We start from the raw sequence: 112,712 nt of genomic DNA, 5'->3' as shown, positions 1-112,712 counted from the left end.
TTATGGCTGACCAACAGACTCTGCGCGAGACAGACGACGCGCCCTTTCCCCGGCTGACCCGTTCCATGGAGGGTCGGCTGGTCGGCGGCGTCGCCCAGGGGCTCGCCGCCCAGCTCAAGCTGGATCCGATCGTGATCCGGCTGAGCTTCGTGCTGCTCAGCGTCGTGGACGGCGTGGGCATCGCCGCCTACGCCGTGCTGTGGATGATCACGCCGCGCAGACAGGCGGAGGGTCCGCCGCCGGCACGCGACTGGAGCCAGCTGGCCGCCTTCACGGCGATCGGCGTGGCGCTGGCCGCCTTCGGCTGGATCACCGGCGCCGCCCAGGGAGGCATCGGCATGCTGCCGTTCGCCGTCGGCGGCATCGGCGCGCTCATCCTCTGGCAGCAGGCGGATCCCGAACGGCGCAAGACATGGGTCAGCGGCGCCACCAAGGGCATGCGGAAGAACCGCGTGCGCACGCTGCTCGGCGTCGTGCTCGTGGTCATCGGCGCGATCGGCTTCCTCGTCGCGGAGGGCCAGTTGCAGGCGGCCAGGCCGGGGCTGCTCTTCACCGCGGTGGTGGTCGGCGGCATCGCGGTCATCGCGGCGCCATGGCTGGCGGGTCTGTCGAAGGAGCTGCAGCTCGAACGGCGCGAGCGCATCAGGCAGGAGGAGCGGGCCGAGGTCGCCGCGATGGTGCACGACTCCGTGCTGCACACCCTCACGCTGATCCAGCGGGTCTCGCACGACCCGCGCGAGGTCACCAGGCTGGCCCGCGCGCAGGAGCGGGAGCTGCGCAACTGGCTCTACCAGCCCGCGCAGGACGCCGACGCCACGCTCGCCGCCGCCGTACGGCGCATCGCGGCCGAGGAGGAGGACTCGCACGGCGTGCCCATCGAGGTCGTCTGCGTGGGCGACACCGAGCTCGATTCGGGCGGCAGGCTCGGCGCGATGCTCAACGCCTCTCGCCAGGCGATGGTCAACGCGGCCAAATACTCCGAGAGCCCGGTCATCTCCGTTTATGCGGAGGTGGAGGGTGAAGAAGTCACCATTTTCGTGAAGGATCGAGGCAAGGGCTTCGATCTGGACGAGGTACCCCTGGACCGCATGGGGATCAGGGAGTCCATCATCGGAAGGATGGAACGCCACGGCGGCAACGCCAGGGTGCGTACCGAGCCCGGTGAGGGCACGGAAGTGATGTTGACGATGAAGGTGGAGAAATGATTCGCGTGCTGATCGTCGATGACCATCGGCTGTTCCGATCGGGCGTGCGCGCCGAGCTGGGCGACTCGATCCAGGTCGTGGGCGAGGCCGAGGACGTCGAGTCGGCGGTGAAGGCGATCGCCACGCTCGAACCCGACGTCGTGCTGCTCGACGTCCACATGCCGGGCGGTGGCGGCCAGGAGGTGCTGCGCCGCGTGCTCGGCTCCGGCTCGCAGGTCCGCTTCCTCGCGCTGTCGGTCTCCGACGCCGCCGAGGACGTGATCGGCGTGATCAGGGGCGGCGCCAGAGGCTACGTCACCAAGAACATCAGCGGGCGCGAGCTGACCGACGCGATCCGCAGGGTGGCCGACGGCGACGCGGTGTTCTCCCCCCGGCTGGCCGGGTTCGTGCTCGACGCCTTCGCCTCCAGCGAGGCGCCCTCCATCGACCCCGAGCTCGACTCCCTGACCCAGCGCGAGCGCGAGGTGCTGCGCCTCATCGCGCGCGGCTACGCCTACAAGGAGATCGCCAAGGAGCTGTTCATCTCGGTCAAGACCGTGGAGACGCACGTGTCGTCGGTGCTGCGCAAGCTCCAGCTGTCGAACAGGCACGAGCTGTCGCGCTGGGCCACCGCCCGCCGTCTGGTGTGATCGCCCGGTCAGCGACCGGTGCGTGAGCGGTGCGCGCCCGCGGCCAGTCTGCCTGACATGAACATTCTGATTTCCGGCGCGAGCATCGGCGGACCCGCTCTGGCCTACTGGCTCACGCGTCACGGCTTCGACGTCACGATCGTGGAGCGCTCGAACGGCCTCAGGCCAGGAGGCCAGGCGATCGACGTGCGCGGGCCCGCCCTCGACGTGGCGGCGCGCATGGGCCTGCTGGAGGAGATCCGCGCGCACCGCGTCCAGATGCGCGGCATGTCCATGGTGGACGGCGAGGGCAACGAGGTCTACCGCTCGGAGGAGCACACGTTCACCGGCGGCGAGCTGGCCGGCCCCGACATCGAGATCCTGCGCGACGACCTCAGCCAGATCCTCGCCAAGGCGGCGGGCGAGGTCGGCTACCTCTTCGGCGACTCCATCAAGGAGATCGTCCAGGACGGGAGGGGAGCGCACGTCACCTTCGACAGCGGGCTGCGCCGTACCTTCGACGTGGTGGTGGGCGCGGACGGGCTGCACTCCAACACCCGCAGCCTGGTCTTCGGCCCCGAGAGCCGCTTCATCCGCCACCTGGGCACCTACCTGTCGGTGTGGACCGCGCCCAACATCCTCGGTCTCGACCGCTGGCAGATCTTCCACCAGATGCCAGGCAGCGGCTGGGGCGGCGGGGTGATGAGCGTGCGCGGCAACAGCGAGGCGCGGGTCTACATGGGCTTCGAGTCCGAGCCGATCGCCTTCGACCACCGCGACGTCGAGGCGCAGAAGCGCATCCTGCGGGACAGACTGGGCGGCGCGGGATGGGTCTTCCCCGAGCTGCTGGAGCACATGTGGGGGGCCGAGGACTTCCACCTCGACGCGATGGCCCAGATCCACATGGACAGCTGGTCCAGCGGCAGGGTCGCGCTGCTCGGCGACGCGGGCTACTGCGGTTCGCCGCTGTCGGGGCAGGGCACCAGCATGGCCATGGTGGGCGCGTACGTGCTGGCCGGCGAGCTCGCCGCGGCCCGTGGCGATCACACCGCCGCCTTCGCCGCCTACGAGCGGGAGCTGCGCGACTACGTCAGGGGCAACCAGGAGCTCGCCCTCACCAACAAGGCGCGCGTGGAGGCCCAGCAGGCCGGTGAGGAGTATCGGGGGGAGGATTTTGGTGAGGTCGTGGGCAGGCTGTCCTTGAAGGACTACTAGTCCCGTGCGACATTCCCAGGTATGGGCAGAGACGTGCCGGTCGTCGTGTTCAGCAGGGAAGACCGCCGTAACTATCGGGAGAAGGTGCGGCGCAATCTGGACGTCTTCGCTCAGATGCTGCGCGAGTCGCGCTTCGAGTTCGACCGGCCGCTGGCCGGGCTGGAGATCGAGCTCAACCTGGTCGACTGGCGGGGTGACCCCGCCATGCGCAACGCCGAGGTGCTGGCGGCCATCGCCCAGCCCGACTGGGCGACCGAGCTCGGCCAGTTCAACGTCGAGATCAACATCGCCCCCCAGGGCCTGGACGGCGACGGCGCGCTCCGCCTGGAGGAGTCGGTACGCGCCAGGCTCAACCATGCCGAGGAGCGCGCCCGCTCCGAGGGCGGCCACCTGGTCCTGATCGGCATCCTGCCGACGCTCAGGCAGGAGGACACCCACGAGGGCACGCTGTCGGCCAACCCCCGCTACAAGCTGCTCAACGAGCAGATCTTCGCCGCCAGGGGTGAGGACCTGCACCTGTGCATCGAGGGCGTCGAACGGCTCGACACCTACGCCGACAGCATCACCCCCGAGGCCGCCTGCACCAGTGTGCAGCTGCACCTCCAGGTCAGCCCCGAGGCGTTCGCCGCCCACTGGAACGCCGCGCAGGCCATCGCGGGCCCCCAGGTCGCCATCGCGGCCAACTCGCCCTACTTGTTCGGCAAGGAGTTGCACAGGGAGACCAGGATCGCCCTGTTCGAGCAGGCCACCGACACCCGCCCGAAGGAGCTCAAGTCGCAGGGCGTACGGCCGCGCGTGTGGTTCGGCGAGCGCTGGATCACCAGCGTCTTCGACCTGTTCGAGGAGAACGTCCGCTACTTCCCCGCGCTGCTGCCGCTGTGCTCGGAGGAGGACCCCACGGCCGAGCTCGCGGCGGGACGGATCCCCTCGCTGGACGAGCTCACCCTGCACAACGGCACCGTCTACCGGTGGAACAGGCCGGTCTACGCGGTCGTGGAAGGCACGCCGCACCTGCGCGTGGAGAACAGGGTCCTGCCCGCGGGGCCCTCCGTGCTGGACGTCGCGGCCAACGCGGCCTTCTACTACGGCCTCATGAAGGTGCTGCCCTTCGCCGAGCGCCCCGTGTGGAGCCAGATGTCCTTCAGCACCGCCGAGGAGAACCTGGCGAGCGCGGCCAGGCACGGGCTGGATGCCAGGCTCTACTGGCCTGGGCTCGGCGAGGTGCCCGCGGCCGAGCTGGTGCTGCGCAGGCTGCTGCCGATGGCGGCCGAGGGGCTGTCGCGGTGGGGCGTCGACAGAAGCGTCGCCGACCGGCTGCTCGGGGTGATCGAGGGCCGCTGCCTGACCGGCAGGACGGGCTCCACCTGGCAGGTGGAGGCCGTCGCGGCCCTCCGGGGCGACGGGCCTGAGGGCAGGCAGGAGGCGCTGCGCAGGATGACGGTGGCCTACATCGAGCGCATGCACGCCAACGAGCCCGTCCACACCTGGGACGTCTGACGAAGGTCAGCCGAGTCCGGCCTCGCGGGCCCTGATGATGGCCTGGGCGCGGTCGGCCACGTGCAGCTTCATGAAGATGTTCGACACGTGGTTCCTGATGGTCTTGGAGCTGAGGAACAGGAGCGAGGCGATCTCGGTGTTGTTGCGGCCCTGCGCGATCAGCTCGAGGACCTCCCGCTCCCGCTCGGTGAGCTCGGGGAAGGCGGCGCGCGACGGCTCGGCCATGCCCGCGAAGAAGCCGAGCACCCGCTTGGCGATCCCGGGGCCGTAGATCGCCTCTCCCGCCGCGACCGCCTGCACGGCGCGGGAGATCTCCTCCACGCCCGCCTCCTTCAGCAGGTAGCCCCTGGCCCCTGCCCTGATCGCGGCGAACACCGAGTCGTCGTCGTGGAACATGGTCAGCACCAGCACCCCGATCCCTGGGCTCACCCTGGTGATCGTGCGCGTGGCGTCGACGCCGTTGCCGCCCGGCATGTGCAGGTCCATGACCACGACGTCCGGCTGGAGCTCGGCCGCCAGCCGTACGGCCTCGGCGCCGTCCCTCGCCTCGCCGACGACCTCGATGTCGAGCGCGGACAGCAGGCCGCGCAGTCCTGAGCGGAAGACCGGATGGTCGTCCGCGATGAGAACCCTGATCATGCGCCGATCGTCCCACCGGCTCCCGGTCCCCGTCTCGGGGCGTGTGGCACCGGCCTCCCGGGCAAAATGGAGGAATGACCCTCCGCAGATCGCTCGCCGCGCTGCTGGTCCTCCTGCTGACCGCGTGCGGTGGGCCCGCCGCCACCCGCGGCCGCGAGGGCGACACCTTCGAGGAGGACGTACGGCTGGCACGCGTGCACACCGAGGCGTTCTGGAAGGCGCAGTTCGAGGCGCTCGGCCGCACCTACGAGCCGGTCACGGACTTCGTCGCCTACAGGGGTGAGGGCGGTCCTTCGTGCGGGGGACAGCCCGCCGTGCCCAACAACGCCTTCTACTGCCCGGACGGGCACTTCATCGCCTACGACGTCGACTGGATGGCGGCCTTCTGGAACGAGATGGGCGACGGCTCGACCTATCTGATCATCCCGCACGAGATCGGGCATGCCGTACAGGCGCAGCTGGGCACCGAGTTCGCGCTCAACGTGCAGAGAGAGCTCCAGGCGGACTGCTACGCGGGAGGGGCGCTGGCGGGGCTGGTGCGCGCGGGCGTGCTGGAGGCCGAGGAGGGCGACGACACCGAGCTCCTGCTCAACCTCGAGGCCGCGGGCGACCCGACCGACGACTGGTTCAGGCCCGACGCGCACGGCACGGCCGCCCAGCGTCAGCGCTCGTTCGCGACGGGATACAACAACGGTGTAGGCGCATGTACGTCGCAAGGGTGATGCGGGTCCCCGGCTTCGCGGTCTAGCTTGGGCGCATGCCATTGGGGAACGTCAGAGAGATCAGCTGGCTGCGGCGGGGAGCCTGCAGGACCAGCGACCCCGACCTCTTCTTTCCTCCCGCGCCGTCTCCCGTCCAGGAGGCGCGGGCCAAGGCGGTCTGCTCGGGCTGCCAGGTGCTCGACGACTGCAGGGCCTACGCGGTGAGGTCAGGGGAGACCGAGGGAATCTGGGGAGGGCTCACCCCCCAGGAACGCAGACGGCTGCGCTTTCCCGCCGGATGGCGGCAGCGCAGCGCATAGCCTCAAGGGGTGCTGCTTCGCTCCCTCGCCGTGCTCGTCGCGGCCAACGTCGTCAACAACCGTGTCGCCCCCCGACTCGCGCCGCTGACCTCGGCCGTAGCCACCGCCGCGCTCGTCGCGATGGCCCGGCGGTCGGGCCTGTCGTGGGAGGAGATCGGCTTCACCCGTGGGCTGAAGGGCGCCAAGGCGGGCGCCGCGCTGGCCGCGATCGTGGCCGCGGGCTACACCGCGGGCATCGCCATCCCGCGCACCCGCCCGCTCTTCCACGACGAGCGGGCGCTGTCGCTGTCCAGGGCCGAGCTGCTGGAGGCGGCGCTGCTCCAGGTGCCCGTGGGCACGGTCCTGCTGGAGGAGGTCGGCTTCAGGGGCGCCCTGTACGGCATGCTGCGCCGCGGCCACGGCACCGCCGCGGCCACGGCGCTCTCGTCGGCGCTGTTCGGGCTCTGGCACATCCTGCCCGCGATGGAGCTGGCCCGTGCCAATCCCGCTCTCGGAGAGCTGGCCTCGGGGAGCACGGACGTCACCAAGGTCGTGGTCGGCGGGGTGCTCTCCACGACCGCGGCCGGCGTGCTGTTCTGCGAGCTGCGCCGCAGGGGCGGCCTGCTGGCCCCCTCGATGCTGCACCTGGCGACTAACTCGCTGGGATACCTGTTCGCCCGAATCGCCCCCGCGCCACCAGCTCGACCGTGACGAGCACCGCGATCGCCTCGGCGGCCAGCAGCCCCACGAGCACCACCAGCTGAACGACGCCCGCCTCGAGTGGCTGCGCGCCGCCCAGCAGCATGCCGACGAACGCGCCGGGCAGCGTGACCAGGCCGACGGTCCTGGTCTGGTCGAGCGCGGGCACCAGCGCCTGGGCTGCGGCGGGGCGGCAGATCTCCAGGTTGGCGTCCCTGTCGAGCAGGCCGAGGGCGAGCGCGGCCTCGACCTCGCCCCTACGCTGGCGCAGCTCGTCGACGGCGCGCCTGCCTGCCAGGGCGGTGGCGGTCAGGCAGCCGCCGAGCAGGATCCCCGCGATCGGGATGAGCGTGATGCCCCGCATGGGGGCCACGCCGGTGCCGAAGAGCGCGATCAGCACGGGCAGCGTGCCCGCCGCGATGGGCAGGGCGGCGGGCCAGGGGCGCTCCTTGGCGATCCTGCGGCCCGCGGTGACGGTGGCGACGCCGTACATGACCAGCAGGAAGGCGGCGACGCCCGGTGGCGCGCCGACGACCCACGCGATCACCAGCGAGACGGCGCCCAGCTGGACCGCCGCCCGCAGGCAGGCGGTCAGGACGGCACGGGCGTGCCCCAGCCCGCCCAGCCCCGCCACGACCGCGCCCGCGACGGCGAGCAGGACGACGACGGCGGCGAGCGCGGGGGTGAGCGTGAGTCCCATGCGGAAGGTTCTACAGGGGAGACGATCCGAGGGGCAGGAGCGGCGGGCCGGGAGCGGCGGGTCAGGCGGTCGGCCAGGCGGGTCAGGCGCTGGGTCAGGCGGTGGGAACGACCTGGAAGGCCTCGGCGTAGCGGCCCTCGCCGAGGCCCGCCTTCAGCGCGATGCCCGACCAGCGCTCGCGGACGAACTCCTCGAAGCCCTCGCGGTGCCCGACCTGGCTCGCGTGCGCGGTGAGCGCGGTGATCTTGCGGTCGATCGTGTCGGTGATGTCCACGAAGTGGTTGGGGCTCGTGCCGCCGAGCAGCCAGACCTCGCCGACCGTCCACGCCTCCAGGTCGGCCAGCTCGGCGTAGGCGTAGGGGTTGCGCGCGTCGGGGTAGACGGCGTCGAGCGTGGCGCCGCCGACGGCGCGGTGGTCGGGGTGGCTGGGGCCGATGAACTGGTAGTTGCGCTCGGGGGTGCTGGTGATCACCAGCTCGGGGCGCACCTGGCGGATCACCCTGGCGATGTCGCGCCGCAGCTCGATCGTGGGCTCCACCCTGCCGTCGCGGTAGCCGGACAGGAACCGCACGTCGGTGACGCCGACCGCCTTGGCGGCCTCGGCCTGCTCGGTCCTGCGCAGCTCGGCCATGCCCTCGCCGTCGACCTCGCGCTCGTTGCCTCCCGCGTCACCTGAGGTGACGAGCAGGTAGGTCACCTCGACGCCCTTGTCGACGAACTGCGCGATCGTGCCCGCGGCGCCGAAGTCGACGTCGTCGGGGTGCGCGGTCACCACCAGGACTCGGGTGATCTCCATGTTCTCTCCTTACGAAGGGGGTCCGTTCTCGGAACCTGGAAGGGCAGCGAGGCATTCCTGGACGCGTTTGTCGGTGGCGCGCTTTACCCTAGGTCCGTGCCCACCCAAGTCTCTGTTGACCACCCCTTGCTCGACGGCCTCAACCCGCAGCAGCGCGAGGCCGTGATCCATCACGGCAGCCCCCTGCTCATCGTCGCGGGGGCGGGTTCAGGCAAGACTCGGGTGCTCACCCACCGCATCGCCTACCTCCTGGCCGAGCGCGAGGTCCACCCGGGTGAGATCCTCGCGATCACCTTCACCAACAAGGCCGCCAAGGAGATGAAGGAGCGCATCGACAGGCTGATCGGCCCTCGCTCCAAGGCCATGTGGGTGATGACCTTCCACAGCGCCTGCATGCGCATCCTGCGCAAGGAGGCCAAGAGGCTCGGCTACCCCTCCAGCTTCTCCATCTACGACCAGGCCGACTCCCAGCGGCTCATGGCGATGGTCTGCCGCGAGATGGACCTCGACCCCAAGCGCTACCCGCCGCGCTCGTTCTCCGCCCAGGTCAGCAACTTCAAGAACGAGCTGATCGACTACGAGAGCGCGATCGACAGGGCGGGCTCGCACCTGGAGAAGACGCTCGCGCAGGCCTACAAGGCCTACCAGCTCAAGCTGACCGAGTCCGGCGCGATGGACTTCGACGACATCATCATGAACACCGTGGTGCTGTTCCAGCTCTTCCCCGAGGTGGCCGAGCACTACCGCATGCGCTTCAGGCACGTGATGGTCGACGAGTACCAGGACACCAACCACGCCCAGTACATCCTGATCAGGGAGCTGGTCGGGCGGCCCCAGCTGACCACCGTCGACGGCGAGCCGGTGCGGTCGGGGGCCGACCAGTCGGAGCTGTGCGTCGTCGGCGACGCCGACCAGTCGATCTACGCCTTCCGCGGCGCGACGATCCGCAACATCCTGGAGTTCGAGCGCGACTACCCCGACGCGCGCACGATCCTGCTCGAGCAGAACTACCGCTCCAGCCAGAACATCCTGGCCGCCGCCAACTCGGTCATCTCGCGCAACGAGTCGCGCAAGCCGAAGAACCTGTGGTCCGACCAGGGCGACGGGCCGAAGATCGTCGGTTACGTCGCCGACAACGAGCACGACGAGGCGATGTTCGTCGCCCAGGAGGTCGACAAGCTCACCGACGAGGAGGGCGTGCGCCCTGGCGACGTCGCGGTCTTCTACCGCACCAACGCGGCCTCCCGCGTGTTCGAGGAGATCTTCATCCGCACCGGCCTGCCGTACAAGGTGGTCGGGGGTGTGCGCTTCTACGAGCGCAAGGAGGTCAAGGACCTGCTGGCCTACCTGCGGGTGCTGGCCAACCCCAACGACGTGGTCTCCCTGCGGCGCATTCTCAACGTGCCCAAGCGCGGCATCGGCGACCGCGCCGAGGCGCTGGTCGAGGCGCTGTCCTCGCGTGAGCGCATCTCCTTCTGGGAGGCGCTGCGCAGGGCGGAGGAGGCGTACGGCATGGCGACCAGGTCGCTGAACGCCATCCGCGAGTTCGTCGCGATGGTCGACGACCTGATCGGCAAGGCCGAGGGCATGCCGCCCTCGGCGCTGGCCGAGGAGATCCTCGTGTCGACCGGCTACCGGGCCGAGCTGGAGGCCTCCGAGGACCCGCAGGACGAGTCGCGCCTCGAGAACCTCAACGAGCTGATCTCCGTCGCCTCCGAGTTCGAGGAGGCCAACCCCGAGGGCACGCTCGTGGAGTTCCTCGAGCAGGTGTCCCTGGTGGCCGACGCCGACCAGATCCCCGAGGGCGACGGCGGCCAGGGCGTGGTCACGCTGATGACCCTCCACACCGCCAAGGGCCTGGAGTTCCCCGTGGTCTTCCTCACCGCGATGGAGGACGGCGTCTTCCCGCACATCCGCTCCCTGGGTGAGCCGAAGGAGCTGGAGGAGGAGCGCCGCCTGGCCTACGTCGGCATCACCCGCGCGGAGAAGCGCCTCTACATCACCAGGGCGGCGGTGCGCAGCTCGTGGGGCTCCCCGTCGTTCAACCCCGCCTCGCGCTTCGTCAACGAGGTGCCTGCCAAGCTCATCGAGTGGCGCACCGACCCCGAGAAGTCGGCGTGGAGCGCGGCCACGTCCCGCAAGGAGAGCCCGGCACCGGCCGCTCGCAAGCCCGGCGGCAAGCAGCTGCCGTCGCTGAATCCCGGCGACAGGGTCACCCACGACGCGTTCGGCCTCGGCACCGTCGTGTCGGTCGACGGCGTGGCGGAGAAGACCAAGGTGAAGATCGACTTCGGGAGCGGCGGCGAGAAGACCCTGCTCCTCGCCTACGCACCACTGGAGAAGCTCTGACAGGCCCGTCCTGAGCACGGGCGGCGGCGTCACGCTCCCACACGCCTGCACGGCCAGGGCGCTCAGACCCTTTCCAGGACGACGATCGGGATCTCCTGCCCGGCGGTTGCCGCGTACCGGTGATACAGCGGCGCCAGGGCGGTCATGAGCCGCCACAGCCTGTCGCGTTCGGCGCCCGTCGCGGTGTAGGCGCGCACGGCGAACCGCTCGGCGCGCACCTGCACCTCGGCCTCGGGGTTGGCGAGCAGGTTGAGATACCAGTTGGGCAGCGAGGGGGCGCCGAGCGCGCTGCCGGACGCGACCAGCACGTGGCGCTCGCCGTCCTGGCCGAAGAACACCCCGGTACGGCGGCGCGTGCCGCTCTTCCTGCCCACGCTGGTGAGGATGAGGTTGGTCACGCCGCCTTCGAGGAATCCGTCCTCGCCGTCGGTGTCGAGATAGCGGCGCACATGCTCGGCGACCGAACGGTCGGGGCTGTCGGTGACGTCTGCGTTCATGGCGTCATCGTGCAGTCCCGGACTTCAGTTTTCCTCAGGAAGAGCTTCGGCGAGCTTCATGGCCGCCTCACCTGGGAGTTCGAGCTCGGGAAGGTCGTCCGCCTCCATGACCAGGTCGGCGGGCGGCGGCTCGACGGTGACCTTGGCACCCCACCCGGTGAAGCGCAGGTCGGAGGTGATGCCCAACTCGTGGTCGTCGTTCGTCTGCTCCGAGATCCTGGTGGTCATGCGGGTGACCCTGCCCTCGGCGTCGAACCAGAGGGCCCACGCCACCTTCTCGCGGCTCAGCCGGGATCCGCCCAGGGGCCGTCCGGGGATCTTGGCAGCGTGGATGAAGCCCTTGGCGGTGCTGGAGGTGCGGGAGGTGGCGGTGGCGAGCAGCGTCCGCAGCGTGCCGGGCCGGAAGAGGTCGACCGTGACATCCGCGAGATTCCTCTCGGGGTAGTGGTTGCGCACCCACTTCCTGTCCAGCGGAAGATGGCCGATCAGGCGGCCGCCCGAGGTGTAGCTCTTGCCCTTGGCCCTGATGAGCAGCGTGGGGAAGCGGAACTCGTCGTCCATGTGCTCGTTCCCGAGCGGCGAGTACATCGTGGTCGAGTCGTCGACGTCGACGAACCCTCCCTTGCGGAACCCGGCGACCCTGGTGGTCCTGGCGGTGAGGTAGTGCCTGCCGTCGGTCCTGACGCGGGTGACGACGGAGATGGTGACGCCCCTGCCCGGCTCGATCTGATCGTCGAGCACCTTGACAGGGTCGGGCTTCGGGGCGGGCTGGGTGGGGATGGCGGTGGCGAGCGCGAGGGCGATGAGAAGTGGCTTCATGGGGGGTCCTGAAGGTACGGAGTGAGCGAGGGGAGCCGATGACCTTGCGGCTGTGGTGAAGCGCCGAACGGGCGGCCATGACCGGCCGCCCGTTCGACGCGCACAGGTCCTACTTGTTCGCTTCGGCGATCGGGTCCGGGATGGGGACCGCCTCACCGAGGGCGTCGGCGTCGAACACCTGGTCGCCGGGCGGAGGGGAGACGGTGACCGAACCCCATCGGCTGACCCGCGTCTCGGTCTTGATCGAGACGCCGTCGACGGAGGGCAGGGTGGCGCTGAAGCGCTTGACCAGGCCCTTGGCGTCGAACTGGAGAGTCCAGGACACGTTGCCCTTCGTGGCGAAGGTCCGCAGCCTGGGCGCCACCGAGCGCAGCTTGGCGACCGAGATGGTGCCCTTGGCGACGCCGCCCTTGGGAGCGGCGCCGGCGAGCAGCGTCTTGAGCGTGCCGGTGGCCAGGATGTCGATCGGCGGTGCGCCCGGGGAGTCGACGGGCTTGTCGAAGCGCAGCCAGGTCATCCCGGTGGGCAGCGCGTTGCGGACGAGGCCGCCCGAGACGTAGCTCTCCTTGCCGACGGTGATCACCCGTGAGGTGTCGGTCAGCGCCGAGACGAGGTAGACGTCCTCGGGGGCCATGGCGCCGTAGATGGCGGGGCCGAGATCACCCTTGAAGGTCAGGTCGCTGCCCTTGCCGAGCTGGACCTTGCCCTTCTCCTTGAAGCTGATCATCAGCTTGCCGTCGACGCTCATGGAGGTGGTGGAGGCCACCTCCGCGCCCTTCTTGGCGGAGAGCTGGGCCTTCATCGCCTTCACCGGGTCCGGACCTGCCGCGGCCTGGGCAGGAAGCGCGGTGACGAGGGCCACGCCGGTGGTGAGAGCGAGGCCGATGAAGGTGCGCCTCACCCGGCGGCCTCGGTCAGCGCGTCGGGCATGCCGGGTACGTCGGGCAGCTCCTGGTCGAGGTCCTTGGAGTCGATCCAGTCAGCGGCGGGCGGCGCGGTGACGGTGACCTTGGAGCCCCAGCCGGTGAACCTCTCGTCGGCGGTGAAGTCCATCGTCTCGCCCCTGCCCACGGGCACGGAGAGCTTGGTGGCGAACCGGCTCACGAGGCCCTTGGCGTCGATCCACAGCGTCCAGCTGACCTTCTGGCCCGCCTTGGCGCCGAAGGGCCTGCCCGGCAGCTGGGAGACCTTGATGGTGCCCTTGGCCACGCCGTTCCTGTAGGAGGAGGCGCTGGCGAGCAGGGTCTTGAGGGTGCCGGAGGCGAAGAGGTCGACCTTGGGGCCGCCGAGGCTGTCGCCCGCGTTGGGGGTGCGCACCCAGGTCTTGCCCTCGGGCAGCGTGCTCGCCACCAGACCGCCGGACAGGTAGCTCCACTGCTTGACGCTGATCACCCTGGTGGGGGTGCGTACCAGGTCCTTGAGCGACTGGCCGTCCTCCTCGTCCTCGAGTGCCGCGACGATGACCGGGTCGAGGTGGAACTTGGTCGTGCGGTCGGTGGCGGTCACGCCCGACTTGCCGAACGCCGTGACGCCGCTCTCGCGGGCGGTGATGACCGGGTCGCCGGAGATCGACATCCGGATGGTGGAAGAGGTCTTGACGCCCTTGCCAGGCACGTACTGCGCCTTGAGCGACTTGACCGGGTCGGCCTTCGGCGCTGCCTGCGCCGCGGGGGCGGCGATGAGCGCCACACCCGTCGTGAGGGCGAGGCCGACGAGAATTTTTCTCATGCAGGTTTCCTTCAACGTCTGGAGGGGGAGGATGATCTTTTCAATCGAAGATCACGATGGCGTCTCGGAGGCGCGCATGGACGCGAGCCTGCCGACCACAGATCACGAAAGCCGGGAGATCGCGCGCACGCTTCGTGAACTTTCGGTGCAGAGCCCGTCCCCGCCACCCTCAGTCGTTGTTCCTGCGGGGCTGTGGGCGCAGCCTGACGGCCCGGCGGTCCCGTCGGGGGCGCCGGACCGTCAGGGAGGTGTTACTGGGTGGCCTCGGTGAGGACGCTGGGGAGGTCGGGAACCTCGCTGTCGAGGTCGGCGGCGTCGATCACCTCGGCCTCGGGCGGGGCGACGATGGAGACCTTGCCGCCCCATGCCGTGAAGCGGGTGTCCGCCGTCATGCTCATGACGCCCAGCAGGCCGAAGTCCATCTTGGCCTCGCTGGTCACCCTGGTGACGAGCTGCTTGGCGTTCAGGGTCACCGCGTAGGCGATCTTGATCTTGCCGAACTTGCCCTTCACCGCGGAGCCGCCGGAGGCCCTGCTCAGGTCGCTGAGCGTGATCGCGCCCTTGTAGACGCCGCCGCGCACGCTCTTGGCGCCCTTGAGGACGGTCTTGAGCACCGTGGTGTCGAAGATGTTGATCATCTGGCTGCCGGACAGGCTGGCCTCGGGCGCGCCGGGGACGCGCACCCACTTCTTGCCCTCGGGCAGGTCGCTGGCGTAGATGCCGCCCTTGGCGTACGTCTGGCCCTTGACGCTGACGTACCGGGTGGGGCTGAACAGGGCGGCGAACTCGTCGTCGGGCTTGACGGTGACGCCCTTGCTGCGCCGGGTGAGGTCGGAGGAGACGACGCCTGACTTGCCGAACTCCAGCACGCCGGTCATCCGGCCGACGGGTCCCGAGGACTTGCCGTCGGTGGTCATGGTGGAGGTCTCGGAGATCCTGACGCCGTGACCGGCGACGAACTGCTTCTTGAGCGCCTCGACCGGGTTCTTCGGCGCCGCGGAGGCGGGGGCCGTGTGTGCGAAAGCGGGGGTGGCGACCGCGACTACGGATACCGTGAGCGCGGCGGCGGCGATCAAACGCCTCATGTCGGTGTGTGCCCCTTCGGTCAGATGTGCGGGACATCCTAGATCCAGAAGGGGACAATCGGGCGATTTACCGCACACTGGTGTAGCAGGCAAGAGATATCTGCGACCCGATGACCTGGGCAGCTCAAGCTTGGGACTAGGCTTCCTTGGCGGAAACGCCCGGCACACGGGGTGGGCCCGGGCCGTCGTACATCAGTCGAACAAGCAAGGACGGACCCTCGTGGACCTGTTCGAACATCAGGCGAAGGAGCTCTTCGCGGACTACGGCATCCCGGTGCCGCGCGGCATCGTCGCGCACACCGTGGAGGAGGTGCGTGCGGCTGCCGAGCAGCTGACGGGCCGCGTTGTCGTCAAGGCCCAGGTCAAGACCGGGGGCCGCGGCAAGGCCGGTGGCGTCAAGGTCGCCGACGACGCCGCCGACGCCGTAGCGAAGGCCACAGACATCCTCGGCATGGACATCAAGGGCCACACGGTCCACAAGGTGCTCGTGGAAGAGGCGAGCGCGATCGCGGAGGAGTACTACTTCTCCTTCCTGCTCGACCGCGCGAACCGTACCTTCCTCGCCATCTGCTCCGCCGCCGGCGGCATGGACATCGAAGAGGTCGCGCACAACACACCGGAGAAGGTCGCCAAGGTGCCGGTCTCGGCGCTGACGGGCATCGACCGCGCCAAGGCGCGCGAGATCGCCGTCGCAGGCGGTCTTCCCGAGAAGTCCCTGGACGGCGCGGCCGAGCTCATCGAGAAGCTGTGGTGCTGCTTCGTCGACGAGGACGCCTCGCTCGTCGAGGTCAACCCGATGATCCTGTCGGCCGACGGCCAGGTCAAGGCGCTCGACGGCAAGGTCACACTGGACGAGAACGCCACGTTCCGTCAGTCCGACCACGCCGCGTTCGAGGACAAGGCGGCGGAGGACCCTCTCGAGGCCAAGGCCAAGGAGAAGGACCTCAACTACGTCAAGCTCGAGGGCAACGTCGGCATCATCGGCAACGGCGCGGGCCTGGTCATGTCCACGCTCGACGTCGTCGCCTACGCGGGCGAGGCCTTCCCCGGCAAGCCCAAGCCCGCCAACTTCCTCGACATCGGCGGCGGCGCCAGCGCCGAGGTCATGGCCGCGGGCCTGGAGATCATCATCTCCGACCCCGCGGTGAAGTCGATCTTCGTGAACGTCTTCGGCGGCATCACCGCCTGCGACGCCGTCGCCAACGGCATCGTCTCGGCGTTCAAGCTGCTGGAGGAGCGCGGCGAGGCCGTGACCCGCCCGCTGGTCGTCCGCCTCGACGGCAACAACGCCCTGCTGGGGCGCCAGATCCTGCACGACGCAGCGCTGAAGGGCGTCGAGCTGGTTGACACGATGGACGACGCGGCCAAGCGCGCCGCCGAGCTCGCTGCGGTAGGTGCGTAATGGCTATCTGGCTGACCGAGAACAGCAAGATCATTGTTCAGGGCATGACCGGCGGTGAGGGCACCAAGCACACCCGCCGCATGCTCGCCTCCGGCGCCCGCGTCGTGGGCGGCGTCAACGCCCGCAAGGCAGGCACGGTACACGAGGGCCTGCCGGTCTTCGGCACCGTCAAGGAGGCCATGGAGCAGACCGGAGCCGACGTCTCCGTCGTCTTCGTGCCCCCCGCCTTCACCAAGGACGCGGTCATCGAGGCGATCGACGCGGGCATCCCGCTCTGCGTGGTCATCACCGAGGGCGTTCCCGTCCACGACACGACCGCCTTCTGGGCCTACGCCGTCTCCAAGGGCAACAAGACCCGCATCATCGGTCCGAACTGCCCCGGCATCGCCTCGCCCGGCGCCTCCAACGCCGGCATCATCCCCGCCGACATCACCACCGCGGGCCGCATCGGCCTGGTGTCGAAGTCGGGCACGCTGACCTACCAGCTCATGTACGAGCTGCGTGACTTCGGCTTCTCGACGGCCGTGGGCATCGGCGGCGACCCCGTCATCGGCACCACGCACATCGACGCCCTCCAGGCCTTCCAGGAGGACCCCGGCACCGACGCGATCGTGATGATCGGCGAGATCGGCGGCGACGCGGAGGAGCGGGCCGCGGCCTACATCGAGCAGCACGTGACCAAGCCGGTCGTCGCCTACGTGGCGGGCTTCACCGCTCCCGAGGGCAAGACGATGGGTCACGCGGGCGCGATCGTGTCCGGCTCCGCGGGCACGGCGCAGGCGAAGAAGGAGGCACTGGAGAAGGTCGGCGTCCGCGTCGGCAAGACCCCCTCCGAGACCGCCCGCCTGATGCGCGAGATCATGCAGTCCCGCTAGATCTCTGTCTGCCTGTACGGCACAGCACGGAACGGCCACCGGGGTCACCCGGTGGCCGTTCCGTCTTCCACGCCACTGCGGCCGACTCCGCCGCTCACCGTCACGTCATGGTCGTCGGCCGAGCTCTTCGAGTCCTGGGGGCCGCTGTTCTCCCGGCCCTGACCGGGGGCAGGGCGCGGGCAGCCGTACAGGATCATGGTGAAGATCCGGCGCGGCTGCGGGGTTCTTGACTGAAAACTTGAGAACATCGAGCACTGTGACGGCCCTTCTCGACCAACTCCGGACAGCCCCCCGCACTGTGCTCAGCAAGATCTCCGGGGACGACGACGAGACGAGGCGGCCCCTGCCCGTCTCCGGGATGCTCGCCGCGGCCGCCACTCTGGGCGTCGGGCTGGCCGTCCTCATCACGCTCACGCTGGTCGGATGGATCGCGGCGCCCAGGGGAGCGCTCGGAACGGGCCTGCCTGGGGTGTTCCGCACGGCGGCGCAGATCTGGCTGGCGGCCCACCACGCCGGCTTCTCCTGGCCTGGGGGCCAGCTCGGGCTGCTGCCGCTGGGCCTCATGGTGTTGCCCGCCGTGCTGCTCTACAGGGCGGCGCGGTGGATGGCGCGCGATGCCGACCTCAGGCTGCGGCTGCCGGCCAGGCTGCCGAAGAACAGCCCCAAGGAGCAGGCCAACGCGCGCCGCAGGGCGCAGCTGGTGCTGGTGGCGCAGGCGGGGATCTCGCTGGCCGCGCCGTACGCGCTGCTGGCCGGGCTGATCGCGCTGGTGGCCAGGAACGAGATCACCCAGCCGTTCATCGGCGAGGCGCTGCTCAGCCACTTCGTGCTGGCGTTCCTGGCGGGCGTGCTGGCCACCGCGCGGACCATCGGGTCGTGGCGCTCGATGCTGCGGCTGCTGCCCGAGCGGGTGCGGGCCGTCACGGTGGGCACGGCGGTCGCCGTCGCGCTGCTGCTGGTGGCGGGCCTGCTGCTGGTGCTGGTCGCCGTCGTGGTCAACTTCGGGCAGGTGCGCGAGCTGACCGACGGCCTGGCCCCCGGGTTCGTCGGCGGGCTGCTGCTCCTGCTGGTCCAGGGGCTGTACCTGCTCAACGCCGTCATCTGGGGCATGTCCTACATCGCGGGGCCGGGCTTCGCGGTGGGCACGGGCACGCTCGTCGCGCCCACCGGCGTGCAGCTCGGCTACGTGCCGACGCTGCCGCTGCTCGGCGCGCTGCCCGACAGCGGTCCGGTGCCCGCGCTGATGATGGCGGTCATCGCGCTGCCGTTCGCGGCGGGCGCCGCGGCGGGTGTGGTGGTCGTCAGGATCGCGCCCTCGCCGTCGTACGAGGCCGCGCCGCTGTGGGGGTTCGTCACGGGCGTCACCACCGGGCTCGCGGCGGGGCTGCTCGCGGCGCTGTCGGGCGGGCCGATCGGCGGGGCCAGGCTGGCGGCCGTCGGCCCTTCGCCCTGGGAGGTGGCGCTGTCGGTCTGCCTGGAGGTGGGAGTCGCCGCCGGCATCTCGGCGGGCCTGGCGAACTGGTGGCTGCTCTACCAGGGCGCGCGAGGGCGCGGCCCGATCGCGCGCAAGCTGAACACCGCCCGCAAGGCGGGCGCGGTGATCGCCAAGGCGGCGAGCAAGGTCGGCCTCGCCGAGCCCGAGGGCAAGGCGCTGCCGGGCCACTGGATGGACGCCACGGAGGCCGACACCCAGCCGATCCCGGTGATCCGCGACGACTGGCAGGACGAGCACGCCTCAGCGGCGGCCGAGGCGCTCTCGCCCGCGTCGGACCCGCAGCGCTCCGACGCGCCCAGGCAGCCGCGCCGCGACATCGTCGACGAGTCGGACGACCGCGGAGGCCACGTCATCTACCTCGACCCGTACGCGTGGGACCGGGACGACTAGGGCTGTACCGAACCGAGGACGTCGATCACGCCGGGCGGCAGCTTGGCCGCGGCGGCGTCCCTGAACTGCGAGAAGCAGGTCTCCTTGGCGGCCACCGTGCCCGCGCCCCTCATGCACTCCTGGTAGACGGAGTATTCGTCCATGAGGTAGAGCTGCATGGCCGTCGCGCCCGCCGAGAGCATCAACGAGAGCGAGGAGACGACGATGCCGCCCACCGCCACACCCGTCGACCTGCCGGCTCCGCGCAGGATCGGCAGCGCCCTGATCCCCGCGATGAGCGCGAAGACCGCCATGACCAGCCCCGCGAGCGGGAGCATGAACGTCATGGCCAGCGCCGCGACCGACAGCCATATCGCCCTGCGGCCCGCTGACTCCGCGAGCTGCTGACCGCCCGGTGCCTGCACCGGTGTCGTCACCTGACCTCCTCTGCGTTGCCGGACGAGGAACAGATACCCTGGCAGCCCCACCCAAGCATGTGAATGGAGTGCGCCTGTGTCCCAGGCAGGTCGGCTTGTGGTTCTCGTCTCCGGCTCTGGAACCAACCTACAGGCCCTTCTGGATGCCGTTGCAGATCGGTCGTACGGAGCCGCGATCGTGGCGGTCGGCGCCGACCGCGACGGCATCGAGGGGCTGGCCAGAGCCGAGCGGGCGGGCGTGCCGACCTTCGTGGAGAAACTCTCCTCGTACGGCTCCCGCGCCGACTGGGACACCGCCCTCGCCGCGCGGATCGCCGCGTACAAGCCCGACCTGGTGGTGGCGGCCGGATTCATGAAGATCCTCGGGGCGCCCACCCTCGAATCCTTCCCCGTGCTCAACACCCATCCCGCGTTGCTGCCCTCCTTCCCAGGCGCGCACGGCGTGCGTGATGCCATGGCCCACGGCGTCAAGGTCACCGGCTGCACGGTCATGCTGGCCGACGCGGGCGTCGACACCGGGCCCATCGTCGCTCAGGAGGCGGTGCGCGTCTTCGACGGAGACGACGAGCACCTGCTGCACGAGCGCATCAAGACCGTCGAACGAGGGCTGCTCGTCGACACTGTCGGCCGGATGGTCCGTGAGGGCTGGACCGTGACCGGCCGTACCGTCCGCCTCGGATCTGGAGGAATGAAGAAGTGAGCCGCATTGCCATCCGGCGCGCGTTGATCGCGGTGTACGACAAGTCCGGGCTGGAGGAGCTGGCCCGTGCGCTCGACACCGCGGGGGTGGAGATCGTCTCGACCGGCGGCACCGCGGCGGCCATCGCCTCGTACGGCGTGCCCGTCACCAAGGTCGAGCAGCTGACCGGCTTCCCCGAGTGCCTCGACGGCAGGGTCAAGACGCTTCACCCTCGCGTCCACGCGGGACTGCTGGCCGACCTCACCAAGCCGCACCACGTCGCCCAGCTCGAGGAGCTGGAGATCGACCCGTTCCAGCTCGTGGTCGTCAACCTCTACCCGTTCCAGGAGACCGTGGCCTCGGGCGCCTCCGACGCCGAGTGCGTCGAGCAGATCGACATCGGTGGGCCCGCGATGATCCGCGGCGCCGCCAAGAACCACGCCACCTGCGCCGTCGTCGTCGACACCGGTTCCTACGGCGAGATCTACCAGGCGCTGGAGCAGGGCGGCTTCACCCTCGAGGAGCGCAGGCGCATGGCGGGGCGGGCCTACGCGCACACCGCCGCCTACGACGTGGCCGTGGCCAACTGGTTCTCCTCGACCTACACCGGCGAGAACGTCTTCAGCGGGGCGGCCGGACAGCTCAAGAGCGTCCTGCGCTACGGCGAGAACCCGCACCAGCAGGCCGCGCTCCTCGTGTCGGAGAGCGGCGGCCTCGCCAACGCCGAGCAGCTGCACGGCAAGGAGATGTCCTACAACAACTACCTCGACGCCGACGCCGCGTGGCGGGCCGCGTGGGACTTCGAAGACCCGTGCGTCGCGATCATCAAGCACCAGAACCCGTGCGGCATCGCGGTCGGCTCCGACGTCGCCGGGGCGCATCGCAAGGCCCACGCCTGCGACCCCGTGTCGGCCTACGGCGGCGTCATCGCGGTCAACGGTGAGGTGAGCGTCGAGCTGGCCAAGCAGATCGCCGAGGTCTTCACCGAGGTCGTGGTGGCTCCCGCGTTCGCCGACGAGGCGCTGGCCGTCCTCACCCAGAAGAAGAACCTGCGCCTGCTCCGCTGCCCGGACCGGCCGTCCAACAGCACCGAGTTCCGCAGGATCGACGGCGGCCTGCTGGTCCAGACCGCCGACAGGATCGACGCGCCGGGCGACGCCCCTGCCGCGTGGGAGCTCAAGACGGGCGAGCCCGCCTCGCCCGAGCTGCTGGAGGAGCTCGACTTCGCCTGGAGGGCCTGCCGTTCGGTGAAGTCCAACGCGATCGTGCTGGCCTCGGCCGGGGCGACGGTCGGCGTGGGCATGGGTCAGGTCAACCGCGTCGACTCCTGCCGCCTCGCGGTCACCCGCGCGGGCGAGCGGGCGGCGGGCTCCGTGGCCGCCTCCGACGCCTTCTTCCCCTTCGCCGACGGGCCCGAGGTGCTCATCGAGGCGGGCGTGAAGGCCATCGTCGAGCCGGGCGGCTCGATCAGGGACGACGAGGTCGTCGCGGCCTGCGAGAAGGCAGGCGTGACCCTCTACTTCACCGGCACCCGCCACTTCTTCCACTGATCCAGAGTGAAGGCACGGCCACCGTTCGGACGCCGGAGCGGTGGCCGTGACATGGGGGGCGAGATCCGAGGCGGAAGGGCGGCCCGCCTCCACGGCCACCGCTTCTGCACGGAGCGGTGGCCGTGACAAGGGGACAGGACAGTGGCGGAAGGGAGAGGTGTAAAGCGCTCCGAGCATCCTGAGACGCCGGTTAAGGTGAGTGCTTTCCCGCCTGATTCTTCCCCCGGAGTCCGCATATGCCGCTGTTCGATGCGATGCTGCAGGTTTTCGTGACCCTGAACGGGATCTCCACGAGCCCCTTCGTTCTCATCCTGCTCGCGTTCGCGGGCGCCTTCCTCGGGGCGAAGGTCGTGGAAGTCATCCCCTACACCCGGCGGATCATCGAGCGTCGTGAGGCTCAGGCGGCGGAGCGGCAGTAGCCACTGCGCTCGACCACGCCAGCTTGGCGGCCCCCGCCAGAGCGGCCTGCACTCCCAGCTTCGAGCGGCGGATCTCGACGGCCCTGACGAAGGCGAAGCCCGCCAGCTCGTCCATCGCCCGCTCCAGCGGGTCGAACAGCACGGGGCCCGCGTTGGCGACGCCGCCGCCGATCACCACATGAGTGACCTCGATGGCGGCGGCCGTAGAGACGATCATCGCGGCCAGCGCGCGGGCGCCTCTCTCGAAGGCGGCCCGAGCCACGGGGTTCCCCGAGGCCGCGTCCCTGGCCAGCATCGCGCCGTCCGGCGAGGGGCCCGCCGCCCAGCCGTTGGCCAGGGCCCATCGGACCAGGTTGGGCCCGCTGGCGTAGCTCTCCACGCACCCCCTGCTGCCGCAGGGGCACGGGTCGCCGTCGGGATTGACGGTCATGTGACCGACATGTCCGGCGTTGCCCGTGGGGCCGAGGAGCGGCGCGCCGCCGATCACCAGGCCGCCGCCGATGCCGGTGGACACCACGATGCCCAGCATGGACGCGCTCTCGCCGCCCATGCCCAGCCAGTGCTCGCCCAGCGCGAAGCACTGGGCGTCGCCCGCGAGCACGGTGGGCAGGCCGGTCAGCTCCCGCACCCGCTCACGCAGCGGGAAGTCCCGCCAGCTGGTGATGTTGACGGGGCTCACCGTGCCTGAGGCGAGGTTGAGCGGGCCCGCGCAGCCGATGCCGACCGCGAAGGGAGCCGGGCCGTCGGCGACGACCTCGGTGATGAGCAGGGCGAGGGCGCCGAAGACGTCCTCGCGCGGGGTGGGCACGGTGGAGGAGCGCAGGACGGCGCCCGACCGGTCGACGAGGGCCGCGGCGAGCTTGGTGCCGCCGATGTCAATGGCGAGTACGTGAGTCATCAGTGCTTGTGGTGGTTGTCGGGCTGGCGGGGGTCGCCAGGATGTTCGAGGCCGTGGACGAGCCGCACGCGGGTGGCGCGCTGCACGTCGAGCCATTGGACGAACGCCCGCCTCCTGGCGGCGGTCACGAGAGCGGTGGGTTCCGGAGCCGTGGACTGCGGCCCTCCGGATTCCAGAGCGGTGGACTTCGAAGCGGCGGGCCCGAGGGCCGTGGGCTCCGGGGCGGTGGGCGCGGGTTCGGCGAGGGCGACGTGCCAGCCGAGGGCGTCGCGGACGGGTCCTGCGAGCGTGCCGTACGGCGTGCCGCGCACCGCCTGCGCGATCGCCGACGGCAGCGAGCCGAGCGGGATCGCGCCGAGGGGCTCCAGGTCGGCCGGTGTCGCGGCCGCCGCCTCCGCCAGGTCGGCGAAGAGGGCGTGCCGTACCCGGTGGAGCGCAGGGGCGGGCGGAGGAGGGGCGGACGACCAGGCGGAGGGCACCTCGGCGGAGGCGGTCACGGCCTGGTGGACGGCCCGCACCCACGGGCTGCCGTTGTAGGCGGCGGCGTTGATGGAGCCGAGCTCGACGGCGGCGAGCCGGTCGAGCGGCGGACCCTCCAGCGGCGCGAGCCCTCTGGACAGCGCCTCCCGCTCGCACAGCACCTCGGTCAGGATCACCTGGGTGACCCAGCGGGCCATCTGGCGCTCCTCCGAACTGCCGGGGACGGGCAGGGCGGCGTGGAGCGGGCCCTGCCTCAGGTCGCGGAGCCGGGTGTCCAGGACGTCGTGGGGGACGGCCTGGCCGTCGACGAGCCCGATCATCGGGTGACCTCCAGGGTGACGGCGGGAGCGTACTGGCAGCGGCCGAACCACATGACCTTGGCAAGCGCCCACGAGCGGAGTTCGGCGGCGTCGGCGGGGACCGTGACGGGGAAGCGAATCTCCGCCTCGGAGCCTGGCGCGACGGTGAACGCCTGGATGACCGAGGGGAGCAGCTCCCACGTCCCGTAGGGAGATGCCAGCTGGGCCTCGCCCCTGATGGTTCCTGCCGTGGTGTTCGCCAGCCGTACGACCAGGGCGGTCGTGTCGCCGGGACGCAGGGAGAGCGACTCGGTGACGGGGGTGACGGTCAGCCCCGTGGGCAGGGCCTGCGCGCTCTCGGCGCCCTGGGCGGCCACGCCGTCCTCGGGGACGGTCGCGATCGGCGCGGGCAGCTCGGGGGCGTCGCCGAGGGCGACCGTGACGACGTCCTCGACGAGCTGCCCTTCCGTCTCGGTGCGGACGGCGACGAAGTGGAGGCCGTCTCCCGCTCCAGGCTCGGAGGTGACGGTGACAGGGAAGCGGACGTGGCCCCCTGGTTCGAGGCGGAACACGCGCCGCGCGGGGGCGGCGCTCCAGCCGTCGGGCAGGTCCACGGTGACCACGCCCTCGTGGGCGGTGTCGACCAGGTGGGAGGAGAGCACGACGTCCAGCTCGAACGGCTCGCGCGAGGTGACCAGGCCGGGAGAGGCGGCGATGCTCACGGGCAGGTAGCCGAGCGGCGCGGGGCCCTTGTTGTGCAGCCAGTAGCGGCTGTGAACGGGCTGGGCGAGCTCGGCGGTCATGCCCAGCTCCTCGCCCTCCGCGTGGAGCGGCGCGGGCGTCAGGAAGGTGGCGACCTCGGAGCCCGCGAGCCGCAGCTCTTCAGGGTCGGCGGGCTCGCCGGGCGTCTCGAGCAGGTCGGACGTGGTCAGGCCGCCGAGGTCGAGCACGGGCGAGTGCAGCGCCGCGCTCGTGCCCAGCCCCGTGGACTCGGCGAGCCTGATCGTCACACCGTCGCCACCGCCCTTCGTGCCGTGCGCCAGCGGGTTGCCCGTGGCCTTGACCGTGCTGAACAGCACCTCGCGCGGCGGGTCCGCGCGCAGCAACGAGTGCGAAGGCGGCAGGTCGCCGTCCTGCGCGGAGACCACGCGCGGCAGCAGCGGGGTGATGAACTCCTGCCCTGCCGAGGGGAGCGCGAGCGCGCGCCAGTCGCCGTCGCCTGCCGCCAGCGCGTAGGAGAACTCGTGCGTCCAGTGCTGGAGCTGGAATCCGGACCCGTCAGGCGTCGTACGGCGCGGCGGGTCCACCCACACCCCCGAGGGCCACCCCGTGCACGACCGCATCAGCGACAGGTGCAGCGCCCCCGAGGGATCGACGGCGAAGCCAGGCAGGCCGTAGGTGAGCAGTGCGACCGTCCTGTCCTCCAGCACCTCCTCGCCCAGCGGGCAGGTGGCGTGGATGACCGCGCCGTCCAGCAGCGGGTCGCCTGGGTCGGCCACGATCAGCGCGGGCAGCGCACGCACGTCGCGCAGGTCGGCGCTGGGCCGCCACACCTCGGCCAGCGGACGCTCCGCGGGCACCCACACCCTGCTCGCGCCCGATTTCAGCGCGTCGAGGTAGGCGGGGTCACTGCGCGCGAGCAGCTCGGCGGCCAGCGGGTTCACGTCGGGCCCGCCCAGGACGATCCGGACGTCGGGCAGGTTGGAGTCGACGGCGAGCCAGCCGTACCTGCTGCCCGACGCCGTCGAGGTGGTCGCGGTGACGCCGACCCTGGCCAGCGCCACGACCAGGTCGCGGGCCTCGGGAGCCGCGGCTTCGGAGGCGGCGACGATCTCGGCCACGCCGATCGCCCGCGCCCCCTCGCCGCCGAGATCCACCCTGGCGGTGGAGGACAGGCCGAACCACGTGTTGGCCGGGTTGTCCAGTGTCCAGGGATGCTCGGCCGCGTCGGCGTCGGGCAGCGCGAAGCCCCTGCCCACGACCGCGCCGGCCACGTCGGAGACGGGAAGCGCGCCGGGGACGTGGGCGGGGAAGCGCACGCGCAGCAGCCGGTCGGCGCCCGAGTAGTCGAGGACGCGGGTGGCGAACTCGACCCTGTCGGCGACGAGCGTGACGGTCTGCTCGTAGGTGAGCTCGCCGAGCGTTCCGGTGACGACCAGGCGAGCGCCGAGCGGGCTGGTCTGCGCCCTGACCACGGCGGTGGTGTCGCCCGAGGCGGTGACGCGGCCGGTGGGCATCAGGTGCCATGGGCCCTCGCCCATGTCGGGGTGCTGGGGGTACTCGTCGTACAGGCGCAGCTCGTTGCCGAGCCCGGTGAGGAGCTCGCGCCCTTCCCGCAGGACGGAGGTGAGGGCGCCGCCCCGCGCGGGGTCGGCGGTGAGTCGCCACAGGTCGTTCTCGATGGTGTGGCCCTCGACGGAGGCCCAGCCCTCGGCCTCTCCCTCGACGACAGGGAAGCTCCTCCAGCCCATGGACGGCACGTCCTTCGCCAGGAAAACCTGCGTGCCCTCCTCGGTGACCGAAGGGGCGTCGACGCGCAGCCCAGGCTCCAGCCGCACGCGGACCACGCCGTCGCGGGCGAAGGAGAGCGTGTTGGCGACCACCACGGCACGGCCGTCGGCCTCCACCCGCGCCACGAGCGCGTCGAGGGCCCTGTCGCGGGCGTCCGCGGCCAGGTCGTAGGCCTCGCGCCAGCCGGTGAGCAGGTCGAGGTAGACCTGGTCGGACTCCGAGCCGGTGATCGCGTCGTGGTGCGCGCCGTAGGCCAGCTGGCGCCACACCTTGTCCATCGCCACGTGCGGGTAGCGGCCAAGGCCGAGCAGCGACGCGAAGGCGGCCAGCCGCTCGGCGTCGAGCGCCGCCACCTCGGCGGCGCGCTGGGCCTGCTTGGTGTCGATGTAGGAGACGTCCTTGCCGGTGTAGACCGGGTTCATGTCGCGCGTCTGGGGGCTGAAGGCGCTGGTCTCGGCGTGGACCGCGGCGAAGAAGTCGTGCGGCACCGCGCACACGAACCGCGGCCAGACGTAGCGCTCGGCCCATGACCGGTGGATCTCGGTGACCCACTTGTTCGGCGGGGTGTAGTCGGTGCCGACGGGCAGCAGGACGTTCCTGGTCGCCGCGACCGGCTTCAGCGCCCTGAACAGCTCGTGGACCGCCCGGCTCGCCTCCTCCAGCGTCGCGGAGGAGTCCATCCACCAGCCCGCCGAGTAGTGGGCGGGCATGTAGTGCGTCACGACGCCGAGACCCGAGGGGGAGATCCACTCGAACTCGCTGGGGAACTGCATGAGCGTGGCGTCGTCGTGCGCCTGCCCGAAGTTCTTGTTGATCGGGCCCCACTGGTGGAAGGGGCCGCGGGCCCACGCGCTGCCGGTCAGTCCGGCCGCCGCGAGGTAGCCGGGGAACTGCGGGTCGTGGCCGAACGAGTCGAGCTGCCAGGCGGTGCGGGGGAGGCCGCCGAGGATGTCGCGCTGGTAGCCGATGCCGTAGACGATGTTGCGGATCGTGGTCTCGGCGCCGGTCAGGTTGGTGTTGGGCTCGTTGTAGGTGCCGCCCATCAGCTCGACCCTGCCCTCGGCCATGAGGCGGCGCAGGTCTGCCCTGCGCTCGGGATGGAGGTCGAAGAACGGCTTGAGGTAGTCGATCTCGGCGAGCACGAACTTGTAGTCGGGGTCGCGCTCGGCCAGCGCCAGGTGCGCCTCGACCAGCGCGAAAGCGTTGCCCTCCCACAGCGGCCTGGTGGTGGCGTCGCCGGAGAGGAACTCCCACGGGCTGGTGTAGGCCGCCTGCGTGTTCCACCACACGGGGTCGTAGTGGAAGTGCGACACCATGTGCATCGTCCAGCCCGGCTCCTCGACCGTGACGTCCACGGTGAGAGTGTTGTCACCCGCGGAGACGGCGCACGGCACCGTCGAGCCCACGGGGGCGCTCACCGTCAGCGGTACCTCGACGACGACGGTCGCGTTCCCTCCCGGCACCACCGCGCGCCCCGCCACGGCCACCCCGTCGCCGCGCACCACCACCTCGGCCTCGCGCTCGCCCTGCTCGGCGGTGACGCGCAACACCTGATGGGGCCGCGCCTCCGTCCCCACGAACAGGTCGGTCGACTCGGCTGACAACAGACGTGCGGGCACTGACTCTCCCTTGGGGGCGGGGCTCTGTCGCCGTCACACTAGGTCTTCGAAAGATCAATGGCAACGTTGTCATAGGGGCCGCCGATGTTGACGAGATCCGGAGGAAGAGATACGTTCCGGGAGATTTCGCGGCGAATCAGGGGAAATCCGGTGAGATGCCGGTGCGGACGCGCCACTGTATCCGGGGCCACAACCTCGGGAGCCAGGTCACCTGACCGCTGCGACCTCACCTAGCGGGACGCGTCATCCCTGAGGAGGCTTTACATGAGTGGTCTGTCCACGTCTGCGAACCCGATTCCGCTCCACCGTCTTGCGCGCTGGCTGCTGGCCGTGCCCGTTCTGATGCTGCTCGCCTACCTCGTCCTGATGGACAACGGCGCGATCTCGCAGACCGGTACGTTCCTGCACGAGCTGATGCACGACGGGCGCCACCTGCTCGGCGTGCCGTGCCACTGAGGCCCGGCCGTGATCAGAACCCTGCTGGTCAGGGGGCTGCTCGTCGGGCTGCTCGCGGGACTCGTCGCCGGAGGCTTCGCCTTCTTCGCCGGTGAGCCGCACATCGACAGCGCCATCGCGCTGGAGGAGGCCGCGGCGGCGGCCGCCCCCGGCGACGGCGCGTCGGCCCCGCACTCTCACGACGCAGGGGCGCCGGCGGAGCACGACCACGGCGAGGGAGCCGTGGTCGGCAGGCCGGTGCAGCGCGCCGGGCTCTTCCTCGCGACCGGCCTGTACGGCGTGGCGGTGGGCGGCGTGTTCGCCCTCGCCTTCGCCGGGCTGCGCGGTCGCGTGGGACCCCGCTCCGAGCCCCTGCTGGCGATCGCCGCCGCCGCGACCGCCTTCGGCGCCATCGTCCTCATCCCCTTCCTGAAGTATCCGGCCAACCCGCCCGCGGTGGGCGACCCGGAGACCATCAACGCCAGGACCCTGCTCTACGTCGTGATGGTCGCCGTCGGGCTCGCCTCCGTCGCGATCGGCGTCGCGGCCGCCCGCAGGGTCACCGTCCAGGAGGTGTGGGCGCGCGGCCTGGTCGGCGGCGTGTGCTTCCTGGTCCCCGTGGTGGCCGCGTGGGTGCTGCTGCCCGCCGTGGACGAGGTGCCCTCGGGCTTTCCCGCCTCGCTGCTCTGGGACTTCAGGGTCGCCTCCCTCGGCACCCAGCTGGTCTTCTGGGCGGCCTTCGGCGCGCTGTTCGCGCTGGCGGGCGAGCGCGCGAAGGCGCGGGTCGGCTGACCGGCGTGCTGTTCGTCCGGCACGCCTCGACGCCAGGGATGCGCGGCGCGCGCTTCCCGTCGGGGAGTGAGGGCGCCGACCCGTCGAGCCTGGAGGCGGCGGCGCGCCTCACGGCCTCGCTCAGCTCCTTCGAGACGGGGCTCGCGTTCGTGTCGCCCGCCCGGGCGGCGTGGGAGACGGCGGTGGCGATGGGCTTCGAGCCCGTGGTCGTGGCGGCGCTGGCCGAGCAGGACCACGGCAGGTGGTCCGGCCTGCCGTACGAGGAGGTCGCGGTGCGGGAGCCCGAGTCCTTCGCCCGCTGGCTGGCCGACCGCGACGCCGCGCCGCACGGCGGCGAGTCGCGTGCGGCGGCGGCGGAGAGGGTCGCGCACTGGCTGGACGAGCGGCACGAACAGGAAGGCGACAGCGACGCCGGCCGAAGCGCGAGCGGCGGCGGCAGGGGGAGGGCGGTCGTCGTCTGTGACGTGGGCGCCATCAGGGCCGCGCTCGGTCACGCGCTCAGGGCCGATCCTGCCCTCTTCGACCTCGCACCGCTCTCCCTCACACAGTTGTCCGCCGCCCGCGAGGGGTGGCGGATCGGATACGTCAACCGAAAGGCCGCCTCGTGACCTATCCCTTCAGCGCCGTCGTCGGGCTCGACGATCTCAAGCTGGCGCTGGTGCTCAACGCCGTCTCGCCCCGCGTGGGCGGCGTGCTCGTGAGGGGCGAGAAGGGCACGGCCAAGTCGACCATCGTCAGGGCGCTGGCCGCCCAGCTGCCCGCCGTGGACGTGCTGGCGGGCTGCCGCTTCGCCTGCGACCCGCGGCTGCCCGACCCGCAGTGCCCCGACGGGCCGCACGAGCCCGGCGAGCAGGTCGTCACGAGAGCGGCCGCGCTGGTGGAGCTGCCGGTGGGCGCGTCGGAGGATCGCCTGGTCGGCTCGCTCGACCTGGAGCGGGCGCTGACCGAGGGCGTCAAGGCGTTCGAGCCAGGACTGCTGGCGGCCGCCCACAGGGGCGTCCTCTACGTGGACGAGGTCAACCTCCTGCACGACCACCTCGTGGACCTGCTGCTCGACGCGGCGGCCCTGGGCACCTGCTACGTGGAACGCGAGGCCGTCTCGGTCCGGCACGCGGCCAGGTTCCTGCTGGTCGGCACCATGAACCCGGAGGAGGGCGAGCTGCGTCCCCAGCTCCTCGACCGCTTCGGGCTCACCGTCGAGGTGCGGGCCTCGCGCGACCCCGCCGAGCGGGCCGAGGTGGTACGGCGGCGCATGGCCCACGACGCCGACCCCGACGGGTTCGCGGCGGGATGGACCGCGCAGGAGGCGGCGCTGGCCGAGGGGATCGCGGCGGCGAGGGAGCGGCTGGCCTCGGTGGAGCTGCCGGACGCGAGGCTGCGCCAGATCGCCGAGGTGTGCGCGGCCTTCGAGGTGGACGGGCTGAGGGCCGACCTGGTCACCGCGCACGCGGCGGTGGCGCACGCGGCGTGGCGGGGGGCACCGGTGGTGACCACGGAGGACGTGCGGGTGGCGGCCAGGCTGTCGCTCCCGCACCGGCGCAGGCGCGACCCCTTCGACGCGCCGGGTCTGGACGAGCAGCTGCTGGAGGACCTGCTGGCCAGGACCTCAGATGACGAGAACCCCGGCGACGAGAACCCTGACGACGACGGCCCCGGAGGCTCCCGCCCTTCAGGAGACCCCGACGACGCCCAGGGCACCGACGACTCCCGGGGTACTGAGGGCTCCGAGGGGCCCGAGGGCTCGGACGGTTCGGTCGGGTCGGGCGGGCGCGACGGCTCGGGTGACCGGCGTGGCGCCGACGCCGTCGGATCCGGCGGCGAGGAGGCGCCTTCCCACGACCGAACCTCCCGGGAGGAAGCCTCACGAGGGGAAGCCTCCGGCGAGAGGGACGGGGAAGTGGCGGGCGTGGCGGCGCCGTACAGGGTGCCGTGGCTGAAGGTGCCCGGCCTCGGCGACGGCGCCTCGGGGCGGCGGTCGAGGGCGCGCACCCCGCACGGCCGCACCACCGGCGCGCGCGCTCCCGAGGGCCCGCTCCGCTCGCTCCACCTCACCGCCACGATCGCCGCCGCCGCGCCGTACCAGCGGGAGCGCGGACGCACCGGACCCGGCCTGCTCGTCCGAGGAGAGGACCTGCGCGAGGCGGTGAAGGAGGGCAAGGAGGGCAACCTTGTGCTCTTCGTCGTCGACGCCAGCGGCTCCATGGCCGCCCGCAGGCGGATGACCACCGTCAAGACCGCCGTCATGAGCCTGCTGCTCGACGCCTACCAGCGGCGCGACAAGGTCGGCCTGGTCACCTTCAGGGGCGCCGCCGCCGAGGTGGCGCTCCCTCCGACCTCGTCGGTCGAGGCGGGCGCGGCGCGGCTGCGCGCGCTGCCCACGGGCGGGCGCACCCCGCTGGCGGCGGGCCTGGCCCGCGCGGCCGAGGTGCTGAGGGTGGAGCGGCTGCGCGACCCCGACCGCAGGCCGCTGCTCGTGGTGGTGACCGACGGGCGCGCCACCTCGGGAGGCGACGTGGGCCGCGCCGCGGCCCTGCTCACCGGTACGGCCGCCGTCGTCGTCGACTGCGAGAGCGGCCCCGTACGGCTGGGCCTGGCAGGACGCCTGGCGGCGAGGCTGCGCGCCCACCTCGTCCCGCTCGACGGGATGGACGACCTCATCCGCGACTACAGGAAGGCCGGTTGACATGCCGCAGGGCAAGCCGGAGATCGTCCCCGACGACGGGCTCACCACCCGCCAGCGCAGGAACAGGCCGCTGCTGATCGTCCACACGGGCCCTGGCAAGGGCAAGTCGACGGCCGCGTTCGGGATGGCGCTGCGCGCGTGGAACCAGGGCTGGCCGATCGGGGTGTTCCAGTTCGTGAAGTCGGCCAAGTGGCGCATCGGCGAGGAGCGGGCGCTGCGCGTGCTCGGCGACTCGGCCGAGGGCGGCGCCGTCACCTGGCACAAGATGGGCGAGGGCTGGTCGTGGATCCAGCGTCCTGGTACCGAGGACGACCACGCCGCCGACGCCCGCGAGGGCTGGGAGCAGATCAAGCGCGACCTGGCCGGGGAGACCTACAGGTTCTACGTGCTCGACGAGTTCACCTACCCGCTCAAGTGGGGCTGGCTGGACCTGGACGAGGTGGTGGAGACGCTCGCGGGCCGTCCCGGCGGCCAGCATGTCGTGATCACCGGCAGGGACGCGCCGGAGAAGCTGCTCGCGGTGGCCGACCTGGTGACGGAGATGGGCAAGGTCAAGCACCCCATGGACGCGGGCCAGAAGGGACAGAAGGGCATCGAGTGGTAGTGCCGCGCCTGGTGGTCGCCGCGCCCGCCTCGGGCAGCGGCAAGACGACCGTGGCGACGGGGCTCATGGCGGCGCTGCGGGCGCGCGGGCTGCGGGTCTCGCCGCACAAGGTGGGCCCCGACTACATCGACCCCGGCTACCACGCGCTGGCCACCGGACGGCCTGGCCGCAACCTCGACCCGTGGCTGACCGGCGAGTCGACCGTGCGGCCGCTGTTCCTGCACGGCGCCCGCGGCGCGGACCTCGCCGTGGTCGAGGGCGTGATGGGGCTGTTCGACGGCAGGGGCGACACCGATTTCGCCTCGACCGCGCACGTCGCCAGGCTGCTGGACGCCCCTGTCGTCCTCGTGGTGGACGCCGCCCGTCAGAGCAGGTCGGTGGCGGCCGTCGTGCACGGGTTCGCCACCTTCGACCCTCGCGTGCGGGTGGGCGGCGTCATCCTCAACAGGGTGGGCTCCGACCGGCACGAGGAGCTGTGCCGTTCGGCGCTGGCCGCGGCGGGGGTGCGGGTGCTGGGCGCGCTGCGACGCGACGACGCGGTCTCCACGCCCTCGCGCCACCTGGGCCTGATCCCCGCCGCCGAGCGTGAGGCGGAGGCGGTTGCGGCGGTGGAGAGGCTGGGCGAGCTGGTGGCCCGCTCGTGCGACCTGGAGGCGCTGGTACGACTCGCGCGGACGGCTCCCGCGCTGCCCGAACGGCCGTGGAGCCCCGGCGAGGCGCTGGCCACCCCTGCGGGGCGCATGCCCGAGGCTGCGCGGCGCGTGCCAGAGGGCAGCCTGGCGGAGACCTCGGCCGGTGCGCCGCGAGGCGGTCGTGGCAGCGGGCCGGTGGTCGCGGTGGCAGGGGGCGCGGCGTTCACCTTCGGGTACGCCGAGCACGCCGAGTTGCTCCAGGCGGCAGGGGCTCAGGTGGCGACCTTCGATCCGTTGCGCGACGAGGCGTTGCCGGAGGGGACGGCTGGCGTCGTGATCGGCGGCGGCTTCCCCGAGATGTACGCCGCCGACCTGGCCGCCAACGAGCCGCTCAAGCGCCGGATCGCCGCCTTCCCCGGCCCTGTCGCGGCCGAGTGCGCGGGACTGCTGTACCTGTGCGAGAGCCTCGACGACCACACCATGTGCGGAAAAATCCCGGCGAAGGCGGAAATGACGCCCAGGCTGACCCTCGGCTACCGCGACGCCGTCGCCACCCGCGACTCGCTGCTCACCCGCGCAGGCGAGCCGTACAGGGGGCACGAGTTCCACAGAACGGCGGTGACCACGGACGGCGAGCCGCTCTTCCGGTGGGAGGGCGGCGGAGACGGCCACGGCGACCCGCTCCTGACCGCCTCCTACCTGCACCTGCACTGGGCCGGCACGCCGAGCGCCGCTCAGCGGCTGGTGTCGTCCTCCAAATCGCCCTCCGCCTTGAGGTAGGCCTCCTGCAGGTCGCGCAGCACGTCGGGGTCGGGGTGCTCCCACATCCCCCGCTCGGCGGCCTCCAGCAGGCGCTCGGCGATCCCGTGCAGCGCCCACGGGTTCGACCGCTCCATGAACTCCCTGTTCTCGGGGTCGAGCACGTACGCCTCGGTGAGCTTGTCGTACATCCAGTCGGCGATGACGCCGGTGGTGGCGTCGTAGCCGAACAGGTAGTCGACGGTCGCGGCCAGTTCGAAGGCGCCCTTGTAGCCGTGGCGGCGCATCGCGGCCAGCCAGTTCGGGTTCACCACGCGCGCCCTGAAGATCCGCGAGGTCTCCTCCGACAGCGTGCGCGTCCGCACGGCGTCGGGGCGGGTGCTGTCGCCCACGTAGGCCGCGGGCGCGCGTCCCGTCAGCGCCCGTACGGTCGCCACCATCCCGCCGTGGTACTGGAAGTAGTCGTCGGAGTCGGCGATGTCGTGCTCGCGGGTGTCGATGTTCTTCGCCGCGACCGCGATGCGGCGGTAGGCGCTCTCCATGTCCTGGCGGGCGGGCACGCCGTCCAGGTCGCGGCCGTAGGCGAAGCCGCCCCACACCGCGTACACCTCGGCCAGGTCGGCGTCGTCGCGCCAGTTGCGGCTGTCGATGAGGGGGAGCAGGCCCGCGCCGTACGCGCCGGGGCGCGAGCCGAAGACGCGCATCGTGGCCCTGCGCTCGTCGCCGTGTCCCGCCAGGTCGGCGGCGACGTGGGCGCGCACGTGGTTGTCCTCGGCGGGCTCCTCCAGGGCGGCCACCATGCGCACCGCGTCGTCCAGCATGGCCACCACGTGCGGGAAGGCGTCGCGGAAGAAGCCGCTGATGCGGACCGTCACGTCGATGCGCGGACGGCCGAGCTCCTCCAGCGGCACGGGTTCGAGCCTGGTGACCCGCCTCGACGCCTCGTCCCACACCGGGCGCACGCCGAGCAGCGAGAGCACCTCCGCCACGTCGTCGCCCGCCGTGCGCATCGCGCTGGTGCCCCAGACCGACAGCCCCACCGAGCTCGGCCACTCGCCGGTCTCGGCGCGGTAGCGGGCCAGCAGGGACTCGGCCATCGCCTGGCCCGTCTCCCACGCCAGCCTGCTCGGCACCGCCCTCGGATCGACCGAGTAGAAGTTCCTGCCGGTCGGGAGGACGTTGATCAGGCCGCGCAGCGGGGAGCCGCTGGGCCCTGCCGGGACGTAGCCGCCGTCGAGCGCGTGCAGGAGGTGGTCGATCTCGTCGGTCGTCCTGGCGAGCCTGGGGACGACCTCGGTGGCGGCGAACTCCAGGATCCGCGCCACCGTCTCCCGCCCGGCCTCCGGCTTTCCGCCGAGCGCGAGCTCCCGCGCGGAGAGCCCTGTCGTGCCGAGGATCGACTCGGTCACCTCGGAGGCGGCGGCGGGGTCCCAGCCCCTTGCCTCCATGCCCTCGACCAGCGCCCTGGCGCTCTCCTCGGCGGCGTCCACGTCGCCCAGGCCCGCGCTGCCGTCCTCGGCGAGACCCAGCGCCTCCCTGAGCCCCGGCAGTGTCTGCGCGCCCGCCCACATCTGGCGGGCGCGCAGCATGGCCAGCACCAGGCTCACCCGCACCGCGCCCTCGGGGGCGGCGCCGAGCACGTGCAGGCCGTCGCGGATCTGCGCGTCCTTCACCTCGCACAGCCAGCCGTCCACGTGCAGCAGGAAGTCGTCGAACTCCGCGTCGTGCGGCCGATCGGCCAGTCCAAGATCGTGGTCGAGCCTGGCGGCCTGGATCAGCGTCCAGATCTGCGCCCTGATCGCGGGCAGCTTGGCCGGGTCCATCGCCGCGATCGAGGCGTGCTCGTCGAGGAGCTGCTCCAGCCTGGCGATGTCCCCGTACGTCTCCGCGCGGGCCATCGGCGGCACCATGTGGTCCACCAGGACGGCATGCGCCCTCCGCTTGGCCTGCGTCCCCTCGCCGGGGTCGTTCACCAGGAACGGGTAGACCAGCGGCAGGTCGCCCAGCGCCGCGTCAGGACCGCACGCCGCCGACAGCCCCGCCGACTTGCCCGGCAGCCACTCCAGGTTGCCGTGCTTGCCGACGTGTACCATCGCGTGCGCCCCGAACTCCGCCGACAGCCACCGGTAGGCGGCCAGGTAGTGGTGGCTGGGCGGCAGGTCGGGGTCGTGGTAGATCGCGATCGGGTTCTCGCCGAAACCCCGAGGCGGCTGCACCATCACCACGACGTTGCCCGCCCTGAGCGCGGCCAGGACGATGTCGCCCTCGTGCGTGAACAGCTCGCCAGGCGGCGGGCCCCAGTGCCGCTCCATCGCCTCGCGCAGCTCCTCGGGGAGCGTGGCGTACCACTCGATGTAGGTGGCGGAGGGGATGCGCACGGGGTTGGCGGCCAGTTGCTCCTCCGTCAGCCACTCCTGGTCCTGCCCGCCCGCCGCGATGAGGGCGTGGATCAGCGCGTCGCCGTCCTGGTCTGCCACGCCGGGCAGGCCCTCGCCCAGGTCGTAGCCGGCCTCCGCCAGCCTGGCCAGCAGCTTCACGGTGCTCGCGGGGGTGTCGAGGCCGACCGCGTTGCCGATCCTCGCGTGCTTGGTCGGGTAGGCCGACAGCATCACCACGAGCTTCTTGTCGGCGTTCGGGACGTGCCTGAGCCTCGCATGCCGTACGGCGGTGCCCGCCACGCGGGCCGCGCGCTCGGGATCGGCCACGTAGACGGTCAGGCCGTCCTCGTCCACCTCCTTGAACGAGAACGGCACCGTGATGATCCGGCCGTCGAACTCGGGGATGGCCACCTGCGAGGCGGCGTCCAGCGGGGACAGGCCGTCGTCGTTCTCCTCCCACGCCTGCCTGCTCGTGGTCAGGCAGAGGCCCTGCAGGATGGGGATGTCCAGCTCGGCCAGCGCGCCGACGTCCCACGCCGCGTCGTCGCCTCCGGCTCCCGCGGTCGCCGGCCTGCTGCCCCCTGCCGCCAGTACGGTCACCACCAGCGCGTCGGCCTGTCTCAGCACGGAGAGCAGCTCGGGCTCCGCCGTACGCAGCGAGGAACAGAAGACGGGCAGCGCGCGCCCGCCCGCCTCCTCGATCGCCTCGCAGAGAGCGCGGACGAACGCGGTGTTCCCTGCCAGGTGATGCGCCCGGTAGTAGAGCACCCCCACCACGGGCCGCTCCGCACCGCGCCCCTCGTGGAGGCCGGCGGTGGACCCGCGCTCGTCGCCGGGGTCGGCGGCGGATCGGGGCTCTTCGTCGAGCAGGCCCCACGTCGGCGTCGGTTCGGGTGCGGCGAACCCGTGCCCGGTCAGCAGCACCGTGTCCGACAGGAAGGCGTGCAGCTCGGCCAGGTTGCCTGGGCCGCCGTGGGCGAGGTAGGCGTGCGCCTCGGCACACGTGCCGCCGGTGACCGTGGACAGCTCCATCAGCTCGGCGTCAGGCGCCTGCTCCCCGCCCAGCACCACTACCGGCCTGGGGCCGGCGAGCAGCCGGTCGAGGCCCTCCTCCCACGCCCTGCGCCCGCCGAGCAGCCGCACCACCACCAGGTCGACGCCTTCGACCAGCGCGGGCAGCTCCTCGGGTGTCAGCCGTGCGGGGTTTCCCAGCCGGTACGCGGCGCCACTCGCCCTGGCGCTCAGCAGGTCGGTGTCGGAGGTGGAGAGCAACAGCACCACGCTCTGGGCGTCGGGGGTCGCCTGTGACGGGGTTTCGGGGGTCGCCTCGGGCACGGCGGAACTCCTCCCTCGGGGTCCTCGCCCCGGTCGCGGGTGTCACGAGAGCGGGAGTCTCCTGGCTTCCGGATCGACGCTCACCCCGGCCTTCCCGTCCGTCGCCGGACAGTGGCCTTCGGTGGGGTTCGCTCCCCGGTTACAGTGGCGGGACCGCGCCGGCATCGCACCGGCTTCCTCCGTTCGCCCTCGTCTGCGATCAGCCTAGAGGGTTTTGGACGGGTTACCATCCTCCCCGTGGACATAGCCGACTTTTACGGACATGTGCGCCCTGACGCCTGTCCGGGGGCGCTACAGGTCCACATCGCCGCGGACGGCGCTCTCGCCCGCATCCGCATCCCGGGCGGCGCGCTGTCCGCTACCCAGCTGCGAGAGGTGGCCGACTGCTCCGCCGAGCTGGGCTCGGGCGTCATCGAACTGACCTCCCGCGCCAACCTCCAGCTCAGAGGCCTCCCCTCCACCGCCGCTCCATCGGCGGCGGAAGCGGGGGCGTTCGCCGCTCGGATCGCCGCAGTGGGGCTGCTGCCGTCGGAGACGCACGAGCGGGTGCGCAACATCCTCGCCTCGCCGCTCGCCGGGCGGGTGGACGCGTCTCTGGTGGACGTGCGTCCGCTGGTCACGGCCCTGGACCGGGGGCTGTGCGCGAGTCCTGAGCTGGCCGAGCTGTCGGGCCGGTTCCTCTTCGCCCTCGACGACGGCACGGGCGACCTGCTCCCCATCGGCGCCGACGTGACCTTCCTGGCCACCTCGCCCTCCGGCGGCCTCCTCCACCTCGGAGGGGCGACGGCCGGGATCCCTGTGCTCGTGGACGAGGTGGTCCCTTCGATGCTCGCGGCCGCCTCGGCCTTCCTCGAGCTGTCCGGTGGCACGGCCTGGCGCGTCAGTGACCTACCCGACGGCCCCGCCCTGCTCGCTTCCCGCCTGCAGCCGGCCGCATCGAGGGACGGGGGCGTGTCACCGGGCCGTCTCTCCCGAGAGATCGGGAGCTTACGGGCGCCGGACGCGCGGGTGGTCCCGCAGCGGGACGGCCGGGTCGCCCTGGAGGTGGTGGTCCCGCTGGGACGGCTCTCCGCGGACCAGGCCAGGGCCCTCGCCGACGTGGCCGGCGAGGTGCGGGTCACGCCCTGGCGGACGGCCGTCCTTCCCGACCTCCGTCCCGAGGACGTCGAGCGGGTCGCCGACGAGCTCACCAGGGCGGGGCTGGTCACCGGGCCCGGCACCGCCTGGGCGGGGCTCAGCGCCTGTACCGGGAGTCCCGGGTGCGCCAAGTCGCTCGCCGACGTCCAAGGCGATGCCAGGCGGTGGGCCACCGGCACACGAGAGCCGTCCACGCCGGCCGTCCCCGAGGGTGTCCTCGTTCACTGGGCCGGGTGTGAGCGGCGGTGCGGGCGTCCGAAGGGAGAGGTCGTCGACGTGGTCGCCACCCCGACCGGCTACCGGGTCGGGCATGGCAGGAAGACAGAGAAGACCGAGAAGACAGAGACCAGAGGGGACATGTGAGCGACTACATCCGTGACGGCGCCGAGATCTACCGGCGTTCGTTCGCCACCATCCGTGCGGAGTCCGATCTGAGCGGTCTGCCGCAGGACGTCGCCCAGGTGGCCGTTCGCATGATCCACGCCTGCGGCATGACCGACCTGGTGGCCGACCTCGGCTACTCGGAGAAGGTCGTCGCCGACGCCAGGCGGGCGCTGCGGGACGGCGCGCCCATCCTCTGCGACGCGATGATGGTCGCCTCGGGCGTGACCAGGAGCCGCCTGCCGCGCGACAACGAGGTGGTCTGCACGCTCGGCGATCCGAGCGTCCCCGCGCTGGCGGAGAGCACAGGGACCACGCGCAGCGCGGCGGCGCTGGAGCTGTGGCGCGACAGGCTGGACGGCGCGGTGGTCGCGGTGGGCAACGCGCCGACGGCCCTGTTCAGGTTGCTCGAACTGGTAGAGGAGGGCGCGGGCCGGCCCGCGGCGGTGCTGGGCATCCCGGTGGGCTTCATCGGCGCGGCCGAGTCCAAGCAGGCCCTGGCGAGCAGCGGCCTGGAGTATCTGGTGGTGCACGGCCGCAGGGGCGGCAGTGCGATGGCGGCGGCCGCGGTCAACGCGATCGCCAGTGAGCGAGAGTGAACACGGTGGCGGGACGGCTGTACGGCGTGGGCCTGGGTCCTGGCGATCCCGAGCTGGTGACGGTGAAGGCGGCCAGGCTGATCGGCCAGGCCGACGTGATCGCCTATCACAGCGCCAGGCACGGCAGGAGCATCGCGCGCTCGATCGCGCTGCCGTACATGCGGGAGGGCCAGGCCGAGGAACTGCTGAAGTATCCGCTGACCACGGAGAGCACCGACCATCCCGGCGGCTACCAGGGCGCGCTCGACGACTTCTACGCCGAGTGCGCCGACCGGCTGGCGGCTCATCTCGACGCGGGCAGGGACGTGGTGGTGCTGTGCGAGGGTGATCCGCTCTTCTACGGCTCCTACATGCACATGCACAAGCGGCTGGCCCATCGCTACGAGACCGAGGTGGTGCCGGGGGTCACGTCGGTGGCGGGGGCCGCCGCGGTGCTGGGGCGTCCGCTGGTGGAGCACGAGGAGACGCTGACCGTCCTGCCCGGCACGCTTCCCGCCGAGGTGATCGCCGAGAAGCTGAGGAGCGCGGACTCGGTGGCGGTGCTCAAGCTGGGGCGGACGTTCGAGAAGGTCAGGGACGCCCTGGCGGAGGCCGGACGGCTCGACGAGGCCTGGTACGTCGAGCGGGCGACCACGGCGAACCAGCGGATCGAGCGCCTCAAGGATGTGGATCCGGCCAGCGTTCCCTACTTCTCCCTGGCGATGCTGCCCAGCGGCAGCAGGCGCGCCGACCTGCCGGCGCTCTCCGCGGACGGCACGCGCGACGAGCCGCGCCTTTCCGCAGGTCGCGACGGAACGTCGGGGCTTTTCACGGGTCGCGACGAGGGGCGTGGCGAGGGGGACTGGGTGGGGGTGGCCGTGGTCGGGCTCGGGCCCGCCGGCGAGGAGTGGCTCACCCCCGAGGCCCGGCAGGTGCTGGCCGAGGCGACCGACCTGGTCGGTTACGGCCCCTACGTGGACAGGGTGCCGCAGCGGCCTGGCCAGATCCGGCACCGCACCGACAACAGGGTCGAGGCGGAGCGCGCGGCGCACGCTCTGTCGCTGGCCGGCGAAGGCCGCAGGGTGGCCGTCGTCTCCTCGGGCGACCCCGGCGTCTTCGCGATGGCGAGCGCCGTGCTGGAGGCGGCGGAGGACTTTCCCGGCGTCCCTGTGCGGATCGTCCCCGGGCTGACGGCCGCGCACGCCGTGGCGAGCAGGGCGGGCGCGCCGCTCGGGCACGACTACTGCGTCATCTCCCTGTCCGACCTGCTCAAGCCGTGGGAGGTGGTGGCCGACCGGCTGCGCGCCGCCGCGATGGCGGACCTGGTGCTGGCGATCTACAACCCCGCCTCGCGCAGCCGTACCTGGCAGGTGGGAGCCGCCCGCGACCTGCTCATGGAGCACCGCGACCCGGCCACCCCCGTGGTGATCGGCCGCGACGTCGGAGGCCCGCAGGAGACGATCACCGTCACCACGCTCGGCGAGCTGGACCCCGCGCAGGTGGACATGCGCTGCCTGCTCATCATCGGCTCCTCCACCACCCGTGCGACGGACGGCGGCACCGTCTACACCCCGCGTCGCTACCCGGCGTGAACCCCCGGAATCCCGAGGCGCTCCACGGGGTGGAACCTCGGAATCCCGAGGCGCTCCCCGGCGTGCGCTCCCGGAACCTGCTACACCGCGTGGACCCACGCCGCGGCGGCCGCCAGGGATTCCACGGCCACCGGGCCCTCGGGGAGCGGCGGTCTGCGGACCACGACCACCGGCAGTCCCGCCTCCTCGAAGGCGTCGAGCTTGGCGACCGTCAGCGAGCCGCCGCTGTCCTTGGTGACCAGCACGTCGAGCCCGTGAGCGCGGATCAGCTCCCGCTCACCCTCGACCGTGTACGGCCCGCGCGCCAGCAGTATCAGGAAATTTCCGGGAATGGGCGGCTCGGGGGGATCGACCGACCTGGCCAGGAACCACAGGTCGGTCAGCCCGGCGAACACCGGCATGCTCCGCCGTCCCGTCGTCAGGAACACCCTGCTGCCCATCGAGGGCAGCAGGCGCGCGGCCTCCTCCAGGGAGTCGGCCTGCCGCCATCCCGGTCTGTGCGCCCATCCCGGCCGCCGCAGCACCAGCAAGGGCGTCCCGGTGGTACCGCAGGCTTCCACGGCCGAGGCGGTCATCCTGGCCGCGAAGGGATGCGTGGCGTCCACGACCGCGTCGATCCGCTCGGCGGACAGCCACGCCGCCAGCCCCTCGGCCCCGCCGAACCCGCCGACATGGACCTCGCCCACCGGCAGCCGGGGATCGCGCACCCGTCCCGCCAGCGACGACACCACGTGGACCCGTCCGGAGAGCTCCGCCGCGAGGGCGCGCGCCTCCGCCGTTCCACCCAGGATCAGAACCCTCCGCATTCGTCCCCCATCCTCGAAGCATGACCACGCCACTGCGTCACGGCTGGACCACCGGCGCCTGCGCGACCGCCGCGACGGCGGCCGCGTACACGGCGCTGCTCACCGGCGACTTCCCCGACCCTGTGACGATCACCCTGCCCAAGGGGCAGCGTCCGGCGTTCGCGCTGGCCAGGGAGTCGCTCGGCGACGGCTTCGCCTCGGCCTCGGTGGTCAAGGACGCGGGCGACGACCCCGACGTGACGCACGGCGCGCTGATCACCTCGACCGTACGGCAGGCCGCCCCCGGCACCGGCATCACGTTCACGGCAGGCCGGGGCGTGGGCACGGTCACCAAGCCTGGCCTGCCCCTGGAGGTGGGGGAGCCCGCCATCAACCCGGTGCCCCGCCGCATGATGGCCGAGCACATCGCGGCCATCGGCGGCCACGGCGACGTCGTCGTGGAGATCTCCGTCGAACACGGTGAGGAGCTGGCCAAGCGCACCTGGAATCCCAGGCTCGGCATCCTGGGCGGGCTGTCGATCCTCGGGACGACGGGCATCGTCGTGCCGTATTCGTGCTCGGCCTGGATCGACAGCATCCGCAGGGGCGTGGACGTGGCCATCGCCGCAGGCCGTACGCACGTGGCGGGGTGCACGGGCAGCACCTCCGAGCGCGTGGCGGCCGAGCTGTACGGCCTGCCCGACGACGCGCTGCTCGACATGGGCGACTTCGCGGGGGCGGTGCTGAAGTACCTGCGCCGCCACCCCGTGCCCAGGCTGACGATCGCGGGCGGCGTGGGAAAGCTGTCCAAGCTCGCCGACGGCCACCTCGACCTGCACTCGGGCCGCTCGCAGGTGAACCTGGGCCTGCTGGCGGGGCTGGTCGCCGCGCCGGAGCTGGCCGAGCGCATCAGGGGCGCCAACACCGCCCTGCACGCGCTGCGCCTGGCCCAGGAGGCGGGCGAGCCGCTGGGCGACCTGGTGGCCGAGCGGGCCCACGCCACCGCGGCGGGCGTGCTGCGCGGCGCGCCCGTCGAGGTGGACGTCGTGGTGATCGACAGAGCGGGGGCGATCGTGGGCCGTCACGGCTGACGGCATCGCTCGGCGGAGTAGAGGTGGCTGTCGGGGAACTGCGTGGCGGTCAGCACCCTGCCCACGACGATCACCGCGGTCCTGACCACGCCCGCCTCGCTCACCTTGGCGGCGATGTCGGCGAGCGTGCCCCTGATGACCAGCTCGTCCTCGCGGCTGGCCCTGGCCACGACCGCCACGGGACACTCGGCCCCGTAACCGGGCACGAGCTCCTGCGCCACCTGCGCGATCCGCTGGACGGCCAGGTGCAGCACCATCGTGGCACCGCTCGCCGAGAGCGTCGCCAGGTCCTCTCCCCGCGGCATCGGGGTGGCCCGTGCCGACGTGCGGGTCAGGATGATCGTCTGCCCGACGCCTGGCACGGTCAGCTCCCTGCCCAGCGTCGCCGCGGCGGCGGCGAACGCGGGCACCCCTGGCACCACCTCGTACGGCACGCCGAGCGCGTCCAGCCGCCGCATCTGCTCGGCCATCGCGCTGAACACCGAAGGGTCGCCGGAGTGCAGCCTGGCCACGTCCAGCCCCTCGGCGTGCGCGGCGGCGAGCTCGGCGACGATCTCGTCGAGCGTGAGGTTCGCCGTGTCGACCAGGCGGGCGCCCTGCGGGCACGACTCCAGCAGTTCGCCGGGCACCAGCGAACCCGCGTACAGGCACACGGGCGAGGACTCGATCAGCCGCAGGCCGCGCAGCGTGATGAGGTCGGCCGCGCCGGGGCCCGCGCCGATGAAGTGGACGGTCACGTGCGGCTCTCCTTGGTCGCTGTCCAGATGGTCACCGGCATCATGCTCCGCCAGCCGGTGAAGCCGCCCACGGGGGCGGCCCTGCTGACCGACAGGCGGACCAGGTCGCCGCCGTGCCTGCCGTACCAGCCGGTCAGGACGGACTCCGACTCCAGCGTGACGGCGTTGGCCACCAGCCTCCCGCCCCGCGGCAGGGCGGCCCAGCAGGTCTCGAGCAGTCCGGGGACGGTCGCGCCGCCGCCGACGAACACCGCCGAGGGCGTCGGCAGTCCCTCCAGCGCCTCGGGCGCCCTGCCCGTGACCACCCGCAGGCCGGGCACGCCGAGCGCGGCGGCGTTGCGCGCGATCCTGGCCGCGCGCTCCTGACGGCTCTCCACCGCGACCGCCCGGCACGACGGGTGGGTGCGCATCCACTCGATCGCCACGCTCCCCGCGCCCGCGCCGACGTCCCACAGCGACTGGCCGGGCAGCGGCGCGAGACGCGCCAGGCTGACCGCGCGCACCTCGCGCTTGGTGAGCTGCCCGTCGTGCTCGAAGGCGTCGTCGGGCAGCCCCGGCACCAGTGGCAGCGGCACGGTGCCCTGGTCGGCCACGCACTCGACGGCGACCACGTTCAGTTCTTCGCCCTTCGCCTCCCACGCGGCGGCGAGGCCCGTCACTCGTGACTCCTCCGCCGAGCCGAGCCGTGACAGCACGTGCAGGACGCTCGCGCCGTAGCCGTGCTCTCTCAGCACCTCCGCCACCTGGGCGGGGCCCTCTCCGTCGGCCGTGAGCACCAGCAGCCTGCGCCCCGGCAGTACGGCGGCGCGCAGCGCGTCGAGCGGACGGCCGACGAGGCTGACGACCGGCGTCTCCTCGACGGGCCATGCCAGCCGCGCGCAGGCCAGCGAGAGGCTGGAGGGATGCGGCAGGATCCGCAGGTTCTCGGGGCCGACCGTCCGGGCCAGCGTCGCGCCGATGCCGAAGAACATCGGATCGCCGCTGGCCAGCACGCAGGTGCCCGGCTCGGAGACGAGATCGGGCAGCGAAGGCAGCAGCGGCGAGGGCCAGCGCGCCTTCCTGGCGCCGGTGCAGGGCACGAGGTCGAGCTGGCGGGCCGAGCCGACCAGCACGGCCGCCTCGGAGATCGCCTGCCTCGCGGCGGGCGGGAGGCCGTCCCAGCCGTCGGCGCCTATGCCGACGACGGTGATCACACGTTGCCCAGCGTGTTCGTGATGGTGATCTCGATCACCACCCGGTCCGGGTTGGGACGCGGCGGCTTGTAGCGGGTGGTGTAGCGGGCCTCGGCGTCGGCGACCTGGTCGGGCTCGGTGCGCAGCACGGCCGTCCCTTCGAGGGTGGACCAGCGCCGCCCGTCGACCTGGCAGAGCGCGACCAGCGCGCCGCCGGCGACCAGGCGGGCCTTGTGGGAGCGACCCGACGTGATGACCCTGGCGATCCCCGCCTCCAGGTCGAGCGTCGCGCCCACCGGCACCACATGGGGCGTGCCGTCGGGGCGGACCGTGGTCAGCGTGCACAGGTGCCGCTCCCGCCAGAATGCGGCGAACTCCGCTCCCCGCGCGGCCAGATCCACCTTCGCCCCTTCCGTCCGTTTCTCGTGCACGGGCCAGCGTAGCGACCGGCCCACGGGGACGTTCTGGAAGGATGGGGGACATGAGCGCAGTGAAACTCGACGGCAAGGCCACCGCGGCCAAGATCAAGGCGGACCTCACCACGCGGGTGGCCGCGCTCAAGGAGCGTGGCGTCGTCCCCGGGCTCGGCACCGTGCTGGTCGGCGACGACCCCGGCAGCCAGATCTACGTGGCGGGCAAGCACCGCGACTGCGCGGAGGTCGGCATCGCCTCCATCCGCGTCGACCTGCCGGAGAGCGCCTCCCAGGCCGACGTCGAGGGCGCTCTCGACGAGCTCAACGCCTCGCCCTCGTGCACCGGCTACATCGTCCAGCTCCCGCTGCCCAGGCACCTCGACACCATGGCCCTGCTCGAGCGCATGGACCCCGCCAAGGACGCCGACGGCCTGCACCCGATCAACCTCGGCCGCCTCGTGCACATGGTCGACGCCCCGCTGCCCTGCACGCCGCACGGCATCGTGCTGCTGCTCCAGGAGTACGGTGTGCCGCTGAAGGGCGCCGACGTCGTGGTCGTCGGGCGCGGCATCACGGTGGGTCGCTCGCTCGGCCTGCTGCTGACCCGCCGCAGCGAGAACGCCACCGTGACCCTCTGCCACACGGGTACCGCCGACCTGGCCTCGCACGTGCGCCGCGCCGACGTCGTGGTGGCGGCGGCAGGCGTTCCAGGGCTCATCACGGCCGACATGGTCAAGCCGGGCGCCGCGGTGCTCGACGTGGGCGTCTCGCGGGTCGACGGCAAGATCGCCGGTGACGTGGCGGCGGACGTGGCCGAGGTCGCGGGCTTCCTCACCCCGAACCCCGGCGGCGTGGGCCCGATGACGCGCGCCCTGCTGCTGTCGAACGTGGTGGAGGCGGCCGAGCGCTCTCTCGCCCAGCAGTAGGAGATCAGAAGGAGCGCAGCGCCTCGCGGAGGTTGCCCGACGTGCGGGCGAGGGCTTCGCGGGCCTGGTCGGGGTCGGCGCCGGTCAGCAGCATGATGACCGCCGTCGGCACCGAGCCCTCCGCCGCCTGCAGCGCGGGTTCGACCTCGGCGTCCGGCAGCCCCGTGATCGACGAGACCAGGTCGTGCGCGCGCGCCCACAGCTTCTCGTTCGAGGCCACCAGGTGCGTCATCAGGTTGCCGTGCGTGCGTCCCAGCCTGACCATCGTCAACGTCGAGATCATGTTGCAGACCAGCTTCTGCGCCGTCCCCGACTTGAGCCTGGTCGAGCCGGTCAGGAACTCGGGCCCCACCACCACCTCGATGGCGATCTCCGCGGCCTGGCCGAGAGGGGATCCCTCGTTGCAGGCCACCCCGACCGTCATCGCGCCCAGGGCCCTGGCGTGCCGCACGCCGCCCACCGCGTACGGCGTGCGTCCGCTGGCCGAGATGCCCACCACCGCGTCGGCGGCCGTCAGCGAGACCTCCGTCAGGTCGGAGACGGCGAGCGCGGCGGAGTCCTCCGCCCCCTCCACGGCCACCGCGAAGGCCGAGGGGCCACCGGCGATCAGCGCGAACACCTCCTCGGACGTCGTGCCGAAGGTGGGACCGCACTCGCTGGCGTCCAGCATGCCGATGCGCCCCGCCGTGCCCGCTCCGAGGTAGATCAGCCTGCCGCCCTCCCGCAGCCGCGCGGAGACGGCGTCCACGGCGGCGGCGATCCGCGCCGACTGCCCCGCCACCGCGGTGGGGACCAGCGCGTCCTGTTCGCCCATGCGCCTGACCAGGTCGAGTGTGCTGAGCCCGTCGAGGTCGTCGAGGCCGGGCAGCTGCTGCTCGGTGACGAGATCGCGCAACATGATTCCCCCGTGGAATGGCGAAAATCTAATCAGCAATGACTATAGATGAAAATTTCCTTCACCGGGTCCTGAAAACCTTGAGCGCCTCCCTGGTCGCCCGCAGAGCCGTCTCAGAGCTGTCGAAGGTGCGCTGGGCGAGCCCGACGAAGATGCAGTCCACGATCAGCAGCTGGCTGATCCTGCTGGCCAGGGCCCCCGGACGGAAGGCGGTCTCCCGCCCCGCCGACACCAGCACGTGGTCGGCCACCTGGGCGAGCGACGAGCGCGGGTTGTTGGTGATGGCCACCGCCAGCGCGCCGGACTCCTTCGCCGTCCTGGTCGGCACGATCACGTCCGTGGTCTCGCCCGAGCAGCTCACCGCCACCACGACATCGCCTTCGCGCAGCAGCGCGGCGCTGGTCAGCGCGAGGTGCGCGTCGCTGAAGGGATGGCTGGACAGGCCGATGCGCATGAGCTTGTGCGCCAGGTCGGCCGCGACCAGGCCCGAGGCGCCGACGCCGTAGACGTTGATCCTGCGCGCGGCGGCGATCGCCGCCACCACCTCGCCGAGCTGTTCGGGCACCAGCTGCTCGGCGGTGTCGGACAGCGCGTCGACCTCCGCCCTGGTCACCTTGGCGATCACGTCGGTGAGCGGGTCGTCGGGGCCGAGGTCGCCCGGCACCAGCCGCTCGGGCGTCTCCCTGGCCACCGCTCCCGCCAGCGCGAAGCGGAGCTGGGAGTAGCCGGAGTAGCCGAGCGCGCGGGCGGTGCGCACGATCGTCGCCTCGCTCGTGCCGGAGACGGCGCTGAACTCCGTGATCGTGCTGCGCACGACCACGCCGGGGTCATCCAGGATGATTTTGGCGATGGCTTGGGCCGCGGGGGTGAGCGAAGGGAGCACCGCCCGCACCTGCAGGACCGGGTTCACGGGCTCGTTCATCGGGTCAGCCATTGGGCCGCCGCCTTGGCCGAGACCTTGGAGATGCCGTTCGTGGCGATGTAGGTGGCGCCCGCGGGCTCGGCGGGGATGCCCGTCTCCACGACGATCACATCGGGGCGGCGCCGTACGGCCTCCGCCACCGTCTCCCGCACCCACGGGTGGCGCGCCGCGTCGTGGATGACCAGCACCACAGGCTGGTCGCCCAGCTCGGAGGGGAGCTTGCCGGCGCGCGTGGTGCCGGGCAGCAGCTCGCCGAGCGCGGCGGCGAGCCCGGTGGGCGTGTCGGGGTCGATGGCCTGGTTGTGCCTGGTGTTGACCTCCACGACGAGCGGCGCGGTGGTCAGCCTGGCCTCGCCCGTGATGGTGAGCGCCCTGCGCGCCGCCTCGAGCCCCGCCCCGTCGTCGGCCTCCACCTCGGACCGCTGCGCGCGGTGCCACTCCGAGAGGGCCAGGACCCTGCCCGCGGCCTCGGCCAGACGCTCCTCCCGCAGCGAGCCGTCCCTGACGGCCGCCACGATCGCGTCGCGGATCTCGTACAGGCCCTCCGCGGTGACCAGGCCCGCGCAGATCGCGTCGACGCCCGCGTTGAGCGCGCGCACCGCGATCTCGCCGGGGGGATACATCGCCGCGACGGCCTTCATCTCGATCGCGTCGGTGACCACCATCCCGTCGAAGCCCAGCTCCTCACGCAGCAGCCCGGTCAGGATGGTACGGCTGAGCGTCGCGGGCCGCTCCGGATCGAGCGCGGGGATCAGCAGGTGCGCCGACATCACGGAGCGCACCCCCGCCCTGATCGCCGCCTCGAAGGGCGGCAGGTCGCGGGCGCGGAGCTGGTCGAGCGAGGCGTGCACGGTCGGCAGCTCCAGGTGGGAGTCGGCGACGGTGTCGCCGTGTCCTGGGAAGTGCTTGGCGCAGGCGGCCACGCCCGCCGCCTGCACGCCCTTGACGTAGGCCACGGAGTGGCGCGCGACCAGCTCGGGGGTCGGGCCGAAGGAGCGGATGCCGATCACCGGGTTGGCCGGGTTGGCGTTGACGTCCACCGAGGGGGCGTAATTGAGCGTGATGCCCGTCTCGGCGAGCAGCCGTCCGATCTGCCGGCCCACCCGCTCGGTCAGCGCCACGTCGTCGACCACGCCGAGCGCCCTGTTGCCGGGGAAGGAGCTGCCCTCGCGGGCCTCCAGCCTGGTGACGACCCCGCCCTCCTCGTCGATGGCGACCACCACCGCGGGGTTCTCCGCCCGCAGCTCGGCCACCAGGCCGGCGGTGCCGGGGGAGACGTTGCGGGCGAAGAGCACGGCGCCGCCGAGCCCGTCGGAAAGCGCCTTCTTCAGCCAGTCGGGGGCGGTGGTCCCCTCGAAGCCCGGCTGGAGTACCGCCATGGCGAGTCGATACAGGTCAGTCACAAGACCTCCTTCATCGGCCTCATGACCAAACAGTGGTGTCTGCTCATGGCGGCATTTTCCTTCATGATTATTGATCTGAAGGTAATTTTCTGCCATCGTCGCCCTCGAACACAACCACCTCCCCCCGAGAGGCGCCCCCCATGCCCACGAGAAGGACCGTCCTGAAGGGTCTCGCTCTCGCCGCGGCCGCTTCGGTCGTCCCGCTGCCCGCCTTCGCCGAGCCCGACTACGTGCCGCCGCTGCGACAGATGCGCGGCATGTGGATCGCCTCCGTCGTCAACATCAACTGGCCGTCGAAGCCGGGGCTGAGCGCCGAGCAGCAGAAGGCGGAGTACCTGGCGTGGCTCGACCTGGCGGTCTCGCGCAAACTCAACTCGGTGTTCGTGCAGATCAGGCCGACCGCTGACGCCTTCTGGCCGTCGCCGTACGAGCCGTGGTCGCAGTATCTGACCGGCGTGCAGGGGCAGGACCCGGGTTACGACCCGCTCGGTTTCGCCGTGGAGGAGACGCACAAGCGAGGGCTCACCTTCCACGCGTGGTTCAACCCCTACCGGGTCTCCATGCAGGCCGACCCCTCCAAGCTGCACCCCTCCCACCCCGGCAGGCAGCACCCCGAGTGGATCCTGCCCTTCGGCGGCAAGCTCTACTACAACCCTGGCATCCCCGAGGTGCGGAAGTTCTGCCAGGACGCGATGCTCGACGCGCTGACCCGCTACGACATCGACGGCCTGCACTTCGACGACTACTTCTACCCGACGAACACCACCGCCTTCGACGACGCGGCCACCTTCGCCACGTACGGCGCGGGCTTCCCCGACCTGGCCACGTGGCGCAGGAACAACGTCGACCTGATGGTCTCGGAGATGCAGCAGCGGGTGCGCGAGGCCAAGCCCGAGGTGGCGTGGGGCATCAGCCCCTCCGGCATCTGGCGCAACAAGGCCAGCGACCCCCTCGGCTCGGAGACCAACGGCGGCCAGTCCTACGACAACCTGCACGCCGACACCCGCGGCTGGGTCAAGAAGGGCTGGCTCGACTACATCGCGCCCCAGCTCTACTGGTACATCGGCCAGCCGCCCGCCGACTACTCCAAGCTCGTCCCGTGGTGGTCGAACGTGGCCGACGGCACCGGCACGATGCTCTGGATCGGCCAGGCCGCCTACAAGGCGGGCGACCCCGCGCAGGCGCCGCAGTGGCAGGACCCCGCAGAGCTGTCCAAGCACCTGACCCTCAACAGGTCGCACCCGCAGATCGGCGGCGACATCTGGTACAACGCCAACGACCTGCGCGCCGACCGCCTCGGCTCGATCAGCACCGCGGTGCGCGACCACTACCAGCGGCCCGCGCTCCCGCCCCTGCTGCCCAGGCTGGCCGACGGCGAGAAGCCCCATCGGCCTGTGGTCGCCCACGTGCGCAGGGTCCAGGGCGGTGTGGAACTGCACCTGGTCGCGACGGGCAGGCACGAGCCCTTCCTGTTCGCGATCTTCAGGTCCGCCGACGAGATCGACGCCTTCGACGACGCCCGTCATCTCGTGGCGGTCATCCCCGGCGACAGGCTCGTGCGCTGGACCGACGCCGAGGGTAAGAAGGGTGACCACTACTACGCCGTGGCGGTCGACAGGGTCAGCAGGACCAGCCGCCCCAGCCGCGGACGACAGGTCAGGTAGGTCCGTATGCGGGTTCTCGGCCTCATGTCAGGCACCTCCCACGACGGCATCGACAGCGCGATCGTCGACTGGTCGATGGAGGACGGCACGCTCACCGGAGTGATCACTCACACCGGCGAGAGGCCGTACCCGGCCGAGCTGAGAGCCCGCGTCAAGGCCGCACTCCCGCCGGCGACGGTGTCGATGGGCGAGGTGTGCGCGCTCGACACGCTCATCGGCCAGGCCTTCGCCGAGGCGGCGCTCTCGGCGGGCCCGGCCGACCTGGTCTGCTCGCATGGCCAGACCCTCTTCCACTGGGTCTCAGGCGGCCGGGTGCACGGCACGCTGCAGCTCGGCCAGCCCGCCTGGATCGCCGAGCGCACCGGCCTGCCCGTGGTGTCGGACCTGCGCGTGCGCGACGTGGCGGCAGGAGGGCAGGGCGCACCCCTCGTCTCCTACCTCGACCAGCTCCTCATCAAGGGACTGCGGGGCAGGGGCGGGGCGCTCAACCTGGGCGGCATCGCGAACCTCACCACACCGGAGATCGCCTACGACACCGGCCCCGCGTGCGCGCTGATCGACGCGGCGGCTCCGCCGTACGACAGGGACGGCGCGCTGGCGGAGGCGGGCACGGTCGACGAGCGGCTGCTCGCCGAGCTGCTGGCCGAGCCGTACTACCGGCAGGACCCGCCCAAGACCACGGGCAAGGAGCTGTTCACCCCCGGCTACGTCACCTCGGACCTGCCGCAGGCCGACCTCGTGGCGACGCTGACCGCGCTGACCGCCAGGACGGTCGCCGCCGAGATCGACAGGCACGCGCTCGGCACCGTCATCGTGTCGGGCGGCGGCGTGCGCAACCCGGCGCTGATGCGGATGCTCGCCGCCATGACGAAGGCGCGGCTGGTGCCGAGCGACGCCCTCGGCATCCCTTCGGACGCCAAGGAGGCCATCGCCTTCTCCCTGTTCGGCTGGCTGACCGCGCACGGTCTCGCGGCCACGGTGCCGAGCTGCACGGGCGCGTCGGGCCCGCGCGTGCTCGGCACCATCACTCCGGGATCCGGACCACTCAGGCTGCCGGAACCCCTCGCCGAAGCACCGGTCGCCGTTCGGGTCAGGAGGCTCGGCGACCCGCAGGCTGGCTCTCCTGGGACGTTCCAGAACGCTGAGGCGGCACCACCGGCGTCGGCCTGACCAGCCCGAGCGCCACCACCTCGTTGGCCAGCCGCGTGCGGCGGTTGGTGCCCTCAGGGATCCTGAACTTCTGGTAAAGCCTGAGCAGGTGCTGTTTGACCGCGGCCTCGGTCACCACCAGGTCGTCGGCGATCTCGCGCGCCGTGGCGGGGGCGACGAACGCCTCGTCCGACAGGGCCGGCCTGCACAGCGACGTGAGCACGTCGACCTCTCGCCTGGTCAGCTCGGGCGCGGCCGCCCTGCGCAGCTCGACCTCCGGTGTGAAGTCCTCTCGCGGCACTCCTCCGATGCGCCCGCGCGCCGCGCCGAAGGAGACGACGTCGCCGTCGTCAAGGACCCTCCGGGCGATCGGCCTCCCGTTCACCCGCGTGCCGTTGCGGGACAGGCCCAGATCAACGACATACAGGTACGGCCCGCGCCGTACGAACTCAGCGTGGAGCCGAGACACGCTTGGATCGGTCAGCCGGATGTCGACGCCCCGGCCCCTCCCCACGGTCGTGATCTCGGGACGCAACGGGACCACCTCGCCAGTGTCCTCGATGCGTATGAAGGGCCCCTCCACGGCAGTTCCTCCCCAGGTAGCCCGCCGTTACTGTAACTACAGCTCCGGCTTACCCAAACGAAGGGATGCGGAATCGCCTTTGCCATAAGGAGAATCCGGCGTGAAATTGGTCTGGACCTCTGCGGACGGTTTTACCTGCTCACGGGTAGACTTCGGACGAAGATAAGCGGAGGAAACACACATGGCGGACAAGCCCACAAAAGGCCTGGCCGATGTCGTAGCCGCGTCCACAGCGCTGAGTGACATCGACGGCAAGGCCGGTCGCCTCTTCTACCGTGGATACGACATCCATGACCTGGCGGGCCGCGCGACGTTCGAAGAGACCGCCTACCTGTTGCAGCGGGGAAAGCTGCCCACCCGTGACGAGCTGGCCGCCTACGGCGCCGAGCTCGTCAGGGGTCGCGAGCTGGGCGCTCTGGTCTCGGCCAACATCTCCGAGGTCGCCGAGAAGCAGAAACCGATGGAGGCGCTGCGCACGCTCGTCTCCCTCGCCAGCGCCGACGACCCCGACCGCGACTCCATCGAGGCCGATGCCGACCTGCGCAAGGCCGCCCGCCTGACCGCCCAGCAGCCGCTCCTGGTCGCGCGCTACCACGCCGCGCGCTCGGGCGGGAGCCTTCCCGACCCCGATCCCGACCTGAGCATCGCGGGCAACTTCCTGCTGCAGGTCACGGGGGAGCGGCCCACCGCGCGCCAGGTCGAGATCTTCGACGCCTGCCTGGTCCTGCACGCCGACCACACGATGAACGCCTCCACGTTCGCCGCCCGCGTCTGCGCCGCGACCCTGTCGGACATGCACTCGGCCATCGTCGCCGCGATCGGCACCCTGAAGGGCCCGCTGCACGGCGGTGCGAACGAGCAGGTCATGAAGACGCTGGAGTCACTCGACCCGTCCCAGGTGGCCCAGTCGGTGCGCGACAAGCTGGCGGCGGGCGAGAAGATCATGGGCTTCGGCCACCGCGTCTACAAGACCGAGGATCCCCGCGCCACGCACCTGCGCAGGATGTCCGAGGAGCTGGCCGCCGGATCGGGCGACGACACGTACTACCGGATGTCGAAGGAGATGGAGGAGGTCGTCTTCGAGACGAAGAGCCTCTATCCCAACGTCGACTTCTACGCCGCCACCGTCTACCACTACCTTGGCATCCCGACCGACCTGTTCACGCCGGTCTTCTCGATCAGCCGCATGTCCGGATGGACCGCGCACGTGATCGAGCAGCACGCGGACAACCGTTTGATCCGGCCGGACAGTGAGTACATCGGAGAGCGTGAACAGAAGTGGAAGCCTATTGACGAGCGATGAACCGAACCGCTGAGCGTTGGGGGCCGTACCCGCTGGTGATGGCGGGTGCGGTTCTTGGCGTGCTCGCGATCTTCCTGGTCGACGCCGAGTGGGGCGGGTTCGCGCTGGGAGCGGTGCTCCTGGTGGCGGCCGCCGTTCGTTTCGCAGGGTACGGCGGGGCGCTTGCCGTACGCACGAAGAACGTTGACGCTCCCACGCTGGCGGTGCTCGGAGCGGCGCTGGTCGTCACCGCGCTCTTCCTCGAGTACCCCGACCTGAAGGCGCAACTCCTGGCCCTTTTCGGCCGGTGACCACGCCTCGGATAACCTCAACCCATATTTTCACGAAGGGGAACCATACGCATGCCCAAGATCAAGGTAGAGGGCCCCGTCGTCGAGCTTGACGGCGACGAGATGACCCGGATCATCTGGCAGTTCATCAAGGACCAGTTGATCCTTCCCTACCTCGACGTCGATCTGAAGTACTACGACCTCGGCATCGAGCACCGTGACGCCACCGATGACCAGGTCACCATCGACGCCGCCAACGCCATCAAGAAGTACGGGGTGGGCGTCAAGTGCGCGACCATCACTCCCGACGAGGCCAGGGTGGAGGAGTTCGGCCTCAAGAAGATGTGGAAGTCCCCGAACGGGACCATCCGTAACATCCTCGGCGGTGTCATCTTCCGCGAGCCGATCATCATGTCGAACGTGCCGCGCCTGGTGCCGGGCTGGACCAAGCCGATCGTCGTCGGCCGTCACGCCTTCGGCGACCAGTACCGCGCCACCGACCTGAAGATCCCGGGCGAGGGCACTCTCACCCTCACCTACACGCCGAAGGACGGCTCCGAGCCGATCGAGATCGACGTGTACGACTTCCCCGGCCCCGGCATCGCCATGGCGATGTACAACCTGGACGAGTCGATCCGCGACTTCGCCCGCGCGTCCATGCGCTACGGCCTCAACCGCGGCTACCCCGTCTACCTGTCCACGAAGAACACGATCCTGAAGGCCTACGACGGCCGCTTCAAGGACATCTTCGCCGAGGTCTTCGAGACCGAGTTCAAGGCCGACTTCGACGCCGCCGGGCTCACCTACGAGCACCGCCTCATCGACGACATGGTCGCCGCGGCCATGAAGTGGGAGGGCGGCTACGTCTGGGCGGCCAAGAACTACGACGGCGACGTCCAGTCCGACACCGTCGCGCAGGGCTTCGGCTCGCTCGGCCTCATGACCTCCGTCCTCATGACCCCCGATGGCCAGACCGTCGAGGCCGAGGCCGCTCACGGCACGGTGACCCGTCACTACCGTGAGCACCAGAAGGGCAACCCCACCTCCACGAACCCGATCGCGTCGATCTTCGCGTGGACCCGTGGCCTGCAGCACCGCGGCAAGCTCGACAACACCCCCGCGGTGATCGACTTCGCCGAGAAGCTGGAGGAGGTCTGCGTCGAGACCGTCGAGAGCGGTCAGATGACCAAGGATCTGGCCCTGCTGGTCGGCGGCGACGCCAAGTGGCTCACCACCCAGGACTTCCTGGCGGCGCTGGACGAGAACCTCAAGAAGAAGATGTCTCTCTAGTCGAACACGGCCCCTACCTGCGGGCTCTCCGCACGGTAGGGGCCGTTTCGCATGCCTGGGGTCGTCTGCGGGCCTCTCGCGGTCAGTCCGCGGACCGGCGGGCCTCGGTCACCTCGCGAAGGGTCGCCCAGGCGTCCCCCACGGGGCCCAGGTGGCCGAGCTTGTCGGGGTTGTTCACCGTGCGGATCGTCTGGATCCGCCCGTCGACGATGTCGAGCGCCCAGGTGTTGAGGACCCTGCCGTCCCGGTCGCGGAAGATCGCGCCCGGCTGGCCGTTCACCTCGTGCAGCTCCATCACGCCGCCGGTTCTGGCGAGCATCGGGATGAACGCGGCGAGCGTCCGGGTCGCCTTCTCGACGCCGATGACGGGGCGGGCCAGTTGCGGGGCCTTGCCGCCGCTGTCGCCGACCATGTGCACGTCGGCGGCCAGCAGTTCCTGCAGCCCGTCGACGTCCCCTTCCCTCATGGCGTCGAAGAACCGCATGGCGAGTCTCTCGCGCTCGCGCCGGTCGGCCTCGAACCGGGGCCTGCCCTCGTCCATGTGGCGGCGCGCCTGCACCGCGAGCTGGCGGCACGCCGCCTCCGACCGTTCCACCGCCGAGGCGATGTCCCGGAAGCTGAAGGCGAACACCTCCCGCAGCACGAAGACCGCGCGCTCCAGCGGGCTGAGCCGCTCGAGCAGCAACAGGGCCGCCATCGACACCGAGTCGGCCAGCTCCGCCGACCGCTCCGGGTCCTGGTAGGGGTCGGTCAGCAGCGGCTCGGGAAACCACGGCCCGACATACTCCTCCCGCCGGACGCGGGCCGACCGCAGCACATCGATCGAGATCCGGGACACCGTGGCCGACAGGAACGCCTTGGGCGACCTGGGCTCGGCAGGGGAGCCCTCGTAGCGCAGCCAGGTCTCCTGGACCGCGTCCTCGGCCTCGCTCACGCTGCCCAGGATCCGATAGGAGATCGCGAACAGCAGCGGCCGCAGCTCCTGGAACTCCTCGGTGCGGGTCACGCCGGCTCCTCCTTGAACCCTGCCGCCACGAAAGGTGGCGCGGCTGCCGGCCGAACTCCCGCTCGGCCTCGGCGTTGGACAGTCCACGCCCTTCGGTCATCCCTATCATTGCCGCTTCGCCGGCCGGCAGCCGGGCCTGCCGCCCGAGACCCGCATCGTGTGGCTCTACCACCCGAGACGAGACAGCCCCGCCGTCTGTGACATCGAAGGGCAGGCAGTCGTGGCGGATCGCCGGCGCTAGCCGGGACAAAGCCCGAGACGAGCTCGGCCACCCGCCGGCCCACGACCGGACGACCGCCACCGCTGCCCGCTCGGTGGCTGCCTTGGCTGCCATGCCAGGAGCGTGGGCGAGACACACGTCACACTCGGCGGGGCTCACATCTTCGCCGGGCTGTCTCGTCTAGGGGGTGTGGCAGCCGAACACGGCAACGAGGAAAACCGCCACCGCAGACAGAACGGAAAGACATCATGAGCAAGGTCTGGTTCATCACCGGTTCGTCGCGCGGTCTCGGCCGCACCTTCGTCGAGGCCGCCCTGTCCCGCGGCGACAAGGTGGCAGCGACCGCCCGGAACGCCGGAAGCCTCGACGACCTGGTCGCCGCCCATGGCGACGCGGTGCTCCCACTGGAGATGGACGTGACCGACAAGGCCGCCGTCTTGGACAGCGTCAAGCGGGCCAAGGAACACTTCGGCCGTCTTGACGTCATCGTGAACAACGCCGGCTACGCCCAGATCGGCGCGATCGAGGAACTGACCGAGCAGCAACTGCGCGACCAGATGGAGACCAACCTGTTCGGCGCGGTGTGGGTGATCCAGGCCGCGCTGCCCCACCTGCGCGAGCAGGGCGCGGGCCACATCATCCAGCTGTCCTCGGCGGCCGGCCTCTTCGCGATGCCGCTCGGCGGCGCCTACCACGCCTCCAAGTGGGCCGTGGAAGGCCTGAACGACGCCCTCGCCCAAGAGGTCGCCGACTTCGGCATCAAGGTGACCGTGATCGAGCCCGGCGGCTTCGCCACCAGGTCAGGCAAGAACCCCGATGTACTCAACAACGGCCACATGGCCGAGACCAACCCGATCTACGACGGCCTCCGTCAGCGCCTCGCGGGGTTCGCGGGCAAGCAGCCCGCCGGCGACCCGGTCGCCGCGGCCCAGGCACTGCTCAAGATCGTCGACTCCGACAACCCGCCCCTGCGGGTGCTCTTCGGCCTGGGCTTCTACCCGATGCTCCAGCAGGTCTACGCCGACCGGCTCAAGACCTGGGCCGACTGGCAGGACCTTTCGGCGGAGGCTCACGGCAACCTCGATCAAGAAGACCGGTGACAACCGGTCCGAGCTTCTCGAGCCCTGAGCCGCGCCGTTCTTCCGGCGCGATGCACGCCCCGGCTGGAGCCTGGCGCCCCTGTTCGTGGTCGTGAGCGCGTGAGCTGTGCGGGGTCGACGGCCGGCCCCGACGCCGCCGGTCGATCTTCCTGGCCCTCCGCTCGTGCGGTCCGGGCCGGTGAGGTGGTGTGACGCCGTCCTGACCGTCTTGCCTTGCCAGAGGGCCGTCCAAGGGCGGCCCTTTCGCATGTCATGAGAGCCTGACGGATTTCATACCGACGCAAGAGCCGTTCACATGGTGTATCGGGGTAAGAGCACTCCGTAGTCGATCTCCGGGGGTTCTCATGCGGGTGCTAGGTGCAGGGTTGGTAGTGATCGGCGCGTTGGCCGCCGGTTGTGGCGGTGTGGGGACCGACACCACGGTCGCCAAGCCCAAGGTGGACACCGCGGCGGCGACGCGGCAGGCGAAGGCCGCCAAGGTCGCGGCGGCGGCCAAGGTGAAGGCCAACGAGCTCGGCCAGATCCCCGTGATCATGTTCCACCGGGTGGTCGACAAGCCCACCACCCAGGACGACCGCACCCCCGCGCAGTTCAGGTCCGATCTCGAGCGCCTTGCCAAGGACGGCTACGTGCCCGTCAGCGCGGCCGAGTACACCACCGGCAAGATCGACATCCCGGCGGGCAAGCACGCCGTCGTCCTGACCTTCGACGACTCCTCGCCCTCGCAGCTCACGCTGGACGAGCTCGGCCAGCCCAAGCAGGGCACCGCCGTCCAGATCCTGCAGGACGTCGCCAAGCGCAACCCCGGATTCCGTGCCGCGGCCACCTTCTACGTGACCCGCGACATGTTCGGCAAGACCGCGCCCGAGGAGCAGGCGCAGATGCTGCTGTGGCTGAAGCAGAACGGCTTCGACATCGGCAACCACACCCGCGACCATCACAGCCTGTCGGGCAAGCCGCAGAAGGCCGTGGTCGACGAGATCGCGGCGGGCCAGAAGCTGGTCACGGCGCTCGACGGCGCGCCGCCCGTCACGCTCGCCCTGCCGTACGGCAACCAGCCGCGCAAGAAGGACTGGGCGCGCAGCGGCAAGAGCGGCGACGTCGCCTACAACCACGCGGGAGTCTTCCTCGCCGGGTACACGCCGGCGCCCGCGCCGTACAACAAGAACTTCGACCCGCTCGGCATCCCGAGGATCAGGGCCATGGACAAGAAGGGCGACTGCGCGCAGTTCTGCTCGACGGCGTGGCTCGACTGGCTGAACCAGAACGCCGACCAGCGCTACACCTCTGACGGCGATCCCACGACGGTGGCCTACCCCAAGTTCAAGGCGCCCTTCCTGCGCAAGGACTTCACCGCGCGCGCCCTGCCGTACTAGAGGCGGCCGATCCGGATTCAGGTCTGGAGGGTGGTGAAGGAGATGCCCGCGCGGTGGAGGCGGTCGATGAGCGGTCTGCCCATGGCGACGGCGGTCGTGAGCTGGCCCGCGACCTCGGGCACGTCGTCGAAGGCGAGGCAGAGCGCCGACTCGGCGAGCATCTTGGCCGTCTCGCCGTAGCCGGGGTCTCCGCCCGAGACCTCGGTGACCACCCGCGCGCCGCCTCCCTCTCCGAGGAAGGTGACCTTGAACCAGCTCCTGGCGCGCTGCTCGGCCGTCGGGCCCTCGCCCGCGTCGATCCTGCCGATCAGCCAGTCGCGGGCAGGGGGGATCTGGGCGAGTACGGCCAGTGCGCCCGCCCCCGCCGCCAGAGCCAGCGCCGTGGGCAGCCGCCTGACCGCGAAGTGCTGGCGGTAGGTGAAGTCGGGTCCGTAGCGATCGAGCGCGCGGGCCGAGCGGGCGACGATCTGGTGGTCGATGGTGGGCATGGGCAGCGCCCATCCGCCGACGTAGCGCAGCCCGCCCGGCAGTGAGCTGATCCTGCGGTCCTTCGGGCGGATCTCGGCCGAACGGCGCCGCGTGCCCGCCTCGGCCATCTGCCTGGCCCTGGACATCGCCGTCACCGCGGAGTGGACGGTGCCTCCCGAGGCCCTGCCGTTGCTCCTGACGAAGCCGCTGACCTTGAGCGGGACCCCGCTGGGCAGCTGGTCGACGGTGTAGAGGACCCCGAGGTCGTAGGGGATGGAGTCGAAGCCGCACGCGTGCACGATCTTGGCGCCGGTGCTCCTGGCCATGCCGTCGTGGCGGACGAACATCCTGTCGACGAACTCGGGCTCGCCCGTCAGGTCGACGTAGTGCGTGCCGGCCCGCGCGCACGCCTTGACGAGCGGCTCGCCGTACCTGATGTAGGGGCCGACGGTGGTGGCGACCACGCGCGCCTGCTCGGCGAGGGCGGTGAGGGAGGCGGGGTCGTCGACGTCGGCGTGCAGAAGGGGGACGTCGTGGCCGAGAGCCTCCAGCTTGGCGCGGTTGCGCCCGGCCAGCGCCCACCGGCAACCGGGCGGCACGGCTTCGGCGAGGTACTCCGCGGTGAGCGCTCCGGTGAACCCGCTCGCTCCGAACAGCACGATGTCGTACATGCGCTCCAGAATGTCATTCTGCGCCCCCCGTGACGAGAGCTGTGTGGTCGGCGTGACGATTGACGCAGGCGATGACTTCGAGGCCGACGAGGTGTGATGAAACGCCTTTGCCGTGGGGCTGTGTCGTGACCAACTGTGACGTCACGAACGGTTAACGGTTCCCTGGGAGGTTCATGAGCGTCGTAAAGTTTGCGTCGTCAGGCAGAAGCCAACGTGGGGATGACGCATGCCGCAGATCGCGCCGTTGATGGCGGGCGACCCCAGCCAGCTGGGCTCGTTCACGCTGTCCGGGCGCATCGGGGAGGGCGGTCAGGGGATCGTCTACCTCGGGACCAACAGTCAGGGGGAGCGTGCGGCGATCAAGCTGCTGCACGTGAAGTTCAGCGGCGACACGATCGCCAGGTCACGCTTCGCGAGGGAGCTCAAGGCCGCCGAGCGGGTGGCCTCGTTCTGCACGGCCCGCGTGGTCGAGGCCGATCTCGAGGGCAACACGCCGTACATCGCCAGCGAGTACATCGACGGTCTCTCGCTCAGGGACGTCGTCGAGAGCGACGGCCCGCTGTCGGGGCAGGCGCTCGAGCGGCTGGCGATCGGCACCGCGACCGCGTTGACCGCGATCCACCAGGCCTCGATCGTCCACCGCGACTTCAAGCCCGACAACGTGCTCATCGCGGCCGACGGGCCGAGGGTGGTCGACTTCGGGATCGCGCGGATCATCGACTCCACGGGCACGATCACCAGCAGGGCGATCGGCACGCCCGCCTACATGGCGCCCGAGCAGATCGCGGGCGACGACATCGGGCCCTACACCGACGTGTTCGCCTGGGGGGCGACGATCGCCTACGCGGCGACGGGTGTGACGGTCTTCGAGGGCAACTCGATCGCGGTGGTGCTCAACCGCATCCTCAACCACGAGGTCGACGTCAGCGCGCTGCCCGAGCCGCTGCGCGGGGTGGCCGCCGCCGCGCTGGCCAAGGACCCTCGGGAGCGGCCCTCGGCCGATGAGATCCTGCTGCGCCTGCTCGGTCACCCTGCCCGTACGGCGAGCGCCTCCACGGCCGTCCTCAGCGAGGGCGTGAAGATCGCCAGCGACGACACCACGCCGATGGCGCGCCTCCCCGCGACCGCGGCCCAGCCGTCCGGGGCGCAGTCACCGCCGGGTCCGCCCGCCCAGCGCCCCGCCCAGGCGCTGCGGCCCGTGCCCAACCAGCACCCGCCAGCCAACCCGCACCCGGCGTCCGGCCAGCACCCGGCGTCCGGCCAGCACGCCGTGCCCAGCCGGCACTCCGTGCCCGACCCGTACGTGGCGCCCGGTGGGCGGTCGGGGTCCGTGCAGCAGCACATGAGTGAGCAGCGGTACCTGAGCCAGCCGCCGACCGCCGTCCCTCCTGCCAGGCGCCGCAGGCCCGTGACGCCGTGGGTGGCGCTGATCCTCGCCCTGCTGCTGGTCGCCGCGCTCGCGGTGGCGGCCGTGCAGTACGGCTGGCCGATCGCGCTGGGCAGTCAGCGCAGCCCCGACCCGACCCCCACCGGCGACTCGGTCGCCGACAGGGCGGCGGCCACCGGCAAGATCACGATCGGGGTCAGGGGCGACGTCCCGGGCGTCGGCTACGAGATGGCCGACGGGTCGTTCTCCGGCTTCGACATCGACGTGGCCAAGCGCGTGGCCAAGGCGCTCGGGGTCGAGGAGAGCGGCATCACCTTCGTGGTCCTGCCCAGGGACGAAAGGGCCGACGCGCTGGCCGACGGGCGGGTCGACCTCGTGGTGGCGACCTACTCCATCGACGACAGCGACCTGCTGTTCGCGGGGCCGTACATCGTGGCCCATCAGGCGGTGCTCGTGCGCGACGGCGACAGCAAGATCCTCAAGCCCGCCGACCTCAAGGGCCGCAAGCTGTGCGACCAGCGCAGCACCGCTGTCGGCAAGGTGCAGAAGATGGTCGACATGGTCACCGTCACCGCGGAGAACTACGCCGACTGCATCAGGCTGCTCGCCGTGGGCAAGGTCGACGCGGTGTCGGGCGACGACCTGCTGCTGGCGGGCTTCGCCAACAGGGAGAACGCCCGCTACCGGATCCTGCGCGCCACGCTGAGCGACGAGCGCTACGCCGTCGGCATCAAGCAGGGCGACGTGCGCACCTGCGAGGCCGTCAAGGGCGCGATCTCCGAGCTCATCACGAACAACGTGATCGGCCAGCTCGTCGCCACCCATTTCAGCAATGTCGAGTTCAGGGCGGACCTGAGGGTACCCGTGATGGAACCCTGCGGATGACGAGCGAGTAACATCCAGACGTCACGATTCGATTCTTCTGAGTTAGGGGAAGGCCATGGCCGCGCCCGTCAAGGTAACCGTCACCGGAGCTGCCGGACAGATCGGTTATGCCCTGCTGTTCCGCATCGCCTCGGGCCAGCTGCTGGGCGCCGACGTCCCGGTCAAGCTGAGCCTGCTGGAGATCCCGCAGGCGGTGAAGGCGGCCGAGGGCACCGCGATGGAGCTCGACGACTGCGCCTTCCCGCTGCTGTCCGGCATCGAGATCACCGACGACCCCAACGTCGCCTTCGCGGGCGCGAACGTCGCCCTGCTGGTCGGCGCCATGCCGCGTAAGGCCGGCATGGAGCGCGGCGATCTGCTCGGCGCCAACGGCGGCATCTTCGGCCCCCAGGGCAAGGCGATCAACGACCACGCCGCCGACGACATCAGGGTCCTGGTGGTCGGCAACCCGGCCAACACCAACGCGCTCATCGCTCAGCAGAACGCGCCCGACGTCCCGGCCGAGCGCTTCACCGCCATGACCCGCCTCGACCACAACCGCGCGCTGTCGCAGCTGGCCGCCAAGCTCCAGGTGCCGGTCACCGAGATCAAGAACATGACGATCTGGGGCAACCACTCGGCCACCCAGTACCCCGACCTGTTCCACGCGGAGGTCGGCGGGAAGGTCGCCGCCGAGCAGGTCGACCCCGAGTGGCTGCGCGAGACCTTCATCCCGACCGTCGCCAAGCGCGGCGCGGCGATCATCGAGGCCCGTGGCGCCTCCTCGGCCGCCTCCGCGGCGAACGCGGCCATCGACCACGTCCACGACTGGGTCAACGGCACCGACTGGACCTCCGCGGCGATCCCGTCCGACGGCTCGTACGGCGTGCCCGAGGGCATCATCTCCTCCTTCCCCGTCCGCTCGGTCGGCGGCAGGTGGGAGATCATCCAGGGCCTGGAGATCGACGCGTTCTCCCGCGAGCGCATCGACGCCTCGGTGGCCGAGCTGATCGAGGAGCGCGACGCGGTTCGCGAGCTCGGTCTGATCTAACTCACTCTCGTACGGCGAAGGCGGGGCCCACGACCGGGCCCCGCCTTCGTGCGTTGAGCGCGGCCTGGCCGGAGAGCCCGCTCGCCTCGCCCAGGTACGGCGAGGACGTCCGGCTCGGCCCCGACGTCGTCCAGGGGCCGCCACGAAGATCGCCCAGGTTCGGGGCCGTGCGTGTCGGTGGAGCTGTTTGCCCAGGTCAGGACGGAAGAATGGGCGGCCGGAACCGAGGCTACGGGGGACTGGTGGGCATGGGACGCGTACCGGCGAGGGTACTCGCCGGCATGGTCGGTGTGGCGGTGCTGGCAGGCCAGACAGCAGCGCGAGCCGACGAGGAATGGGGCAGGGCCGACCTGTCCGTGACGGCGTCGGCCAGCCCGTCTGTCGCCCAGCCAGGACAGCTGATCACCTACAGGGTCCAGGTGCGCAACGACGGCCCCGGCGACGCCGTGCTTCCCGTGCTGAGGGTGAACGTGCCCCCGGAGGTGGACATCCTGGGTGTCGACGTGGCGACGTGCCGCCCTGGCCGTACGGTCAGCGAGGTGATCTGCCCCTCGGAGACGGACGTGATCGTGGGAGCGAACGGAGGAGTGACGATCCACGGGATCGTAAGGTCGGGCGCGCGGGGTCCGCTGCGCCTGACCGCGCACATCTCCTCCGCGGTCGAGGACGGCGACCCGCTGGACAACGACGTGACGCTCGGCACGCGCGTGGACCCGGGAGCGGATCTGGGGGTGCGGCTCACGAGCGGTCCGAAGCGGGGACGGCGCCTGTCCATGGCGGCCACGGTCCGCAACCGCGGCCCTCGGGCGGTGCGCGACGCCCAGGTCTCCTTCACGACGGGCGGCGCGCGGCTGGTGGCTGCCGAGGGCGCGAGGTGCGGCGGTGGCGCGGGTCAGGTGGTGTGCGCGCTGGGCCGCATGGCGTCGGGGCGGAAGGTGCGCTTCACCCTCGCCTTCCGCGCTCCGCGCAGGCCGCTGGAGACCACGGCCGTCGTGCGCTCGTCGCGGCTGGGCGACCGCCGTCCCGCCGACAACCAGGCCAGGATGCGCATCGCCGTACGCTGACCGGAAGAGACGACGCTGACGGTGACGAACAGTCCGCGGCCCGTGGAGCGCAGGAGGACGGAGGAGGCGAGAGACCTGACAGGGCCGCGTTAGGCCAGTCGTCCCTTTAGCTGGCTTTGGGCGCGCAGGTGGGCGCCTGCCGGGTCGCCGAGGTGGGCTCCGTCGTGGCGAACACCACCCCGGCGGCGGTCAGGCTGCAGCCGAGCACGATCGCGAGAGCGAACAGCACCTTCTGTGAAAAGGTCCTCACATTTCGCTATCTCAGCATATTTTGGCTCATCGGGTGAGCGCATTCCAGGCATCCGCCACGATGTCCCGGATCGAGGCGCGCTCGGCCTTCCAGCCCAGCTCCTGCTGGATCTTGTCGGAGGAGGCGACCAGCACGGCGGGGTCGCCCGCGCGCCGGGGGCCGACCACCGCGGGGACGGGGTGCCCGGTGACCTCGCGGCAGACCTCGATCACCTCCTGGACGGAGAAGCCGGTGCCGCTCCCCAGGTTGTAGATCTTGTGCTCGCCCTGGGCGCAGGCGGACAGCGCGAGCAGGTGCGCCCTGGCGAGGTCGGCGACGTGGATGTAGTCGCGCACGCAGGTGCCGTCGTCCGTCGGGTAGTCGGTGCCGAAGACGCTGACCGACTCGCGCTCGCCGGTGGCGACCTTGAGGACGTTGGGGATGAGGTGCGTCTCGATGGTGTGGCGCTCGCGGAAGACGCGGCCGTCGGCGGCGGTGTAGGCGCCCGCGACGTTGAAGTAGCGCAGGCTCACCGCGCCGAGACCGTGCAGCCCCGCGTAGGCGGTCAGCGCGGTGTCGACGGCGAGCTTGGAGGCGCCGTAGGGGTTGGTCGGGCGGGTGGGGTCGCTCTCCAGGATGGGGGAGCGCTCGGGCTCGCCGTACGTCGCGGCGGTGGAGGAGAAGACGATGCGCGACACGCCGTGCGAGCGCATGGCGTCCAGCAGCGCCAGCGTGCCGCCGAGATTGTGCGCCCAGTAGAGCCCCGGCTTCTCCACCGACTCGCCGACCAGCGACTTGGCCGCGAAATGGAGGACGCCCTCCACGCCGTCGAGCGCGTCGCCGACGTCGGTGATGGACCTGTGCACGAAGCGGGCGCCGGCGGGCACGGCGTCGGCGTGCCCGGTGGACAGGTCGTCAAGGACCGTCACCTCGTGCCCCGCCTCGACGAGTTGCGCGGCGACGACGCTGCCGATGTACCCGGCGCCTCCCGTGACGAGAAGCTTCATGTTCACCTCTGTTTGTTCATGTTTGATTTTGTACGGCTTCAGCATACTCGGCCTGACCGGTTGGAGCCGGGTACGCTGGCAGATCACTACGTCGAAAGCACTTCGTTGAACAGCGTTGCGGCCAATAGCGCCATCGTCCTGCTCTTCATCCTGATCGGCGGCTTCTTCGCGGCGGCGGAGATGGCCCTGGTCTCCCTGCGGGAGAGCCAGATCCGAAAGCTCGAACAGCGAGGACGCAGGGGTGCCAGGGTCGCGAAGCTGGCCCAGGACCCCAATCGTTTTCTGTCGGCCGTGCAGATCGGCGTCACGGTGGCCACCATGCTGTCGGCCGCATTCGGCGCCGACAGGCTGGCCGGCGAGCTGGAACCTACCCTCGTGAGCTGGGGGCTACCCCAAGGCTTCGCCCAGCCCGTCGCACTGGTCCTGGTGACACTGGCCATCTCCTATCTGTCGCTGGTGCTCGGCGAACTCGCGCCCAAACGCCTGGCCCGGCAGCGGGCCGAGGGGCTGTCCCTGGTCGTCGCGCCCTTCCTTGACCGGTTGGCCAGTCTGTCCAGGCCCGTCATCTGGGCCCTGTCGAAGTCCACCGACGGCGTGGTCAAGCTGCTCGGCGGCAATCCCCACGCCGACAGGGAGGAGATGACGACCGAGGAGCTGCGCGACATGGTCGTCGGCCACACCGACCTGACGGCCGACGAACGGCACCTCATCGCCGAGGTGTTCTCCGCCGGCAAGCGCCAGTTGCGCGAGGTGATGCTCCCCCGCACCGAGGTGGAGTTCATGGAGGCCGACACGCCGCTGGCCGAGGCCGCCGTGCTGGCCGCGACGCTGCCGCACTCCCGCTTTCCCGTCTACCGCGGCTCCTACGACGAGATCGCGGGCTTCGTCCACGTCAGGGACCTGCTCGACCCCGTGCTCACGGGGCAGATCGAGCCGATCAGCCGGCTCGTGCCCATCCGTCCCGTCAAGTTCGTTCCCGCCTCCAAGCGCCTGCTCACCACGCTGTCGGAGATGCGAGACGAGGGACACCACCTGGCCATCGTCGTCGACGAGTACGGCGGCACCGCGGGGATCGTCACCCTGGAGGACCTGGTCGAGGAGCTGATCGGCGACATCAGGGACGAGTACGACATCGAGGAGCCGCCCGTCCCGCTGCCCGCGGGCGAGGTCGAGCTCGACGGCCTGACCAACCTCAACGACTTCGCCGCCCAGACCGGCATCAACCTGCCCAACGGCCCCTACGAGACGCTGGGCGGCTTCGTGCTGGCGGGCCTCGGGCACCTGGCCGCCGTCGGAGAGAAGGTCGAGATCCCCGGCTTCGACCTGACCGTCACCGAGCTCGACGGGCGCAGGATCTCCAGAGTCAGGGTGAAACGCCGGACGCTGATCGAGTCGCCGCCTGAGCCGGATTCCTGACACAATTACGGGCTATGGCCAGACCTCGCGTACTCTCCGGCATCCAGCCCACCGCGGACTCCTTCCACCTGGGCAACTACCTGGGTGCGGTCCGTCAGTGGGTCACGCTGCAGGAGACGCACGACGCCTTCTACTGCGTGGTCGACCTGCACGCGATCACCGTGCCGACCGACCCCGCCGACCTGCGCCGCCGCACCCGCGTGGCCGCCGCGCAGCTGTTCGCCGCCGGGCTCGACCCCGAGCGCGCCACCGTCTTCGTGCAGTCGCACGTGCGCGAGCACACCGAGCTGGCCTGGGTGCTGATCTGCCTGTCCGGCATGGGCGAGGCCGCCCGCATGACCCAGTTCAAGGACAAGTCGGCCAAGTACGGCGAGAACGCGGCCAGCGTCGGGCTGTTCACCTACCCGATCCTGCAGGCCGCCGACATCCTGCTCTACCAGGCCAACAGCGTGCCCGTCGGCGGTGACCAGAAGCAGCACCTCGAGCTGACCCGCGACCTCGCCCAGCGCTTCAACCACCGCTTCGGCGACACCTTCACCCTGCCGGAGCCGTACATCCTCAAGGAGGTCGAGAAGATCACCGACCTCCAGGACCCGACGGCGAAGATGTCCAAGTCCTCCTCCTCTCCCGCCGGCATCCTCGACGTGCTCGAGCAGCCGGGGCCGCTGCGCAAGAAGGTCATGCGCGCGGTCACCGACACGGGCTCGGAGGTGCTGTTCGACGAGGAGAACAAGCCGGGCATCTCCAACCTGCTGCGCATCCAGTCCGCGCTGAGCGGCACTCCGATCGCCGAGCTGGTCGCGCGCTACGAGGGCCAGGGTTACGGCACCTTCAAGAAGGACGTCGCCGAGGTCGTCGTCGAGTCGTTCACGCCGATCAGGGAGCGCACGGAGAAGCTGCTCGCCGACGAGGCCGAGCTCGACAGGCTGCTGGCCATCGGCGCCGAGCGCGCGGGCGCGGTGGCCCGCGAGACCATGGCGCAGGTCCGCGACCGCGTGGGCTTCCTGCCGCGCGCCTTCTGATCCACCCCCGGTCGCTCCGATGACGCGCCGCCCACGTGGGGCGCGTCATCCGTCGACTCGCTCGCAGGACTCGGGGCAGGGCCGCTGCCCCGGGGTGGTCAGCGGACTCGGCGGCCCAGGGCCAGGGTGAGTTCGCGCAGGGCGTCGGCCGCGTGCCTGAGGGTCGACTCGGGAACCCCTGCCATCGCCTCGGTGTGGGCGCGGCTGGAGCCCTCGAGGGCCAGGTGCGCCACGCGCAGGCCCTCGGCGGTGAGCTGGACCCAGCGGCTGCGGGCGTCGCCCTTGTCGTCCTCGCGTTCGACGTAACCCGCGGCCGCCAGGCGTTGCAGCACGTTGCTCGTGCCGCCCGAGGTCAGGAAGAGCGCGCGGGCCAGCTCGCTCGGCTTCAGCCGGTGCGGCGGCCCGGTGCGGGCGAGCGCCGCGAGCACGTCGAACTCCGCGTAGGTCAGCCCGAGCTCGGCCAGCTCGGCCTTCACCGCCTGCTCGAACAGCCCGTTGACGCGGGACATCCGCTTGCTCAGCTCCAGGCTGGCGATGAGCGACGGTGCGAGCCCTGCCTCCCGCCAGCGGGGCACCAGCCCATCGACCTCGTCCTGGTTCACGCTCCGAGGATACCTGCACGCATATTGCTTTTTAGAAAGCTTTTTTCTAAGCTTTTCAGATGAACAACTCATGGATCGTCAAGAACGGCCTCGTCATCGACACCGAGCCGCAGCCCGTCGTGCTCGGCGAGGTCGACGTGCTCGTCACGGAGGGAAGGATCGCCGCGGTCGGGCCTGACCTGGGCGCGGAGGGGATCGAGGAGATCGACGCGACCGGCATGATCGTGTTGCCGGGGTTCGTGGACAGCCACCGGCACACCTGGCAGGCGGCGATCAGGGCTGTCGCCCCCGACACCACGCTCGGTGACTACGTGGCCCACGTGCTCGGCGAGCTGGCGCCGCGCTTCGCCCCCGACGACGTCCACGCGGGGATCACTGCGGGCGTGCGCGAGTGCCTGCACGGCGGGATCACGACCCTGCTCGACTGGTCACACGTGCAGTTCACGCCCGAGCACACCGACGCCGCCGTCGACGCGCTCACCGCCTCCGGGGTCAGGGCCGTCTTCGGCTTCTGTTACGGCGGAGCGGACAAGGACCTGATGGCGCCCGAGGGGCGCCGGATCCGCGAGGCGCTCACCGGAGACCTCGTGAGCATGGCGGTCGCCGCGTTCGGCCCCGAGTTCGGCGACCTCGAGCGGGCGGCCGGCGAATGGCGGCTGGCCAGCGAGCTCGACGTCCCTGTGAGCGTCCACATGGGGGGCCACGGCGTCGAGAGCGCCGAGCGCGGCCTGGACTTCCTCGACGCGCACGGCTTCCTCGGCGGCCCCCGTACCACCTACATCCACGCCAACCACTACACCGACGAGCACCTCAAACGGATCGCGGGCAGTGGCGGCAGCGTGTCGGTCTCGCCGTTCAGCGAGATGGCGCTGGCGATCGGGTATCCCGTCACCGGCAGGGCGAGGGCGGCCGGCGTTCCCGCCTCGCTCAGCGCCGACGCGGTGACCAGCGGTCCAGGCGACATGTTCGCGATGATGCGGGCCGCCCATGCGTTGGAGCGGGGCAGGGCCGACGCGGCGGGGCTGGGCTTCACCACCCGTGACGCGCTGCGGATGGCGACGATCGAGGGAGCCGAGGTGGTGGGGCTGGCGGAGGTCACCGGATCGCTGCGCGTCGGCAAGCAGGCCGACCTGCAGCTCCTGCGGGCCGGCACACCCTCGATGGCCGGTGCGCAGGACCCGATCGGCGCGGTGGTGCTCAACGCGGACACCAGTGCGGTCGACACGGTGCTGGTGGCGGGCCGGGTCCTGAAGCGGGACGGCCTGCTGGTCGCCGGGTGAGGCCGCTGCCGTGCCTACGGCAGGCCGGGCGGGGCCGGAGCGCGCGCGGGACGGATGGATTCGGGACGACAGGGCCTGCCGCCTGCCGTATCCGGGCGGGATCGGGTAGAAGCTTTCGTCATGAGCACATGGGTCGACCGGGTCAGCGCGGTCAAGGAACGGGTGCGCCGGACGACCGAACGGTGGAGGGTGCGCTGGCACCCGGTCGACCACGTGATCAGGACAGTCCAGCGCTACCAGCTGCAGAACGGTGACAGGCTCGCGGGGGCCGTGACGTACTTCGCGTTCCTGTCGCTCTTCCCCATCATCGCGCTGGCCTTCGCGGTGTTCGGCTACGTCCTGACCGAGCGCCCCGAGATCTCGGAGGCGCTCAGGAAGTCCATCGCCGAGCAGCTGCCCGGCCTGGTCGACCAGCTCAACCTCGACCAGATCGCCCAGGCGAGGACGAGCGCGGGCGTGATCGGCCTGATCGGCCTGCTGTACGCGGGACTGGGCGCGATCGACGCGCTGCGCGGCGCCCTGCGCGAGATCTCGATGACGACCACGCCGCCGCTCAACTTCGTGCTGGGCAAGCTGCGCGACCTGGCCACGCTGATCATGCTGGGCGTGACCATGATCGTCTCGGCTCTGGTCGGCGGCTTCGCCACCCAGGCCACGACGACCGTGGCGACCTTCCTCGGCGTTGAGACCTCGCTGGGCGCCAAGCTCACGCTCGCGGGGGTCGGCCTGCTGGGCAGCGTCGGCGCCGACTGGGTGATGTTCCTCATCGTGCTGGGCTGGGTGGCCAGGCCCGCCCGCCCTTTCAGGACGCTGGCCAAGGGGGCGCTGCTCGGAGCCGTGGGGTTCGGGGTGCTGAAACAGGTGGCCACGCTGCTGTTGTCGACCACGCTGAGCAACCCCGTCTACGGCACGTTCGCCGTGACGGCGGGCCTGCTGCTGTGGATCAACTTCTCCGCGCGGCTCACGCTCTACGTGGCCGCGTGGACCACCACCTCAGGGCTCACCCCGCCGCCCTCTCCGACGCCGCTGCCGTCCGACGGGAGCTACTGATCGGCCTCGGCGTCCGCCCGCCTGGTCGCCCTGCGCCTGCGGACGCCGTACAGGAGCCAGCCGAGGCCGCCCAGCAGGCCCGCGCCGACGACCACGGAGCCGACCATGCGGCTGGTGCCGGTCTGGGCCGAGGCCGCGGCGTCGAGCACGGGCGCGCCGCGCGTGGACGCGGCGGGCGACGGCGACGCCGTGGTGTTCACCTGCTCGGTGGCGGGCTGTACGGGCAGCGGATCCACGAGCCTGCCCACGGGACGGCCCTTGGCCCGCGCCGCGAACCCCCAGTCGAGCAGGTCCTCGACCTCCTCCCAGAAGTAGCCCTCGTGCCGCATGATCGTCACGATGATCGTGTGGCCGTCGCGCGTGGCCGCGCCCACGAAGCTGCCGAGAGCCTTGGACGTCCAGCCGTTCTTGACGCCGACCATGCCCTTGTAGCGCCACAGCAGCTTGTTGTGGTTGCCGATCTCGTAGTAGCCCTTCGGCGCGGGGAAGCGCGAGGACTTGAGGCTGACGTACCTGCGGAACTCGGGGTTGGCCAGGCCCGCTCGGGCGATGAGCGCCAGGTCGTAGGCCGAGCTGCTCTGCCCGGGCTTGTCCAGGCCGCTCGGTGTCTTGGCCACGGTGTCGTTGGCCTGCAGGCGCTTGGCCTCGGCGTTCATGTCGGCGAGCGTCGTGCCCAGCCCGCCGTTGGCCTCGGCCAGCGCCATCGCCGCGTCGTTGCCCGAGCTGAGCATGAGCGCCTTGAACAGGTCGTCGACCGTGTAGGTGGTCTTGACCGAGAGCCCGACCGCGCTGCCCTCCTGGTTGACGGCTGTCCTGCTAGGTTTGATCTTGAGGTTCTTGTCGAGCTTGGGGATGAGGCTGAGCGCGGTGAGCGCCTTCAGCGTGCTGGCAGGCAGGAAGCGGCCGTGCGGGTTCCTGGCCGCGAGCACCTGCCCGGTCTCGGCGTCGGCGACGACGAAGGAGGTCGCCTTCGTCTTCGGCGGTGCCTTCACCCCCTCTGGCGTCACCAGCCCCTTGCTCGCCAGCTGATCACCCCCCAGCACCGGTACGGCGGGCGGGTCGGCGAAGGCGGGCCCTGCCAGAGCGACCGCGGCGAGAAGTGCCACGACCGGCACCAGTTTCGTCCCCATAACGACCTCAGCGTAGCTTCGTCACATAGCGCATGAGGCGTCACTACCCGCCCGGAAACTGAGAGATGAGCATGTCGAGAAAGATCGCCGGATTCTTGATCATCGTTGGCGCGTTCATGATGTTCGAGTGGATCAACCTTGGGTTCAACCTTGCCGACGGGCACTCGACCGGCTTCTACGTGGTCCACGGCATACTGATCGCGGTCAACCTGGTGCTGGGGGTGGCGCTGGCGCTGATCGGCTGGCGAGGCCTCAGCCGCCGCAGAGCGCGCGGCGAGTGATCCTGTGCAGCTCGTCGGCCTCCTCCCTGGAGTCGCCGATCGTGGTGAAGCCCAGCTTGCCGTGCTCGGGGATGGCGCCGAGCAGGTGCAGGACGTTGCCGGTCCTGCGCACGGGGTCGAAGCCGAGGCCGAGCCCCTCGACCATCTTCACCACCTCCCCAGGCGTACGGCCGGTCAGGCACCCCGCCGAGCAGTTGTCCGTGGCCGTGTAGTACTTCGGCTGCGCCCCGCGCATCAGCAGTCCCGTCGAGGGGTCGTACGTGGCGTCCGTGGTGAGCAGCGCGGCCCCGAAGGGATGCGTGGTGCCGCCGATGCGCAGGTTCACCTCGCACAGCAGCGCCGCGTAGCCCGCGTCGGTCTTCATCGCGAAGAAGTCCATGCCGAACAGGCCGACCACGCCGCGCCCCGCGAGCAGTCCAGCGATCTTCTCGGCCGACGCGCTGACCTCGGCGCGGTACTCCGGCCTGGCGGGGAAGGTGCAGCCCTGGTAGACGGGGCCGTCGAGGACCTGGTCATGGGTGGCGACGACGTCGTAGTGGCCGCCTGGGGTGATCCTGGCCAGCGCGCTGGGGTAGTAGAGCGGGCGGTGCTCGATGAACTCCTCGACCACCCCTCCTCGGTCGGCCAGCTTGGCGGCGAAGCCGGTCCAGGTCTCGTCGGCGCCCGCCGAGAACTCCGTGCGGCTCCAGTCGTGCTTGGGCACGATCGCGTTGCCGAGCCCCGAGTAGCCGTCGTTCAGCTTGACCATGACGCGCTCGCCCGGCAGCGACAGCACCGCGTCCTCGATCTGGGCCATCGTGTAGAGGTCGCCGAATCCGCGCGCCATCGGCACTGCGGCCTCGGTGCCGATCTCGCGGGCCCCGCTCTTGGAGCCGTAGTAGGCCAGCGACATGGCCGGACCGTAGATGGGGACGTTGAGTGACGCGGCGAGCTCCTCCTCCAGGTCGCTCATCACGAACGGCACCAGCCACGCGTCGTCGCCGATGACGGCGCGTATCCGCTCGACCACGTCGGGTCGGTCCAGCACGCTCCTCGTGAGGGGCTGGCTGTGCGGGTCGTCGACGGTGATGAGGTGCAGCCGCCTGGCCGCGTCGTCCGGGTCGGGCAGGAAGCCGAAGTAGTAGTCGACGATCTCCTGATGGATCGGCATGGAGGAGAGGTAGACCACCGAGATCCCCGGCTCCCGCAGGGTCAGCAGGAGGAAGAGCAGACGCTCCTCGTAGCACCTTGCTGCCTTGATGCGGCGGAGTTCGTCCTGCGGCAGGGAGAGCGAGGGTACGACCACCAGGGTCCCCTCGCTCGGCTCGAAGATGCTCAACCGTGCATGCTTCTCCCCGAACGGGATATTAGTGATCATATAGTGAGTGAAACACGCATTCTTCTCACTTACATGCATCGCGGCAGTGTGATGACCAGGACCGGAGGTAACAGGATTTGGAACGGGGCCAACGTTTGGGGGTAGCGACATCGGGTCACAATTTAATGATCCGTTGTGACTATTTCCGGACCAGGTAACCGCTCACGTACCGTGACGACCTGCGGTTACGGGCACGCCCCAGCCCAACTTTTGGTGTAGTTGTCCGCGAGAGGGGCGGCAGGGGAGATACAGTCGATGGCATCGCCATCGGGCTTATGGCCGACCCCGCTGATCTCTGACACCGGTGCGCGCGGGTGTGTGGCATTCGCTTCACCGGGCAGCTTCCCCGACCGGGCAGCTGAATCGCGTGATCGCACAGGGAAAGACGGCGCAATGAGCCGTGCGACGGCGTTGTCGCACGTGACGGGACGGTGAGCAATGCGGGGACGTGAGCTGCGGGGGGAACTCGACGCGTTCCTGGCGGAGAACGAGCAGGATCTGGTGGCGTTCCGCCGCGACCTGCACATGCATCCTGAGCTCGCCTTCGCCGAGTACCGTACGACCCAGAAGATCGCCGACCGCCTCACCGCGGCCGGTCTCCACCCTTCCGTGCTCCCGCGCGGCACCGGCCTCATCTGCGAGGTCGGCAGCGGCGACGGCCCGACGATCGCGCTGCGCGCCGACATCGACGCCCTCGCCCTGCCCGACGAGAAGGACGTGCCCTACCGCTCGACCGTGCAGGGCGTCTGCCACGCCTGCGGTCACGACGTGCACACCACGATCCTGCTCGGCACCTCGATGTTCCTGGCCAGGCAGGCTCGCGAGGGCCTGCTGCCAGGCCGGGTGCGCCTGCTCTTCCAGCCCGCCGAGGAGCTGCCCGGCGGGGCGCTCGAGGTCATGGCCCACGGCGGCATCAGCGGCGTCGACCGCATCTTCGGCCTGCACTGCGACCCCAGGGTCGACATCGGCCAGGTCGGGCTCAAGGCCGGCCCCATCACCTCGGCCTGCGACAAGCTCGCCATCAGGGTCAGCGGGCCCGGCGGCCACACGGCCCGCCCGCACCTGACCGCGGACCTCGTCTTCGCCCTCGCCAAGATCCTCACCGAACTGCCCGCCGCGCTCTCGCGCAGGGTCGACCCCCGCTCCTCGCTGTCGCTGGTGTGGGGGCGCGTGGAGGCCGGCTCGGCCGCCAACGCCATCCCCGACGACGGCATCGCCGAGGGCACCGTCCGCTGCCTGGACGAGGCGGCCTGGCACGCGGCCCCCGACCTCATCAAGGCGCTGCTGGAGTCCGTCGCGAGCGCGTACGGCGTCGAGGCCACCATGGACTACTCCCGAGGCGTCCCGCCGGTCGTCAACGACGAGGAGAGCGTCCAGATGCTCGCCGAGGCCGCCGAGCGCGCCCTCGGCGCGGGCGCGGTGGTCCCCACGCAGCAGTCGCTGGGCGGGGAGGACTTCGCCTGGTACCTGGAGTCGATCCCCGGAGCCTTCGCCCGCCTGGGCACCCGGTCGCCAGGCGGCCTCGACCACGACATCCACCAGGGCACGTTCGACGTGGACGAGAGCGCCATCGGGCACGGCGTGCGCTTCATGGCGGCCACGGCGCTGACGGCCCTGTGGGAGGGTCACCGTCCGGGCCAGGTCGCCGAACCGCTGGCCGAGCTCATCTGACGGGCAGGAAAGTCGCTCGGACTCCCCCGTGAGGGAGTCCGAGCCCTTCAGCGCGAAGCCGCGCCCGTGAGTGGGTGAGCCGTCAGGACAGGCGGCCGAGGACGACAGGCAGGTCCAGGGACGACAGGCCGGGGGTGACCTCGACCTTGGTTCCCTCCGGGTAGCGCAGCGTGTAGTCGTGGTCCGTCGAGATCAGCACCAGGCCGATCTTGTGTCCCTTCTTGAAGACGTAGTCCTGCGCCTGGAAGTCCCAGCGGAACGTGTACGCCCTGCCCGGCTTGATCGGCTGGGTGTTGTCGGCCTTGTGCCTGTTGCGCACGTCGATCCAGCCACGCGAGACGATCTTGTAAGGCGCCGACGCCGTCCCGTGCCGGTACAGGGACGTGCAGCCGCTCTCACCCGGCACCGCCTGTCCGTAGCAGTAGGTCTGGCCCGTGTTCACCAGGCGTCCGTTGGCCCTGGTGTCGGTGCCGTAGTCCACCAGCAGCGCCGTCAGGTACGGCGAGGCGCCGTCCTTCAGCGAGGCCCGCACGGAGACGCTGGGCGTGCCGGAGATCCGGACGTCGGTCGGCAGCGCGGAGGTCAGGTACGCCAGGCGGTTCGGGTCGGGGGAGGGGGCGGACTCGACCAGCTGCTCGGCCGTGCGGGTCTTCTGGTCGACGAACGACTCGCGGGAGGAGAGCGGCCTCGGCAGCAGGCCCAGGCGGGAGGACGAGCCCAGCCAGAGCTTCACGGGGTGGGCGCCGGGCAGCGGCCACGAGGCGTGCTGACCCCACTGTCCGGGACCGATCTCCACGTCGGCCTGCGGCTCGTTCATGATGCCCGTGTCGATGCCGTGGAGCCAGTGGTCGAACCAGAGGTGCAGCTGGCGCAGCCACTCCACGGTCCTGACGTTGAACGGGTCGGCGTGCCCGCCCTGGTGCAGCCAGATCTTGCGCGGGACGTCGCGACGGCTGAGCGCCTCCCACCACTGGGCGGCCTGCTTGGTCTTGACGTTCCAGTCGTTGAGGCCGTGGACGAGGAAGACGCTCGCCTTGACCTTGTCGGCGTCGAGGAGGAAGTCGCGGGCGGCCCAGAAGTCGCTGTAGTCGCCGCTGATCCGGTCCTGCGTGGCGGTGAACTCGTCCATCACCGGAGCGCAGATCTCTTTGCCCGCTCTGGTGAGGACGGCCTTCGCCATGACGTCGACGTCCTCGCCCTGGTACCCGCCGGGCGCCAGGACGCCGCCGTTGGCGCGGTAGTAGTCGTACCAGGAGGAGATCGCCGCGATGGGGACGATCGTCTTGAGTCCTTCGACGCCGGTGGCGGCCACCTGGTTGGGAAGCGTGCCGTTGTAGGAGACGCCGATCATGCCGACGCTGCCGGTGGACCATGGGGCGCTGACCGGGTTGCCCGCCGCGTCGAAGCCCTTGGCTCTGCCGTTCAGCCAGTCGATGACGGCCTTCGGGCCCGCGCTCTCCTGCGCGTCGCCGACGGTCGGGCAGCCGGTGGACCTGCCGCTGCCCAGGCTCTCGACTCTTGCCACGGCGTAGCCTCGGGGCACGAAGTAGTTGTCGTAGTAGCCAGGGAAGGTCTCCACCGCGGTCTTGGTCTCGGCGGCGAGCACCCCTGGGAGTGGGTTGCCGTTCTCGTCGACGTCGACCTTGTGGTTGGGGATGGTGCCGTCGATGCCCGCGTAGTAGGGGCTCGACTCCATGATGATCGGGACCTTGAGCCCTGTCTCGGTCTCCTTGGGGCGCAGGAAGTCGGCGGCGACCCTGTCGTTCTTGCCGTCGCGGTCGCTGTCGACCCCCTCGACCTCGACGAAGACGGTCTGCTTGATCGCATCGGCGCGGGAGTAGATGGGCTGGGTCGGGCCCGTGGTGGTGGACAGGGCGGGCCCGGCGCCCGCTGCCGCGAGTAACGCGGCGGTGAGCGGGATGACGATCATGCGCATGGGGGGCGCTCCAGGTGGTATACGAAATTTCTAGCCATACAACGAAATCTTCGGCTTGACGGCAAGATCTTGACTTGGGGCAAACTTCGGTAAAGGTGTGTTGAGGGGGGTTATGCGAGCACATAAGCTGCAGGTCAGGCCACCTCGACGCCGCTCCCAGGTCACAGACGCGACTGATGTCGATAACGGAGCGGTTGCGGACCTGTGTGCCGGTTTGGTCTGTCCTGGCCAAACAACTATCTTCCGTGCAGGGTTGCCGTGCGTTTCTTCGCGCGTGCGATGAAGGTTGGACGGCGGGGAAATGGAAGGAGTCGACTTGCTCAGCAAGCGATTCGGCAGGATTGCGGTCGGCACCGTCGCTGGTGCCATGCTCATGGCGGCCGCGGCATGTGGTGGTGGCGGAAACACGTCCGCGAGCAGCTCCGCGGCTCCGAGCGCGGGTGCCGCCAGCGAGCCGGCGAAGGCCAGCGGGCTGAAGGTCGGACTCGCCTTCGACGTCGGCGGTCGCGGCGACAAGTCCTTCAACGACGCCGCCTACGCGGGTCTCGAGCAGGCTCAGAAGGAGCTCGGCGCCGAGATCAAGGACCTCAGCCCCGCGGGTGACGGCTCCAACCGCGGCGAGCTGCTGCGCCAGCTGGCCGAGGCGGGCTACAACCCCATCATCGGTGTCGGCTTCGCCTACGGCGAGGACATCAAGAAGGCGGCGCAGGAGTACCCGGACATCGAGTTCGCGGTCGTCGACTCCGCCTCCAACGCCCCGAACGTGACGGGTCTGCTGTTCGCCGAGGAGCAGGGCTCCTACCTGGCGGGCGTCGCGGCCGCGCTGAAGAGCAAGGCCGGCCACGTCGGCTTCGTCGGCGGCGTCGAGAACGACCTGATCAAGAAGTTCGAGGCGGGCTTCTCCGCCGGTGTCAAGGCCACCAAGCCCGACACCAAGGTCGACGTCAAGTACCTCACCCCCGACGGTGACTTCAGCGGCTTCAAGGCCCCCGACAAGGGCAAGATCGCGGCCGAGAAGATGTACCAGGACGGCGCGGACATCGTCTACCAGGCCGCGGGCGACTCCGGCACCGGTGTCTTCCAGGCCGCCGCCGCGGCCAAGAAGCAGGCCATCGGCGTCGACTCCGACCAGCGGCTGACGGTCAAGGAGGCCGACCTCCAGGCGGTCATCATGACCTCGATGATCAAGCGCGTCGACGTCGGCGTGTTCCAGTTCATCAAGGCCTTCCAGGGCGGCGCCAAGGGCGGCAAGAACGACGTCTACGACCTCAAGGTCGACGGCGTGGGCCTGTCCACCACCGGTGGCGAGATCGACGACATCAAGGAGCAGGTCGACGCCGCCAAGAAGAAGATCGTGGACGGCGAGATCACCGTTCCGAGCAAGCCGTAGTCTGGGTCAACACCCAAGAGGACATTGAGGGCCCGGGGGCGCTCCCCCCGGGCCTTCGCTCTATCCCGGCTCTCCAGGAGACCGTATGAGCTCGGACACCCTCGCCCCGGCGAAACCCGCCGTCGAGCTGGAGGGCATTACCAAGCGCTTTCCCGGCGTCGTCGCCAACCATGACATCCGCATCACCATCGAGGCAGGCACCGTCCACGCCATCTGCGGTGAGAACGGCGCCGGCAAGTCCACCCTGATGAAGATCCTTTACGGCATGCAGAAGCCGGACGAGGGCCAGATCAGGGTGAACGGCCAGGACGTCAGCTTCCGCACGCCGAGCGACGCGATCGCGGCCGGCATCGGCATGGTCCACCAGCACTTCATGCTGGCCGACAACCTGACCGTGCTCGAGAACATCGTCCTCGGAGCGGAGCCCACGACCGCCGGCTTCCTCGACGCGGCGGGCGCGCGCAGGCGCATCAGGGAGCTGGCCGAGGCCCACGGCCTGCGCGTCGACCCCGACCGCCTGGTGGAGGAGCTCGGCGTCGGCGACCGCCAGCGTGTGGAGATCCTCAAGGTCCTCTACAGGGGCGCCCGCATCCTCATCCTCGACGAGCCGACCGCGGTGCTCGTGCCGCAGGAGGTCGACGAGCTCTTCGAGAACCTGCGCGAGCTCAAGGCCGAGGGTCTGACGGTCCTGTTCATCTCCCACAAGCTCGACGAGGTGCTCAGCATCGCCGACGAGATCACCGTGATCCGCAGGGGCACCACGGTCGCGACCGTACCCCGCAGCCAGGTCGGCAGCGCCCGCGAGCTCGCGGAGATGATGGTGGGCAGCGAGCTGCCCACCCCCGAGACCCGCGAGTCCACGGTCACCGACACGGTCGAGCTCCGCGTCGAGGGGCTCACCATGGAGGCCGAAGGCTTCCGCCCGCTGCCCCGCGGGGCGGACCTGCGCGGGTTCCTGCACGGCAAGCGCCTCCTGCTCGACGACGTCTCCTTCCAGATCCGCAAGGGCGAGATCGTCGGCATCGCGGGCGTCGAGGGCAACGGCCAGTCCGAGCTGATCGAGGCGATCATGGGCATGCGCCAGGCGCACGGCCGGATCACGCTCGGCGCCGAGGACATCAGCGCGTGGACCACCCTCAGGCGCCGCGAGGCGGGCATCGGCTACATCCCCGAGGACCGGCACCGTCAGGGCCTGCTCCTGGAGGCGTCGCTCTGGGAGAACAGAGTGCTCGGCCACCAGACCAGGAAGCCCGCCCGCAAGGGCATCTGGATCGACAGGAAGGCCTCCAAGGCCGACACCGAGCGCATCGTCAAGAAATATGACGTGCGCACGCCGAGCGTCGAGACGCTGGCGCTGGCCCTGTCGGGCGGCAACCAGCAGAAGCTGATCGTCGGCAGGGAGATGAGCGGCGAGCCGTCGTTCCTCATCGCCGCCCACCCGACCAGAGGCGTGGACGTCGGCGCCCAGGCGGCCATCTGGGACCACCTTCGCGAGGCCAGGGCAGCAGGGCTCGCCGTCCTGCTGATCTCGGCCGACCTGGACGAGCTGATCGGTCTGTCCGACACGGTCCAGGTGATCTTCAGGGGCCGTCTGGTAGCCGAGCTCGATCCCGCGGACATCACCCCAGAGCAGCTCGGCGGCTATATGACAGGCGCCATCACCGAGGAAGGGTCATGATGCCCGCAGGGCTCAATCGCCTGCTGCTGACGGTGGGCGGCGCGGTCGTCGCCATCGTGCTGGCGCTGGCGATCTCCAGCGTGGCGATTCTCGCCGCGGGAGCCGATCCCGTCGCCGCCTTCGGCGCGTTCTTCGACTTCGGCTCGAACTCCACCTCCGTGGTCAGCGGCATCGCCACCGTGATCAACAGGGCGGTGCCCCTGTTCATCGCGGGTCTCGCGGTGGCCGTCGGCTTCCGGATGAACCTCTTCAACATCGGCGTCGAGGGTCAGTACCGCATCGCGGCCATCTGCGCCGCCTACGTGGGCGCGACCTTCACCGCTCCCGCGCCGATCCAGATCGCGGTCATCATCGTGGTGGCGGCGGCCGTCGGCGGCCTCTACGCGCTGATCCCCGCCCTCATGAAGGTCGGCAGGGGCGTCAACGAGGTCATCGCGACCATCATGCTGAACTACATCGCGATCAACCTCTCCGCGTTCCTGCTGCGCGGCCCGTTCCAGGGCCCCCGCCCCGAGGGGCAGCTGACGGTCACGACCGCCGACATCCCCGAGTCGGGCTGGTTCCCCAACTTCAACTTCCTGTTCACGATGTTCGGCCTGCCCGCGCCCAGGGGCGCGGGGCTGTGGGGCTTCCTCGGCGTGGCGATCGTGCTCGGCATCGTGCTGTGGGTGGTGCTGGAGCGCACCCGCTTCGGCTTCGACGTCAAGGCCAGCGGCCTCAACTCCATCGCCGCTCTCGCCTCGGGCGTCAGGCCGAAGAAGATGGTCATCTCCGCGATGGTGCTCTCGGGCGCGATCGCGGGCCTGATCGGCCTGCCGGAGATCCTGGGCCGTACCCACAACTTCGGCACGAGCTTCACGGCGGGCCTCGGCTTCCTCGGCATCGCGGTGGCGCTGCTCGGCCGTAACAAGCCGGTCGGCATCGCGGTCGCGGCGCTGCTGTTCGGCTTCCTCGACAGGGCGCAGGGGCCGCTGCAGTTCGCCGACGTGCCGCCCTCGGTCATCATGATCATGCAGGGCACGATCGTGCTGCTGGTGGTCATCGCCAACGAGATCACCAGCAGGATGGCGCTGCGCCAGGAGGAACGTCGTGCCGCGCGCCAGCTCGCCACGACCAACCGCGTAGAGGTGGCCGCATGAGCGTTCTCGATGCTCCCAGGGTCAGGAAGTACCACCTGACGCTCATCGTCGTCGCGTCGCTGATCCTGCTGCTGGCTTTCGTCAGGGTCGTCACGGGGAAGGTGGACATCACCTCCTCAGGCACCTTCCAGGCCGCGTTGCTGCTGGCGGTGCCCATCGGGCTGGCCGGTCTCGGCGGGCTGTGGGCCGAGCGGGCCGGCGTCGTCAACATCGGCCTCGAGGGCATGATGGTGCTCGGCACCTGGTTCGCCGGCTGGGCCGGCTACCAGTGGGGCTGGCCCGCCGCGCTGGTGGCGGGGCTCGCGGCGGGCGCGATCGGCGGGTTGCTGCACGCCATCGCCACCGTCGGCTTCGGCGTCGACCACATCATCAGCGGCGTCGCGATCAACCTGCTGGGGCCCGGCGTCACCAGGTTCCTGTCGGAGGTCCTGTACGCAGAGGGCACCCCGGCCGCCGAGGCGGGAGCGGGCATCACCACCTCGCCCGCGCTGTCGTCCAAGGCGCCACAGGTGAGCCTGCCGCTGTTCTCCTCGGGGCCCGACTGGCTCGGCACCCTGGAGAGCACGCACTGGTTCCTGATCTCCGACGTCGCCGGCATCCTGCGCGGCCTCACCCACAACGTGGACGTCCTGGTCATCCTGGCCGTGGCGCTGATCCCGCTGACCTACTTCGTGCTCTGGCGGACGGCGTTCGGCCTCAGGCTGCGCTCGGCGGGCGAGAACCCGTGGGCGGCCGAGTCGCTGGGCGTCAACGTCTACCTCACCAAGTACGTCGCGACCGTCATCTCCGGCGCGCTGGCCGGGCTCGGCGGTGTGTTCCTGGTCTTCGTCACCACCAAGTACGTCGAGGGGCAGACCGGCGGACGAGGCTTCATCGGCCTCGCCGCCATGATCTTCGGTAACTGGCGTCCAGGCGGCCTCGCCGCCGGCGCCTCGCTGTTCGGGTACGCCGACGGCCTCCAGCTGCGCAGCTCGGCCGCCGTGACCAGCTTCTTCCTGTTCGGCGCCATCCTGCTGCTGATCTACGTCGGCAACAGGATCAGGCAGCTGCTGTCGTCGTCGCGTGAGACGGCCGCCACCGCCCTGGTCGGGGCCAGGGACTACACCGTCATGGCGTTCGCCGCCATGGGCGTGGTCGTCCTGATGTGGCTGTGGATGACCGTCGACAGGCTGCCGAACGAGTTCGTCTACATCACTCCGCACGTCCTGACGCTCCTGGTGCTCCTGGTCGCCTCCCAGCGCCTGCGGATGCCCAAGGCCGACGGCGTGCGCTACCGCCGCGGGGAGCAGCATTGAGCATCGACTGGGACGCCCTTCGCGACCAGGCCGCGCAGGCCATGCAGAACGCCTATGCGCCCTACTCCAAGTTCCCCGTGGGCGCCGCGGCGCTGGTCGACGACGGGCGCGTCGTCACCGGCTGCAACGTCGAGAACGCCTCCTACGGCCTGGGTCTGTGCGCTGAGTGCGGGCTGGTCTCGGCGCTGCAGGCCACGGGTGGCGGGCGCCTGGTCGCCTTCACCTGCGTCGACGGCCATGGCGAGCTGCTCATGCCGTGCGGACGCTGCCGCCAGTTGCTCTACGAGTTCGGCGGCGAGGAGTTGCTGGTCGAGACGCCCGACGGGCCCAGGCGGATGAGCGACGTCCTGCCGTACGCGTTCGGTCCCGACGACCTGTCCAGGGGGGCCTGAGCATGGACGTCATCGAGGTCATCGTCACCAAGCGCGACCAGGGCGCGCTCAGCACCGAGCAGATCGACTGGGTGATCGGCGCCTACACCCGCGGGGAGGTCGCCGACGAGCAGATGTCCTCGCTGGCCATGGCGATCCTGCTGAACGGCATGGACAGGCGCGAGATCGCCGACTGGACCCAGGCGATGATCCGCACGGGCGAGCGCATGGACTGGTCGATGCTCGACAGGCCCACCGCTGACAAGCACTCCACGGGCGGCGTCGGAGACAAGATCACGCTTCCGCTCGCCCCGCTGGTGGCGGCCTGCGGGGCCTACGTCCCCCAGCTGTCGGGGCGCGGCCTCGGTCACACCGGCGGCACGCTGGACAAGCTGGAGTCCATCCCGGGCTGGCGGGCCTCGCTGTCCAACGAGGAGATGCTCTCGGTCCTGCAGAGCGCGGGCGCCGTCGTCTGCGCGGCGGGCTCGGGCCTCGCGCCGGCCGACAAGAAGCTGTACGCGTTGCGCGACGTCACGGGCACGGTCGAGTCGATCCCACTGATCGCCTCCTCGATCATGTCCAAGAAGATCGCCGAGGGCACCGGCTCGCTGGTCCTCGACGTGAAGGTCGGCTCGGGCGCGTTCATGAAGGACGTCGCGCACGCGAGGGAGCTGGCCACCACGATGGTGGAGCTCGGCACCGACGCGGGCGTGCGCACCGTCGCGCTGCTGACGGCGATGGACAGGCCGCTGGGCCTCGCGGTGGGCAACGCGCTCGAGGTCGCCGAGTCGGTCGAGGTGCTCGCCGGCGGCGGACCCTCCGACGTGGTGGAGCTGACGGTACGGCTGGCGAGGGAGATGCTCGACGCCGCAGGCGTCTCGGGCAAGGACCCCGCCGAGGCGTTGAAGGACGGCTCGGCCATGGACGCCTGGCGCAGGATGATATCCGCCCAGGGCGGCGACCCCGACGGCGTTCTGCCCAGGGCGGCGGAGACGATGACCATCTCGTGCCCCGCCTCGGGGGTGCTCACCCGGCTGGACGCCTACGGCGTGGGGCTCGCGGCCTGGCGCCTGGGCGCGGGCAGGGCGCGCAAGGAGGACCCCGTGTCGTTCGGCGCGGGCGTCATGCTGCACGCCAAGCCGGGAGACCTGGTGCGGGAGGGGCAGCCGCTGATGACGCTGCACGCCGACGAGACCGCGCGCTTCGACAGGGCTCTGGCGGCGCTGGAAGGCGCCTACGAGGTCGGCCCCGCGAGCGACCCCGCCCTGCTGCCCCTGGTGATCGAGCGCGTCACGGCCTGATCGGCGCGGCGCCGACGTCCGTCTGTCTCCGGGGCAGGCGGACGTCAGCGTGCGAGACAGGGTGCCTGCAGGCGTCAGTCCAGGAGGCGGACCTGATCGCCTGACCTGATCCGGCCGGGGCGCAGCACCTCCGCGTAGACGCCGACGCACGGGCGCGGTCCGTAGCCCGGCAGCGGCTCGACCAGGTTGTGGGCGGCGGGCGTGCGCAGGGCGGAGGTGTCGCGGGGCAGCGCGCCGTGCTCGAGCGTCGGAACCGCGCAGCGCGGCGTCGGCACGGTCACCCGCAGCACGACCTCCTCACCCACCGCGACCTCCGTGCCCGCCCACCCGTTCTCGACGTAGCCTTCGCCTGCCGTACGGATGATGAGGTTGGGGCGGTAGCGCACCGCCTCCACGCCCGTGGCGGCGATGGCCGAGGTGGTCACCAGGTGCAGCGGCGCGTAGTCGAAGAACGTGCCGGGAGGCGAGCCCGCGCCCAGCACGCTCTCCTGGACGGTCACCCGTGCCGTCACACCCTCGCTGAGCACCTCCTCTGGCACCGCCCGCTCCAGCGCCGCCTTCTCGGGGGGTGTCGAGGTGAGCGTCACCTTCCTGCCGAGGGCGCGCGAGAGCACCTCGTCCACGTGCGGATCGTCGGCCCGGAGGCTCTCGCCGTCCGGCAGGGTCACGCGGACCCCGCCTGCCTCGACGGCGGCGGACAGGGCGAGCATGCCGCGCCAGATGCGGGGGTTCTTGGGACTGGCGACCTTGCCGGTCTCGGCGTCGACCAGGGCGAGGCCCCTGTCGCCCGTGAGACCGGTCGCCGCGACGTCACCGGCGGCGATCTCCTCGCCGAGCAGACCCTTCACGGGGTACCGGCGCAGAACCTCCACGGTGCCCAGCATCTCGCCCATCCGTCCTCCTCACGTCAGCGTGTCATGGCCATTCTGGAGGAACGGGCCTGTCCCTGTGGCGCTCGGGCAGGTGTTCTCCCCAGGCCACGGCGTGACGCCTGTGAGGGGGTCAGGCGGGCGCGAAGACGGCGCTCAGGACGGCGCGATGCGCCGGCAGGGCGGCGGCGTGGCGGGCGCGGCCCTCGTCGGTGATGCAGACGAACACGCCCCTACGGTCCATGTCGCACACCCCGCGCGTGACCAGGCCGCCCTTCTCCAGACGGGCCACGACGCGAGACAGGGCGCTCTGGCTCAGGTGCACCTCGTCGGCGAGCTCCTGCACGCGGAACTTCCTGCACTCGTTGGAGACGATGCGGTCGAGCACCTCGAACTCGCTGACCCCGAGGTCGTACTTGTCACCGAGCTCGCGCTCGAGCGCGCACAGGGTCTTCGCGTGTTTGGCCAGGACGTCGTGCCAGGCAGCGACCACGGCCTCGTCGTTCATGTCGCGGAGAATACCATCCGGTTAACTCCTATGCAACTGCATTAAATTCTGTTGCATTAGATGCAGATGCATGTAGTCTCTGTCTTCATGTCCTCCACTTCTGCTCGATGGGGCGCGCTCGTCGTGCTCTCAGCTGTGATGTTCCTTGACGCCCTGGATGTGTCGATGGTCGGTGTCGCGCTGCCCTCCATCCAGGCGGACCTGGGCCTTTCTCCTTCTTCTCTGCAATGGGTTGTCAGCGGTTACGTGCTGGGGTACGGCGGTCTTCTGCTACTCGGGGGCAGGACCGCCGACCTTCTCGGCCGGCGCAGGGTGTTCCTGGCCGCGCTGGCGGTCTTCGCGGCGGCCTCCCTGATCGGCGGCATCGTGGACGACGGCGCGCTGCTGATCGCCGCCCGCTTCGTGAAGGGCATGGCCGCGGCCTTCACCGCGCCGGCCGCTTTGTCGATCATCACGACGACCTTTCCCGAAGGTCCCGCCCGCAACAAGGCGCTGAGCATCTTCACCGCCTCGGGGGCCAGCGGTTTCTCGCTCGGGCTGGTGCTGTCGGGCCTGCTGACCGAGCTGGGCTGGCGCTGGACCTTCCTGATGCCGGTGCCCGTCGCGATCATCGCGCTGGTCGCCGCGCTCAAGGTGCTGCCGAAGGTGAAGGAGGAGCGGGCAGGAGGCGGCTACGACCTGGTCGGCGCGGTTCTCATCACCGCCTCGATGCTGCTGCTGGTCTTCACCGTCGTGCAGGCGCCCGAGGCCGGATGGCTGTCGGCGCGCACGATCGGCTCCCTGGTGCTCTCCTTCGCGCTGCTCGGCCTGTTCGTCTTCACCGAGCTCCGGGTCAAGCACCCGCTCGTACGGCTCGGCCTGCTGCGCTCGGCCCCGATCGTCAGGGCCAACCTGGGCCTGGTCATCCTGATGGGCTCCTACATCGGCTTCCAGTTCGCCGCCATGCAGTACTTCCAGAACCTGCTGCACTGGTCGGCGCTGCAGACCGCGCTCGCCTTCCTGCCCGCCGGCCTGCTGGTGGCGATCACCTCCACCAAGATGGGTGACCTCGCCGACAGGTTCGGCACCGCCAGGCTCATCGTGATCGGCGCCGCCGCGCTGGCCGGAGGCTACGCCTTCTTCCTCGGCATCGACGAGAACCCGAGCATGGGCGGGCTGGTCCTGCCCGGCATGGTGCTGCTGGGCATCGCGTTCGCGCTGTCCTTCCCCTCGCTCAACATCCAGGCCACCAACGGGGTCCACGACGACGAGCAGGGCCTGGCCTCGGGCATGCTCAACACCTCGGGCCAGGTCGGCGGGGCCGTCGTGCTGGCCGTGGTCACCGCGGTGCTGACCTCGGGCGCGGACGGCGCCATCACCATCGACTCGCTCAAGAGCTCGATCATGGTCCCGCTGATCCTGGCCGTGGTCGGGCTGCTGGTCTCGGCCACGGGCCTGAACTTCCGCAGGGTTCCCGCGGTCGAGCGCGACCAGGACAAGGTCCTCGAGACGGTCTGATCCGCCGCGGGGCGCCGGTCTCCCTTCCAAGGGGGCCCGGCGCCTTCGCGCGGGTGGGGCCGGTCACAGGCCTGTTCGGCATGGCTCGGAGGGAAGGCGCATGAGCCCTCCACGAGCAGGGAACCTACGAGATATGCGGCTTTCGCGCGTCGGCGCTCTCGTGAGCTGCCTCGCCGTCCTGGTGGCCTGCGGGCCGAACCAGGCGCCAGGCGGGGCGGGCTCGTCGTCCAGCGGCGCCGGCACGACCGGCGCGGCCAATCCCGGCGTGACCGGCGGCGGGACGAGCCCCAGCCCTGGCGACACCTCCTCGTCCCCCGGGCAGGCAGGCACGGCGATCCCCGTGCCCACCGGCACCAAGGACGTGGAGGTCGAGGGGGATCCGGGCGAGCCCGTCCTGGTCAAGACGGTCAGGTTCGCCGACCACGGCCCGCTCGACAGGGTGGTGATCGACCTCGACGGCGACGTCACGAGCTACAGCGTCAGGTGGGTGGACGAACTGGTCCAGGACGGCTCGGGCGAGCCGATCGACGTGCGGGGCGGCGCCTACCTCCAGGTCACGCTCAAGCCCGCCAACGCCCACACCGACGAGGGGAAGCCCACCTGGACCGGCGGCCCGATCTTCCAGGCGAGCCTCGGCAACGTCCAGAACGTGGTGAAGACCGGCGATTTCGAAGGCGTGGTCGGCGTCGGGCTCGTGCTCGACCACCGGGCGCCGTTCTCGGTGGCCGAGCTGACCTCTCCTCACCGCCTCGTGGTCGACGTGGCACACTGAGCACGTGGTGAGAAAGATCGAGGGAGTGACCCGGATCCCGGTGCCGGGCGGCAAGGTCATCGACGAGCACATCGGCCGCGTGAACAGCGGTGACGAGGCGGTCTCCATCGCGCACATGACGGCGCCTCCCGGCTGGGAGGAGCCCGCGCAGACGCCCGAGTTCACCGAGTACACGGTGGTGCTGCGCGGGCGCGTCGTGATCGAGCACGCCGAGGGGACGACCGAGGTCTCGGCGGGGCAGTCGTTCGTGTCCGAGCCCGGCGAGAAGATCCGCTACAGCGTCGGCGCCGAGGGCGCCGAGTACGTCGCGGTCTGCCTTCCGGCGTTCTCCCCCGACACGGCCAACCGCGACCCCGACGAGTAGCCCCGAGCGCGCCAGGCCCCGATCGCCAAGGGGGTCCCATCTCCCGGTGCGGAACCCGCGACCTCCAGGCGATGGATCCCCAGGGGGCGACGAGATTCGCGGGGTTTTCTGGCAGTCTTTGCAAGATCGGTGTTTTTGCTGGTGGCGGTAGGATGACGAGATGAGCCAGCGACCCACCCCTGACGAGATCCGCCGGGCGCCGAAGGTGCTGCTCCACGACCATCTCGACGGTGGTCTACGGGCAGAGACGATCGTCGATCTGGCCCGCGAGACGGGCTACGACCGGCTGCCCACCACCGACCCCGACAACCTCAGGCAGTGGTTCGAAGAGGCCTCCGACTCAGGGTCGCTCGTGCGCTACCTCGAGACCTTCGACCACACCGTCGGCGTCATGCAGACCCGCGAGTCGCTGGTCAGGGTGGCCGCCGAGTGCGCCGAGGACCTGGCGGCCGACGGCGTCGTCTACGCCGAGGTCCGCTACGCCCCCGAGCAGCACACCACCACGGGCCTCAGCCTCGACCAGGTCGTGGAGGCGGTCCTGGAGGGGTTCGGCCAGGTCCCCGGCATCAAGGTGGGCACACTGCTCACCGCCATGCGGCACCAGGCGCGCTCCATGGAGATCGCCGAGCTGGCCGTGCGCTACAGGGACGTCGGCGTGGTCGGGTTCGACATCGCAGGGGCCGAGGCGGGCTACCCTCCCACCAGGCACCTCGACGCGTTCGAGTACCTCCAGAGGGAGAACGCGCACTTCACCATCCACGCGGGTGAGGCGTTCGGGCTGCCATCGATCTGGCAGGCCATCCAGTGGTGCGGCGCCGACAGGCTCGGCCACGGCGTGCGCATCATCGACGACATCTCCGCCTCCGAGGACGGCACCGCCAAGCTCGGCAGGCTCGCGGCCTACGTCCGTGACAAGCGCATCCCGCTGGAGATGTGCCCGACCTCGAACCTGCAGACGGGGGCCGCGGCCTCGATCGCCGAGCATCCGATCGGGCTGCTGCGCCGCCTGCACTTCAGGGTGACCGTCAACACCGACAACAGGCTCATGAGCTCCACGAGCGTGTCGGAGGAGTTCGCCAAGCTGGTCGAGGCCTTCGACTACGGCTGGGACGACCTTCAGTGGTTCACCGTGAACGCGATGAAGTCGGCCTTCCTGCCCTTCGACGAGCGGCTCGCGCTCATCAACGGCGTGATCAAACCGGGGTTCGCGCAGCTCAAGTGGCAAGCATGAAGCAGACCTTCCGTGCGTCGACCGCCTTCGTCCTCGGTTGGATCTGGGTGGCCTTCGTCCTGTTCAACGCCTTCGACCTGACCCTGCGCTACAGCGGCAAGTCGTCGCTGGTGGCGGGGGCGATCCTGGGCGTGCTGACCGCGCTCGTCTACCTCACGGCGCTGCGCCCCGCCACCGTGGTGGCCGACGACGGGCTGCGGGTGCGCAACCCGCTGCGGACCACGTTCCTGCCATGGGCGTCGGTCGACGACGTGCAGGTGTCGCACACGATCAACATCTCGCACGGTGACAAGGTCCTGCATGCCTGGACCCCGCAGGCCTCGGCGCGCGAACGCGCCAGGGCGAACCGCCGAGGCCATCCCCGAGCGCAGCGCGGGCGCTACCAGACCGAGCCCGTGCTCTCCAAGGGGGAGCGGGCGGCGCAGGAGGCGATGGCGGGCAAGACACACGCCGACTGGGTCGCCGAGCAGATCGCCGAACGGGCCGAGAACGCCAAGCGCCGCCGCGAGCAGCCCGGCGACGTCCGCGTGGCCTGGGCCCCCGACGCCCTCGCGGCCTGCGCCGCGGCCCTCGTCCTCGTGGCCATCGCCGTCCTCGCCTGACCGCCTCACGCCGGGGGCGTTGACCCTGACACCGTGTGAGGCCGTAGACCTGGGGGAGTCATGTTCGGCATCGGAGACTTCGCCAGGCTGGGCCTCGTGTCGGTGCGCATGTTGCGCCACTACGACGCCATCGGCCTGCTACGCCCCGCGCACGTCGACCCCGTCACCGGTTACCGCTCCTACCAGGCGGGACAGCTGGCCAGGCTCAACCGCGTCGTCGCGCTCAAGGATCTCGGCTTCACCCTCGACCAGGTGAGCGCGATCCTCGACGACAAGGTCAGCGCCGAGGAACTGCACGGCATGGTACGGCTGCGCCGCGCCCAGTTGGAGGCGCGGATCAACGCCGACCTCACCAGGTTGCGAGGGGTGGAGGCGAGGCTCAGGACGATCGAAAGAGAGGGTTTCATGGGGACCGACGAGGTCATCCTGAAGAAGGTCGCCCCGGTCAGGGTGGCCCAGCTCAGCGCGAGGGCGGCCAGCTACGACACCGAGGACATCAGCCCCGTGATCCAGCCGCTCTACCGGCAGATCTGCGAGAGGCTGGAGGCGGCGCGCGTGCCGATGCAGGGGCCCGGCATCGCCTACTACCTGCCGGAGGACGACGGCGCGGTGCTGGTGCACGCCACCTTCCCCGTCAACCTCGACGTCGGCGAGGGCGAGGCCCACGACTTCGACGTCGTGGACCTGCCCCCCATCGAGGCCGCGGCGACCATCATCCACCGCGGGCCGATGGAGAACGTCGGCCCCACCTTCCAGACGCTCGCCCACTGGATCGAGGAGAACGGCTACCAGGCGCTCGGCCTGGCCCGCGAGGTGTCCCTGCACTGCCCGCCCGACCTGGACGAGTGGGTGCACGAGCTGCAGATAGAGATCGCGAAGCCCTGACGCGTCAGAGGCCGAGGGCCGCGGCGAGATCCGCCTTGAGAGCGTCGAGCTCGGCCGCGGCGGTGGCGCGCGCCCTCGCCACCTCGCCCGTCACAGGGACGACGACCTCCAGGTAGCACTTGAGCTTGGGCTCGGTGCCGGAAGGACGCACCACCACCCGCGCGCCGCCCGCCAGGCGGTAGCGCAGGCCGTCGGTCGGCGGCAGCCCGCCCGCTCCCACGGCCAGGTCGTCGCGCGCCTCGACGCTCCTGCCGCCCAGGGTCGCGAGGGGCGCGGCCCTGAGCCTCGCCATGGCGTCGGAGATCAGACTGAGGTCCGCCACGCGGAAGGACAGCTGCGAGGTGGCGTGCAGTCCGTAGCGTCTGGCCTGGTCGTCGAGGAGGTCGAGGAGCGTGCGGCCGACGAGCTTGGCCGTCGCCGCGATGCCCGCGACGGTGAGGGCCGCGCCGATGCCGTCCTTGTCGTGGACGGGCAGGCCGTGCGGGCCGCCGACGCTGTAGCCGAGCGCCTCCTCGTAGCCGTAGATCAGGCCCTCGCCCGCTCGCATGATCCACTTGAAGCCGGTGAGGGTCTCGGTGTGCCGCACGCCGTACGAATGGGCGATGCGGCCGAGCAGGGACGAGGAGACGATCGTGGTGGCCACCAGCCGGTCGCCGGAGGTGTGGGCGATCACGTGCTCGCCGAGCAGCCCGCCGACCTCGTCACCGGTCAGCATCCTGAAGGTGCCGTCGCCCAGCGGGACGCCCACCGCGCACCGGTCGGCGTCGGGGTCGTTGGCCAGCACGAGGTCGGCCTCCACCTTGGCCGCCAGGGCCAGCGCGAGATCCATCGCGCCGGGCTCCTCGGGGTTGGGGAAGGCCACCGTCGGGAAGTCGGGATCGGGCTCGCGCTGCTCCTCGACCATGACGGGGGCGTGGAAGCCCGCATTCCGCATGGCCGCGCCGAAGACCGTCGCACCGACGCCGTGCAGCGGGGTGTAGACGACGCGCAGGTCGCGCTCCTCACCCAGAGGCAGCCGGGTGACGGCCTGCAGATAGGCGGAGACGATGTCGGGGCCGAGCACCTCGAAGGGGCCGAGGGGGAGCTGGTCGACAGGTCCTGCCGCGTCGATCGCGGCCGAGATCTGGCTGTCGACAGGGGGCACGATCTGCGAGCCTTCGCGCCAGTAGACCTTGTAGCCGTTGTCGCGGGGCGGGTTGTGGCTGGCGGTCACCGTGACGCCCGCGTCGGCTCCGAGGCGCCTGACGGCGAACGCGAGCACCGGCGTCGGCAGCGGCCCTGGCAGGATCGAGGCGCGCAGCCCCGCGCCCGTGAGCACGGCGGCGGTGTCGCGGGCGAACACGTCGGACTTGTGCCTGGCGTCGTAGCCGATCACCACGTGCCTGCCGGGGCCGAGCACCGTGGCCAGACCCGCCGCCGCCCGCATGACGGTGACGCGGTTCATCCGGTTGGGGCCGGCCCCGAGCTCGCCGCGCAGGCCTGCCGTACCGAACTCCAGCTTGGCCCCGAAGCGCTCCTGGAGCGCCTCCGGGTCGTCGAGGAGCGCGGAGAGCTCCGCCCTGGTGTCGGGGTCGGGGTCCTGGGCCAGCCAGGCCAGCGCGAGCTCCCTCGCGCTCGTGTTCATGGTCGCGCCCGCTTCGCTGCTCACAGCCTGTCGACCACCTTGGCCAGCAGCGTGCCCATCCTGGTGGCGGTCGCACGGCCGACCTCGAGGACCTCCTCGTGGTTGAGCGGCTCACCGACCAGCCCCGCGCCGGGGTTGGTGACCAGCGAGATGCCGAGCACCTCGGCGCCGCCCGCGCGGGCCGCGATGGCCTCGAGGACCGTGGACATGCCGACCATGTCGCCGCCGAGCGTGCGCAGCATGCGGATCTCGGCGGGCGTCTCGTAGGTCGGGCCGCGGAAGGCCACATAGACACCCTCGGCCAGCGAGGGGTCCACCTGGGTCGCCAGGGCGCGCAGGCGCTTGGAGTAGACCTCGGTGAGGTCGATGAAGGTCGCGCCGGTCAGCGGGTTGGCGCCGGTCAGGTTGATGTGGTCGCTGATCAGCACGGGGTCGCCGACGTTCTGCGTCTCGGGGCGCAGGCCGCCGGCCGCGTTGGTCAGCACGACCGTGCGCACGCCTGCTGCCAGGGCGGTGCGCACGCCGTGGACGACGGGGTCGACGCCGAGCCCCTCGTACAGGTGGGTGCGGCCCAGGAAGATCAGCGCGTGCCTTCCCGAGGGGGTGCGCACGACGCGGACCCTCCCCGCGTGGCCGGCCACCGCCGGGGGGTTGAAGCCCGGAAGGTCAGTCACCGGCAGCTCGACGAGCGTGTCGCCGATCGCGTCGGCCGCGGGCACCCAGCCCGACCCCATCACGAGCGCCACATCGAAGACGTCGAGCTCGGTGGCCTTCCTCAGGGCGGCGGCGGCCTCCTGGGCCTGAACATAGGTCATCTCAGTAGTTTAGGAGCAGCCTGTCGAGGACCCGCACGCCGAACTGCAGCGCCTCGACGGGGACCCGCTCGTCCACGCCGTGGAACATGCCGGCGAAGTCCATGTCCTTGGGCAGGCGCAGCGGCACGAACCCGAACCCGCGCACGCCGAGGTCGGCGAAGAAGGTCTTGTTGTCGGTGCCGCCCGACATGCAGTACGGCACCGCCCGCGCGGTCGGGTCCTCCGCCTTCAGCGCCGCGATCATCGACTCGACCAGCGCGCCGTCGAACGTGGTCTCCAGCGCGATGTCGTGCTGGACGAACTCGCGGCGCACGTTCGGGCCGAGCAACTCGTCGACGGTCTTGAAGAAGTCGTCCTCGTAGCCGGGCAGGAAGCGCCCGTCCACGACCGCCTCGGCCTGTCCGGGGATGACGTTGGCCTTGTACCCGGCGCTCAGCATGGTCGGGTTGGTGGTGTGGCTCAGCGTCGCGCCGACGAAGCGGACCAGCGGGCCCAGCTTGTCCAGCACGGGGGCCGGGTTCTCGGGGTCGAAGGGCAGGCCGAAGGCGTCCGACACCTCGGTGAGGAACTGCCGCACGGTGGGCGTGAGCGTCAGCGGCCACTCGTGGGAGCCCAGGCGGGCCACGGCCTTGGCCACCTCGGTCACGGCGTTGCTGGAGTTGAGCATCGAGCCGTGGCCGGCCGTGCCGTCGGCGACCAGGCGCATCCAGGACAGGCCCTTCTGCGCGGTCTCGATGAGGTAGAGGCGCAGGTCGGGGTCCACCTCGAGGGAGTAGCCCCCGACCTCGCTGATCGACTCGGTGACGCCGTCGAACAGCTCACGGTGGTTGGCGGTGAGGTACTTGGCGCCGTAGACGCCGCCCGCCTCCTCGTCGGCGACCCACGCGAACACGATGTCCCTGCGAGGACGCCTGCCCTCGCGGACCATCTGGCGCAGGACCGCGAGCATCATCGCGTCCATGTCCTTCATGTCGACCGCGCCGCGCCCCCAGATGTAGCCGTCGCGGATCTCACCGGCGAACGGGTCCACGCTCCAGTCGGCCGCGTTGGCGGGCACCACGTCCAGGTGGCCGTGGACCAGCAGCGCGGGCAGCGAGGGGTCGCTGCCCTCGATCCTGGTCACGACGTTGCCCCTGCCGGGGGCGCTCTCGCTGTAGTGCGCCTCGACGCCGACCTCTGACAGCCGCGCCATGACGACCTCGGCGGCGGCGCGCTCGCCCGGGCCGCTCCCGTCGCCGTAGTTGCTGCTGTCCACCCGGATCAGCTCGGCGCAGAGCTCGGCGACTTCCAGTTCGGCGGGGGTCATGAGTGCTCCTTGCGTAGGAACCCGCGCTTGTAGGCCCGGGTGATGAGGGTGACGTTGACGTCGGTCACGTCGTCCAGGGGACCGACGACCTCCGTCAGGAAGCGGTAGAGGTCGGCCTCGTGAGCCACCGCCACCTGGACGAGCATGGTGTAGGTGCCCGAGGTGGCCGCGCAGTAGCGGACCCCTGGGTGCCTCTTCAGCGTCTCGCCGACCTGGTCGAGGCCGTGGGGGCGCACCCGCAGCCACAGCTGCGCCTCGACGTCCAGGCCGAGCAGCGCGGGCTCGACCTCGGCCCGCAGCAGCAGCACCCGCCGCTCCAGCAGCGAGGCGACCCTGCGCCTGGCGGTGGGCACCGAGATGCCGGTCCTCTCGGCGATCGAAGTGAAGCCGATCCTGCCGTCGGCGACGAGCAGCTCGGCGACCTCGCTCTCCAGCGGCGACAGACCGTCCTGGTCGGGGAGGACGACGTCGGGCAGCGGCGGGCGCAGCAGCTCGATCTCCTCGGCGGTGAGGTACGGCGCGTGCCACTCGGCCACCGTGCGGAACGTGTGCAGCACCACCTGCGTCTGCGTGCCCGCGACACCGTCGATGCCGTGCACCTCGACGTTGAGGATCTCGTGCAGCGCGGCCCTGCTGGGCGCCACCAGTTCGGCGCCGATGTCGGCCGCGCCGGTCACCGAGTAGACCGAGCGGGTGTCGGGCCTGGAGGCCAGCGCGTCGGCCACCATGGCCGACATGCCCGGCCTCACCTGGACGTGCAGGTGGACGGGGCGGCCGTGCCCCGAGCGCAGGTCGTCGTAGATGGCGGTGACCTGGACCGCGCCGTCGGTGATCAGCCGCTGGAGCCGCCTGGCGACCGTGCGCTCGTGCTCACCTACCGCCCTGCCGATCTCGCCCCACGACGCGCGCGGGCTGACCTGCAGAGCGGCGACAAGCCGCCGGTCGAGAACGTCCACCTCGAGCTGACCCCATGTCGGATTTGTAAATATGTAAATAGATATTTGACTGTTTCGGTCGTCCGGATGCACAGTAAGCCATCACCGCACCCGAAGCAAAGGAGCCCCCTGGTGACCATCACCAGCTCGCCGCTCGGCATCCCCCGGAGTCGGGGCCGTCAGCTTTTGGCAGCAAGCGTCGGCAACGTCGTCGAATGGTACGACTGGTACGCGTACTCGTTCCTGGCCGTCTACTTCTCCAGCCAGGTCTTCCCCGAGAACGACAACCCCCTCGTCCCCGTGCTGAGCGCTTTCGCGATCTTCGCGGTGGGTTTCTTCATGCGACCGCTCGGCGGGCTCCTGGTCGGCTCCTTCGCCGACAGGTTCGGCCGCAAGGCCGCCATGACCTTCACCATCATCCTCATGGGCGCGGGCTCGCTGCTGCTGGCCGTCACGCCGACCTATGCGGCGGCCGGCGTGCTGGCCCCGATCATCCTGACGCTCGCCAGGCTCATCCAGGGCCTGTCGGTCGGCGGCGAGTTCGCCGCCGCCACCACCTTCCTGGTGGAGTCGGCCCCTCCTGGCCGGCGTGGCCTGTTCTCGAGCTTCCAGTACGTCAGCACGACCATCGGCCAGCTCCTCGCCTCGGGCCTGGCCGCCCTGCTGGCCTCCACGCTCTCCAAGGCCGACATGTCCTCCTACGGCTGGCGCATCCCGTTCGTCATCGGCGCGGTGATCAGCCTCGTCGGCCTGTGGATCCGCAAGGGCGCCGACGAGACCTCGGCCGTGTCGCAGGAGATCCAGGAGGGCAGGGCCGAACGGCCGAAGCTCTTCGAGTTCCTGGTCCGCTACCCGACCAAGGCCGCCATGATCGTCGGCATCACCGTGGCAGGCACCGTCGCCTACTACACGTGGACGACCTTCCTGCCGACCTACGCCCAGCAGAACGTGGGCTTCGACCCCGCCATGTCGCTGCAGGTCGGCACCATCTCCCTGCTCTTCTTCATGGTGCTGCAGCCGCTGCTCGGCATGCTGTCGGACAGGATCGGCCGCAGGCCCATGCTGATCGCCTTCGGCCTGGCCTTCACGCTGCTGCCTGTGCCGATGCTCGGCGCGCTGTCCAACTCCTTCGGCAGCCTGCTGACCATCCAGCTCATCGGCATGGTCTTCCTCGGCTGCTTCACCTCGATCTCGGCGGCGGTGAACTCCGAGCTCTTCCCGACCAGGGTGCGGGCGTCGGGCGCGGGCTTCCCCTACTCGCTGACCGTCGCGATCTTCGGTGGCACCGCGCCGCTGATCGGCACCGCGCTCAAGGACGCGGGAAACTCGGGGCTCTTCCCCTGGTACATGTCGGCCCTGGCGCTGGTCTCCACGCTGGTCTACGTCTTCGCGCTGAAGGAGACCAAGGACCAGCCGCTGAGCTGATCGACGCGCGGCTGATCATGGCGGTGCGCCCGGTCACGGCCGGGCGCACCGTGGCGCGCGACGTCAGGTGCCGAGCGACTTGCAGGGACGGCCGCGCAGGCCCTTGACGTAGTCGTCGGGAGCGCCCGCCACCTCCGCCGCGTCGGCCAGGATGCCGAGATAGCGCGCGGAGGGCAGGCCGCCCTCGTAGCTGTCGAGCACGTAGAACCAGGCGAGGACGTCGCCGTCGAGCGTGTGAACGCGCAGCCGTACCTTGTGGTAGAGACCGCGGCTGGCGCCCTCCCACTGGTCGAGAGACGACTCGTCCCACTCGGGCACGTCGTACAGGACGACGAAGACATGCTCGTCGGGGTCCTCCACGATCGAGGCCAGGGAGCCCTCCCAGCGAGCGTCCTCACCGCAGAACGTCAGGCGCCAGCCCTGCAGCCAGCCCACGCCCCGCACGGGGGAGTGGGGGGCTCTCATGGCCATCTGTTTGGGATCCATGTTCGAGCCATAGGCCGCGTAGAGCCTGGTTCCGCCCGTATTCTGCGGCGAATCAGGAAGTCGTCCCATTTCACACTCCTCGCCAAGTGGTGCTCACCACCGCGCCATCCTGCCACGCCTGGGAGCGCCGACGTCGGTCCGATCCCCATGGGCGGGGACCGGTTCGTTTTCGCCTCTCCATATGCGGGACAATGGGACACGTGACTAGGATCGTGATCATCGGTGGCGGACCAGGCGGCTACGAGGCGGCTCTGGTGGCCGCGCAACTGGGTGCGCAGGTCACGATGGTCGAAGAGGACGGTCCAGGCGGCGCGTGCGTCCTGACCGACTGCGTGCCGTCCAAGACGATGATCGCGACCTCCGTCCGCAAGCAGGCGCTGCTCGACGCGCCCTCGCTGGGCGTGCACTACTCGGGCGGGGCCGACGGCGACGCGGGCTCGGCCGAGGTCGACATGCCGCTGGTCAACAAGCGGGTGAAGGAGCTGGCCCAGGCGCAGTCCGCCGACATCGGCGCGCGGGTCGCCGCCGAGGGCGTCGAGATCATCAAGGCCCGTGGCCGGCTGGTCGACCCGCAGGTGGTCAGGGCGGGTGACCGTACGATCAGGGCAGACGTCGTGATCGTCGCCACCGGCGCCACGCCGCGCATCCTGCCGGGCGCCGAGCCCGACGGCGAGCGCATCCTCACCTGGCGCCACCTCTACGACCTCGACGAGCTGCCCGAGCACCTCATCGTGGTCGGCTCCGGTGTCACGGGGGCCGAGTTCGCCGGTGCCTACCGCTCGCTCGGCTCCGAGGTCACGCTGGTCTCCTCCCGCGACCGCATGATGCCCAACGAGGACGCCGACGCGGCGGAGGTGCTCGAAGAGGTCTACCGGCGGCGCGGCATGAACGTCATGGGCCGCTCGCGCGCCTCGTCGGTCAAGCGCACCGCCGACGGGGTCGTGGTGACCCTGGAGGACGGGCGCACCGCCGAGGGCTCCCACGCGCTGATGACGGTCGGCATGGTCCCCAACACCTCGGGCCTCGGGCTGGAGGAGGCAGGGGTGACCCTCGACAGGGGCGGGTTCGTCCAGGTCGACAAGGTGTCGCGCACCTCCGCTCCCGGCGTCTACGCCGCCGGCGACTGCACGGGCGTGCTCATGCTCGCCTCCGTCGCCGCGATGCAGGGCCGCATCGCGGTCTGGCACGCGCTCGGCGAGGCGGTGCAGCCGCTGCGCCTCGCGACCGTCGCCTCCAACATCTTCACCGACCCCGAGATCGCCTCCGTCGGCGTGTCACAGAAGCAGATCGAGGCCGGCGAGATCGAGGCGAACGTCGTCAAGCTGCCGCTGTCGACCAACGCCAGGGCCAAGATGCAGGGGTTCAACGACGGCTTCATCAAGCTGTTCTGCCGCCCGCACACCGGCATCGTGCTCGGTGGCGTCGTGGTGGCTCCCAGGGCCTCCGAGCTGATCCTCGCGGTGTCGGTCGCCGTGCAGCAGCGGCTCACTGTCGACCAGCTGGCCCACACCTTCGCGGTCTACCCGTCGCTGTCCGGCTCCATCACCGAGGCGGCGCGCCGCCTGATGCAGCCGACCGCCATCGGCATCTGACGCCGCGCGCTCAGGCGCGGTAGGGCGGAGGACGGCGGGCCGCCGCGGCCCACAGGGCGAGGGTGACCAGCAGGCCGAGCGAGCCGACGACCACCAGGAGCAACCCGAGCGAGATCGTGGGAAGCCCCGACTGCGTGGACGGCGGGTCGAAGGCGGCAGGCCACTGAGCCGTCGCGCCACCCGAAGACGAGGGTGAGGGCGAGGGCGAGGCGAAGCCCTTCGCGTCGTCGGGGACGTTCTTCGGCGTGCCGCGGGCGCCGGTCAGATCGAGGTCGTCGGCGAAGGTGAAGTCGGCGTCCTGGACGTCGGCCCCGGTCAGGACGGCCCCGTCCATCTCCGCGGAGCTGAAGCGCACCTCCCGCAGGTCCGCGTCGCGGAAGACGGCGTTGGGCGCCTCGATCGAGATCATCTGAGCCTCGTGCAGCTTCGCCCTGGTGAAGTCGGCCCTGCGGGCGTTGGCCTGGCCGAGCTCGGCGTCCACGAGGTCGGCGTCGACGAGCTTGGCGAGCGTGAGGTCGGCCTGGCCGAGGTAGGCCCTGGTGAGCTTGGCGCCGCTCAGGTTGGCCCTGGGAAAGCGCACCTGCGTCGCGCCCACGTCGATGAGGTTGGCGCCACGCAGGTCGGCGTAGTCGCCGTGCATCTGGACGAGGTCGGCTCCGCGCAGGTCGGCCTGCCTGAAGTCGACGTACTTCGCGGTGACCTGCCCGAGGTCGGTCTGCTTCATGGAGGCCTTGCGCAGGATGGCCCCCGTCAGGTCCTTCTGGGTGAGGTCGACGCCGTCGAGCTTCGCGCCCGTGAGGTCGGCGCAGCGAAACGAGGCGGGGAACCTGCGCCCGTTGGTGAAGTCGGCCCCGCGCAGGTTCACCCTGTCGGCTGCCCTGCAAGGGCCTGCCTGGGCGTGCGCGGGCGGCGCGGTCACCACGGACACCAGCGCGGGCAGCGCCGTGAGGGCGGTGACGAGCGCGAGGGGGATCAGACGGCGCACAGGGCCTCCTTGACGCTGGCCCCATGGGTCCGCCAGACGGGTTCTTTGCCCTCAGCTTACAAACGCGGCGGCGCGCCGCGCCGCCCGGGAGCCGTGGACGACGAAAGGGCCCCGGTGAACTCACCGGGGCCCTTTCGGTCAGGACAGGAGGCGGGGGTGGCTACCAGTCACCGCCACCGAAGTCGCCACCGCCGAAGTCACCGCCGCCCATGTCGCCCCAGCCGCCGCCGCCCATGTCACCGGCGCCCGCGTCGGAGTAGCCCTCGGCGTAGCCGGCGCCGTAGCCGCCCATGCCGAAGCCGCCGCCGAGCATGCTGCCCATCATGGTGCCGACGAACATCATGGTCATGATGTCGCCGAAGCCGCCGTAGTAGCCGTAGGCGTAGGGCTGGTAGGCAGGCCCCGCGTCGTAGTAGGGACGGTACTGGCCGTTGACCATGACCTGGCGGGTCTGCGGGTCGTAACCGCCCTCCACCGCCATGGCGTCGGCCGCGCAGGCGGGCACCTCGCGGGGCGCGCCGCCGGCAGGCGCCCAGCGCACGTCGCGGACCGAGGGGCCGTGCTGCGGGTTGAAGAAGCAGGGCGCCCTCCGCTCGGGGACGGGCTGGTTGTTGACCCTGGCCTTCACCACGGCCAGCGCGTAGCGGCCGTCCTCGAGCGTCGTGGTGACGTCGCGGACCTGGTCGGCCTGCTGCACGGAGGCCAGTTGTGCCTTGGCCTTCTCGTAGGAGTCGAGGGCGGTCTGCCACTCGGTGATGTTCTGACCGCCCGCGCCCGCCAGCCTGACGTCGCTGTCGAGCTCGGTGATCTCCTCACCGAACTTCGTGACGTCCTCCTCCACCGTGGTCTTGACCGCGGCGAGCTCGGCCTGGCGCCTGACCTCGAGCTTCTTCTTCTTGTTCTTGGAGTAGAGGAAGTAGCCGCCACCGCCGACCAGGGCCAGAGCGCCGAGGCCGACCAGCGCGCCGGTGCCGGAGCCTTCGCTCCCCGCGCTGCTGCCGGAGTTGAGCGCCGAGCGCTTGCCCGCGACGGCGAGGTCGATGCGGTTGGTGAAGTCCTCCATGCCCGCCACGACGTCGCCGGGGTTGGCGTTGACCGAGAGCTTGGCGATCTGGGTGACGTAGTTCTGCTTCACCTGGCTGGAGGAGGCGAAGAGGGTCTTGCCGTCGAGCACCGCGATGGTGGCGAGCGGGCGGCCGGCCTCGTCAAGGGCCTTGCCCAGCGAGGTGAAATAGGCGCCCAGCTCGGACTCCTGCACCGTGTTGTCGGGCAGGGCCACGGCGTAGACCTTGTTGTCGGCACCCTTGAGCGCGTCGCGGATCCCCGACTGCTCGTCGGAGCTGAGCGGCGAACCTGACTGCACGAAGAGGGGGTCCCCGCCCTTCCAGGTGGAGATCACTGAGGCGGCGTCGGGTGGGGCCGCGGCGTACGCGGCCGGCGAGAGCGCGAAAACGGCGAACAGACCGGCGATCAGTGCCGCGATCGCGGCCGTCGTCCGGCGCAGCGGATGGGTCATTGGCAGCAAGCCTCCTTCGTCCTTAAGGACGAATGAGCGGTCGGCGAAGTTCCTCTCCTCCGAACCTACCCGCTACGCGCCCTTGATCTCGCAGATGGCCGCCCCCGAGGTGACGGTCTGTCCGACGGCCGCGGCCAGCCCCGTGACGGTGCCCGACTTGTGCGCCGTCAGCGGCTGCTCCATCTTCATCGCCTCGAGCACGACGATGGTGTCGCCCTCGGCCACAGTGTCGCCGTCGGCGACCACGACCTTGACGATCGTGCCCTGCATCGGGCTGAGGAGCGTGTCGCCTCCGGCTGCCGCCTTCGTGGCGCCGCCCGCCCTCCTGCGCGACGGCCTGCCCGCCGTGGGCCTGGGCGCCGACGTGGCGAAGCCCGCGGGCAGCACCACCTCGAGCCTCTTGCCGCCGACCTCGACGGTCACGCTCTCCCTCGCCGCGGGCTCGGCGCTCTCGACTGCCCCCGAGTACGGCGCCACGCCACCGCCCCACTCCGTCTCGATCCACCGCGTGTGGACGGAGAACGGCTCGGAGGTGAAGGCGGGGTCGGCGACCACGGCCCTGTGGAAGGGCAGGACCGTCGGCATGCCGTCGATCTCGAACTCGGCCAGCGCCCTGCGGGAGCGCTCGAGCGCCTCGGTGCGGGTGCGCCCCGTCACGATGAGCTTGGCGATGAGCGAGTCGAAGGTCTGAGGGACGGTCATCCCCGCCTCGTAGCCGGAGTCGAGCCGCACGCCGGGGCCCGAGGGGGCGCGCATCGCGGTCAGGGTGCCGGGAGCGGGAAGGAAGTTCCTGCCCGCGTCCTCAGCGTTGATCCTGAACTCGATGGAGTGGCCGCGCAGCGGCGGGTCGTCGTAGCCCAGCGGCTCGCCGTCGGCGACGCGGAACATCTCGCGCACCAGGTCGACGCCCGCGACCTCCTCGGTGACGGGGTGCTCGACCTGCAGGCGGGTGTTGACCTCGAGGAAGGAGATCGTGCCGTCCTGGCCGACGAGGAACTCGCAGGTGCCCGCGCCGACGTAACCGGCCTCGCGCAGGATGGCCTTGGAGCTGGTGTAGAGGGTCTCGACCTGCTCGGGGGTGAGGAAGGGGGCGGGCGCCTCCTCCACGAGCTTCTGGTGGCGGCGCTGCAGCGAGCAGTCGCGGGTGCTGACCACGACGACGTTGCCGTGCGTGTCGGCCAGGCACTGGGTCTCGACGTGGCGGGGGCGGTCGAGGTAGCGCTCGACGAAGCACTCGCCGCGGCCGAAGGAGGTGACGGCCTCGCGCACCGCCGACTCGTAGAGGTCGGGGATCTCCTCGAGCGTCCTGGCGACCTTGATGCCGCGGCCGCCGCCGCCGTACGCGGCCTTGATCGCGATGGGCAGGCCGTGCTCGCTCGCGAACGCGAGCACCTCCTCGACCCCCGCGACCGGGTCCTTGGTGCCCGCGACCAGGGGCGCGCCGACCTTCTGCGCGATGTGCCTGGCCTGGACCTTGTCGCCGAGCGCGGCGATGGCGGCGGGAGGGGGGGCCGATCCAGGTCAGGCCCGCGTCGATGACGGCCTGCGCGAAGCCGGCGTTCTCGGCGAGGAAGCCGTAACCGGGGTGGACGGCGTCCGCCCCGGTCTCGGCGGCGATGCGCAGCAGCTTGGCGATGTCGAGGTAGGTCTCGGCCGGCGACCGGCCGCCGAGCGCGTGAGCCTCGCCGGCGACCCTGACGTGGAGCGCGTCGAGGTCCTGCTCGGCGTAGACGGCGACGCTGGAGAGCCCGGCGTCCTCGCACGCCCTGGCGATCCGCACGGCGATCTCGCCACGATTGGCGATCAGAACTTTCCGCACCGACGTCTTTCCCTTCTCGACCAGGTCTGCAAAGGAGTCTAGGGGCGGCTACCTGCCGAGGTAGGCGCCGCCGTTCACGTGGAGGACCTGCCCCGTGAGATGGCCCGCACCCGGGGAGGCCAGAAACAGGACGGTTTCGGCGATGTCGTCCGGTGTGCCCGCGCGGCCGTTGCGGGTGCTCTCGACGCGGTGCCTGACACCCTCGGGTGTGAGGCGGCCGCGGAAGAACTCGGTGTCGACGACGAGGCCCGGCGCGACGACGTTGGCGGTCGCCTTGGAGCCGAGCTCGGCCGCCAGGTCGGCGGTCCACGACTCCATGGCGGCCTTGGCCGCGCCGTACGAGCCAGAACCGGTGCCGCGGGCGGCGATGGAGCCGATGGAGACGATCCTGCCGCCCTTGGCCAGGCGGGGGAGCAGCGCGGTGGTGACCAGGACCGCCGACATCAGGTTGGCGTTGAGGTTCGCCCACCAGGCCTCGGCCAGGTCCGTCAGGTCGTCCTCGATCTTCTGCCGGTCGAGGTTGGTGTTGCCGCCCGCGTTGTTGACCAGCACGTCGACCGTCGCGGGCAGGTGGGCGAGCGCCTCCTGCACGGCGACGGGGCTCGTGGCGTCGAAGACGGCGTACGACGCGCCCAGCTTGTCGGCGGCCTCTCTCAGGACCTGCTCGCGTCGGCCGGTGATGGTGACCTTGTCGCCCTGCGCGGCGAACGCGGCGGCGATGGCGAAGCCGATGCCGGTTCCTCCGCCGGTGACCACAACCTCGCGCATGGTTGTCCCCCTTTATCCGAACAATCCTCTGGGCGACCATAGCCGCTCGGCATAACCCGGGGCGATGCCGGGGTTGCCTGCCTATCGTGAGGGCGCCCGTCGGTCGAATCTGGAGGAGCGCATGACGCACAACTTGCTCGGTGGCAACCCTGCGGAGATGCAGCAGATGGCCACCCAGTTCACCCAGCAGGCCGAGGCGGTGCGCAGCACCATGGCGGCGCTGGACCGCGAGGCGGCCAAGGTCGGCACCGCGTGGACGGGGCCGGGGGCCGACAGGTTCGGCGGCGCGTGGCAGAGCTACAGGGCCGCCTTCCAGCGGATGTCGGAGGAGCTGCAGGAAGCGGCCCGGGTGATCAACACCTACCGCGGCAACATCGAGTCGGCCACGCGCTGACATCCCCTGCTTCCCGGCCCGGCCCCTCGACGGGAGCCGGGCCAGGACCCTCCGGATCACGGTGACGCCAGATGAGCCCTCGAGGTGACGGACTTTGGCCTGATAACGGGACAAGCTAGGCTCTGGCCCCATGATCCGTAGGGTCCTCCTCGTCGGCGCCCTGGTGATGGCCCACACGTTCATCCCTGCCGCGGCGCAGGCGGCGCCCGTGCAGTGTGAGCCCGAGCCCGGCTCCATGGAGGTGGGCGAATCGTGGGCGCAGCGGCGCGTGAAGGCCGAGAGCGTGTGGCACCTCACCAGGGGTGAGGGCGTGACCGTGGCGGTCATCGACAGCGGTGTGGACGTCTATCACCCCCAGCTGCGCGGAGTCAGACAGTTCGAACTCACCGGCACAGGTCATCGGGACTGCCTGGGGCACGGCACCGCGGTGGCGGGCATCATCGCCGCCAGCAACCGCGCGGACGTCCCCTTCCACGGTGTCGCGCCAGGGGTCAGACTGGTCTCCTTCAAGCAGACCAACGGGAAGAACGGAACTTCTGCCCTGCTGGCCCTGGCCATCATGGAGGCCGCCAAGCTGAACGTCGACGTGATCAACGTCTCGACCCAGGCGGCCGACACGTCCGATCTGAAGGCCGCGATCGACTACGCGCTCGCCAAGGACATCGTGGTCGTCGCCGCGGCCGGCAACTCGAGCCCCGAGGACAAGGACAAGCAGGAGTTCCCCGCCGCCTACGCCGGTGTGTTGTCCGTCGGCTCGGTCTCGGCCGACGGCGGCCGATCCGACTTCTCCAACACCGTCTCCAAGGTCGGCGTCGTGGCGCCGGGCCAGAACGTCATGAGCACCTGGACCGGCAAGTCCTACATGGACGGTCTCGACGGCACCAGCTTCGCCGCGCCGTACGTGGCGGGGGTGGCCGCCCTGGTGCGCGCCCGTTTCCCGCATCTCACCCAGGAGCAGGTACGGCGGCGCATCGAGGTCACGGCCGACGGCGCGCTCGGTGACGGAACCGGCGCCGGTGTCGTCAACCCGCTCCTGGCGGTCACCGCGGTGCTCCCCTCCGAGCACGTCAAGCTGGCCCCTCCGCTGCCCCCTCCACTGTCCGAGAACGCCGTGGCGAAGGCCCCTCCCGTCGACTGGCGGGCGATCGGGATCGCGGCGGGCGTGGCCTCGGCCGCCCTCGCCCTCGCGGGCGCGCTCGTGGCCGCGCGGCTGTTCATGCCGATGGGGCGACGCAGAGGTTGGCGGGCCAGCCGCCCTAATTGATTACGACTTGACGGTGAACTGTCAGGAACTGGGGCGAAACCCTCGTTACGGGTGGGGCGGATTTGGTTCAATGTCCTCCGATCATGATTTGTCGTCGAAAGGTGGGTCATGGACTCCTCCCCCCGGCCAGGAGACCCTGAGCGCCTGGGTGACTACGCCATCGTCGGACGCCTGGGTGAAGGACCGCGTGGCGCGGTCTACCTGGGGCGCACGGACGATGACGAAGCGCTTCGCGCCATCAAGACGCTGCCTCAGGAAGCCGCTGACGACGGCGAGATGCTCGACCGGCTCCGCGGCGTCAAACGGGTCTCCAGCTCCTACGTCGCCCGCGTCCTCGACGTGGGCGTCTCCGACGGCCTGCCGTACGTCGTGAGGGAGCATGTCGAAGGTCGCAGCCTGGCCGAGACGGTGGAGGCCGAAGGACCACTGTCAGGTGACGCGCTGGAGCGGGTGGCCGTCGGCGTCCTCACGGCGCTGACCTCCGCCCACCTGGCAGGGGTGACGCACAGCGGCCTTACGCCCCACAACGTGATCCTCGGCGCCGACGGCCCCCGCGTGACCGACGCGGCGGTGGGCGAGCCCGAGGGCGAGCTCGGCTACCGCTCGCCCGAGCAGATCAAGCAGCTGCGTTACGGCCCACCGTCCGACGTCTTCTCCTGGGCCGCGACCGTGGTGTTCGCCGCGACCGGTCAGGCGCCCTTCGAGCACGACGCGCAGGCCGTGCTGAGCGAGAAGCCCGACGTCGGGGCGCTCCCACAGCCGCTGCGTCGGGTTGTGGTCGCCGCGCTGTCGAAGGAGGTCGCGCAGCGGCCCACGACCTACACCGCGCTGCTGCAGCTCCTCGGTGACAAGAACGCCGACAAGCTGGTCGCAGGCGCCTCCGAGGTCGCGATCGCCGACGCCGCGCCGCCGCTCGAAGGCACGCTGCGGCTGCCGATGTACACCACGCCCGAGTCCATGCCCCCTCAGGCTCCGCCGGCGGCGGTGGCTCCGCAGTGGGGCCCGCCTTCCGCGGAGCCACCGGCCCAGGAGCCGATGCACGGGCACCCCGTGTACGCCGTGCCCGCCCAGCGCCCGGCGCCGGCGCGCAGGCCGTTCCCCATCGGCCTGGTCGCGGCGATGGCGGCGGTCATCCTGGTCTCAGGGCTCGGACTGTGGGGAGCCAACCGTTACGCCGGAGAAGGGAACCTGATCGCGGCCACCGCGGCGGACGGCACGGGACCTGGGAGCGGCGTGCCGGCCCCGCAGAGCGGGGACCAGGCCTCCGCGGCGACGGACGGCGCCGCCCAGACACAGGCCGAGCCGCCTGGCACCCAGCAGGGGCAGGGCAAGGTGACGGTGCCGTGGGCGACGACGCCCGCGCCCGAGTCCACTGACGTCATGCCGTTCGAGCTGCCCACCGACGACCCGAGCAGTGCGGTCCCCACACCCGAGCTGACCTCGATCACCACGGCTCCTCCCGTGCCGACCCAGAACATCGCCGCACCCCCCACCACGGCGGCGCCCGCGCCGACGGCCACCGTCACGGTCGAGGCCACGCGCACTCCCAGCGCCAAGCCGTCCAGGACGAAGGAGTCGGAGCAGGAGGAGGAGCGGGAGAAGCCGAAGCCGACGCCGACGCAGGAGCAGCCCTCGCCCACGCCGACGCCGACCAGGGAGAAGCCGACGGAGGAGCCCTCCCCGACGCCCTCCGAGGAGCCGAAGCCGACCGAGTCGAAGCCCGCGCCGAAGCCGACGGAGCCCGAGCCGACGCCGACCAAGGCCAGCCCGAAGCCGACCCCGACCAAGGCCAGCCCGAAGCCGACCCCGACGACTCCGAAGCCGACGCCCACCACCCCCAAGCCGACCCCGACCACTCCGAAGCCGACGCCCACCAAGTCCTCCGCACCGCCCGTCCAGAAGACCAACCCGCACACGGCCACCTCGGTCTGCGGTGGCGGCTACTACGTGCAGCGCCAGGCCTCCTTCGCGGGTGGAACCACCTACCAGCTCTACAGCAACGCGACGGGCAACAACTGCGTCGTGACGCTCAAGACCACGGATGTCGGCGTGTCCACTCCCGTCAGCGCCACGCTCGAGGTCCAGGGCAAGAGCTCCAAGACCGACAGCGGCAACTTCGAGTTCTACGCGGGCCCCGTCTACCTCTACGGCAAGGGCAGCTGCGTGAAGTTCTCCGGCAGCACCAAGTCGGGCAACACCGCGTCCGACTGGGGTAACTGTGGCTGAACTCGCTGAGACCAAGAAGTAACCGGGAGTCGACGGGCACGAAACACGTCGGGCGGATCATGGCGAGCAGTCATGATCCGCCCGACTTCATGGGGGCCCTCTTGAGTAAGCCACCTCTGGACTTAGACCTCGACCAGTTGCTCAGGAGCGCCGCCCCGGCCTTCCACGACATCGGATCCGATTTCCATGACGCGGTGCTGCGCGCCGTCGACGCGCTGAGCGAGCTGCGCTCGTGGCCGATGGACGAGGAGACCGACAGGAACTTCGTGCGGTGGTATGCGCCCAAGTCCACCGAGATGCTCGATCTGCTCGGCCAGCTCGCCGGGGCCTACGGCGACGTCGCCGAGAAGCTGCTCGTGATGCGCCACAACGTGGTCGTCACCGACTGGGGCACGGCCGACGACCTGAAGCTCGAGGACGTCCCCGCCTACCAGCCGCCGCGCGTGCAGGACCTCATCCCGCGCGGGCCGATGCCATAATGCTGCCCGCGAGCCGCCTCATGATGGTCTTCATGGCGGGCAGCGTCGGCACGCTGGCAGGCCTGCGGCTGTGGGCCGGTGTGGTGGCACCCGAGATCCCCCCCGAGCGGCTCCGTGCCGTCGCGCGCGTCTTCACCGACCTGGCCGACGCGATCGACGGCGGCGACGAGCCCAAGCGCGGGCTGGCCTACCGAGCCGACCAGGCCGCCGCGTCGGTGACCAGGAACAGCGCAGGGCAGGGCGTCGACTCCTTCGCGGCCGTCTACGACGGCCGCCTGCGCCCGCTTCCCGCCGCGTTCGTGGCCGACCTGCGTGTCATCGCGGTGGTGTGCGAGGCATACGCCCGCCTGGTGGACGACGTGCGCCGCCGCTTCGCCGAGGTAGAGAACGAGTTGCTGCAGCTGGTCTGGATGGTGATGTTCCAGCCGGTGACCACCTGGCTGTACGTCGTGGCCGCCGCGCGGATCGTGAAGCTGGTCAGGACCGCGAGGCTGCTCAAGGCGCTGTTCGGAGCGAACGCCGCGCGGATCTTCAGTGCGGGTTTCCCCGCCTACGCGCTCACCACCCTGGTCTACGCGACTGTCGACGGCATCGCCTACGCGGGTGGCTCGGTCGGCATCAAGGCGATGGTCAACCTCGCTCACGACCAGCCGGTCGGCTCGGCCAAGGAGAACGCCCAGGACTTCATGCGGATGTGGGCCGCCAACACCGGCTACGTCCTCGCGTACGACGCGGCCAAGTTCCCCTCGCGCAACCTCTCCCCGACCAGGGGAGGTGAGCTCGTGGCCAGGCTTTTCGGCTCAGGGTTCGGTTACACCCCCGTCTACAACGCGACAGGAGAGCGGGAGGAGGGCGTGGCGACCACCCCCGAGGAGTGGGCGGGCAAGCTCGAAGGGCACGGCCTGCGCTCGCTGATCTTCCCTCCGGGCTGGCTGCCCGGCCGGTAGCGCCGCCGTCAGTACGGCCGGTAGGGACCGCCGCGCTCCAGCGAGGCGATTCCGGGATGGTGGGCCAGATCGCCGTAGCGCTTGTAGGTGTAGAGGACGCCGGCCATGATGTTGTCCACCGGCTCCAGGATCTGCTTGTGTCCGGGCAAGCTGTGGCTGTTGAAGGTAGGCGGGATCGTCTGCATGAGGCCCTGGGACGGGACGCCGTTCTTGGCGTTGATGTCCCAGTTGTTGATCGCGCTGGGGTTACCGCCGGACTCGTGATAGATGATCGTCCAGATGCGCTGGATGTCCTTGGGGTCGTTCGGATCGAGATCGCTGACGTCGATGCCGCGCCTCTTCATCTCGGCGGCCTGCTCGGGTGACGTGATGATCTGCAGCGCTGTCTTGATCCACTCGACGATCTTCTCCTTGGGCTGGGGAACGGTGCCCCCGCTGGAGACGCCGCCGCCGCCCCCACCGCCGCCCCCACCGCCGCCGACGGTGCCTGCGCCGTTCCCCCCGCCGCCCCCGCCACCGCTCGTGGTGCCACCCGCCAGCTGCGTCTGCTTGCTGAGGTCCGTGGGCAGCCACGAGGTCTTGTGGTCGTTGCCGGGGACGAAGTCACGCTCCAAGGGGTTCTTGATGTCGTGGAAGGTCGACTTCCTCTCCTTCAGTGCGAGGGTGAGGGCAGTCCTGGCGTCGTTGACGGCGGAGTTCGCCTTCTTGACCGAGCGATTGGCGGCGGCGACAGCCTTGTCACCCATCCTCTTCAGCTCGTCGGCGGCTCCGTCGGGCTGGTCGGGGTTCAGTTTCCTCCAGTCGGCCTGGTACTTGGTCGCCCGCGTGATGAGGTCCTCGCGGAGCCGGCGGACCTCGCTCTCGGCGGCCTCCATGCTGTCTGCCGCCGTGTCCAGTGCGACGGCGCAGCCGCCCAGAGCGTCATGGAGGTCCTCGGCCGCCCTCCCGAAGCCCTGCATGTAGTTCTGGAACGACTCCGCCGAGCCGCCGTGCCAGGTCTTTCCCACGTCGATGACGGCTCTGCCGAGCTTGGCGCTCTCCTCCTGGACGGAACCCGCGATCGTCCGCCACATCGTGGCCATCGAGCGCATGGCCTTGGGATCGCAGGTCACCTTGTAGACCAGCTTGTCGAGTTCCTCCACGCCGGGCAGGCTCATGGGCGATCCGCCTCCCGGATGTTGCTCTGCACCTTGTCGAGCGCCCGTTCGACGCCTCTCAGCCGTTCCCTGCCGTCCTGAAGATCTGTGCCCAGGATGTCGCGCCAGATTTTCTGGACGTCCGAGGCGAGGTCGTGGGAGTGGTCGAGCCTGCCGAAGATGGACGACTCGACGTCCTTCGGGGGCGCGGGCGTCTTGCCGAGAAGCATGTCGGCGGGGACGAGCCTCTTGGCCGCGTCCGCCGCCGCGTCCGCGCAGTCGTCCAGAGCTTTGAAGTGGACATCCAGAACCGCCACCGGCCGAGCCTCCCGAGAGGGACGAAACAGAACATGATCGAGCATAGCGGCGCGATAGTTCCGTGACAGGAGCTCGGCGAAGCCGTTGGTCGAGGTCGTGCCCGCCGAGCCACCCGTCAGGGCAGGTAGGCGGTCTGTGTCAGTCTCGCGCCCAGCCTCCTGTCGACGTAGTAGCCGCGGCCCACCGGCAACGGCTGCGGGCGGATGTTACCGAAGACGAAGCCTTCGTCCTTGTTTCCCGACATGACCAGCGCCGGGCTGGCCATGTCCTTGATCTTGGTGATGATCGGGTCGAACATCGCCCTGCCGACGCCGCCCATCTGACGCGACATGATCAGGTGCAGGCCGATGTCGCGCGCCTGCGGAAGTAGGTCGGCCAGCGGCAGCAGCGGGTTGCTCGAGGTGGCGACCAGGTCGTAGTCGTCGACCACGATGTAGAGGTCCGACCCCTGCCACCAGCTGCGCGACCGGAGCTGCTCCGGCGTCAGGTCCGCCGGCGGCAGCCGCTTCATCAGCGCCGCACGGGCATCGTTGATCAGTTCGGCGGCCGCGGTGCTGGAGGCCGCGTAGCCGATCCTGTGCTCGGTCGCCGCCGAGTCGAGCAGCGACCTGCGGTAGTCGATCACGATCATCATGGCGTCGCGCGGCGTCTGCCTGGCCACCACGCCCTCGGCGATGAGGCGCAGCAGGTTCGACTTGCCGCTCTCGGTGTCGCCCACGACGATGAAGTGCGGGTCGGACTCCAGGTCGAGCAGCACGGGTGAGAGCGTGGCCTCGTCGATGCCGATCGGGATGATCTTCCTGCCGGTC

General features: G+C 70.7%; 102 protein-coding genes, 1 pseudogene and 2 riboswitches (1 of these 105 cut by a window edge). Of the genes and pseudogenes, 60 read left to right on the top strand and 43 right to left on the bottom strand.

Translation table 11 applies throughout. The annotated features are described in order from the left end of the window. Positions 1-2: 2 nt before the first annotated feature. From ABFX55_RS30885 to ABFX55_RS30870, 4 genes are read left to right on the top strand one after another with little or no spacing between them, the layout of a single operon-like run. Positions 3-1,205, top strand: a complete 1,203-nt coding sequence (locus tag ABFX55_RS30885) for an ATP-binding protein (protein WP_346126235.1) — start codon at positions 3-5, stop codon at positions 1,203-1,205. Next, positions 1,202-1,834, top strand: coding sequence for a response regulator (locus ABFX55_RS30880; protein WP_183650615.1), 633 nt, complete (start codon positions 1,202-1,204; stop codon positions 1,832-1,834). The genes ABFX55_RS30885 and ABFX55_RS30880 overlap by 4 nt, the downstream gene beginning before the upstream one ends. A 57-nt stretch (positions 1,835-1,891) precedes the next feature. Next, entirely contained in the window at positions 1,892-3,028 is a 1,137-nt protein-coding gene (locus ABFX55_RS30875; RefSeq protein WP_346126234.1) for an FAD-dependent monooxygenase, read from the top strand. 21 nt (positions 3,029-3,049) lie between these two features. Further along, the gene (locus tag ABFX55_RS30870; RefSeq protein WP_346126233.1) at positions 3,050-4,525 is read left to right on the top strand and encodes a glutamate-cysteine ligase family protein; all 1,476 of its coding nucleotides are present in this window, start codon (positions 3,050-3,052) and stop codon (positions 4,523-4,525) included. A gap of 6 nt (positions 4,526-4,531) precedes the next feature. Here the strand turns inward: ABFX55_RS30870 and ABFX55_RS30865 are convergent, their stop codons facing one another. Beyond that, entirely contained in the window at positions 4,532-5,164 is a 633-nt protein-coding gene (locus tag ABFX55_RS30865) for a response regulator transcription factor (RefSeq protein ID WP_346126232.1), read from the bottom strand. A gap of 74 nt (positions 5,165-5,238) precedes the next feature. On the opposite strand from ABFX55_RS30865, the gene ABFX55_RS30860 reads away from it, so the two are divergent. The 3 genes from ABFX55_RS30860 to ABFX55_RS30850 are packed head-to-tail and all read left to right on the top strand — an operon-like array spanning position 5,239 to position 6,875. After that, positions 5,239-5,886 carry a neutral zinc metallopeptidase gene (locus tag ABFX55_RS30860; protein WP_346126231.1) on the top strand — a complete coding sequence of 216 codons (648 nt, stop codon included), beginning with the start codon at positions 5,239-5,241 and terminating at the stop codon, positions 5,884-5,886. Positions 5,887-5,921: 35 nt separating this feature from the next. Beyond that, the gene (locus ABFX55_RS30855) at positions 5,922-6,185 is read left to right on the top strand and encodes a WhiB family transcriptional regulator (RefSeq protein ID WP_183650603.1); all 264 of its coding nucleotides are present in this window, start codon (positions 5,922-5,924) and stop codon (positions 6,183-6,185) included. Between the two features lie 9 nt (positions 6,186-6,194). Continuing rightward, positions 6,195-6,875 carry a CPBP family glutamic-type intramembrane protease gene (locus tag ABFX55_RS30850; protein ID WP_346126230.1) on the top strand — a complete coding sequence of 227 codons (681 nt, stop codon included), beginning with the start codon at positions 6,195-6,197 and terminating at the stop codon, positions 6,873-6,875. Here the strand turns inward: ABFX55_RS30850 and ABFX55_RS30845 are convergent. Together ABFX55_RS30845 and ABFX55_RS30840 are read right to left on the bottom strand one after the other, a co-directional pair. Beyond that, a complete protein-coding gene (locus tag ABFX55_RS30845) occupies positions 6,817-7,563 on the bottom strand; it encodes an ABC transporter permease (protein WP_346126229.1) in 747 nt (248 codons plus the stop codon). The two genes, ABFX55_RS30850 and ABFX55_RS30845, sit on opposite strands and share 59 nt — an antisense overlap. Before the next feature lie 94 nt (positions 7,564-7,657). Continuing rightward, the gene (locus ABFX55_RS30840; RefSeq protein WP_346126228.1) at positions 7,658-8,359 is read right to left on the bottom strand and encodes a PIG-L deacetylase family protein; all 702 of its coding nucleotides are present in this window, start codon (positions 8,357-8,359) and stop codon (positions 7,658-7,660) included. Between the two features lie 96 nt (positions 8,360-8,455). Between ABFX55_RS30840 and pcrA the strand changes: the two genes are divergently transcribed. Next, positions 8,456-10,708 carry a DNA helicase PcrA gene (gene pcrA / locus ABFX55_RS30835; RefSeq protein ID WP_446686013.1) on the top strand — a complete coding sequence of 751 codons (2,253 nt, stop codon included), beginning with the start codon at positions 8,456-8,458 and terminating at the stop codon, positions 10,706-10,708. 62 nt (positions 10,709-10,770) lie between these two features. Here the strand turns inward: pcrA and ABFX55_RS30830 are convergent, their stop codons facing one another. From ABFX55_RS30830 to ABFX55_RS30810, 5 genes are all read right to left on the bottom strand, one after another. Then, a complete protein-coding gene (locus ABFX55_RS30830) occupies positions 10,771-11,205 on the bottom strand; it encodes a nitroreductase/quinone reductase family protein (RefSeq protein WP_346126227.1) in 435 nt (144 codons plus the stop codon). Positions 11,206-11,229: 24 nt separating this feature from the next. Beyond that, positions 11,230-12,024 carry a hypothetical protein gene (locus tag ABFX55_RS30825; protein ID WP_346126226.1) on the bottom strand — a complete coding sequence of 265 codons (795 nt, stop codon included), beginning with the start codon at positions 12,022-12,024 and terminating at the stop codon, positions 11,230-11,232. A gap of 109 nt (positions 12,025-12,133) precedes the next feature. Then, the gene (locus tag ABFX55_RS30820; RefSeq protein ID WP_346126225.1) at positions 12,134-12,925 is read right to left on the bottom strand and encodes a hypothetical protein; all 792 of its coding nucleotides are present in this window, start codon (positions 12,923-12,925) and stop codon (positions 12,134-12,136) included. Beyond that, positions 12,922-13,752, bottom strand: coding sequence for a hypothetical protein (locus ABFX55_RS30815; protein WP_346126224.1), 831 nt, complete (start codon positions 13,750-13,752; stop codon positions 12,922-12,924). Before ABFX55_RS30815 ends, ABFX55_RS30820 begins: the two co-directional genes overlap by 4 nt. Positions 13,753-14,003: 251 nt before the next feature. After that, entirely contained in the window at positions 14,004-14,837 is an 834-nt protein-coding gene (locus ABFX55_RS30810; protein ID WP_346126223.1) for a hypothetical protein, read from the bottom strand. A 220-nt stretch (positions 14,838-15,057) separates the two neighbouring features. Here ABFX55_RS30810 and sucC point away from each other — a divergent pair, with 220 nt between their 5' ends. The 3 genes from sucC (at position 15,058) to ABFX55_RS30795 (ending at position 18,999) form a co-directional block, all read left to right on the top strand. Then, positions 15,058-16,239, top strand: coding sequence for an ADP-forming succinate--CoA ligase subunit beta (gene sucC / locus ABFX55_RS30805; RefSeq protein WP_183650576.1), 1,182 nt, complete (start codon positions 15,058-15,060; stop codon positions 16,237-16,239). After that, positions 16,239-17,114: a succinate--CoA ligase subunit alpha gene (gene sucD, locus ABFX55_RS30800; protein WP_183650574.1), complete on the top strand. Its 876-nt coding sequence runs from the start codon at positions 16,239-16,241 to the stop codon at positions 17,112-17,114. Before sucC ends, sucD begins: the two co-directional genes overlap by 1 nt. Positions 17,115-17,370: 256 nt before the next feature. Next, positions 17,371-18,999: a cell division protein PerM gene (locus ABFX55_RS30795; RefSeq protein WP_428834773.1), complete on the top strand. Its 1,629-nt coding sequence runs from the start codon at positions 17,371-17,373 to the stop codon at positions 18,997-18,999. Here ABFX55_RS30795 and ABFX55_RS30790 read toward each other — a convergent pair. Beyond that, on the bottom strand, positions 18,996-19,415 hold the full coding sequence (locus tag ABFX55_RS30790; protein ID WP_346126221.1) for a hypothetical protein: 420 nt from the start codon (positions 19,413-19,415) through the stop codon (positions 18,996-18,998). The two genes, ABFX55_RS30795 and ABFX55_RS30790, sit on opposite strands and share 4 nt — an antisense overlap. Before the next feature lie 76 nt (positions 19,416-19,491). On the opposite strand from ABFX55_RS30790, the gene purN reads away from it, so the two are divergent. The 3 genes from purN (at position 19,492) to ABFX55_RS30775 (ending at position 22,063) form a co-directional block, all read left to right on the top strand. Beyond that, entirely contained in the window at positions 19,492-20,115 is a 624-nt protein-coding gene (gene purN / locus ABFX55_RS30785; protein WP_346126220.1) for a phosphoribosylglycinamide formyltransferase, read from the top strand. Beyond that, positions 20,112-21,644 carry a bifunctional phosphoribosylaminoimidazolecarboxamide formyltransferase/IMP cyclohydrolase gene (purH, locus tag ABFX55_RS30780; protein WP_346126219.1) on the top strand — a complete coding sequence of 511 codons (1,533 nt, stop codon included), beginning with the start codon at positions 20,112-20,114 and terminating at the stop codon, positions 21,642-21,644. The genes purN and purH overlap by 4 nt, the downstream gene beginning before the upstream one ends. A 236-nt stretch (positions 21,645-21,880) precedes the next feature. Beyond that, positions 21,881-22,063, top strand: coding sequence for a hypothetical protein (locus ABFX55_RS30775; protein WP_346126218.1), 183 nt, complete (start codon positions 21,881-21,883; stop codon positions 22,061-22,063). On the opposite strand, the gene ABFX55_RS30770 is transcribed toward ABFX55_RS30775, so the two are convergent. The 3 genes from ABFX55_RS30770 to ABFX55_RS30760 are packed head-to-tail and all read right to left on the bottom strand — an operon-like array spanning position 22,023 to position 27,870. Next, positions 22,023-22,961, bottom strand: a complete 939-nt coding sequence (locus ABFX55_RS30770; protein ID WP_346126217.1) for an ROK family protein — start codon at positions 22,959-22,961, stop codon at positions 22,023-22,025. The genes ABFX55_RS30775 and ABFX55_RS30770 overlap by 41 nt on opposite strands. Further along, positions 22,961-23,761, bottom strand: a complete 801-nt coding sequence (locus tag ABFX55_RS30765; RefSeq protein WP_346126216.1) for a DUF7158 domain-containing protein — start codon at positions 23,759-23,761, stop codon at positions 22,961-22,963. Before ABFX55_RS30765 ends, ABFX55_RS30770 begins: the two co-directional genes overlap by 1 nt. Continuing rightward, positions 23,758-27,870 (bottom strand): glycoside hydrolase family 38 N-terminal domain-containing protein, encoded by a 4,113-nt coding sequence (locus ABFX55_RS30760; RefSeq protein ID WP_346126215.1) that lies wholly within the window; start codon positions 27,868-27,870, stop codon positions 23,758-23,760. Before ABFX55_RS30760 ends, ABFX55_RS30765 begins: the two co-directional genes overlap by 4 nt. A gap of 104 nt (positions 27,871-27,974) precedes the next feature. After that, positions 27,975-28,103: riboswitch (cobalamin riboswitch) on the top strand. A gap of 31 nt (positions 28,104-28,134) precedes the next feature. On the opposite strand from ABFX55_RS30760, the gene ABFX55_RS30755 reads away from it, so the two are divergent. From ABFX55_RS30755 to ABFX55_RS30730, 6 genes are read left to right on the top strand one after another with little or no spacing between them, the layout of a single operon-like run. After that, entirely contained in the window at positions 28,135-28,326 is a 192-nt protein-coding gene (locus tag ABFX55_RS30755) for a CbtB domain-containing protein (RefSeq protein WP_183650554.1), read from the top strand. Between the two features lie 9 nt (positions 28,327-28,335). Then, entirely contained in the window at positions 28,336-29,097 is a 762-nt protein-coding gene (locus tag ABFX55_RS30750) for a CbtA family protein (RefSeq protein ID WP_346126214.1), read from the top strand. Between the two features lie 5 nt (positions 29,098-29,102). Beyond that, positions 29,103-29,705: a histidine phosphatase family protein gene (locus ABFX55_RS30745; RefSeq protein ID WP_346126213.1), complete on the top strand. Its 603-nt coding sequence runs from the start codon at positions 29,103-29,105 to the stop codon at positions 29,703-29,705. Then, on the top strand, positions 29,702-31,780 hold the full coding sequence (locus ABFX55_RS30740) for a magnesium chelatase subunit D family protein (protein WP_346126212.1): 2,079 nt from the start codon (positions 29,702-29,704) through the stop codon (positions 31,778-31,780). Before ABFX55_RS30745 ends, ABFX55_RS30740 begins: the two co-directional genes overlap by 4 nt. Position 31,781: 1 nt before the next feature. Next, on the top strand, positions 31,782-32,384 hold the full coding sequence (cobO, locus tag ABFX55_RS30735) for a cob(I)yrinic acid a,c-diamide adenosyltransferase (RefSeq protein ID WP_183650542.1): 603 nt from the start codon (positions 31,782-31,784) through the stop codon (positions 32,382-32,384). Between the two features lie 8 nt (positions 32,385-32,392). After that, positions 32,393-33,796 carry a cobyrinic acid a,c-diamide synthase CobB gene (locus tag ABFX55_RS30730; protein ID WP_346131311.1) on the top strand — a complete coding sequence of 468 codons (1,404 nt, stop codon included), beginning with the start codon at positions 32,393-32,395 and terminating at the stop codon, positions 33,794-33,796. Here ABFX55_RS30730 and cobN read toward each other — a convergent pair. Continuing rightward, positions 33,751-37,434, bottom strand: a complete 3,684-nt coding sequence (gene cobN / locus ABFX55_RS30725; protein ID WP_346131309.1) for a cobaltochelatase subunit CobN — start codon at positions 37,432-37,434, stop codon at positions 33,751-33,753. The genes ABFX55_RS30730 and cobN overlap by 46 nt on opposite strands. Positions 37,435-37,542: 108 nt before the next feature. Further along, positions 37,543-37,668, bottom strand: a riboswitch (cobalamin riboswitch). Positions 37,669-37,725: 57 nt separating this feature from the next. On the opposite strand from cobN, the gene ABFX55_RS30720 reads away from it, so the two are divergent. From ABFX55_RS30720 to ABFX55_RS30710, 3 genes are read left to right on the top strand one after another with little or no spacing between them, the layout of a single operon-like run. Continuing rightward, entirely contained in the window at positions 37,726-38,988 is a 1,263-nt protein-coding gene (locus tag ABFX55_RS30720; RefSeq protein ID WP_346126211.1) for a precorrin-3B synthase, read from the top strand. Further along, positions 38,985-39,605 carry a precorrin-8X methylmutase gene (locus tag ABFX55_RS30715; protein ID WP_346126210.1) on the top strand — a complete coding sequence of 207 codons (621 nt, stop codon included), beginning with the start codon at positions 38,985-38,987 and terminating at the stop codon, positions 39,603-39,605. Before ABFX55_RS30720 ends, ABFX55_RS30715 begins: the two co-directional genes overlap by 4 nt. A 5-nt stretch (positions 39,606-39,610) precedes the next feature. Further along, positions 39,611-41,176: a precorrin-2 C(20)-methyltransferase gene (locus ABFX55_RS30710; protein ID WP_346131307.1), complete on the top strand. Its 1,566-nt coding sequence runs from the start codon at positions 39,611-39,613 to the stop codon at positions 41,174-41,176. Between the two features lie 80 nt (positions 41,177-41,256). Here the strand turns inward: ABFX55_RS30710 and ABFX55_RS30705 are convergent, their stop codons facing one another. Continuing rightward, positions 41,257-41,982 carry a cobalt-precorrin-6A reductase gene (locus tag ABFX55_RS30705; RefSeq protein WP_346126209.1) on the bottom strand — a complete coding sequence of 242 codons (726 nt, stop codon included), beginning with the start codon at positions 41,980-41,982 and terminating at the stop codon, positions 41,257-41,259. A gap of 20 nt (positions 41,983-42,002) precedes the next feature. On the opposite strand from ABFX55_RS30705, the gene ABFX55_RS30700 reads away from it, so the two are divergent. Further along, entirely contained in the window at positions 42,003-43,052 is a 1,050-nt protein-coding gene (locus tag ABFX55_RS30700) for a cobalt-precorrin-5B (C(1))-methyltransferase (protein WP_346126208.1), read from the top strand. On the opposite strand, the gene cobM is transcribed toward ABFX55_RS30700, so the two are convergent. The 3 genes from cobM to ABFX55_RS30685 are packed head-to-tail and all read right to left on the bottom strand — an operon-like array spanning position 43,043 to position 45,362. After that, entirely contained in the window at positions 43,043-43,789 is a 747-nt protein-coding gene (gene cobM, locus ABFX55_RS30695) for a precorrin-4 C(11)-methyltransferase (RefSeq protein WP_346126207.1), read from the bottom strand. The two genes, ABFX55_RS30700 and cobM, sit on opposite strands and share 10 nt — an antisense overlap. Then, positions 43,786-44,982 (bottom strand): precorrin-6y C5,15-methyltransferase (decarboxylating) subunit CbiE, encoded by a 1,197-nt coding sequence (cbiE, locus tag ABFX55_RS30690; protein ID WP_346126206.1) that lies wholly within the window; start codon positions 44,980-44,982, stop codon positions 43,786-43,788. The genes cobM and cbiE overlap by 4 nt, the downstream gene beginning before the upstream one ends. Further along, positions 44,979-45,362, bottom strand: coding sequence for a pyridoxamine 5'-phosphate oxidase family protein (locus ABFX55_RS30685; protein WP_346126205.1), 384 nt, complete (start codon positions 45,360-45,362; stop codon positions 44,979-44,981). Before ABFX55_RS30685 ends, cbiE begins: the two co-directional genes overlap by 4 nt. 80 nt (positions 45,363-45,442) lie before the next feature. Here ABFX55_RS30685 and ABFX55_RS30680 point away from each other — a divergent pair, with 80 nt between their 5' ends. Beyond that, the gene (locus ABFX55_RS30680) at positions 45,443-46,300 is read left to right on the top strand and encodes a bifunctional methylenetetrahydrofolate dehydrogenase/methenyltetrahydrofolate cyclohydrolase (RefSeq protein WP_346126204.1); all 858 of its coding nucleotides are present in this window, start codon (positions 45,443-45,445) and stop codon (positions 46,298-46,300) included. A gap of 4 nt (positions 46,301-46,304) precedes the next feature. On the opposite strand, the gene murQ is transcribed toward ABFX55_RS30680, so the two are convergent. The 3 genes from murQ to ABFX55_RS30665 are packed head-to-tail and all read right to left on the bottom strand — an operon-like array spanning position 46,305 to position 49,520. Continuing rightward, positions 46,305-47,198 (bottom strand): N-acetylmuramic acid 6-phosphate etherase, encoded by an 894-nt coding sequence (gene murQ / locus ABFX55_RS30675; protein WP_346126203.1) that lies wholly within the window; start codon positions 47,196-47,198, stop codon positions 46,305-46,307. Between the two features lie 58 nt (positions 47,199-47,256). After that, a complete protein-coding gene (locus ABFX55_RS30670) occupies positions 47,257-48,117 on the bottom strand; it encodes a MurR/RpiR family transcriptional regulator (RefSeq protein WP_312895647.1) in 861 nt (286 codons plus the stop codon). Beyond that, the gene (locus tag ABFX55_RS30665) at positions 48,114-49,520 is read right to left on the bottom strand and encodes a glycoside hydrolase family 3 protein (protein WP_346126202.1); all 1,407 of its coding nucleotides are present in this window, start codon (positions 49,518-49,520) and stop codon (positions 48,114-48,116) included. Before ABFX55_RS30665 ends, ABFX55_RS30670 begins: the two co-directional genes overlap by 4 nt. Before the next feature lie 140 nt (positions 49,521-49,660). Between ABFX55_RS30665 and ABFX55_RS30660 the strand changes: the two genes are divergently transcribed. Continuing rightward, complete coding sequence (locus ABFX55_RS30660; protein ID WP_346126201.1) at positions 49,661-51,184, top strand: glycoside hydrolase family 10-like protein; 1,524 nt, start codon at positions 49,661-49,663, stop codon at positions 51,182-51,184. 6 nt (positions 51,185-51,190) lie between these two features. Further along, positions 51,191-52,354, top strand: coding sequence for an anhydro-N-acetylmuramic acid kinase (locus tag ABFX55_RS30655; protein ID WP_346126200.1), 1,164 nt, complete (start codon positions 51,191-51,193; stop codon positions 52,352-52,354). On the opposite strand, the gene ABFX55_RS30650 is transcribed toward ABFX55_RS30655, so the two are convergent. After that, a complete protein-coding gene (locus ABFX55_RS30650) occupies positions 52,275-52,916 on the bottom strand; it encodes an FHA domain-containing protein (protein ID WP_183650508.1) in 642 nt (213 codons plus the stop codon). The genes ABFX55_RS30655 and ABFX55_RS30650 overlap by 80 nt on opposite strands. 181 nt (positions 52,917-53,097) lie before the next feature. Between ABFX55_RS30650 and ABFX55_RS30645 the strand changes: the two genes are divergently transcribed. The 3 genes from ABFX55_RS30645 to ABFX55_RS30635 are packed head-to-tail and all read left to right on the top strand — an operon-like array spanning position 53,098 to position 55,778. Then, positions 53,098-54,219 (top strand): citrate/2-methylcitrate synthase, encoded by a 1,122-nt coding sequence (locus ABFX55_RS30645; RefSeq protein WP_346126199.1) that lies wholly within the window; start codon positions 53,098-53,100, stop codon positions 54,217-54,219. Continuing rightward, positions 54,216-54,509: a DUF3017 domain-containing protein gene (locus tag ABFX55_RS30640; protein ID WP_346126198.1), complete on the top strand. Its 294-nt coding sequence runs from the start codon at positions 54,216-54,218 to the stop codon at positions 54,507-54,509. The genes ABFX55_RS30645 and ABFX55_RS30640 overlap by 4 nt, the downstream gene beginning before the upstream one ends. A gap of 51 nt (positions 54,510-54,560) precedes the next feature. Then, complete coding sequence (locus ABFX55_RS30635; protein ID WP_183650500.1) at positions 54,561-55,778, top strand: NADP-dependent isocitrate dehydrogenase; 1,218 nt, start codon at positions 54,561-54,563, stop codon at positions 55,776-55,778. Positions 55,779-55,860: 82 nt separating this feature from the next. Here ABFX55_RS30635 and ABFX55_RS30630 read toward each other — a convergent pair whose 3' ends face one another. After that, positions 55,861-56,784, bottom strand: coding sequence for an RNA polymerase sigma-70 factor (locus ABFX55_RS30630; RefSeq protein ID WP_346126197.1), 924 nt, complete (start codon positions 56,782-56,784; stop codon positions 55,861-55,863). A gap of 468 nt (positions 56,785-57,252) precedes the next feature. Between ABFX55_RS30630 and ABFX55_RS30625 the strand changes: the two genes are divergently transcribed. Further along, complete coding sequence (locus ABFX55_RS30625; RefSeq protein WP_346126196.1) at positions 57,253-58,104, top strand: SDR family NAD(P)-dependent oxidoreductase; 852 nt, start codon at positions 57,253-57,255, stop codon at positions 58,102-58,104. Between the two features lie 344 nt (positions 58,105-58,448). Next, complete coding sequence (locus ABFX55_RS30620; protein WP_346126195.1) at positions 58,449-59,480, top strand: polysaccharide deacetylase family protein; 1,032 nt, start codon at positions 58,449-58,451, stop codon at positions 59,478-59,480. 17 nt (positions 59,481-59,497) lie between these two features. On the opposite strand, the gene ABFX55_RS30615 is transcribed toward ABFX55_RS30620, so the two are convergent. Next, complete coding sequence (locus ABFX55_RS30615; RefSeq protein ID WP_346131305.1) at positions 59,498-60,628, bottom strand: saccharopine dehydrogenase family protein; 1,131 nt, start codon at positions 60,626-60,628, stop codon at positions 59,498-59,500. 217 nt (positions 60,629-60,845) lie between these two features. Between ABFX55_RS30615 and ABFX55_RS30610 the strand changes: the two genes are divergently transcribed. The 3 genes from ABFX55_RS30610 to ABFX55_RS30600 all read left to right on the top strand — a co-directional run bounded on the left by ABFX55_RS30610 (position 60,846) and on the right by ABFX55_RS30600 (position 64,985). Further along, positions 60,846-62,891 (top strand): serine/threonine-protein kinase, encoded by a 2,046-nt coding sequence (locus ABFX55_RS30610; protein WP_346126194.1) that lies wholly within the window; start codon positions 60,846-60,848, stop codon positions 62,889-62,891. Positions 62,892-62,946: 55 nt separating this feature from the next. Then, positions 62,947-63,921 (top strand): malate dehydrogenase, encoded by a 975-nt coding sequence (locus ABFX55_RS30605; RefSeq protein ID WP_346126193.1) that lies wholly within the window; start codon positions 62,947-62,949, stop codon positions 63,919-63,921. Between the two features lie 248 nt (positions 63,922-64,169). Further along, positions 64,170-64,985: a COG1361 family protein gene (locus ABFX55_RS30600; RefSeq protein WP_346126192.1), complete on the top strand. Its 816-nt coding sequence runs from the start codon at positions 64,170-64,172 to the stop codon at positions 64,983-64,985. A gap of 106 nt (positions 64,986-65,091) precedes the next feature. On the opposite strand, the gene ABFX55_RS30595 is transcribed toward ABFX55_RS30600, so the two are convergent. Further along, a complete protein-coding gene (locus tag ABFX55_RS30595; protein ID WP_183650483.1) occupies positions 65,092-65,235 on the bottom strand; it encodes a hypothetical protein in 144 nt (47 codons plus the stop codon). Between the two features lie 26 nt (positions 65,236-65,261). Next, entirely contained in the window at positions 65,262-66,221 is a 960-nt protein-coding gene (galE, locus tag ABFX55_RS30590) for a UDP-glucose 4-epimerase GalE (RefSeq protein ID WP_346126191.1), read from the bottom strand. Between the two features lie 105 nt (positions 66,222-66,326). Here galE and ABFX55_RS30585 point away from each other — a divergent pair, with 105 nt between their 5' ends. Next, positions 66,327-67,637, top strand: coding sequence for a hemolysin family protein (locus ABFX55_RS30585; RefSeq protein ID WP_346126190.1), 1,311 nt, complete (start codon positions 66,327-66,329; stop codon positions 67,635-67,637). 14 nt (positions 67,638-67,651) lie between these two features. Further along, positions 67,652-68,659, top strand: coding sequence for a tryptophan--tRNA ligase (gene trpS / locus ABFX55_RS30580; RefSeq protein WP_183650478.1), 1,008 nt, complete (start codon positions 67,652-67,654; stop codon positions 68,657-68,659). A 98-nt stretch (positions 68,660-68,757) separates the two neighbouring features. On the opposite strand, the gene ABFX55_RS30575 is transcribed toward trpS, so the two are convergent. Continuing rightward, the gene (locus ABFX55_RS30575) at positions 68,758-69,261 is read right to left on the bottom strand and encodes a MarR family transcriptional regulator (RefSeq protein WP_221241182.1); all 504 of its coding nucleotides are present in this window, start codon (positions 69,259-69,261) and stop codon (positions 68,758-68,760) included. A gap of 59 nt (positions 69,262-69,320) precedes the next feature. Between ABFX55_RS30575 and ABFX55_RS30570 the strand changes: the two genes are divergently transcribed. Together ABFX55_RS30570 and ABFX55_RS30565 are read left to right on the top strand one after the other, a co-directional pair. After that, complete coding sequence (locus tag ABFX55_RS30570) at positions 69,321-70,541, top strand: amidohydrolase family protein (RefSeq protein ID WP_346126189.1); 1,221 nt, start codon at positions 69,321-69,323, stop codon at positions 70,539-70,541. A 120-nt stretch (positions 70,542-70,661) separates the two neighbouring features. Beyond that, on the top strand, positions 70,662-71,591 hold the full coding sequence (locus ABFX55_RS30565) for a YihY/virulence factor BrkB family protein (protein WP_346126188.1): 930 nt from the start codon (positions 70,662-70,664) through the stop codon (positions 71,589-71,591). On the opposite strand, the gene ABFX55_RS30560 is transcribed toward ABFX55_RS30565, so the two are convergent. Continuing rightward, a complete protein-coding gene (locus ABFX55_RS30560) occupies positions 71,585-72,721 on the bottom strand; it encodes a D-alanyl-D-alanine carboxypeptidase family protein (RefSeq protein WP_346126187.1) in 1,137 nt (378 codons plus the stop codon). The genes ABFX55_RS30565 and ABFX55_RS30560 overlap by 7 nt on opposite strands. A 71-nt stretch (positions 72,722-72,792) precedes the next feature. On the opposite strand from ABFX55_RS30560, the gene ABFX55_RS30555 reads away from it, so the two are divergent. Further along, positions 72,793-73,002, top strand: a complete 210-nt coding sequence (locus ABFX55_RS30555; protein WP_246452027.1) for an SCO4848 family membrane protein — start codon at positions 72,793-72,795, stop codon at positions 73,000-73,002. On the opposite strand, the gene ABFX55_RS30550 is transcribed toward ABFX55_RS30555, so the two are convergent. Then, a complete protein-coding gene (locus ABFX55_RS30550) occupies positions 72,974-74,359 on the bottom strand; it encodes a peptide ligase PGM1-related protein (protein ID WP_346126186.1) in 1,386 nt (461 codons plus the stop codon). The two genes, ABFX55_RS30555 and ABFX55_RS30550, sit on opposite strands and share 29 nt — an antisense overlap. A gap of 438 nt (positions 74,360-74,797) precedes the next feature. Between ABFX55_RS30550 and ABFX55_RS30545 the strand changes: the two genes are divergently transcribed. Continuing rightward, a complete protein-coding gene (locus ABFX55_RS30545) occupies positions 74,798-76,030 on the top strand; it encodes a M20 family metallopeptidase (protein WP_346126185.1) in 1,233 nt (410 codons plus the stop codon). A gap of 82 nt (positions 76,031-76,112) precedes the next feature. Here the strand turns inward: ABFX55_RS30545 and ABFX55_RS30540 are convergent, their stop codons facing one another. Continuing rightward, positions 76,113-77,966, bottom strand: coding sequence for a Xaa-Pro dipeptidyl-peptidase (locus tag ABFX55_RS30540; RefSeq protein WP_346126184.1), 1,854 nt, complete (start codon positions 77,964-77,966; stop codon positions 76,113-76,115). Between the two features lie 316 nt (positions 77,967-78,282). Here ABFX55_RS30540 and ABFX55_RS30535 point away from each other — a divergent pair, with 316 nt between their 5' ends. The 6 genes from ABFX55_RS30535 (at position 78,283) to ABFX55_RS30510 (ending at position 85,140) form a co-directional block, all read left to right on the top strand. Then, a complete protein-coding gene (locus ABFX55_RS30535; RefSeq protein WP_346126183.1) occupies positions 78,283-79,356 on the top strand; it encodes a BMP family lipoprotein in 1,074 nt (357 codons plus the stop codon). An 85-nt stretch (positions 79,357-79,441) separates the two neighbouring features. Further along, complete coding sequence (locus ABFX55_RS30530; protein WP_346126182.1) at positions 79,442-81,034, top strand: ABC transporter ATP-binding protein; 1,593 nt, start codon at positions 79,442-79,444, stop codon at positions 81,032-81,034. Beyond that, positions 81,031-82,173: an ABC transporter permease gene (locus ABFX55_RS30525; protein WP_346126181.1), complete on the top strand. Its 1,143-nt coding sequence runs from the start codon at positions 81,031-81,033 to the stop codon at positions 82,171-82,173. Before ABFX55_RS30530 ends, ABFX55_RS30525 begins: the two co-directional genes overlap by 4 nt. Beyond that, positions 82,170-83,468 (top strand): ABC transporter permease, encoded by a 1,299-nt coding sequence (locus ABFX55_RS30520; protein ID WP_346126180.1) that lies wholly within the window; start codon positions 82,170-82,172, stop codon positions 83,466-83,468. Before ABFX55_RS30525 ends, ABFX55_RS30520 begins: the two co-directional genes overlap by 4 nt. Next, positions 83,465-83,860, top strand: a complete 396-nt coding sequence (locus ABFX55_RS30515) for a cytidine deaminase (RefSeq protein WP_346126179.1) — start codon at positions 83,465-83,467, stop codon at positions 83,858-83,860. The genes ABFX55_RS30520 and ABFX55_RS30515 overlap by 4 nt, the downstream gene beginning before the upstream one ends. Positions 83,861-83,862: 2 nt before the next feature. Then, on the top strand, positions 83,863-85,140 hold the full coding sequence (locus tag ABFX55_RS30510) for a thymidine phosphorylase (RefSeq protein ID WP_346126178.1): 1,278 nt from the start codon (positions 83,863-83,865) through the stop codon (positions 85,138-85,140). A gap of 74 nt (positions 85,141-85,214) precedes the next feature. Here the strand turns inward: ABFX55_RS30510 and ABFX55_RS30505 are convergent, their stop codons facing one another. After that, positions 85,215-86,033: an MOSC domain-containing protein gene (locus tag ABFX55_RS30505; RefSeq protein ID WP_346126177.1), complete on the bottom strand. Its 819-nt coding sequence runs from the start codon at positions 86,031-86,033 to the stop codon at positions 85,215-85,217. Positions 86,034-86,142: 109 nt separating this feature from the next. Continuing rightward, a complete protein-coding gene (locus ABFX55_RS30500) occupies positions 86,143-86,517 on the bottom strand; it encodes a MarR family transcriptional regulator (RefSeq protein WP_183650445.1) in 375 nt (124 codons plus the stop codon). An 87-nt stretch (positions 86,518-86,604) separates the two neighbouring features. Between ABFX55_RS30500 and ABFX55_RS30495 the strand changes: the two genes are divergently transcribed. From ABFX55_RS30495 to ABFX55_RS30470, 6 genes are all read left to right on the top strand, one after another. Further along, a complete protein-coding gene (locus ABFX55_RS30495; protein WP_346126176.1) occupies positions 86,605-88,014 on the top strand; it encodes an MFS transporter in 1,410 nt (469 codons plus the stop codon). A 133-nt stretch (positions 88,015-88,147) separates the two neighbouring features. After that, entirely contained in the window at positions 88,148-88,786 is a 639-nt protein-coding gene (locus tag ABFX55_RS30490) for an AMIN-like domain-containing (lipo)protein (protein ID WP_346126175.1), read from the top strand. Between the two features lie 4 nt (positions 88,787-88,790). Further along, entirely contained in the window at positions 88,791-89,150 is a 360-nt protein-coding gene (locus ABFX55_RS30485; protein ID WP_346126174.1) for a cupin domain-containing protein, read from the top strand. Between the two features lie 160 nt (positions 89,151-89,310). After that, a complete protein-coding gene (locus ABFX55_RS30480; RefSeq protein WP_346126173.1) occupies positions 89,311-90,381 on the top strand; it encodes an adenosine deaminase in 1,071 nt (356 codons plus the stop codon). After that, positions 90,378-90,983, top strand: coding sequence for a PH domain-containing protein (locus tag ABFX55_RS30475; RefSeq protein WP_346126172.1), 606 nt, complete (start codon positions 90,378-90,380; stop codon positions 90,981-90,983). The genes ABFX55_RS30480 and ABFX55_RS30475 overlap by 4 nt, the downstream gene beginning before the upstream one ends. A 60-nt stretch (positions 90,984-91,043) precedes the next feature. Further along, positions 91,044-91,868 carry a MerR family transcriptional regulator gene (locus tag ABFX55_RS30470; protein WP_346126171.1) on the top strand — a complete coding sequence of 275 codons (825 nt, stop codon included), beginning with the start codon at positions 91,044-91,046 and terminating at the stop codon, positions 91,866-91,868. A 4-nt stretch (positions 91,869-91,872) separates the two neighbouring features. Here the strand turns inward: ABFX55_RS30470 and ABFX55_RS30465 are convergent, their stop codons facing one another. From ABFX55_RS30465 to ABFX55_RS30450, 4 genes are read right to left on the bottom strand one after another with little or no spacing between them, the layout of a single operon-like run. Next, positions 91,873-93,492: a phospho-sugar mutase gene (locus tag ABFX55_RS30465; RefSeq protein ID WP_346131303.1), complete on the bottom strand. Its 1,620-nt coding sequence runs from the start codon at positions 93,490-93,492 to the stop codon at positions 91,873-91,875. A gap of 20 nt (positions 93,493-93,512) precedes the next feature. Further along, positions 93,513-94,307 carry a purine-nucleoside phosphorylase gene (locus ABFX55_RS30460; RefSeq protein WP_346126170.1) on the bottom strand — a complete coding sequence of 265 codons (795 nt, stop codon included), beginning with the start codon at positions 94,305-94,307 and terminating at the stop codon, positions 93,513-93,515. A 1-nt stretch (position 94,308) separates the two neighbouring features. Beyond that, positions 94,309-95,613 (bottom strand): M20/M25/M40 family metallo-hydrolase, encoded by a 1,305-nt coding sequence (locus ABFX55_RS30455; RefSeq protein ID WP_346126169.1) that lies wholly within the window; start codon positions 95,611-95,613, stop codon positions 94,309-94,311. Then, the gene (locus tag ABFX55_RS30450; protein WP_346126168.1) at positions 95,610-96,569 is read right to left on the bottom strand and encodes an Lrp/AsnC family transcriptional regulator; all 960 of its coding nucleotides are present in this window, start codon (positions 96,567-96,569) and stop codon (positions 95,610-95,612) included. Before ABFX55_RS30450 ends, ABFX55_RS30455 begins: the two co-directional genes overlap by 4 nt. 111 nt (positions 96,570-96,680) lie before the next feature. Between ABFX55_RS30450 and ABFX55_RS30445 the strand changes: the two genes are divergently transcribed. Next, positions 96,681-97,973: an MFS transporter gene (locus ABFX55_RS30445; RefSeq protein WP_346126167.1), complete on the top strand. Its 1,293-nt coding sequence runs from the start codon at positions 96,681-96,683 to the stop codon at positions 97,971-97,973. A 63-nt stretch (positions 97,974-98,036) separates the two neighbouring features. Here ABFX55_RS30445 and ABFX55_RS30440 read toward each other — a convergent pair whose 3' ends face one another. Beyond that, entirely contained in the window at positions 98,037-98,528 is a 492-nt protein-coding gene (locus ABFX55_RS30440) for a gamma-glutamylcyclotransferase family protein (RefSeq protein ID WP_346126166.1), read from the bottom strand. Positions 98,529-98,659: 131 nt separating this feature from the next. On the opposite strand from ABFX55_RS30440, the gene ABFX55_RS30435 reads away from it, so the two are divergent. Beyond that, on the top strand, positions 98,660-100,051 hold the full coding sequence (locus ABFX55_RS30435; RefSeq protein WP_346126165.1) for an NAD(P)H-quinone dehydrogenase: 1,392 nt from the start codon (positions 98,660-98,662) through the stop codon (positions 100,049-100,051). 10 nt (positions 100,052-100,061) lie between these two features. Here the strand turns inward: ABFX55_RS30435 and ABFX55_RS30430 are convergent, their stop codons facing one another. The 4 genes and pseudogenes from ABFX55_RS30430 to ABFX55_RS30415 form a co-directional block, all read right to left on the bottom strand. After that, the gene (locus ABFX55_RS30430; RefSeq protein ID WP_346126164.1) at positions 100,062-101,036 is read right to left on the bottom strand and encodes a pentapeptide repeat-containing protein; all 975 of its coding nucleotides are present in this window, start codon (positions 101,034-101,036) and stop codon (positions 100,062-100,064) included. Positions 101,037-101,196: 160 nt separating this feature from the next. After that, complete coding sequence (locus ABFX55_RS30425) at positions 101,197-102,552, bottom strand: hypothetical protein (RefSeq protein ID WP_346126163.1); 1,356 nt, start codon at positions 102,550-102,552, stop codon at positions 101,197-101,199. A 72-nt stretch (positions 102,553-102,624) separates the two neighbouring features. Beyond that, positions 102,625-104,371, bottom strand: a pseudogene (locus tag ABFX55_RS30420) (acetyl/propionyl/methylcrotonyl-CoA carboxylase subunit alpha). A gap of 48 nt (positions 104,372-104,419) precedes the next feature. Continuing rightward, positions 104,420-105,139, bottom strand: a complete 720-nt coding sequence (locus ABFX55_RS30415) for an SDR family oxidoreductase (protein ID WP_346126162.1) — start codon at positions 105,137-105,139, stop codon at positions 104,420-104,422. A gap of 121 nt (positions 105,140-105,260) precedes the next feature. On the opposite strand from ABFX55_RS30415, the gene ABFX55_RS30410 reads away from it, so the two are divergent. From ABFX55_RS30410 to ABFX55_RS30390, 5 genes are all read left to right on the top strand, one after another. Beyond that, entirely contained in the window at positions 105,261-105,533 is a 273-nt protein-coding gene (locus tag ABFX55_RS30410) for a WXG100 family type VII secretion target (RefSeq protein WP_183650405.1), read from the top strand. A gap of 130 nt (positions 105,534-105,663) precedes the next feature. Next, the gene (locus ABFX55_RS30405; protein ID WP_346126161.1) at positions 105,664-106,797 is read left to right on the top strand and encodes a S8 family serine peptidase; all 1,134 of its coding nucleotides are present in this window, start codon (positions 105,664-105,666) and stop codon (positions 106,795-106,797) included. Between the two features lie 108 nt (positions 106,798-106,905). Next, positions 106,906-109,023 carry a serine/threonine protein kinase gene (locus ABFX55_RS30400; protein ID WP_346126160.1) on the top strand — a complete coding sequence of 706 codons (2,118 nt, stop codon included), beginning with the start codon at positions 106,906-106,908 and terminating at the stop codon, positions 109,021-109,023. A 101-nt stretch (positions 109,024-109,124) separates the two neighbouring features. Next, positions 109,125-109,502, top strand: coding sequence for a hypothetical protein (locus ABFX55_RS30395; protein ID WP_346126159.1), 378 nt, complete (start codon positions 109,125-109,127; stop codon positions 109,500-109,502). Between the two features lie 32 nt (positions 109,503-109,534). After that, entirely contained in the window at positions 109,535-110,449 is a 915-nt protein-coding gene (locus ABFX55_RS30390; RefSeq protein WP_346126158.1) for a hypothetical protein, read from the top strand. Positions 110,450-110,457: 8 nt separating this feature from the next. Here the strand turns inward: ABFX55_RS30390 and ABFX55_RS30385 are convergent, their stop codons facing one another. The 3 genes from ABFX55_RS30385 to eccCa form a co-directional block, all read right to left on the bottom strand. Then, positions 110,458-111,606 carry a WXG100 family type VII secretion target gene (locus ABFX55_RS30385; RefSeq protein WP_346126157.1) on the bottom strand — a complete coding sequence of 383 codons (1,149 nt, stop codon included), beginning with the start codon at positions 111,604-111,606 and terminating at the stop codon, positions 110,458-110,460. Beyond that, positions 111,603-111,902 (bottom strand): hypothetical protein, encoded by a 300-nt coding sequence (locus ABFX55_RS30380; protein WP_346126156.1) that lies wholly within the window; start codon positions 111,900-111,902, stop codon positions 111,603-111,605. The genes ABFX55_RS30385 and ABFX55_RS30380 overlap by 4 nt, the downstream gene beginning before the upstream one ends. Positions 111,903-112,018: 116 nt before the next feature. Continuing rightward, a protein-coding gene (eccCa, locus tag ABFX55_RS30375) for a type VII secretion protein EccCa (RefSeq protein WP_346126155.1) crosses the window boundary here: on the bottom strand, positions 112,019-112,712 show its final stretch. 3,275 nt of this gene lie beyond the right edge of the window; 694 of the gene's 3,969 nt are visible here — the last part of the coding sequence; the start codon falls outside the window, past its right edge — the gene reads right to left on this strand; the stop codon is at positions 112,019-112,021.

Source organism: Nonomuraea roseola, from assembly GCF_039535395.1.
GTDB lineage: Bacteria > Actinomycetota > Actinomycetes > Streptosporangiales > Streptosporangiaceae > Nonomuraea > Nonomuraea roseola.
This window is presented reverse-complemented; position numbering and strand designations above follow the sequence as displayed.

Excerpts from the sequence above, each read along its gene's own strand:
- ABFX55_RS30885 (WP_346126235.1), top strand. The coding sequence starts at position 3 with ATGGCTGACCAACAGACTCTGCGCGAGACAGACGACGCGCCCTTTCCC.
- ABFX55_RS30880 (WP_183650615.1), top strand. The coding sequence starts at position 1,202 with ATGATTCGCGTGCTGATCGTCGATGACCATCGGCTGTTCCGATCGGGC.
- ABFX55_RS30875 (WP_346126234.1), top strand. The coding sequence starts at position 1,892 with ATGAACATTCTGATTTCCGGCGCGAGCATCGGCGGACCCGCTCTGGCC.
- ABFX55_RS30870 (WP_346126233.1), top strand. The coding sequence starts at position 3,050 with ATGGGCAGAGACGTGCCGGTCGTCGTGTTCAGCAGGGAAGACCGCCGT.
- ABFX55_RS30865 (WP_346126232.1), bottom strand. The coding sequence starts at position 5,164 with ATGATCAGGGTTCTCATCGCGGACGACCATCCGGTCTTCCGCTCAGGA.
- ABFX55_RS30860 (WP_346126231.1), top strand. The coding sequence starts at position 5,239 with ATGACCCTCCGCAGATCGCTCGCCGCGCTGCTGGTCCTCCTGCTGACC.
- ABFX55_RS30855 (WP_183650603.1), top strand. The coding sequence starts at position 5,922 with ATGCCATTGGGGAACGTCAGAGAGATCAGCTGGCTGCGGCGGGGAGCC.
- ABFX55_RS30845 (WP_346126229.1), bottom strand. The coding sequence starts at position 7,563 with ATGGGACTCACGCTCACCCCCGCGCTCGCCGCCGTCGTCGTCCTGCTC.
- ABFX55_RS30840 (WP_346126228.1), bottom strand. The coding sequence starts at position 8,359 with ATGGAGATCACCCGAGTCCTGGTGGTGACCGCGCACCCCGACGACGTC.
- ABFX55_RS30830 (WP_346126227.1), bottom strand. The coding sequence starts at position 11,205 with ATGAACGCAGACGTCACCGACAGCCCCGACCGTTCGGTCGCCGAGCAT.
- ABFX55_RS30825 (WP_346126226.1), bottom strand. The coding sequence starts at position 12,024 with ATGAAGCCACTTCTCATCGCCCTCGCGCTCGCCACCGCCATCCCCACC.
- ABFX55_RS30815 (WP_346126224.1), bottom strand. The coding sequence starts at position 13,752 with ATGAGAAAAATTCTCGTCGGCCTCGCCCTCACGACGGGTGTGGCGCTC.
- ABFX55_RS30810 (WP_346126223.1), bottom strand. The coding sequence starts at position 14,837 with ATGAGGCGTTTGATCGCCGCCGCCGCGCTCACGGTATCCGTAGTCGCG.
- sucD (WP_183650574.1), top strand. The coding sequence starts at position 16,239 with ATGGCTATCTGGCTGACCGAGAACAGCAAGATCATTGTTCAGGGCATG.
- ABFX55_RS30775 (WP_346126218.1), top strand. The coding sequence starts at position 21,881 with ATGCCGCTGTTCGATGCGATGCTGCAGGTTTTCGTGACCCTGAACGGG.
- ABFX55_RS30770 (WP_346126217.1), bottom strand. The coding sequence starts at position 22,961 with ATGACTCACGTACTCGCCATTGACATCGGCGGCACCAAGCTCGCCGCG.
- ABFX55_RS30765 (WP_346126216.1), bottom strand. The coding sequence starts at position 23,761 with ATGATCGGGCTCGTCGACGGCCAGGCCGTCCCCCACGACGTCCTGGAC.
- ABFX55_RS30755 (WP_183650554.1), top strand. The coding sequence starts at position 28,135 with ATGAGTGGTCTGTCCACGTCTGCGAACCCGATTCCGCTCCACCGTCTT.
- cobO (WP_183650542.1), top strand. The coding sequence starts at position 31,782 with ATGCCGCAGGGCAAGCCGGAGATCGTCCCCGACGACGGGCTCACCACC.
- ABFX55_RS30705 (WP_346126209.1), bottom strand. The coding sequence starts at position 41,982 with ATGCGGAGGGTTCTGATCCTGGGTGGAACGGCGGAGGCGCGCGCCCTC.
- ABFX55_RS30700 (WP_346126208.1), top strand. The coding sequence starts at position 42,003 with ATGACCACGCCACTGCGTCACGGCTGGACCACCGGCGCCTGCGCGACC.
- ABFX55_RS30680 (WP_346126204.1), top strand. The coding sequence starts at position 45,443 with ATGAGCGCAGTGAAACTCGACGGCAAGGCCACCGCGGCCAAGATCAAG.
- murQ (WP_346126203.1), bottom strand. The coding sequence starts at position 47,198 with ATGTTGCGCGATCTCGTCACCGAGCAGCAGCTGCCCGGCCTCGACGAC.
- ABFX55_RS30670 (WP_312895647.1), bottom strand. The coding sequence starts at position 48,117 with ATGAACGAGCCCGTGAACCCGGTCCTGCAGGTGCGGGCGGTGCTCCCT.
- ABFX55_RS30660 (WP_346126201.1), top strand. The coding sequence starts at position 49,661 with ATGCCCACGAGAAGGACCGTCCTGAAGGGTCTCGCTCTCGCCGCGGCC.
- ABFX55_RS30655 (WP_346126200.1), top strand. The coding sequence starts at position 51,191 with ATGCGGGTTCTCGGCCTCATGTCAGGCACCTCCCACGACGGCATCGAC.
- ABFX55_RS30645 (WP_346126199.1), top strand. The coding sequence starts at position 53,098 with ATGGCGGACAAGCCCACAAAAGGCCTGGCCGATGTCGTAGCCGCGTCC.
- ABFX55_RS30640 (WP_346126198.1), top strand. The coding sequence starts at position 54,216 with ATGAACCGAACCGCTGAGCGTTGGGGGCCGTACCCGCTGGTGATGGCG.
- ABFX55_RS30635 (WP_183650500.1), top strand. The coding sequence starts at position 54,561 with ATGCCCAAGATCAAGGTAGAGGGCCCCGTCGTCGAGCTTGACGGCGAC.
- ABFX55_RS30625 (WP_346126196.1), top strand. The coding sequence starts at position 57,253 with ATGAGCAAGGTCTGGTTCATCACCGGTTCGTCGCGCGGTCTCGGCCGC.
- ABFX55_RS30620 (WP_346126195.1), top strand. The coding sequence starts at position 58,449 with ATGCGGGTGCTAGGTGCAGGGTTGGTAGTGATCGGCGCGTTGGCCGCC.
- ABFX55_RS30610 (WP_346126194.1), top strand. The coding sequence starts at position 60,846 with ATGCCGCAGATCGCGCCGTTGATGGCGGGCGACCCCAGCCAGCTGGGC.
- ABFX55_RS30605 (WP_346126193.1), top strand. The coding sequence starts at position 62,947 with ATGGCCGCGCCCGTCAAGGTAACCGTCACCGGAGCTGCCGGACAGATC.
- ABFX55_RS30600 (WP_346126192.1), top strand. The coding sequence starts at position 64,170 with ATGGGACGCGTACCGGCGAGGGTACTCGCCGGCATGGTCGGTGTGGCG.
- galE (WP_346126191.1), bottom strand. The coding sequence starts at position 66,221 with ATGAAGCTTCTCGTCACGGGAGGCGCCGGGTACATCGGCAGCGTCGTC.
- trpS (WP_183650478.1), top strand. The coding sequence starts at position 67,652 with ATGGCCAGACCTCGCGTACTCTCCGGCATCCAGCCCACCGCGGACTCC.
- ABFX55_RS30570 (WP_346126189.1), top strand. The coding sequence starts at position 69,321 with ATGAACAACTCATGGATCGTCAAGAACGGCCTCGTCATCGACACCGAG.
- ABFX55_RS30565 (WP_346126188.1), top strand. The coding sequence starts at position 70,662 with ATGAGCACATGGGTCGACCGGGTCAGCGCGGTCAAGGAACGGGTGCGC.
- ABFX55_RS30560 (WP_346126187.1), bottom strand. The coding sequence starts at position 72,721 with ATGGGGACGAAACTGGTGCCGGTCGTGGCACTTCTCGCCGCGGTCGCT.
- ABFX55_RS30555 (WP_246452027.1), top strand. The coding sequence starts at position 72,793 with ATGTCGAGAAAGATCGCCGGATTCTTGATCATCGTTGGCGCGTTCATG.
- ABFX55_RS30550 (WP_346126186.1), bottom strand. The coding sequence starts at position 74,359 with ATGATCACTAATATCCCGTTCGGGGAGAAGCATGCACGGTTGAGCATC.
- ABFX55_RS30545 (WP_346126185.1), top strand. The coding sequence starts at position 74,798 with ATGCGGGGACGTGAGCTGCGGGGGGAACTCGACGCGTTCCTGGCGGAG.
- ABFX55_RS30540 (WP_346126184.1), bottom strand. The coding sequence starts at position 77,966 with ATGCGCATGATCGTCATCCCGCTCACCGCCGCGTTACTCGCGGCAGCG.
- ABFX55_RS30530 (WP_346126182.1), top strand. The coding sequence starts at position 79,442 with ATGAGCTCGGACACCCTCGCCCCGGCGAAACCCGCCGTCGAGCTGGAG.
- ABFX55_RS30525 (WP_346126181.1), top strand. The coding sequence starts at position 81,031 with ATGATGCCCGCAGGGCTCAATCGCCTGCTGCTGACGGTGGGCGGCGCG.
- ABFX55_RS30520 (WP_346126180.1), top strand. The coding sequence starts at position 82,170 with ATGAGCGTTCTCGATGCTCCCAGGGTCAGGAAGTACCACCTGACGCTC.
- ABFX55_RS30510 (WP_346126178.1), top strand. The coding sequence starts at position 83,863 with ATGGACGTCATCGAGGTCATCGTCACCAAGCGCGACCAGGGCGCGCTC.
- ABFX55_RS30505 (WP_346126177.1), bottom strand. The coding sequence starts at position 86,033 with ATGGGCGAGATGCTGGGCACCGTGGAGGTTCTGCGCCGGTACCCCGTG.
- ABFX55_RS30500 (WP_183650445.1), bottom strand. The coding sequence starts at position 86,517 with ATGAACGACGAGGCCGTGGTCGCTGCCTGGCACGACGTCCTGGCCAAA.
- ABFX55_RS30495 (WP_346126176.1), top strand. The coding sequence starts at position 86,605 with ATGTCCTCCACTTCTGCTCGATGGGGCGCGCTCGTCGTGCTCTCAGCT.
- ABFX55_RS30490 (WP_346126175.1), top strand. The coding sequence starts at position 88,148 with ATGCGGCTTTCGCGCGTCGGCGCTCTCGTGAGCTGCCTCGCCGTCCTG.
- ABFX55_RS30480 (WP_346126173.1), top strand. The coding sequence starts at position 89,311 with ATGAGCCAGCGACCCACCCCTGACGAGATCCGCCGGGCGCCGAAGGTG.
- ABFX55_RS30475 (WP_346126172.1), top strand. The coding sequence starts at position 90,378 with ATGAAGCAGACCTTCCGTGCGTCGACCGCCTTCGTCCTCGGTTGGATC.
- ABFX55_RS30470 (WP_346126171.1), top strand. The coding sequence starts at position 91,044 with ATGTTCGGCATCGGAGACTTCGCCAGGCTGGGCCTCGTGTCGGTGCGC.
- ABFX55_RS30465 (WP_346131303.1), bottom strand. The coding sequence starts at position 93,492 with ATGAACACGAGCGCGAGGGAGCTCGCGCTGGCCTGGCTGGCCCAGGAC.
- ABFX55_RS30460 (WP_346126170.1), bottom strand. The coding sequence starts at position 94,307 with ATGACCTATGTTCAGGCCCAGGAGGCCGCCGCCGCCCTGAGGAAGGCC.
- ABFX55_RS30455 (WP_346126169.1), bottom strand. The coding sequence starts at position 95,613 with ATGACCCCCGCCGAACTGGAAGTCGCCGAGCTCTGCGCCGAGCTGATC.
- ABFX55_RS30440 (WP_346126166.1), bottom strand. The coding sequence starts at position 98,528 with ATGGGACGACTTCCTGATTCGCCGCAGAATACGGGCGGAACCAGGCTC.
- ABFX55_RS30425 (WP_346126163.1), bottom strand. The coding sequence starts at position 102,552 with ATGACCCATCCGCTGCGCCGGACGACGGCCGCGATCGCGGCACTGATC.
- ABFX55_RS30415 (WP_346126162.1), bottom strand. The coding sequence starts at position 105,139 with ATGCGCGAGGTTGTGGTCACCGGCGGAGGAACCGGCATCGGCTTCGCC.
- ABFX55_RS30410 (WP_183650405.1), top strand. The coding sequence starts at position 105,261 with ATGACGCACAACTTGCTCGGTGGCAACCCTGCGGAGATGCAGCAGATG.
- ABFX55_RS30405 (WP_346126161.1), top strand. The coding sequence starts at position 105,664 with ATGATCCGTAGGGTCCTCCTCGTCGGCGCCCTGGTGATGGCCCACACG.
- ABFX55_RS30400 (WP_346126160.1), top strand. The coding sequence starts at position 106,906 with ATGGACTCCTCCCCCCGGCCAGGAGACCCTGAGCGCCTGGGTGACTAC.
- ABFX55_RS30390 (WP_346126158.1), top strand. The coding sequence starts at position 109,535 with ATGGCGGGCAGCGTCGGCACGCTGGCAGGCCTGCGGCTGTGGGCCGGT.
- ABFX55_RS30385 (WP_346126157.1), bottom strand. The coding sequence starts at position 111,606 with ATGAGCCTGCCCGGCGTGGAGGAACTCGACAAGCTGGTCTACAAGGTG.